This is a genomic window from Streptomyces sp. NRRL WC-3626 (genome assembly GCF_000718785.1).
Taxonomy (GTDB): Bacteria; Actinomycetota; Actinomycetes; order Streptomycetales; family Streptomycetaceae; genus Streptomyces; species Streptomyces edwardsiae.
This window is the reverse complement of record NZ_JOCA01000025.1, coordinates 1-112186: the sequence shown is the minus strand read 5'-3', so window position 1 is coordinate 112186 and position 112186 is coordinate 1. Positions and strand designations below refer to the sequence as shown.

Genomic DNA, 112186 nt, shown 5'->3' with positions numbered 1-112186 from the left:
CGCCAGGGCCAGTGACGTGTGGTCCGCGCCGGAGACGAGGAACCCCTTCGACAAGGGTGGTCTGTCGTAGGGGGCATGGGGTTCCTCGCCGATCAACGTGATGGGGCCCGCGTGTCCCTGGTCTCGCAGGGCGCGCGCCGCGTTCAGCCCCGCGAGTGAGGCACCGACGACGACCATGCGCGTCGGCTGCTCGGTCATCGTGTGCTCTCGATACGGATCGCACGCACCGGACATGCGGCCGCGGCGGCGACGGCCTTCTCGTACTGGGAGACGTCCGGGTCGGGCTCGTACACCAGGACGTCGTCCTCGTCGAAGGCGAACACCTGCGGTGCGGCGAAGACACACTGGCCATGGCTCTCGCACAGGCCCATGTCGACGATCACTTCGAGACCGGTGAAGGGAGACTCGGTCATGTGCTTGTTCCTTTACCTGGTCGGGGGGTTGAAGCGGGAGAACTGGGGAGCGCTCCAGCGCAGCGGGGAGGCGTGGTCGATACGGATCAGGCGCTCGACGGTGAAGTCCACGACGCGCTGCGCTCCCGGCAGGGCGGCCGCGTGGTCCGGGTCCCAGTCCACGGCCGCCATGCCGGTCAGGTGCAGCAGGGTTCCTGTGGTCCAGTCGGGGATCAACAGGCCTGCGCGGGGATTGACTTCGAGGTTTCCGAAGGTGTTGAACATCGAGTTGCCGACGTAGTCGGGCCAGCGCAGACGGTGGGGGCTCAGGGCTTCGAGGAAGCCCGGGTCGCCGCCGCGGTGCGAAGCGTCGGCGTTGCCGTCCGTGTCCGTCGTGGCGATGAAGAAGGTGTCGGTGTTCTCGACGAGCGTGATGTCCTCGCCGGTGAGCGCACCACCTTCACGGGGCTCGCCGGGAGCGGCCGGCTGCCAGTGAGGCTCCCTCTTCTGGATGTACTTCGGGCAGTTGGCGTAGATCTGCTCGAGCCGGATCTCCAGACCGCCGTCGGTGGGGCGTGCCGTGCCGTTCATGCGCATGCGCCGCCGTGTGCCGGGCTGCAGGGCGATCATGCCGAGGCGGGCCGGCTCGGCGAGTGTGCGGTGCAGGGGGTCGCCGGTCGAGGGGGTGGCGGCGACGCTCAGGGAGGAGGGGCCGCTGACGGTGATGAATCCGGGTTCCCCCGTCAGGAGCGAGGACCAGACGTTCCCGCTGCTGTCGGCCGCGCCGATGAAAAGCACCGGCTGCTCGGCCAGGAAGTCCGCGGCCACGGCCGGGATCTCGGTCATGATGGCGGCCGAGACCGCCCTGGCCCGTTCACTCAGACCGGCTCTCTCCTGCACGGCCAGTTCGCCGCGGTGGAACGGCTTCATGTCTGCTCCTCACGGTGTCGGCGTGTCACGCGCTGACGGGGAGGGCGCGTCCCCCGGGTGTCGGGGCCGCGCCCGGACGACAGCTCGTCTCCGTGCGCCGGAAGGCTCGCGCACCCGTCGTCCGGTGCGGGCCGGGACCTCCCTGCGCCGTGGCTGTGCTAGAAGAACCCGCAGGTGGGCTCCTGTCCGGCGGGGGCGGGCGCGCCCTGTGCACCGGTCGGCACGAAGACCTCGAGACGAATGCCGTCGGGGTCACGGAAGAAGATGCCGCCCGACGCGGCGCCCTCGGCGTGCGCCGTGATGCCGTCGTGGACGAAGTCCGTGTCCAGTTCGCGCAGCACCGCCTCGGTCGCGGCGAGCTCGTCGAGGGTGTCCACCTGGAAGGAGAGGTGGTGCAGGCCGGCGGTGCCGGTGGCGAAGCCGTCCTCGCTCTGCTGCCAGAGGGTGACGACGAGGTCGTCGCCGCGGCCGAGGAACGCCCACCGGCGGGTGTCCTCCTTGCCTTCGGCGAGGGTCTCGAAGCCGAAGACGCGGGCGTAGAACGGCAGCGAGCGGTCGAGATCGGTGACGCTGAGGCCGATGTGGCCGGTCTTGAGGGTGGCAGGGGACGGAGGGGTGGTCATGAGAGTTCCTTCCAGGAGGTGGGTACGTCCGGCCAGCGGGGATGAGCAAGGCATCCCCGCCTAACCGGTCAATTTCAAATTAACGGTTGACGCTCCCGGCGTCAACCGATGAAAGTTGCTTAGCCGGTTATGCTTCATGGGTGTGATGGCATGGCCCCCGACACGAAAGGGCACCGCATGAACACCCAGCCAGCCCAGGCCGTCGGCGCGGACCCGCGCCCTCTGCTCGGGGAGCCCTTGCCGCTGGATCTGCTGAACACGCGCTGGACCGACGACAGTGGCGCTCATGACCTGCTGGAACGCCCCGGCGGACTCGCGGTCTGGCTCTCGTCCGCCGGCCTCGCCGACGTCGCGCCCGACACCCAGGAGACCCTCGGCGCGCTGCTGGCCACGCGGACCGCGCTGAACTCGCTCGTGACCAGCGAGGGGCACGGCCTCGAGCGGTCCAGGGAGATGCTCAACGACACGCTGGCCCACGGGCGCGTTCGGCATCTGCTGGGCACGGAGGGCCCGGAGACGGTCGTCGAGACCGACACTCCCGGCTGGCTCGCCGCCTGGCGTACGGCCGAGGTCTATCTGCGGCTGCTGGAGGAGGGGGCCGACCGCATCCGCAAGTGCGCCAACCCCGACTGCCGGTTGCGGTTCTACGACACGTCCAGGAACGGACGCCGCCGGTGGTGCTCCATGGCGGCCTGCGGCAACCGCGCGAAGACCCGCCGGCACTACGAACGCCACCAGGGCGGCCCCGGGCCGGACAGGATCCACTAACCGGCAAAGTACTGTTTCACGGTTGGGCGGGCGCCCTTTCCGGCACCGCCGACTCCCGGGGCTGCCCATCCTGAAGCCGTGAAGGCAGTGGGCGCCCGGGACACCGCTCCTGCCTCGGCGACGCCGCCTGCACGGCCGCCGTCCTGAAGGAACCCACGATCCGGGACGTGGCCCGGGAGGACCTCCACCGCATCGTCGACATGGCGCTGCGCGCCCTGCAGCGCGACGGCGGCCCGCGACGGGACCCGGGGCGGTCCGGACCGTACGCGGCGCTCCGCTCGAAGACGCCGGGTCATAGGATCTTGACTGCCGGTACGGCCGCGCTGTACCCATACGTTCGGGTGCCGGGGACCGTTCGGGCATGATGAGGAGGTGCCGGCGGTACCTTTTCCGGAGGGAGCGGAAATGGCGGAGACTCCTGCACGGGGGCGCGAGGGCGGCGGCCCGGCGGCGCCCCAGCTGCGGCTGGACGAGCTGCTGGAGGGGCTGCAGGCCCATATCGCCCAGGTCCGCGCGACGCGGGACCGGGTGCACACGCTGCTGGACGCCGTCCTCGCCATCGGCTCCGATCTGGATCTCGACGTGGTGCTGCGCCGGATCACCGAGTCGGCCGTGACCCTCGTGGACGCCCGGTACGGGGCGCTGGGAGTGATCGGCGAGGAAGGGAGGATCCGGCAGTTCATCACGGTCGGCATGGACGAGGAGACCGTCCGGAGGATCGGCCACTATCCCGAGGGGCAGGGCATCCTCGGGCTGCTGATCCGTAAGCCGGAACCGCTGCGTCTGGCCGAGCTCGGCCGCCACCCCGACTCGGTGGGCTTTCCCGAGGGACACCCGCCGATGACCACGTTCCTGGGAGCGCCGGTGCGCGTGCGCGACCAGGTCTTCGGCAACCTGTATCTGACCGACAAACGCGACGGCGCGGAGTTCGACGACGACGACGAGGCGGTGCTGCGCACGCTCGCGGCCGCGGCCGGCGTCGCGATCGACAACGCCCGTCTGTACGAGGACACCCGGCGCCGGGAGCAGTGGCTGGCGGCCAGCAGCGATCTGGCCCGCAGCCTGCTGTCGGGCGCGGACCCGGAGCAGGTGCTGCACCAGGTCGCCGCCACCGTCAGGACGCTGTCCGGCGCCGCCCTGGTGACGCTCGCGGTACCGCTGGAGGGCGGCGACGAGCTGGTGATCGAGGCCGCGGACGGTGCGGGGGCCGAGCAGGTCGAGGGGCTGGTCCTGCCGGCCGCCACGCTGGCCGCGAAGGTCTACCGGTCCAACCAGCGGGTCACCAGCGGTGCGCTGTCCGACGAACCGCAGTCCGGGGGCGGCTCAGCGGCGCAGATCGACCTGGGGCCGGGTTTCCTGCTCCCGCTGGGCGGTGGCGAGCATGTGCGCGGGGTTCTGCAGGTCGCGAACCTGCCCGGCGGCACCGAGTTCACCGACGCCACCATGGCCATGATCAACGGCTTCTCCGACCAGGCCGCCCTCGCCCTGGAGATCGCCGAGCACCGCCGCGAGGCCGACCATCTCATGGTGCTGACGGACCGCGACCGTATCGCCCGTGATCTGCACGACCTGGCGATCCAGCGGTTGTTCGCCTCCGGGCTGACGCTGAATTCCGTCCTCGGCCGTGTCTCCGACCGGCCTGAGGTGGCCGAGCGTGTCCAGCGGGTCGTCGAGGACCTGGACGACACCATCAAGACCATTCGCGGCACGATCTACGCCCTGCGCGAGCGGGACCGGGCCGACGGGCGCGGCGGGCTGCGCGCGAAACTGCTCACCGAGACCGACCGCGCCGCGGCCGTGCTCGGCTTCACCCCCGCTCTGCGCATGACCGGGCTGCTGGACACCGTCGTACCGGCCGGGCATGCCGAGCATCTCCTCGCGGTGGTGCGCGAGGCCCTCTCGAACGCCGCCCGGCACGCGCACGCGACGGCGGTCGAGGTCACCGTCGAGACGGACAGCAGCCGGGTCCGGCTCCGTGTCGCCGACAACGGGACCGGTATCGACCCGGCCGTCACCCGCCGCAGCGGCCTGGACAACCTGAGCCGGCGCGCCGCCGACCTGGGTGGCGCTTTCGCCCTCACGCCGAACGAGCCCACCGGCACCGTCGTGGAGTGGACCGTTCCGCTCTCCGCGCCCACCGGGGCCTGAACGGCCGTTCACCCCACGCGTTCCCAGCCGCGGCGCGGCGGCCGGGTGCCGAGGCGGCTGTCACGGCTGCGGTAGACGATGTACGGGCGGGTGAGGTAACCCAGCGGCGCGGTGAGCATATGGACGAGCCGGGTGAACGGCCAGGCCGCGAAGAGCAGCAGGGCGCTGATCGCGTGCAGCTGGAACAGCACCGGGGCGCCGGTCATCAGGTCCGGGTCGGGCTGGAAGTAGAAGATCGAGCGGAACCACGGGGAGATCGTCTCGCGGTAGTCGTATCCTCCGCCGACGAGGTTCGCGGCCACCGTGGCGGACAGGCCGAGCCCGATGGTCACCGTGAGGGAGACGTACATGGCCTTGTCGTTGCGGGTCGTGGCGGAGAAGACGGGGCCGACGGTGCGGCGCCGGTAGATCAGGATGGCAAGTCCGCCCAGGGTGGCGACGCCCGCGATGGTGCCGAGGACGACCGCGCCAATGTGATACATGTGCTCGCTGATCCCGGCCGCCTCGGTCCAGCTCTTGGGGATGACGAGGCCGCCGATGTGGCCGAGGAGCACGACGAGGATGCCGAAGTGGAACAGGGGGCTGCCGATGCGCAGCAGGCGCCGTTCGTACAGCTGGGAGGAGCGGGTGGTCCAGCCGAACTTGTCGTAGCGGTAGCGCCAGATGTGGCCGAGCACGAACACGGCGAGGGCCACATAGGGCAGGACGACCCAGAGCAGGATGCCGCCGGTGCCGGTCCCGACCGCCAGGGTGAGGGGCTGCGCGGGCGCGGTCATCGGGGGCCTCCTACGACGGGGTCGGGCAGGAACACGGGCGACGCGTAGGGGTCGAGGCCGACCTGTTCCTCGGGCGGGCCCTGAGCGGCGAGGCGCAGGACGGCTTCGCGGTCGTCGCCGGCGAGGGCGGGCAGGGTGGCCGAGACGGAGTCCAGGACGTGCGCCCAGGGTGCGGCGTCGTCGGTCAGGGCCAGGCGCAGCAGTTCCAGGCCGGCACGGTGCTCGGTGAGGAGGCGGTGTCCGGCCCCGGGGTCCGTGGCGGCGAACTCCAGGACGACGGCGAGGTGGTCGGGCAGTTCGTCGTCGGTCAGGCGCCGGCCGGCCGCGGCGTACGTCTGTTTCAGCCGCAGCAGGGCGAGGCCGCGCTTCCTGGTGTCACCGTGGGCGTAGTACGTCAGATAGGGGCAGCAGCGTTTGCGGTGGTCGAAGGTGGCGACGTAGGCGGTGGCCAGATCGGCGCCGGCCGTCCGTCCGGCGTGGGCGGTGAAGCGGAGCAAGGGGTGGGCGACGGGTTCCGGGAGGGTGGCGGCGACCCGGGCCGCCAGGGCCAGGCGCTGCTCGAACTGCTCGTCCGGGTAGGCGAGCAGCAGGGACTGGACCTGCCAGGCGTGGGGGTGCCAGGGCTGGGTGCGGGTGGTCTTCCTTCTCATGGCTTCGGCTCACCCTTCCCGTCGTCGGCCGGCCGGTCCGGGAAGAGTCCGGGCGGGGAACCCTTGCCGTCCCAGTTGAGGAGGTTGACGCGGGTGTCCTTGTCGGTGGGGGCGGCGGCGGTGTCGGAGGTCTGCCGGTGGCGCAGGGCGTGGAAGTTCTCCACCGCGATCGGTGCCGCGCCGCCGGAGGACTCACCGAAGGGGCCGGAGCCGCCCATGCCGGGGCCGCCCTCGTAGTCCAGGCTGCACTCGGTGGCCAACTCCTCGAGCTGGTGGGCCTGCTCGGCGTGGGCGGGCGGGATGACGTACCGCTCGTCGTACTTCGCCAGGGCCAGCAGCCGGTACATGTCGTACAGCTGTTCCTCGCCCATGCCGACGGTCTCGGGGATGGAGGCGTCGGGTTCGCGGCCGAGGTTGATGTCCCGCATGTAGGCGCGCATGGCGGCCAGCCGGCGCAGGACCGCGTCCACGGGTGCCGGGTCGCCCGCGGTGAAGAGCTGGGCGAGGTAGTCGACCGGGATGCGCAGGGCGTCGACGGCGGCGAAGAGGTTGCGGTGGTCCTCGGCGTCCCGGCCGGTGTCCCGTACGGCGTCGACGACCGGGGAGAGCGGCGGGATGTACCAGACCATGGGCAGGGTGCGGTACTCCGGGTGCAGCGGCAGGGCCACCTTGTAGGTGTTGATGAGGGCGTGGACCGGGGACCGCTGGGCGGCCTCGATCCAGTCCCGGGGGATGTCCGCCTTCTCCGCCGCCGCGATGACCTGTGGGTCGTACGGGTCGAGGAAGACCTGCCGCTGGGCCTCGTACAGGCCGGTGTCGTCGGGGGTGGAGGCGGCTTCCAGGACGCGGTCGGCGTCGTAGAGGACGAGCCCGATGTAGCGCAGCCGGCCGACGCAGGTCTCGGAGCAGACGGTGGGCAGGCCGACCTCGACGCGGGGGAAGCAGAAGGTGCACTTCTCGGCCTTGCCGGTGCGGTGGTTGAAGTACACCTTCTTGTACGGGCAGCCCGTGACGCACATCCGCCAGCCGCGGCAGCGGTCCTGGTCGACGAGGACGATGCCGTCCTCCTCGCGCTTGTAGATCGCGCCGGAGGGACAGGAGGCCGCGCACGAGGGGTTGAGGCAGTGCTCGCAGATGCGCGGCAGATAGAACATGAAGGTCTGCTCGAACTCGAACTTGATCTTCTCGGAGACCTCGTTGAGGAGGACGTCCTTCTCGCCGTGTTCGGCGGATCCGCCGAGGTCGTCGTCCCAGTTCGCCGACCAGGAGATCTTCATGTCCTTGCCGGTGATCAGGGACTTGGGGCGGGCGACCGGGGTGTGCTCCTGCAGCGGGGCGTTGGTCAGGGTCTCGTAGTCGTACGTCCAGGGCTCGTAGTAGTCGTCGAGGGACGGGAGGACGGGGTTGGAGAAGATCGTGACGAGCTTCTTGAAGCGGCCGCCGGCCTTCAGCGCGAGATTGCCGCGCTTGTTCAGCTCCCAGCCACCGCGCCACTTCTCCTGGTCCTCGTAGCGGCGGGGGTAGCCCTGGCCGGGCCGGGTCTCGACGTTGTTGAACCAGACGTACTCGACTCCGGCGCGGTTGGTCCATGCCTGTTTGCAGGTGACTGAACAGGTGTGGCAGCCGATGCACTTGTCGAGGTTCATCACCATCGCCATCTGTGCCATGACCCGCATCTCAGTACTCCACCTCCTGGTTCGTACGGCGCCGGACGACGGTGACCTCGTCGCGCTGGTTGCCGGTCGGGCCGAGGTAGTTGAAGGCGTACGACAACTGCGCGTAGCCGCCGATGAGATGGCTCGGTTTGATCAGCAGCCGGGTGAGGGAGTTGTGGATGCCGCCCCGGCGGCCCGTGGTCTCGGTGCGGGGCACGTCGATCAGCCGGTCCTGGGCGTGGTGCATGTAGACCGTGCCCTCCGGCATCCGGTGCGAGACGATCGCGCGGGCGGCGACCACGCCGTTGCGGTTGACCGCCTCGACCCAGTCGTTGTCCTTCACCCCGGCCTTGGCCGCGTCCTGGGTGCTCATCCAGATCGTCGGTCCGCCCCGGGACAGCGACAGCATGAACAGGTTGTCCTGGTACTCGGAGTGGATCGACCACTTGTTGTGCGGGGTGAGGTAGCGCACGGTGACGCCGAGTTCGCCGGTATCGCCGATGCAGGGCTCGCCGAAGAGCGCGTTCATGTTCAACGGGGGCCGGTAGACGGGGAGTTGCTCACCGAGTGCGCTCATCCAGTCGTGGTCGAGGTAGAAGTGCTGGCGGCCGGTGAGGGTGTGCCAGGGTTTGAGCCGCTCGACGTTGACGGTGAACGGCGAGTAGCGGCGTCCGCCGGTCTCCGAACCCGACCATTCCGGGGAGGTGATGACCGGCACGGGGGCGGCCTGGGTGTCGGCGAAGGTGATCTGTTTGCCCTCGTGCTCGGCGGCCAGATCCGCCAGCCGGGTCCCGGTGCGTGCCTCGACGGTGTGGAAGCCCTGCGTGGCCAGATGCCCGTTCGTGGTGCCCGACATCGCGAGGATCGCCTCGCAGGCGTGCACATCGCGGGCGATCGACGGACGGCCGTCGGCCGCCCCGCCGCGTACCGTGCCGTTCTTGTGCCGCAGGTAATCGAGTTCGCGTTCCAGTCTGAAGGTGACGCCCTTGGTGGTGGCGCCCAGGGTGTCCAGCAGCGGGCCGAGCGCGCCCATCCTGTCGGCGACGGCGCCGTAGTCGCGCTCCACGGTGATCAGCTTGGGCATGGTGCGGCCGGGAACCGGCTCGCACTCCCCCGCCTTCCAGTCACGCACCCTGCCGTGCGGGTTCGCCAGTTCGTCCGGGGTGTCGTGCAGCAGCGGCGCGGCCACCACGTCCTTGCGTACGCCAAGATGCTCCGCGGCCTGCCGGCTGAACTCGCGGGCGATGGTGTGGAAGGCGTCCCAGTCCGTGCGGGTCTGCCAGGGCGGGGAGATCGCCGGATTGAAGGCGTGCACGAAGGGGTGCATGTCGGTGCTGGACAGATCGTGCTTCTCGTACCAGGTGGCGGCGGGCAGCACCACGTCGGAGAAGACGGTGGTGCTCGTCATGCGGAAGTCGAGGGTGAGCAGCAGATCGAGTTTGCCCTCGGGGGCCTCCTCCCGCCAGACCACGTCCCGCGGCCGCGCCCCGGGGGGCGCCTCCGTGGCGCGTACGGAGGAGTCGGTGCCGAGCAGGTGCTTGAGGAAGTACTCGTTTCCCTTGGCCGAGGAGCCCAGGAGATTGGCCCGCCACACGGTCAGCACGCGCGGGAAGTTGCGCGGCGCGTCGGGGTCCTCGCCCGCGAACCCGAGCCGTCCCGCCTTCAGTTCCTCCACCACGTGTTCGCCCACGGTGCGGCCCGCCGTCTCGGCCTCGTCGGCGAGGTCGAGGGGGTTGCGGTCGAAGGTCGGATACGACGGCATCCAGCCCATCCGTGCCGACTGCGCGATCACGTCCGCCGTGGTCTTCCCGGCGAACGGGCCTCCCGCACCGGCCGCGGCGAGCGTGTCGGCGGAGAACGGGTCGTAGCGGAACTGGTCGCCGTGCAGATACCAGTAGGCCGTCTGGATCATCAGCCGGGCCGGGCGGTTCCAGTCGGCGGCGGTCGCGATCGTGGAGTAACCGGTGAGGGGGCGCACCTTCTCCTGGCCGACGTAGTGCGCCCAGCCGCCACCGTTGACGCCCTGGCAGCCGGTGAGGGTCGTCAGGGTAAGGAAGGCCCGGTAGATGGTGTCGGAGTGGAACCAGTGGTTCGTCCCCGCCCCCATGACGATCATCGAACGGCCGCCGGACTCCTCCGCGTTGGCCGCGAACTCCCGGGCGATCCTGGCCGCCTTCCCCGCGTCCACCCCGGTGAGGGCGGCCTGCCAGGCGGGGGTGTACGGCTCGCTCGCGTCGTCGTAGGAGGCGGGCCACCGGCCGGGCAGGCCGTCGCGGACGACGCCGTACTGGGCCAGCAGCAGGTCGTAGACCGTGGTGACCAGCCGCCCGGCGACCCGGCGTACGGGCACGCCGCGCCGCAGCCGGTCCGCGCCGCCGTCGAGGGCGTCGAAGCGGGGCAGTTCGACCGCGACCGGTGTCTCCTCACCGCCCTCGGCGGACAGCAGGGGCCGGGTCTCGCCGAGGTCGAGGTTCCACTTGCCGGCGCCCGAGTCGCCGTAGCGGTCGCCGAGCGTGCCGTTCGGGACGACGGGCCGGCCGGTGGCCTCGTCCAGCAGCACGGTACGGAACTCCGCGTGCTCGGCCTCCGCGTGCTCGCCGCCGAGGTCGGCGGCGGTCAGGAACTTGCCGGGCCGGTAGGTGCCCGGTTCACCCTCCGCCTCCTCGAGGGCGACCAGGAAGGGCAGATCCGTGAACTTCCTGACGTAGTCGGTGAAGTACGGAGTGGCCCGGTCGACGAAGAACTCCTTGAGGATCACATGCCCCATGGCCATCGCCAGCGCGCCGTCGGTGCCGGGCTGGGCGGCGAGCCACTCGTCGGCGAACTTCACGTTGTCCGCGTAGTCCGGCGACACGACGACGACCTTCTGGCCGCGATAACGGGCCTCGACCATCCAGTGGGCGTCCGGAGTGCGGGTCACCGGCAGGTTCGAACCCCACATGATCAGATAGCCGGCGTCCCACCAGTCCCCCGACTCCGGTACGTCCGTCTGGTCGCCGAACATCTGCGGCGAGGCGACCGGCAGGTCGGCGTACCAGTCGTAGAACGACAGCATCGCCCCGCCGAGCAGCGAGTAGAAGCGGGCCCCGGCCGCGTGCGAGACCATCGACATCGCCGGGATCGGTGAGAACCCGGCCAGCCGGTCGGGACCGTACTCCTTGATCGTGTGGACGTGCGCGGCGGCGATCATCTCCACCGCCTCGTCCCAGCTAGCCCGCACCAGGCCGCCCTTGCCGCGCGCCCGTTTGTAGCGGCGCGCCTTCTCGGGGTCGGACACGATGTCGGCCCAGGCCGCGACCGGGTCGCCGAGCCGCTCCCTGGCCTCGCGGTACATCCGCAGCAGGACGCCGCGGACGTACGGGTAGCGCACCCTGGTGGGCGAGTAGGTGTACCAGGAGAAGGCCGCCCCCCGGGGGCAGCCGCGCGGCTCGTACTCGGGGCGGTCCGGGCCGACGGACGGGTAGTCGGTCTGCTGCGCCTCCCAGGTGATGATGCCGTCCTTGACGTACACCTTCCAGGAGCAGGAACCCGTGCAGTTCACACCGTGGGTGGAGCGGACCACCTTGTCGTGGGACCAGCGGTCCCGGTAGAACTCGTCCGCCTGTCTGCCGCCCTTGCGGTGCAGGGTGCGCAGGTCGTCGGAGACCTCCGCCCGGGTGAAGAAGCGGCGGCTGCGGACGAGCGCCTCCGCCAGCTCGCCGTCCATGCCTGCCGGTGTCCGACCGGTCTCCGTGCCCACCGTGCCACCCCGTCCCGGGCACGCGGGCCCGTCCGAGTCGTGATCAAGTCTGGCCGCAACGACTCTACGACTCCTGTCCCCGGGAAGGTCAACAGCCGCACCAGGATCACGCGAAACGGGCCCTTCGATCGAGAGGGACGGCGCACCGTCGGTGGGATCAGGAGGCCGGCCGGGGCAGGGCGGTGCCTGCCTCCGCGCGGACCTTGTCGACCGCTTCCCACTCCTCGGTGCCGAGGGTGGCGAGCGCCGCGGGGAAGACGCCGTCCTGTTCCTTGAGGATGTGGTCGCGCAGCATGGCCATGGACTCCAGCAGACGGTCGGGCCAGGCCGGGTCCGCCGGGGTGACGCCGTCGGCGGCCTCGGCGAGCACCGACTCGACCTGCCGGTGCTCGGCCTCCAGGGCGGCGATCTGGTCGGGGAAGTCGGCGGCCATCGCGGGGAACAGACCGTGCTCCTCGACCCGGGTGTGGGGGACGAGCACGGTGGTGATGCGGCGGGCCAGCTCGGCCATCCGGGCGATGTCCCCGCTCCGGTGGGCGGGGCGCAGGTGGCTGATCAGGCGGACGACCTCGTCGTGCTCGCGGGTCAGTTCGTCGATGGACGCCAGGGACTGGCAGCCGCAGTACTCGCACATCGTCGGTTCTCCTTCACCTTGTCCGGCAGGTCCGTGGTGTCCGTCCGCCCGCCGGTGTCAGCCGGCGGTCTGTGCGGTGCGCTGCCGGCGTCCGCGGCCGGTGCGCGGTGCCCGGTCGCCGCCCCGGACGCCGGTGAGGGTGTAGGCCAGTGCGGCGGCGGCCACGACCGCGAGGAGGGCGAGGCCCGCCGCGTAGGTGCCGTACTCTCCGTACAGGGAGCCCATCACCAGCGGGGGCAGGAAGCCGCCCAGTCCGCCGGCGGCACCGACCACGCCGGTGACGGAGCCGACCTTGTCGGCCGGGGTCCGCTGGGCGACCAGGGCGAAGGTCGCCCCGCTGCCGGCGCCGAGCGCGGCGGCCATGGCGAGGAAGGCGATGGTGCCCACCGGGGCCAGCGCCGGGGTGAAGGACTGCGCCACCGCGCCGGCCACGACGACGCCCAGCGAGCCGGCCAGTACCCGGACCGGACCCAGCCGGTCCGACAGCCAGCCGCCGATCGGGCGCATCGCCACCGCCAGCAGCACGAATCCGGCCATCCGGTTCGCGGCGTCGGCCTGGGTGAGGCCGTAGCCGGTCTTGAGGTAGGTGGGCAGGTAGACGGAGAAGGCGACGTAGCCGCCGAACGCGACCGCGTACAGGGCGGACGCCTGCCAGGTGATGCCGAGGCGCAGGGTCGAGGCGAGACGGCGGGCCAGCGGCTCGGCCGGCACGGTACGGCCGGGTGCGTCACGCAGCAGCAGCGCGGCGGCCACCGCGTACACGGCCAGCGCCCCCGCGGTGATCAGGAACGGCGTCGCCATGCTGTTCGCGTCGACCAGCTTCACCGTGGTCAGGGCGCTGATCGCGGTGCCTCCCATGCCCGCGCCGAAGACGCCGATGGCCAGACCGCGCCGCTCGGGCGGGAACCAGGAGTTGACGAGGGGCACGCCGACGGCGAAGGCGGTGCCGCCGATGCCGAGGAAGAACCCGCCGGCCAGCAGGGCGGCGAGGGAGGAGTGCCCGGCCAGGCCGAGATAGAGCACCGGCACGATGGTGACGGCGGACACGATCGGGAACATCACCCGTCCGCCGAACCGGTCGGTGAGCGCGCCCACCGGGACACGCCCGAGGGAGCCGACGACGACGGGGACCGCCACCAGCAGCGACTGTTCGAACGACGACAGGTCGAGGCCGGTCTTGAAGCGCGGGCCCAGCGGGCTCAGCAGCGCCCACGCCCAGAAGTTGACGGCGAAACCGATCGTCGCCAGGGCCAGCATCAGCCACGCCCGGCCGGGCACGGGAGCACCCGGCGATGTGTTTTCACTCTTCGGCTTCAACGACTGGACCATGTTGTCCGTTCCCTCTCCTCGAGCAGGGGTGGTGAGCGGGCACCACCGGGACCGCACATCCGCGGCAGGCCCCTCGCCCGCCCGACTGCGTCCCATGACCACTGTCCGCAATCCGGGCACGCCGGCGGCATGGGCCATGAGTCCCTGTGGGCGGACGGACAGGCCCCTCCCGCGGCCCCGGACGTCCCTGTCCCCGGCCGGGTGCCCGGGCCGGTCGTCGCGAGCGGAGGCCCGGGGTAGGGCCGGTCGGCCCTACCCCGGGCGGGGTCCGCGGGGGACCATGGGCTGATGTTCCAGTCAGACGGCTTTCGCGCACTCGGCCGACAGGAGTGCCTGCGCCTGCTCGCCGTGGTGCCGGTCGGCCGCATCGTGTACACCCGGCAGGCACTGCCCGCGGTCCTGCCCATCAACTTCTCCCTGGACGAGGACGGCTCGGTTCTGGTGCGCACGTCGCCGGCCGCGGACCTCGTGCGCGCCGTCGACGGTGTCGTCGTCGCCTTCGAGGCTGACGAGTTCGACGCGGCGACCAGGTCCGGCTGGAGTGTGGTGGTCACCGGGCGCGCCTCCGTCGTGACCGACCCGGCCGAGCACGAGCGGCTTTCCCGGACCGGCCCCAGCTCCTGGATGCCGCTCACGGAGGAAGTGTTCGTCCGGATCGATTCCGAGATGGTCACCGGGCGTGAACTCAACGGGGCACTCAGCATGCGGTGAGGCGCACGCGTGCCCCGGCTCCGGTTCCCTCAGGTGGCGTCCGTCTCCCGGCCCGTGAGGGGCTCGAGGACGGATTCCGCGGACGCGCGGGGCGTCCGGGCGCCTTCGGGGCCGTATCCGAAGCGGATCAGTACCTGGGGGTGGCAGCGCCGCCTCGATCCGGCCATGGCCTCCCGCAGGTCCGGCCACTCCATGGCCTGGTGCAGTATCGAGGTCCGCACTCCGTGCGCGGTCGTCGTGAGCAGGACCCGCTCCAGGGCCTGCCCGGCGCGCAGCCAGTCGTGGCGCCGGTCGTCGGTCGTCCACAGCAGGGCCACCTGGGCATGGCGTTCGAAGCGCAGGGCGGGCAGGTGCGGGGCGGGCAGCGCGCCGATGAAGTCCCGCACCGGAATCCGCCCGGACGCGTCCTGCGGGCCCAGGGACGTCAGGGGAATGCCGTAGGCGGCGTCCGTTCCCGGGGCGGTGATCCAGGTACGTGCCTCGGCCGCGCGGGCGGAGTGGACGGTGTTGCGGGACTCGGCCGCCGCCGTCAGCCGCAGCAGGCGCCGGGTCGCCATGATGTCGGGGACGTCCAGACGCGCGCCCTCGGCGCGGGCCGCGCCGGTCATCTCGCTCACGATCGAATCCGGCACGGGCCGGCCGGTGAACGGCATCCGGCTGGTGTGACGTCGCTCGATGGCGGCGTGCAGAGCGCGCAGGGACGGCTGTCCGGGTACGGCGGTCCCGGTCAGCCGTACCGTGGCCAGTACGTCGGGATCCTCCCCGGCGGGACGGAGCCGGACCACGGGATGCCAGCCCAGGTGCTCGGCCGCCACCCGGAGGTTGAAGACGGCCGCGCCGACCGACAGGTACTGGGCGCGCAGCTGGGGATCGGTGGCCGGAAGCCGTCGTCTCCGGTCGACACGGACCAGGATCGACCTGCTGTCCGGGTCCAGCCCGAACCGCCAGGGCTGTGTGTTGTGGATCGACGGTGCGGCCACCGCGGCGGCCAGCAGGGCCTGAACGGCTGTGGCGTCGACTTCCCGGGTCTGCATCTCGGCTCCTTCACCACGTTGCCCTCCGTTGCGTCAACTCTGCGCCGCCGGGAGCTTGCTGAGGAGGGTTGACCGGCCCTTGCCGGGGGCCATGCGGCCTTGATTCGGGGGCAGGTCGTCCAGGCCGGGTGGTCCGGTCGGGCGGGGTGCGTGCGTCGGGTCAGGTGGCGGGCAGGGCGGTGGCGAGCAGGACGACACCGAGGGACCCGACGAGGGAGAGGACCGCGAGGGCCCGGGCCAGGTCGGTGCGATGCCCGGCGTGGGCGATTCCGTGTCCCGCCGCGGCGAGCATCACCACGGCGAACAGGGCGAGTTTGGCCGCGAGGGTGCGGCCGTAGCCGGGTTCGGCGAGCGAGGCCCAGGTGACTCCCCGGTGCCAGGCCATGGCCCAGCCGGTGGCCAGCTGCACGGGCAGGAACACCGCTCCGGTCAGCATCCCGAACCGGCGGCCGGCGGCGGCCGTGAAGGAGTCCTTGGCCTCGGGGGCGAGCAGATGGCGGGCCAGCGGCAGGACGACCAGGGAGAGGGCGAGCTGGCCGCCGACCCACAGGGCGGCGCCGGCCACATGCGCGAACCGCACCAGGGACCACCAGCCGACGGTGTCCATCAGTCGCTCACCTCCACCATGCCGTGCGCCCCGGCTTCGGCGTGGCGCATGTCGTGGTCGACGAAGGGGTAGTGACCGGCCTCGGGGAACGTCGTCTCGACGAACCCGCCCTGGGCCGGGGCCAGATCGAGGACCTGCGAGCCGCCCTCATCCTGCGGTTCGAGCAGGTGGGCGCCTTCCTTGTACACGGTGTCGAAGACGGTGCCGACGACATGGAAGGCGATGCCGTCGGACGGACCGGCGGCGACCACCCAGAAGCGGGCCCGCTCACCGGCCTTCGCTTTCAGGGGCCGCTCGGTGTACTGGTTCGCGACACCGTTGAACGCCCAGGCGTCCGGGGTGTGTTCACGCATCCTGGTCACCTGCGCGGTGCTGCCGGGTGTGCCGAGGTAGAGCTCGGAGGAGACCAGCAGGTATTCGTGGTCGACCTCGGGGAGTCCGGGCGGGTCGATGACGACGGCGCCGTACATGCCGTTGCCGATGTGCTGGAGCATGGGCGCGGTGCCGCAGTGGTACAGCCATGCCCCGGCCCTCTCGGCGCGGAAGCGGTAGACCAGGCGTTCGCCGGGCTCGATGGTGCGCATCGGCCCGTCGGGGGCGAGGGAGCCGGCGTGGAAGTCGATTCCATGGCCCATGCGTTGATCGTCGTTGACGAGGGTGATCTCGAAGACGTCGCCGACCCTGCCCCGCAGGGTGGGGCCCGGTGCGGTGCCGCCGAAGGTCCATCTCTCCTGCTCCACGCCCGGGGCCACTTCGACCGTGGTGTGCGCGGCGCGCAGTTCGGTCCTGTGGACCGTTCCGCCGGGCGCGGGTGCCAGGTCGGCGTCGCGTGGCTGCCAGCCGGGGGAGAAGCCCGCGGAGAGGTCCGGGCCGGCGGCCGTGGAGTGGCCCTCGTGGCCCGTGTCGCCCGTGCCGTCCGTGACGACGATGGCCATCGTCATCCCCGCCGCGCGGTGGCCCGGCAGGGTGCACCACGCCTCACGGTCGCCGGTGACCGGGCCGAGGTCGAGCGTGCGGGTCTCGCCGCGGTCGAGCAGGGGGGTGGCGGGGCCGTTCCCGACCTTGAGGTCGTGGCGCCGGGCGTCGGAGTTGGTGACCTCGAGCCGCAGTACGGTGCCTGCGGCGACCTCGATCCGTGCGGGGCGTACGCGCATGCCGGCCAAGGTCACGGCGACGGTACGCGTGGTGCGGGCGCCCGGCGCCGCCGTGCCGGCGACCGTGTCCTTGCCGCTGTTGGCGGCGAGCACGGCCAGGACGGTGAGCACGGCGCCCGCGACGGTGCCCCACAGGGCGGGCCGCCGTGAAGTCACCGGCCGGTCAGTGTTCTTGCCGTCCACGGCTCTCCTCGCCGCCCAGCAACGCCGCCAGTTCCCGCCGGCGGGGGAAGGAGCCCGGCTGGTAGTCGCACCAGGGCTCCTCGGCGTACGGGTCGCCGGTGACGCCGTACGCGCGTGACCGCGAGCCGCCGCAGACCCGGCGGAACTCGCACGCGCCGCACCGGCCGCCGAGCCGGTCGGCGTCCCGCAGGCCGGTGAACAGTTCGGAGGTGCGGTAGATCTCCGTCAGCGGTGTCTCGCGCACGCTTCCGGCGCCCAGCGGCAGGAAGCCGCTCGGGTGGACCGTGCCGGTGTGCGAGATGAAGACGAAGCCGCGGCCCGCGTTGACGTCCAGCGGCGGGCGCCGCACCCGGCGTGCCCCGGTGTCCAGGCCCAGCTCCGTCGCCCGCCCGCTCAACTCCTCGTACAGCGGCCCGAGTCCGAGCACCGCCGCGTGGTCGTCGCCGGCGTCCTCCAGCACCTTGCGCTGCAGGGCGACGCGGCGGAAGTGGTGGGCCTCGGTGGTCTTGGCCGGCACGGTGAGGCCGACGTCGTACACGAAGTTGAGGACGTCCTCGGTCTCGGCGGCGGTGAGGACGCCGAGTTGCCGGCCGCGTCCGGTGGGCACCAGGAAGAAGGCGCTCCACAGCATCGCCCCGCGCTCGGCCACCAGGTGGACGATGTCGGGGAGGTCGTGCAGGTTGTGCCGGGTGACCGTGGTGTTGATCTGCACCTTCATGCCGAGGGCGCGCGCCGCGTCCCAGGCGTCCAGGGTCGAGCGGAACACGCCGGGAACACCGCGGAAGGTGTCGTGGACGCCTGCGGTGGAGCCGTCCAGGCTCAGTGAGAGTCCGACCGCGCCCGCCTCGCGCAGTTCCCGCAGCCGCTCCGCCGTCACCGTCGGCGTGCCGGACGGGGACACCGCGACGCGGACGCCGATCTCCCGGCCGTACGCGATGAGTTCGGTCAGGTCGGGGCGCTGGAAGGGGTCGCCGCCGGTGATCACGAAGAGTGGGGCGGGCCGCCCGAAGCCGGCGACCTGGTGGAGCAGGTCCTTCGCGGCGGCGGTGTCCAGCTCGCGCGGGTCGCGGTCGGGCACGGCCTCGGCGCGACAGTGCAGACAGGCCAGCGGGCAGGCCCGGGTGGACTCCCAGATCACGATGAAGGGGCGCTCCCCCGCGTCGTGCCGCTGACGTCGTACCGCGTGGGCGGCTGTGTTCATCGCGCGGCCCTCCCCCAGGTGCCGAGGCTGTGTCCGGCCGCCCTGGAGTCGGGGCAGACGAGGCGGGCGGCCGGACGGTGGCCGGGTCGGACCCGGCGCGGCTCCCACCGCGAGCGGCAGCGGTGGCAGCGGCCTGGACGGCGGTCGGCATGGTCGTGCACGGGACACCTCCGGATCGGTCGCCGCCAGCATCCACCGGCGGCGGGGCCCGGCGCGTCGGCCGTTGGTCATCTCCGTGAGGGCCGAAGGTCCCTGTCCACGGGCGGGCGAACCGCCGTGCGTTCAGGGGCGGTCGGGGGTGTGGGACGGCAGGGCGCCGTGCGTTCAGGGACGGTCGGGGGTGTGGGACGGCAGGGCGACCGCGGTGGCCAGCAGGGCTGCGCCGACGCCGGTCAGGGCGGCGCCCAGGCCGGTGACCAGGGTGGTGAGGTGCCATGCCTGGTAGGCGGACATCAGCGAGGCGCGCAGGGACTGGCCCATGAACGCGGTCTGGCGCAGTGCGGAGAGCTCCTCGTCGTCACCGCCCGCGGCGTGCAGCTCGTTGGTGATCTCGGCGTAGGTACGGCCGCCGGTGGTACGGGCGAGGTTGCCCTTGATGAAGTCGGCGTAGGCGTGCGCGTCGGGGCCCGTCTCCACGCGGCACCCGGCACGAGCGGCGAGTTCGACGGGCAGCCCGCGTTCGGGGAAGGTGATCTTCTGGGCGGCGAGCTCGCTGCGGATCTCGTTCCTGCCGCCGCGGCCGCGCAGCACCATGACCGGGCCCGCGACGCCCAGGGCCAGGCCGACCGCGGTGAGCAGGGTACCGGCGCGACGTTGTGATGCGTCCATGATGTGTTGCCCTTCTTCGCTCATGGGTTCTCGGGCGGTCTGCGCGAGCGGCGCCCCGCAGGGCGCCCGGGGCGCGGAAGACGGTGACGGGGAGGAGAACGACGCGTCCGGCCGCGGTGGGATGCGGCCGGACGCGGGACCGGACCGGGCGGCCGGGCGCGCCATACGCGCCGCACCCTCCGGCGGCCTGATACGGGGGATGTCGGCCGCCGGGGCAGGCACGGGACGCGGTGGTACGGCAGGGCGTCCGCGGTTCGGTCGGTGCCCAGCATGCACCGCCGGCCGCTCCCCGTTCTCCGGCCGACCGGTCCCCGCGACAGGGACCATTGGTCCCCGTCGCGGCCGGCCGCAAAGGGCCGGTAGGCCGTCCGCCGGGGACCGCCGGCCCCGGGTCACGGGCGTCCGCCCCGCCTAGCGTTCCTGACCATGGAGAACGATCAGAACGCACGGCGGCCAGAGCAGCGCGCCGGTGAAGGCTGGCCGCTGGCGGCCCGCCGGCTGCTCACCCGCAGCGAGGTGTCGGCCGACGGACGGGCTGTGTTCGGTACGGGCGACCCGGCGTGGGAGGGCTTCTACCGGGACCGCTGGTCCCACGACAAAGTCGTGCGCTCCACGCACGGCGTGAACTGCACGGGGTCCTGCTCATGGATGGTGTATGTCAAGGACGGCATCATCACCTGGGAGCACCAGGCCACCGACTACCCCTCGATCGGCACGGACTGCCCCGAGTACGAGCCGCGCGGCTGCCCGCGCGGGGCGTCGTTCTCCTGGTACACCTACTCCCCCAGCCGGGTCCGCTACCCGTATGTGCGTGGCGTGCTGCTGAAGCTGTGGCGGGAGGCCCGCAAGCGGCTCGGAGACCCGGTGGCGGCATGGGCCGAGATCACCGGTGACCCCGCGAAGGCGCGCGCCTACAAGCGGGCGCGCGGCAAGGGCGGGCTGGTGCGGGCCGACTGGGACGAGGTGGCCGAGCTGGTCGCCGCCGCCCATGTGCACACCGTCAAGGAGTACGGTCCGGACCGGGTCACGGGTTTCTCCCCGATCCCGGCGATGTCGATGGCGTCCTTCGCGGCCGGTTCACGGTTCATGTCGCTGATCGGCGGCACCCTGCTGTCGTTCTACGACTGGTACGCCGACCTGCCCGTGGCCTCGCCGCAGGTGTTCGGCGACCAGACGGACGTGCCGGAGGCGGCGGACTGGTGGAACGCCGGTTATCTGATCATGTGGGGTTCCAACATCCCGGTCACGCGCACGCCCGACGCGCACTTCCTGACCGAGTCCCGCTACAACGGCACCAAGGTCGTCGCGGTCAGCCCCGACTACGCCGACAACGTCAAGCACGCCGACGAGTGGATGTCCCCGCATCCGGGCACCGACGGGGCGCTGGCGATGGCCATGGGCCACGTCATCCTGAAGGAGTTCCTCGTCGACCGTACGGTGCCCTACTTCCAGGACTATCTGCGCACGTTCACCGACGCGCCGTTCCTGATCACCCTGCGCGAGCACGCGGACGGAGGTCTGGTCCCGGACGGGTTCCTGACCGCGGCCGACCTGGGCCACGAGGAGGAGAACGCCGGCGCCAAGACCGTCCTGCTCGACGCGGCCACGGGCGAGCCGGTGGTGCCGAACGGCTCGCTCGGCTTCCGCTGGGCCAAGGGCGAGCAGGGCCGCTGGAACCTCGACCTCGGCGAGGTGACCCCCGAACTGTCCCTGCTGGAGCGGGCCGTGGAGACGGTCGAGGTCATGCTGCCCCGCTTCGACGAGGGCGGCACCGAGGGCGGTACGACCATGGTCCGCGGGGTGCCGGTGCGTACCGTCGGCGGACGCCGGGTCACCACCGTCTTCGACCTGATGCTGGCCCAGTACGGGGTCGAGCGCCCCGGTCTGCCGGGCAGCTGGCCGTCCTCGTACGACGACGCCGCGGAGCCGTACACCCCGGCCTGGCAGGAGACGATCACGTCCGTGCCGGCGAAGCAGGCGGCCCGGATCGCACGGGAGTTCGCGCGCAACGCCGAGCGCACCAACGGCCGTTCCATGATTGCGATGGGGGCCGGCACCAACCACTGGTTCCACTCCGACACCATCTACCGGGCGTTCCTGGCGCTGACCACCATGACCGGCTGCCAGGGTGTCAACGGCGGTGGCTGGGCGCACTACGTCGGTCAGGAGAAGGTGCGCCCGCTCACCGGCTTCCAGCATCTGGCGTTCGCCTTCGACTGGCAGCGGCCCACCCGGCACATGACCGGCACCTCCTACTGGTACCTCAACTCCGACCAGTGGCGGTACGAGGCCTTTGGGGCGGACGAGTTGTCCTCCCCGGTGGGGCAGGGGAAACTCACCGGCCGGACGTTCGCCGACTGTCTGGCGCAGGCCGTGCGGCTCGGCTGGACGCCCGGTCACCCCGGCTTCAACCGCAACCCCCTCGACCTGGCGGACGAGGCGGCGGCGCGGGGGCGTCCGGTCGCCGAGCACATCGTGGACGAACTCAAGTCGGGGCGGCTGCGGTTCGCCGCCGAGGACCCCGACGACCCGGCCAACTTCCCGCGTGTGCTGACCGTGTGGCGGGCGAATCTGCTGGGCTCCTCCGGCAAGGGCAACGAGTACTTCCTGCGGCATCTGCTGGGTACGGACGCGGACGTCCGCTCCGAGGAGACCCCGCGGGAAGGACGCCCGCAGGAGGTGGTCTGGCGGGACGAGGCGCCCGAGGGCAAGCTCGACCTGCTGGTCACCATGGACTTCCGGATGACCTCGACCGGTCTGCTCTCCGACGTCGTCCTGCCGGCCGCGACCTGGTACGAGAAGGACGACCTGTCCAGCACGGACATGCACCCCTTCGTGCACGCCTTCACCCCGGCCATCGCCCCGCCGTGGCAGGCCCGCACCGACTACGACACCTTCCTCACCATCGCCGACCGGTTCAGCGATCTGGCGGCCGACCACCTGGGGACGCGCACCGACGTCCTGGCGGTGCCGCTGACGCATGACACCCCCGACGAACTCGCCCAGCCCGGCGGGGTGGTCCGGGACTGGAAGACCGGCGAGTGCGAGCCGGTGCCCGGGCGCACCATGCCCAAGCTGGTGGTCGTCGAGCGGGACTACGCGTCCACCGCGCAGAAGATGCGGGCCGTCGGTCCGCTGCTCGACACCCTGGGCACCACCACCAAGGGCGTCACCGTGCACCCCGACCGGGAGATCGAGGAGCTGCGCCACCGCTGCGGCACCGTCCGCGACGGCGTGGGCGCCGGCCGGCCCTCGCTGGCCACCGCCTCCGACATGTGCGAGGCGATCCTGGCGCTGTCCGGCACCACCAACGGCCGGCTGGCCACCGAGGGCTTCCGCGAACTGGAGCGGCAGACCGGCAGCGAGGGCCTGGTGGACCTCGCCGCCGAACGCGAGGCCGAGCGCATCACGTTCGCCGACACCCGCACCCAGCCCCGCTCGGTGATGACGTCGTACGAGTGGTCGGGATCGGAGACCGGCGGGCGCCGCTACTCCCCGTTCGTCATCAACACCGAGCACAAGAAGCCCTGGCACACCCTCACCGGCCGCCAGCACTTCTTCGTCCAGCACGACTGGATGACCGAACTCGGTGAGCAACTACCCGTGTTCCGGCCGCCGTTGAATGCCCGGCGGGCGTACGGCGACGAGCAACTGCACGAGGACGGGCGGGCCGAGGTCACGGTGCGCTATCTGACCCCGCACTCGAAGTGGTCCATCCACTCGAACTACCAGGACAACAAGTACATGCTCGACCTCTCCCGCGGCGGACCGGTCGTCTGGATGTCGCTGGAGGACGCCGAGAAGATCGGTGTCAAGGACAACGAGTGGATCGAGGCGTACAACCGCAACGGTGTCGTCGCCTGCCGGGCCGTGGTCACCCACCGGATGCCCGAGGGAACCGTGTACATGTACCACGCCCAGGACCGCACCATCAATGTGCCGAAGACGGAGATCACCGGCAAGCGCGGCGGCATGCACAACTCACTGACCCGCCTGCTGCTCAAGCCCACCCATCTCGCGGGCGGCTACGCACAGTTCACCTACGCCTTCAACTACTACGGCCCGACCGGCAACCAGCGCGACGAGGTCACCGTCATCCGTCGCCGCAGCCAGCGAGTGGAGTACTGACAATGCGCGTGATGGCCCAGATCGCGATGGTGATGAACCTCGACAAGTGCATCGGGTGCCACACCTGCTCGGTCACCTGCAAGCAGACGTGGACCAACCGCACCGGTGTCGAGTACGCCTGGTTCAACAACGTCGAGACCAAGCCCGGTGTCGGCTACCCCCGTCGCTACGAGGACCAGGAGCAGTGGAAGGGCGGCTGGATGCTCGACAAGCGCGGGCGCCTGGTCCTGCGCTCCGGCGGCCGGGTCAAGCGGCTGCTGTCGCTGTTCTCCAACCCCGATCTGCCGTCCCTCGAGGACTACTACGAGCCGGTCACCTACGACTACGACAACCTGATCAGCGCCCCCGCCAGTCCCGACATGCCGGTCGCCCGGCCCCGTTCGGTCCTCACCGGCAGGCCCACCGCGATCACCTGGGGCGCCAACTGGGAGGACGGCCTCGGCGGTGCGCCCGAGAACGCCGGCGCCGACCCCAACCTGTCGGGCGAGTGGGCACAGAAGGTCAAGTTCGAGTTCGAGCAGACCTTCCTCTTCCACCTGCCGCGGCTGTGCGAGCACTGCCTCAACCCGGCCTGTGTGTCCGCCTGTCCGTCCGGTGCCATGTACAAGCGGGTCGAGGACGGCATCGTCCTCGTCGACCAGGACAAGTGCCGCGGCTGGCGGATGTGCGTGACGGCGTGCCCGTACAAGAAGGTGTACGTCAACCACGCCACCGGCAAGGCGGAGAAGTGCACGTTCTGCTTCCCGCGCATCGAGGCCGGCCAGCCCACCGTCTGCTCCGAGACGTGCGTCGGCCGGCTGCGCTACCTCGGCCTGCTCCTCTACGACGCCGACCGTGTCGGCGAGGCCGCGGCCACCCCGGACGAGAAGGATCTGCTGGACGCCCAGCGTGGCGTCTTCCTCGACCCGCACGACCCCGAGGTCGTCGCCGCCGCACGCGAGTCCGGCATCCCCGAGGACTGGCTGACGGCCGCCCGCCGCTCACCCGTGTACGACCTGGTCATGCGCTACAAGGTGGCGCTGCCGCTGCACCCGGAGTACCGGACGCTGCCGATGGTCTGGTACGTGCCGCCGCTGTCGCCGGTGCTGGACGCCGTGGACGCGGCGGGCGGCGACCAGGACGACCCCGACCACGTCTTCGCCGCGGTCACCCGGCTGCGCATCCCGCTCGAGTATCTGGCGGAGCTGTTCACCGCCGGGGACACCGACGTGGTCGGCGGGGTCCTGATGAAGCTCACCGCGCTCCGCTCGTACATGCGCGAACGCACCCTCGGTGAGCCGGGCGACGACACCGCGCTCAAGGCCGTGGGCCTCACCCGGGGCGAGGCGGAGGACCTGCACCGGCTGCTCGCCGTCGCCAAGTACGAGGACCGGTACGTGGTCCCCGCCGCCCACAAGGAGGACGCGGCGGCGCTGAGCGCGATGGAGGACCGCTGCCCGGTCGAGACGTCCGGCGACCCCGAGCCCCGCAAGATCATGCTGGGCATCCCCACCCTGCGCCGCGACACCACCGCCGGAGGCCGTCCATGAGTCCGCTGCCCGCTTCGATCCCCGGCATCGTCCGCACCCGTGTCCGCGCGGCCGTACGCCGCCCGGCACGGCTCACCCCCGAGGAGACGGCCGGCCGCGCCCTGGTCCTGCGGCTCGTATCGCTGCTCCTGCAGTATCCCGACCCCGAACTGACGGCCGCGCGCACGGAGTTGACCACCGTGGTGCGGGCCCTGCCGGACACGCCGGCGGCCCGGCGGCTGTCCGGCTTCACCGGCTGGTTCGCCGGGCAGGATCCGGAAGCGCTGGAGCGGCACTACGTCGAGATGTTCGACCTGCGCCGCAGAAGCGGCCTTTACCTCACCTACTACCTGCACGGTGACACCCGCCGCCGGGGCATGGCCCTGCTCGCCCTCAACCAGCGCTACCGCGCGGCAGGCTGGAACACCGACAGCGGCGAACTGCCCGACCACCTCCCGGTCGTCCTGGAGTTCGCCGCCCTGGCCGGCCCGGGTGCCGGCGAGGCGCCGCTGCGCCAGCACCGGCGCGGTCTGGAGCTGATCCACCGCGCGCTGACCGACGCCGGCTCCCCCTACCGGCATGTGCTGGCCGCGCTGCTCACGCTTCTGCCGCCCGCCACCGAGGCCGACCGCGCGGCAGTGGACCGGCTCGTCACCGAGGGCCCGCCGAACGAGGAGGTCGGTCTCGACCCCTACGGCGCCTACGGGGACGGCGAGTTCGCGCCTCCGGGCGCCTTCGTCCCACCGGTGCCCGCCCCGCCGACCCGTGTGCCGGCCGCCCCGACCCCCCGTACGGAAGGCCCCCGATGACCGCCGCCCCCCTCTCCCCGGCCGCCGCCCCGGCGAGCGGAACCGATCTGCTTCTGTGGGTCGCCGTCCCCTACATCTGCCTCGCGGTGTTTGCCGTCGGGCACGTCTGGCGCTACCGGCAGGACCAGTTCGGCTGGACCTCCCGCACCACCCAGCTCCTGGAACACCGCTGGCTGCGCTGGGGCAGCCCGCTGTTCCACCTCGGCGCCTTCATGGTGATCGGCGGACATGTCGTAGGGCTGGCGGTTCCCGGCTCCTGGACCGAGGCCGTCGGCATCACCGAGCACATGTACCACACCACGGCCGTCTGGGCGGGGTCGGTGGCGGGCATCGCCATGGTCACCGGGCTCGGCATGCTCTGCGCACGCAGGCTGCTGACCCGGCAGATCCGGCTGCGCACCGACCGCAGCGACAAGGTCCTCTTCCCGCTGCTCTCCGCCGCCGTCCTCCTGGGCATCACGGCCACCTTCGCCCACAACGTCTTCGGCGCGGGCTACGACTACCGCTCCACCGTCTCGGTCTGGTTCCGCGGCCTGTTCGTCCTCCAACCCCACCCGGAGGCGATCGCCGGCGCCCCTCTGCTGTTCCGGCTGCACGCCCTGACCGCGTTCCTGCTGTTCGCCGCCTGGCCGTTCACCCGGCTCGTCCATGTGTGGAGCGCCCCGATCGGCTACCTCGCCCGGCCATACCTGGTCTACCGGCGGCGGGCGACCACACCGGCCACCGCGGCCGCCGACTCCCGTCGAGCGGCATGAGTCACGATGTGACCGCGCTCGCGCGCCGGCAGGCAGTGGGCGCGAGCCGCCGGACGGGATGGGTGATGGTCCTCACCGGGATCGCCGGCTGGCTCGCCTCGTTCCGGCTCACCGTGGACGACTGGCGGCTGCTGCGGGATCCCACGTATCAGCCGCCCTGCAACATCAGCCCGGTCGTGAGCTGCGGCAGTGTCATGTCCAGCCCGCAGGGAAGCCTGTTCGGTTTTCCCAACATGCTGCTCGGGCTGGGCGCCTTCGCCGCGGTCGCCGCGCTCGGAGCGGCCGTGCTCGCCGGGTCGCGACTGCACCGCCGGCTGTGGCTGGCGCTGGACGCCGGCGCGTTCGCGGGTGTGGTCTTCGCGCACTGGCTGATCGGTCAGTCGCTGTACGAACTCAACAAGCTGTGCCCCTACTGCGTCGGTGTCTGGGTCGTCACCATCGGCCTGTTCTGGTACGTCACCCTGCACTGTCTGGAGCGGGGGATCATCCCGGCTCCCCGGGGTGTCCTGCACCTCGTCCGGGACACGCACTGGCTGCTGCTCGGCGCCTGGTACGGGGTGATCGCCCTGCTGGTCCTCACCCGCTTCCGGACGTACTGGAGCAGCCTGCTGTAGCCGGGGGACGTGCGGTCCCCCGGCTGATCACCGACTGCTTCAGCGGCCTTCGCGCTTGAGCCTGTCCTGGGCCTGGGTGGCGATGACGGCGGCCTGGATGCGCCGCTCCACACCGAGCTTGGCCAGCAGGCGTGAGATGTGGTTCTTCACCGTCTTCTCGGCGAGGTAGAGCCGCTGGCCGATCTGGCGGTTGGTGAGGCCCTCGCCGATGAGGGCCAGGATCTCCCGCTCCCGCTCGGTCAGGCCCGGCAGTGCGTCGGGCTCGGGCTCCGGCTCCTGGCCCTGGCGCAGCCGGGCCATCAGCTTGGCGGTGGCGCTGGGGTCGAGCAGGGACTGGCCGGCGGCGACCGTACGCACGGCCGACACCAGGTCGGAGCCCTGGATCTGCTTCAGTACGTAGCCGGAGGCGCCCGCCATGATCGAGTCGAGGAGGGCCTCCTCGTCGTCGAACGAGGTCAGCATCAGACAGGCCAGATCCGGCAGCTGTGAGCGCAGCTCGCGGCACACGGTCACACCGTCGCCGTCGGGCAGGCGGACGTCGAGCACGGCGACCTGCGGGCGCAGTGCGGGCACCCTCACCAGGGCCTGCTCGACGTTGGCGGCCTCGCCGACGACGGTGATGTCCGGCTCGTCGTCCAGCAGGTCGTGCACCCCGCGCCGTACTACCTCGTGGTCGTCCAGGAGAAAGACCCGGATCGGGTTGTCGGGGCCGGGCTGCTCGCCGTCCGCCATCGGATACTCCTTGTTCTGCGCGCTGTCTGGATCCCGTACCGATTGTGCCCGCTCGGCATGACCGGTCCCTGTCTACCGCAGATCCTGCGTGATTCCGGGCCGAACGGCCAGGGCCGGTCGGCCCTGTCGCACCGTCTTCCGCTCGCTCCGGCGGTGCACGCCCCGCGGCCGGGCCGGCTCCGGGCAGAACAAGAGAGCGGGGCACCTGCGCCGAGTGGCGCAGGCGCCCCGGTCCGACGGGCGTGCGGTCCTCGGCGCAGCCAGGGGTCACGGCTGACGAAGGGCACGCGCGCCCACGCCTTGCCGGGCCCCCAGGTGGCTCCGGCGCCGAGGAACCCCTTGGCGGGGGAGCCGCCGTCGGTCCAGTCGCTGCCTGACCGGGTGGCGTGGCCGAGGCCGAAGGTCTTGTCGAGGAAGACCCGGAGGAAGACGGACCGGGACGACGGTCCGAACCTCTGCTGGTGCGGGGCCTGTTCGGGGCGGCGTCCATCGCCCAAAGGCCTGCTGCCGTCGTCCGGGCAGGGCCGGACGACGGTCGTCCCGGTGCCGTACGGCCCTGGTGCGGCGCCGGCGGCGGGACCGATGTGCCCGAATCCATGGGCCGTTCGGCCCCTCTTCGTCCCCTGCTGCGCATCGGCGCCGAAACATGGCCGGGTGCCTGTTAGACAGATGAGGCCGCCCGCTTGCGACGCGGCGTCCTTCCCACCCAGTCCCCTGCCCGGGAGGCTTCATGCTGTCCGCTGGATCCGCCGCTGTGGTCCGTGCCACCCTGCCCGCCGTGGGCGCCGCGCTCGACGAGATCACGACCCGGTTCTACGGCGCGATGTTCCGCGACCGGCCGGAACTGCTCGACGGGATGTTCAACCGCGGCAACCAGGCCAGCGGGGTCCAGCGGCGCGCGCTGGCCGGCTCGATCGCCGGTTTCGCCACGGCGCTGCTCGACGATCCGGACACACGTCCCGACTCACTGCTGGAGCGGATCGCGCACAAGCACGCCGCGATCGGGATCACCGACGATCAGTACACGATCGTCCACAAGTATCTGTTCGGCGCGATAGCCGAGGTGTTGGGCGACGCGGTCACTCCGGAGGTGGCGGCCGCCTGGGACGAGGTGTACTGGCTGATGGCGGGTGCCCTGATCGGCCGTGAGGCCCGCCTGTACCGGGACGCGGGCGTGGAACCCGGCGACGTGTGGCGGCGGTGGACGGTCGTCGGGCGGCGCACCGAGACGCCGGACGTGGTGTCCTTCCTGCTCCGCCCGGCCGATGGTCTGCCGGCTCCGCGGGCGCGGGCGGGCCAGTACGTGAGCGTGCGGGTGCGGATGGCCGACGGGGTGCGCCAGCTGCGCCAGTACAGCCTCTCCTCCGACCCCGGCGGGGAGCTGCGGCGGATCACCGTGAAGCGGGTCGCCGGGGCGGCCGGCGCGCCGGACGGTGAGGTCTCCAGTCTCCTGCACGACCAGGTCCGCGAGGGCGACGAGCTGGCACTCTCCGCGCCCTTCGGCGATGTCTTCCTCGACGACCCGGCCGACGCCACCACGCCGGTGGTCCTCGTGTCCGCGGGTATCGGCGGCACTCCCATGACCGGCATCCTGGCCCATCTCGCCGCCCTCGGCTCGACCCGTCCGGTGCTGGTCCTGCACGCCGACCGCTCCCCCGCCGAGCACGCCCTGCGCACGGAGACGGGCGAACTGGTCCGGCGACTGCCGGGCGCCCGCGCCGTCTTCTGGTACGAGCGCCCCGGCCCGGAGGAACCCGACGCCGCCGAGGGCCTGATGAACCTGGACGGCGTCGAACTGCCCGAGAACGCGGCGGTGTTCCTGTGCGGGCCGCTGCCGTTCATGCGGGACATCCGCACCCGGCTGCTCGGCGCCGGGGTACCGGCCCAGCGCATCCGCTACGAGGTCTTCGGCCCCGACCTGTGGCTCCCCGGCTCCACCGCGTGAGGCCGTGCACCACAGGCCGGCTGTACGGCGCGACGGGCTCGCGGCCGGCAGGCATCAGTCCTCCGTGACGCGGATGATCGTCCTGCCCGGGGTGTGTTCGGCGAAGGCGGCGGGTGCCTCGGCCAGGGGCCGGACGTCGGAGACGAGCGGCTCGAGCCGTCCGTCCCTCACCCGGGCGGCGAGATCGGCGAGGCGGGCCCGGTCGGGTTCGACGACGAAGAAGACCACCCTGCCGTCCTCGGGGTGGACCGTGGGCGGCTCGGCAATCGTGACCAGTGTGCCGCCGGGGCGGACCAGGGCGGCGGAGCGGTCGAGGATCTCTCCGCCGATCACGTCGAACACGACGTCGGCCCGGCCGGCGTCCTCCAGCTTCTCGGTCCGCAGATCGACGAAGGTGCCGACGCCGAGCGCGAGTGCCCTGTCCCGGCCGGAGGCACGGCCGGTGCCGATGACCCGGGCGCCGGCCTCACGGGCGAGTTGTACGGCGACCGAGCCGACGGCGCCCGCGGCTCCGTGGATCAGGACGGTCCGGCCCGTGGTGAGACGGCCGTGGTCGAACAGCCCCTGCCATGCGGTCAGCCCTGAGACCGGCAGCGCCGCGGCCACCGTGTGGTCGACGTCCGCCGGCAGCGGGGCCAGGTTGCGGGCCTCCACGGCGGTGTACTCGGCCAGGGTGCCGTTGCGGGCCCAGTCGGCCAGGCCGAACACCCGTTGGCCGACGCTCAGACCCGTGGTGCCGTACCCCAGCTCGACGACGACTCCGGACAGTTCGTGTCCGGGGATGCTCGGTGTGCGGTCGTGGCCCGCGCGGTCGGCCCAGGTGCCGGGCCAGTCCAGCTCGCCTCGGGTGAAACCGGCCGCGTGGACGCGCACGATCACGTCGTTCTCGGCCGCGTGAGGGTGGGGCATGTCCCTCAGGGTCATCCCGGCGACGCCGGCGTGACGGTCCTGCACTGTGATGGCTTGCATCGGAATCCCTGACTGTCCGAAGGGGGCGACCTGAGCACCTCACTCGCTCGCGGGCGGGGCGCACAGCGACTGCGGGGGATGTATACCGTTCGACGTGATCGATTGCACCTGCTCCGGCGTGCCCTCCCGTCACCCGGTTCCGCGTTCTCCTCAGGGAGACGAGACAGCCCTTTCGGGGGGGGGACGGCTCGGACGCGCTCCGGTTTGCCGGGATTCATGCACCGCCGGTACGCGGCGATGCGGCGGCCGTCCGTGATCCGCACCGTGTCCACGGAGCAGACCCCGCCTTTCCGGTGGAACACGAGGGCGGGCTCGCCGCCGACCCCGGCGAAGTCGATGCGACCCGGTCGCGCTGATGGTTGCGTCCTCACAGAGCGCAAGAGCTGTCACTTCTCCTGCCGGCAGTTCCACCGCCCTGCCCGAGGTTCGGAGCCTCCGGACGGGTCGACTCGGACAGTGAAACGGATGACTCATCCGTTTAGTGCTAGAGTACGACAACCGGATGAATCATCCGTTTCACTGTGCGGTTTTGGAGGGAACATGCAGATCCTCATCACCGGGGGCACCGGCTACTTGGGCTCGGTGCTCGTCGAACACTTCCTCGCAGCAGGCCACGAAGTAGTGGCACTGACCCGGTCCCCGGAATCAGCAGCGAAAGCGACCCAGGCGGGTGCGCGTCCTCTGCTCGGCAGCCTGACCGACACCGCGCTCCTGGAAAGGGCCGCAACACAAGCCGATGCCGTGGTGCACACCGCAGTCGACCATTCCGACAGCGATGATGCGGTCAGGGCAGAAGCCGCTGCCGTGGAGGCGCTGACCCGCGGGGCGGGAAAGGCGGGCACGGGCAAACCGTTCATCTACACCAGTACGAACCTGGTCTACGGGCTCGACCCCGCCCATTCCCGCAACGAAAACGCCGAACTGCCGGAGCCTGGTCTGCTGCCGTCCAAGCTCGTCGGCGAGCGCTTGGTACGCGAGGCGGCGGGCCTGAACGGCGTCATCATCCGCGCGAGTCTGGTCTACGGTCGAGGCGGCACCCTGCTGTTGACCAGTCTGATCGACGCCGCGACCCGCTCGGGCGCTGTCACCTACATCGGCTCCGGCGACAACGAGTGGACCCCGGTGCACGCGGACGATCTCGCACGCCTGTACTTGAGGGCCCTGGAGCATCCGGTGGCGGGGATCTACAACGCGTCCGGACCGCAGCAGTTCACCTTCCGCGAACTTGCCGAGGCGATCGCGGATCTGACCGGAACCACCGCGACCTCGATCACCGCCGAACAGGCCGCGAGCACCATGGGGCCGATCGCCGCGCTGCTTCAATCCTCGGCGCGCACACCGTCCCGGAAGGCATACGAGACGTTCGGGTGGAGCACGAGCGGTCCCGCCCTGCTGGACGACGTGCGCTCCGGCTCCTATCAGGTGGCGAACCCGTGAGCCCAGCCTCGTCAGCCACGCCGTTGCCGGTCAGAGAAGAGGTGGACCGGGCCGCCGCTCCCGCCGCAGCCCCGGCGGCCATACACCGTCGCACCCAATCGTCCGGTAGTTCCGCCGTCCTCGGCGAAATCCGTCAGGACACTTCCACCTCGTAGAAGCACAGGTGTCCCTTGATCTCGGCCACCTCCGGCTTCGGGTCGGGGTACGCCCAGACGAGATCCGGCACGTCCGGCAGCGACCAGTACGACGCCTCACCCTTGAACGGACAATGCGTGTGTGTACCGGACTCGGTCAGCAGATCCAACCGCACGTCCCGGACGGGGATGTAGTACGCATCGGGACAGCCTGTCTCGCGCAGAACCAACGCCTCGTCGCTCTCCGCCAGCACCAACTCGCCGCGCACCGCCCGCACATGCCGATCACTCGGTTCAACGGTGATGCGATGTCCCATGCGCCTGGGCAGTCCCTGGGTCACTGTCGTCCTCCCTGGTAGTCGATCTTCCCCCCAGACAGCACCACCGGAAGGCGAGTTCTTCCCGCGGATGCACACACATGCAGTCGTTCCGCAAACCTCCACGTTCCCCCCTCACCGTCGACACAACAGCACGCTGTCCACCGACCGAGAAATCCGCAGGAGGCCCCGAGACCGCAGATGGCATGGCGTCGGCACCCTGCCACCCGCCTCGGTGAGAACCGGCCGGCCGCCCGGGAGACATCACGGCCACCCGCCGGGAGCCCACGCGCCGCAACGACGTGCGGGCATGGGGCGGCCGCTCCACGGCGGGCGTGGCGTCTGCGGCGCCGGAACGGCAGCCGAGTGCCGCAATACGGGCGCCCGCCCGCTTCCGCGAGGTCCCGCGGCGCCACATGGACCATGTCCATGACTGCGCCGAACCGGCCACACCGAGCGCTCCGCCTACGGCAGGGAGCACGAGCGTGTGCCCGGCGCGGTCTGCCAAATGACCACCCACGCACCCGACGTCAAACGGCCGGGGTCCAGCGCTGCGCGGCCGCACCGACGTCAGGGTGTCCGTCTGACCGTTGGCCTCCAGAGCGGACTGTACGAGCGGGCCGCCGCTCCCGCCGGCTTCGCCGACACTGCACAGTCTCCCGCTCGCCACCGCCGGTTCCCGGGTGCGATGGCCTTCCGAAGCATGACCTGGAACGGCCCCGCCGCAGGGCGCGTCATGGACGTGGAGGTGCCGTACGAAGCCCTTCGAGGGTGATGGTGAGGTAGCGGCGGGCGGCGACTGAGCGGTCTTCCGCGCTGGTGGCCGCATGGACCGTCGCCGCGTGGACCACTCCGCACATGAGCGGCAGCAGGTCGGTCTCTGTCACGTTGGGGTCGGCCGATCCTGCGGCGTGCGCGTGGTGGAGGAGCTGCGCGAAAACCTCGTTCAGCCGCTGCTTGAGCACGGTGATGTGAGGCAGCGCGTCGACAGGCGCGGCGAACACCGGTGAGAGTGATGCGTCGGCCACGACGGCGGCAGTGCCGGCGTGCAGGTAATCGGACAGCGCTGTCCACGGGTCGTCGCCACGCAGAGCGCGCTCGGCGTGCGCGATCAGCGCCTCGACGCCGGGAGTGGCCACGGTTTCGAGCAGCGCCTCCGGAGTGGGGAAGTGCCGGTAGACCGTGGCCACTCCCACCGAGGCGGCCCTCGCCACGTCATTGAGCTGGATCGGCGTTCCCGCGTCCACCAGCCGACGCGCCACATCAATGATCTTCTGCCGGTTACGGGCGGCGTCTTTGCGCAAAGGAGCAGCGGGCACGTAACAAACCTACCGGATACTTCATCCGTCCGTGTTACCGTGAAACGGATGAAGCATCCGTTTACTTCGGCGCGATGCCTCCTCGCCGTCAGCGAGTCCGAACACCCCTCATCGCGGCGGTCGTTCCGCACGCTGCCGGACGGCCTCACCGATGCCGAGGTGACCGAGCCGCCGTTGAACCTGGGTTCCCCGAGGAGCGCCGAAGGCGCACCCCTGTCGCCCAGGGCCCTTCTCTTCGACAAAAGGAACAGACGATGACCCCAGAGAGCATCGAAGTGAGCGGCAGGCCGCGCACCTACACCGTGGTCGGGGACGCGGACGGCAAACCCTCACGCGCCCTCGTCATGATCTTTCACGGATCCTCCCAGACCGGGCAGACGCACCGGAAGTTCACCGGCGGCGCTTACGACAGCCTGGCGAGCACAGGCGAAGCCGTTGTCGTCTACCTCGACGGTCACGGGGGAAACTGGAACGACGCACGCCGCAACAGTTCTTTCGCCGCACGCACGGACAACGTGGACGACATCGGCTTCACCCGGGCGGTGGTCGGGAAACTGGCGGCAAGTCACCGGATCGACAAAGACCGCGTCTTCGTGGTCGGCTATTCCAACGGCGGGCAGATGGCGATGCGCCTGATGCACGAGGCACATGATCTGATCGCCGGAGCCGCGGTGATCGCGGCGACACTGCCGACGCCGGAGAATTTCCTGGCAGCGGATGCGTCTCCCGCGCCCGTGCCGGTGGCTCTGATCCATGGGACCAAGGACCGCATCGTCCCCTACGCGGGTGGCGAGATGCGCTGGTGGATGCGGAAGCTGTTCAAGGTCGGCGGGCGGAGCCTCTCGGCGCCGCAGACCGCAGCCTACTTCGCAGAACACAACGGCATCACCGACGAACCGGTCAGCAGCCGACTGCCGCAGCGGCCCGGCTCCACCGACGGAACATCCGTAGAGCGCACCACCTACCAGCAGCAAGAACGGCCTACGGTGGTGCTGTACACGGTGCATGGGGGCGGTCACACCATCCCCGGCCCCGCCAAGGGACCCGCCCTACTCGGCAGGACCAACCAGGACATCGACACCGTCGAAGTGCTCGACGAGTTCTTCGGCATACGGAGGTAGCGATCCTCCCGGTACCCCGGTCGACCATGTCGTGAATGCCCAGCGGCAGCGGCCCTGGGCCGACAGGAGCGTCCGTACTGCCGGGCGGCACGACGCCTGCCGCTGCACGCCGGCCGCCCAGCCGCTTGCCCCGTCCAGGGCATGACCCCGAAGGCCTGAGCCCCCCATTTCTCGGCCACTCGGGCGGTGGCCACGCTCAGTCAAGACAGAACTCGTTGCCCTCGATGTCCTGCATCGGGATGCAGGCGTCCTTGCCGTCATAGAGCGTCCGGACGTGTACCGCGCCGAGCGGGACCAGCCGTGCGCATTCGGCCTCGAGCGCGGCGAGGCGCTCCTCACCCACGAGTCCGGTGGCGACCCGCACATCAAGATGCAGCCGGTTCTTGGCAGCCTTCCCCTCGGGGACGCGCTGGAAGTACAGTCGCGGGCCCACACCCACGGGGTCGATGCAGGCGAACCATGCATCCCGCTGCTCAGGGGGTTGCGACTGCTTGAACTCGTCCCAGGTGGCACATCCCTGCGGTGGCGCCGGTACGACGTACCCCAACACCTCGCACCAGAAGCGGGCGAGGCGCTCGGGTTCGGCGCAGTCAAAGGTGACTTGGAACTTCTTGATCGCTGGCATCGGGGCACCGTACCAAGAAGGATTCCGCTGCTCCTCGGGCTCACTCCCGCCCCGTCATGGCGGTGCCGGCCCCCGCCTCTTCACCTGCCCTCGCGCTCGACATTCGACGGCCATGGTGCGGACGGAGCCTGCTGCTCGTCCCGTCCTTCCCCGCGACCAGTCCCTTCGTGGGATACGGCCCGGACGCGCCCACGGGCCCTCCGCGTCCCCTCGGCCTGGCCCCGCCCCGACGGACGATCTGGAGGTGCTCTCCCGGCTGACCGGGGGTTTCGTGACAGATCGGCGTCGGAGCCTCAGGGGCTGGGCTCCAGAATCTCCAGGGCGCCGGTCTCGGTGTCGTAGCTGCGCAAGGTGGTCAGCCGGACCGACAGCGGCGGCGCCGGCAGCAGTTCGGGGATGCGCCGACCGGCGAAAGCACCTGACCGCCGGGTCCGGCCGAGGGTGATGTGCGGGCTCCAACGCCCAGGCCGGTGAAAAGGGCTGAGGGACTCGGGCCGGCTGTCCGAGGCCACCGCCTCCCACACCCGCTGGTGCAGACCGGCCAGCGCGGAGTCGAGATCCAGCGACCAGGCCAGCACCGAGGTGGGCCGCTCGAAGCGGACCACGCCGGTGAACCGCACCGGAAGCGGCAGGTCGGCGGCCACCTGGGCGAGTTCCCAGCGAATCGGGGCGGTCAGCTCCGGGCAGGCGGCCAAGGTGAGGTGCGGGCTGTTGGTCGGTGAGCGATGGCGCGCCTGGCTGGGCAGCCCCGCGTCCGCGAGCCGCCGCCAGGCCTCCCGGACCACCAGGTCTGCCGCCTCATCCAACAGAAGCTCGACGGTGCGCACCGCAGCACCCTACCCAGCGGTCGGACGATCTCGTCGCACGTCCCTGCCGCCGGGCTTCCCGGTCCGGTCGGTCTCGTCCTGGACGAGCAGCGAGAGCAACGCGGCCACCGACAGGCCCGCTTCAGCAGGGTGGCGCAGCACGTTGTCCGGCTCGATGCGATAGGTGTTGGTACGGCCATCGCGGGTGTGGGACAGGTATCCGCCCTGCTCGAGGTCGGAGATGATCCGCTGGACGGCACGTTCGGTGAGCCGGCAGTGGGCGGCGATGTCACGGATCCGGACGTTCGGATTGTCGGCGATGGCTGCCAGCACGCGCGCGTGGTTGGTGACGAACGTCCATCCGGAGTGAGATCCAGGCACTTCAACCATGCACGGCATTCTACGACCGTCTTTACTGGACACCAGATACATGACACACTTTTCATGCAATGGACGGCATGATCTAGCCCGGACGGAAGCAGAGAGGGTTCAAGGTGTCTTTGGACGCAGCGGTCACTGGGCGCTCGATCGCTGCCGGCGAGAGCCGGCTGCAGGTCTTGAACCAGACCAGGATGGTGCAGCACGAGCACTGCGGCACGTGGGTGATCCGCGCACAGGGTTCCTACGACATCGAGTCGGTCACGCCCTTGGCGCACGCGCTGGAAAGCGCGGCCAAGGTGCATCCGAAGGTGGTCCTGGACGCCTCCGGCATCACCTTCGCCGACTCGTCACTGCTGAACCTCCTGATACGCACTCACAGGGTGACCGATCTGCGCGTGGCGGCCCCGACGCAGCAGCTGCTGCGACTCCTGCAACTGACGGGAGTCGATACGGTGGTGAAGGCACGGGAGACAGTGGAGGAAGCCGTCGCCTGCTAGGCCGCTCCGAATCCGTCGCGGCACGGACTCCTGCCCACCCGGCTGCAAGGAGCGCGTAGATCTTCCGGCCCGGGGCATACGAAGGTCTGCCTGACGGCGCCCGGTGGTCATCGGGTGCGTCGGATGCCATCGAGACAGTCACGCCCGGCAGCGGTCCATCCCGCTGCCGGGCTTGCGAGGGGAGAGGTTTCACCATGATCCGACCGGCGGAGAAGGAGCTGCGCGCGGTGCTCGCCCGGTTCGCTCAGGCACGCATCGAACACGACGTGCTCCCCACCGGCCACACCAGCAGGGTGCTCGAGGACACGACGTACACGCTGTGCGTGATGACGGGAGCCCGCACCCCCGAGCAGGCCCTGCGCACGGCGGACAGCCTGCTCGCCCAGTACGCGGAGCGTACGAGCGCCTCCCGCGAGGACGAGACACTGGCCGCATAGGGGCCGGCGTCGCGCACGGTGGTGACCGATGCCGTCCGGCGCCGAAGCCCCGCGTGGGTGTCCCGCCGGACCACGTCTGCCGGTTCCGCGGCTCACCGGCCAAGTCCCGGAGCCCGCGCGGTCACACGCCCGTCGTGGACTGCCGGGCGACCACCGAGGTGGGCAGCACGGCGGAGGGAGCGGGCGGCTCCCCGCCCTGGAGAAGTGCGAGGAGCATCCGTGCCGCGGTCTCTCCCATCTCCCTCATCGGCTGGCGGACCGTGGTGAGGGAGGGGTGGGTGAGGCGGGCCGCGGGAATGTCGTCGAAGCCGATGACGGCCACGTCGCCGGGTACGCGCAGGCCGGCGGTGCGCAGGGCCGCCAGTGCGCCGATGGCGGCGAGGTCGTTGTGGGCGAACACGGCGTCGAAGACGCGTCCCTCGCCGAGCAGCCGGGTGACGGTTTCCCGCGCGTCGGCCTCGGTGAAGTCGCTCTCGACGACGAGTGCGGGATCCAGCGGGTGGCCGCCGTCGGCGCAGGCGGTCGCGAAGCCGTCGAGGCGGTCGCGTACACAGCCGAAGCGCAGGGGTCCGGTGAGGACGAGGGGCGTGCGCCGGCCCGCGGCCAGCAGATGGTGCGCGGCCGCGGCGCCTCCCTCGTGGTTCGCGGCGGTGACGTGGGGGAACTCCGGATGCCGGCCGCGGTCGTCGATCAGTACGACCGGGAGTCCCTTGCGGTGCAGTGCCGCCAGCATCGGCAGGGTGTCCTCCGGCTCCACGGCGAGCAGTCCGTCGAAGGCCCCCGCGGAGACCTGGCGGGTGAACCGCCCGACGGATTCGGCCCCCCGGTTGCAGGTGAACAGCAGCAGCCCGAACCCGGCTTCCTCGACGGTGTCGACGACCCCCTGGAGGACCTCGCCCATCCACGGCCAGGTCACGGAGGGCACCAGCATGCCGACGGTACGGCTGCTCCCCCGGGCCAGACCCACCGCACCCGAACTGGGCACGTAGCCCAGCCGGTCGATGACCTCCCGGACATGGGCCCTGGTCGAACGGTCCACCTCGCCACGCGTGTTGAGCACGCGTGAGACGGTCGTCTTGCTCACGCCCGCGATCCGGGCCACGTCCGCGATGGTGACCCGCAACTGGGCGCCCCTTTCCCCGTGTGCCGCCGCCGGACAGGGCCGCCGCTCGCGGTCTCGTGTCCGTCGCGGCGCCGAGTGAAGCAGCGGGCTCGCCCGGCCGTCAACACCGTGACCTCGCGAGGCGTCACGTGTTGAAGGCATCCGGGCATCGGGATGTACCGATCTCTACGAGCAGTATTGACGGCGACATGACAGTGCCGTTTCACTCTCGCCAGGCCCCGGAACCGGTTCCGGGACCGGTTCCGGCAGCCCCCACCACTTCCTTAGGAGGAGTGCTGTGCTGAGAACGTCCGCACACCCGCCCGCGGAGAGCCCCCGCCGGCGTCGCGCCTGGCCGACCGCCCTGGCGGCCCTGGGCCTGCTGCTCGCCACCCTGTACGGCGGTGCGGCCGCACCGGGCGGCGCCACGAAGCCCACCGAGCTCGATGCCGCTCCCCAGGCCGCCCAGGTGGTCCGGGTCGCGGAATTCCTCGCCGAGTGTCCCTACAGCCACCGGCTCCCCGACGACCCGATCGTCTTGCCGGGCCTGCCCGGGGCCTCTCACATGCACAGCTTCTTCGGCAGCCGGGTCACCGACGCGCACACCGATGTCACCGACCTGCTGGGCTCGTCCTCCACCTGCAGTCCGGCCGTGGACACGTCGTCGTACTGGGTGCCCACGATGTACCGCGGTGATCAGCCCGTGGAACCCACCGGCACCACCTTCTACTACCTGGGTGAAGGGGTGCGGGACGACATCATCCAGCGCATCCGTCCGTTCCCGCAGGGACTGCGGATCGTGGCCGGCAACGCCAAGGCGACCGGCGTCGACGATCCCACCTCCGTGGCCCGCTGGTCGTGTCTGCACCACGGCGAGGTCAATCCCTCGAAGGACTTCGTGAACTGCCCCGCGGGATCGATGCTGGAGTCCTACCTGGACTTCCCGCAGTGCTGGAACGGCAGGGATCTGGACTCCCCCGACCACAAGAGCCACATGTCCTACCCGGTCAACGGAGCGTGCCCGGCCGGCCATCCGGTGCCCGTGCCCAAACTCCGCCAGGTCCTGCGCTACCCGGTCTCCGGCAGCACCCAGGGACTGCGCCTGGCGTCCGGCCCCGGCTACACCATGCACGGCGACTTCTTCAACGCATGGCCGCAGAACGAACTCGCCCGCAGGGTGACCGACTGCATCAACGTCATCGTCAAGTGCGGAGCGGACGGCAGGCCGTCCTGATCACCGGTCCGTCCGTCCCGTACCCCGGCACGTCCGCCGAGCCGAAGGAGCAGCGATGCGCGATGTCACGGCTTCACGCCGACCGAGCGCCCTCGGTGCCGTCCTTCTGGTGTGCGCGCTGGCCGTGCCGGGGTGCGCCGGTTCGTCACCTGGTCCGTCCCGGCCCATCCCGGCGTCGGCTGCCGCCTCGCACGGCGGCCTGACCACCACCGACATCGGCTGGACCCAGCTCCTGATCGCCATGGACGACCAGGCCCGGTACGTCCTTCGCCTCGCACCGCGACGGAGCGGCAGCCGGGGCCTCAAGGACTGGGCGTCCGGCACCGCGGACCACCACCGTGCCGAACTGGTCGCTCTGCGCGCCCTGTTGAGCGACGCCGGCCTGCCCGACGACAACCCGCACAAGGGGCACGACATGCCCGGCATGGTCAACGCCGAGGAGCTGCGGGCCCTGGAGGCCGCCCGGGGCCCGCGGTTCGACCGTCTGCTGCGATCCGCGCTCGTCGAACACTTCACCCAGGCCGGGAAGCTCGCGGCGGCCGTCCGCACGGCGGACACCGGCGCCCGGGTGAAGAGGGCCGCCGCGGCCAACGGCTCGTACGCCCGTGACGCGCTGCGACGCCTGCGGTCCGTCTGACGCTATTCGGTGCGCAACGCCGTCGCCACAGGGACCTTCGCCGCCCAGCCGGCCGGGACCAGCGCGCCCAGCACGGCGAGGGCGACGCCGCCCGACCCCAGCAGGAGCAGCTGAACCGGGGCGTACACATCGAGGACGGACGACGGCATGCCCGTACCCACCGCGCGGCCCATGACCGGCATGACGAGGCCGTGCAACGCGTACCCCACCGGCACACCCGTCAGCGCACCGAGCACACCGACCGCCGCCACCGAGGAGAGCACGAGAGCCATGGTCTGCCGTGGCGTCATGCCGATCGCCTTGCAGACGCCCAGGTCGTGGACGCGTTCCCGGGTGTCGAGGACCACGGAGTTGAGAATGCCGAGGCCGGCCACGCACACCAGCATGAGGGTGAGCAGCAGTGTGATCGCGTCCATGACGAGGATGACGCCCTTCCGCTCCGCCGGGGGCGTGGTGGTGGCGTCGCCTCCCAGCGGCCGTACCACCGCCGCGAGTCGGTGGGCGTACGCGTCGGCGGAGACCTGGGGCTTCACCTCGACGAGGAAGGTACTGGGTTCGGCGGAGGGGAAGTTCGCCATGTCCGCGTGGATCTCCTGCGCGTTGGCCGAGGTGTCGAAGGACTCGCCCACGATGCGCAGGTCGGCGCTCTCCCGCTCATGCGTCAGTCGGATCGTGTCACCGACCTCCGTGCTGGTCCGTTCCAGGAAACGCGTGGGCACCACGACCTGCCCCTTTCCGCTGATCCAGTGGCCTGAGAGCATCGCGCGGCCGCCCTCGCGCGCATCGCCTTCGTAGAGGCTCGCCCGGACCGAGCCGGAGAGCCCGGCCACGGCGACCTCGGTCCGCAGCGTGCCGTAGTACGACGCCGTGCCCGCCTGGGAGTCGAGGGCGGACCGCACCTTCGCCGGGTCCGCGGCCGCGGGCTCGGCCGTCTCGCCGTTCGCCGGGGACGGGGTGGGCTGCTCGCCGCCCCCGACCGGAGGGGGCGGTGGAGCGGCGATGGTGTGCGGTACGGCCGTCGTGACCGTGACCGCGGCACGGTTCTCCGGATCCTGCGAGGAGCCGACCGCGCTCAGGGAGGAGGTCAAACCCACCGCGAAGGTCACCGCGGCCGTGCCGAACGCCACCGCGAGCAGCATCGCGAGGGCGCGTACCGGATGGGTGAAGGGGGTGGCGAGGCCCTGGGTCACCGGCCGCGGCAGGGGCAGCCGTGCCAGCGTCCGGTGCGCCCACCGTCCGCGCCCCGTGCGTGGCGCCCGGCCGACCGCGAGAACCTCGACCGTGTGCAGCCTTCCGGCCCGCAGGGCGGGGATCAGTGCCGCGAGCCCTACGACGAGCAGGGCGGCGGCCGGCACCGCGATGTCCACCCACCAGGCCACCGAGAGGGAGACGGTGCCGTACAACGACTCCGTGTCCGCCAGCAGCGGCATCGCGAGCAGGTTGCCCAGCGGCACTCCCGCGCCGATGCCGACGGACGCCGGAATCAGCGCCTGCGCCATATGGGCGCGGACGATCTCGCCCGGAGTGAAGCCGATGGCCTTGAGGATGCCGATCCTGCGCAGGCCGGTGCCGACGGCGCCGCTGATCACACTGCTGACGATGATCACCGACATGACGATGCCGAGCACACCGAACGCCGTCACGAACGGGACGGTCGCCGCCGCTCCCTGGTCCGCGGCGCGCTTGGTGTCCAGCCAGGACTGTGTACCCAGCAGCGCCCCCGGCTCCACGGAGCCGGCGATCTTCTCCCGGTGGGCGAGGATCTGCCTCTCGGTGCCCGACGAGTCGAAGCGGTAGAGCATCTGGCTCGTGACCGGACCGCCCTGTGCCGCCAGCGCGTCGACCTGGGCCGGTGTGGTCCAGGCGTCGGCGCTCCTGCCGCTCGACACGGCGAAGCCGACGACCGTGAGCGCCGGGCCGTTCGCGGTACCGGACGCCCTGAGGGCGGACCCGATCTCGACGCCGGGCCCCTCGAACGACGGACTCAGCACGATCTCGCCCGGTTCCCCCGCCCACCGGCCGGACGCCAGTTCCACGCGGTCGACGTCACCGTCCGGGGCGAGCCGCCCGACCAGGGTCAGCGTCGGCAGCCGGAATCCGGTCCGGTCCACCGGGCGGAACGCCGTGGACGGATACGGGCCCGCGCTCGCGGTGACGCCGTCCAGCCGCCCGGTCTCCGCCAGCCGCGCGGCACTCGTCCTGGCCGGGTCGAACTGTGCCGTGAGATGGGCGCCCCGCTGCTCGGCGAAGGCGTGGTCGAACGGCGCGGCCGCGGCGACCATCAGTGCCCCGGCGACCACGGCCGAGGCGACGGCCATCATCGTGGCCACGGCGATCACCACGGTCTGCACGCGACGGCGGCCGACCCCGGAGCGTACGACCCGTCCCAGCGCGCCGTTGCCGAACGGGCTCATCGGGCGGCCCCCGCACATGTGTCGAGGGCCAGGCGGCCGTCGACCAGGTGGATGGTGCGGGTCGCGCACGCCGCCGCCAGTGCCGGGTCATGGGTCACCAGCACGATGGTCTGGCCGGCCCGGTGCAGATCCGTCAGCAGATCGCGGACGTCGTGGCCCGAGGCGGTGTCCAGCGCACCGGTGGGCTCGTCGGCGAGCAGCAGTTCGGGCCGATTGACCAACGCCCGTGCGACGGCGACCCGTTGACGTTCGCCTCCGGACAGCCGGCCCGGGTGGGCGCGGGCGTGCTTCTGGATGCCCAGCATCTCCATGAGCTCATCCGCGCGGGCCTCGGCTGCCCGCCGGCCGGTGCCGGTCAGCCGGGCCGGGAGCTGGATGTTGTCCGTGACGGTGAGGTCGTCGAGGAGGTTGAAGAACTGGAAGGCCATACCGATGTGCGCGCGGCGGAACGTGGCGAGGGCGCGCTCTCCCCACCGGTCGATCCGCCGCCCCGCCACGGTCACGGAACCCTCCGTCGGCCTGTCCAGCCCGGCGACGAGGTTCAGCAGTGTGGACTTGCCGCTGCCGGAGGGCCCCGTCACGGCAAGGGCCTCCCCCTTGGCGACGCTGAGCGTGAGCGGTCCCAGCACCGGCGCGCCGCCGCTGTCGTAGCGCTTCGCCACGCCCTCCAGTTCGATCACGTGATGCATGCGGGCTGTCCGTCCTTGCGCTCTTCGGGAAACGACATGCCGTTGAACCTAGGAGCGCCGCCGGTGGGGCGCGTCGGCCGCGGAAACGGCATCGGCTCCTTCCCGCGGACGAACCGGTCGCGGACTCCTGCCCGAGGAGGACGACCTGAGGAGGATGCCCCGGTCGGACAGGTGGACGCGGGCCGGGTGCGGGGCCCAGCAGAATGGGCGGATGGAGACGGAACACCGGCGCATGCAGCTTCTCGACGCGCTGCGCCCCGAGGGCAGGGGTGCGCCGCCGACGGGGCGAGCGGTACGCGCCGATGTGGTGCTGGCGGTCGTCCTGACCGTCGTCGCTCTGTACGTGGCACGGAACCACCCCGGTGAGGGGCCGGTGGGCGTCCACCCGCCGGTGGTCGACGTCGGGAACGGCTTCCCGGCGCCACCACCGCCCGGCCCCGATCAGGCGCCCGTGGAGAACGGACTTCCGTCCGTGCCCTGGTCGCTGATCATGTTGTCGACGCTGCCGCTGGCACTGCGGCGCCGGTATCCGCTGGCCGTCTTCACGACGACGCTGGGCGCGAGCCTGGTCATCGGCGACGCCGCCTCCTGGATCACGGTTTCGGCCTGTGTCGTCGCCGCCTACACCGCCGTCGTGCACAGCCGTTACCGGATCATGGCGATCGGGGTCCTGGTACTCGCCGCCGTACTGTCCGGTTTCGCCTTCCGGAACGCGGATCCCATGGTCCCGGGATGGTCCAGTCCGGGCTTCGTCCTGCTGGTGGCGGGAATGCTGGCGAGTCTCGTCCGTCTGCTGCGGCTGCGGCTGGTGTCCAGCCGGGTACGGGTCGCCGAACTGCAGGCGGCCCAGGCCGAGTCCATGCGCCGGGCCGTCGAGGAGGAGCGTGCCCGTATCGCCGCCGAGCTGCACGATGTCGTGACCCACAATGTGAGCGTGATGGTGATCCAGGCGGGCGCGGCCCGCAAGGTGATGGACTCGGTGCCCGGGCAGGCGAAGGAGGCCTTGCTGGCCGTCGAGGCGGGCGGCAGGGCCGCCATGGCCGAACTGCGCCATGTGATGGGCCTGTTGGCGGGACCGGACCAGGACAGGCCCGACGGCCTGGAACCCCAGCCCGGACTCGCGCAGCTCGACGCCCTGGTCGCCCGCGTGCGCGCGGCGGGGACGCCCGTGAGCGTCGAGCGGTCGCTGCCGCCGGAGCCGTTGCCGCCGGGGGTGGGCCTTGCGGCCTACCGCGTCGTGCAGGAGGCGCTGACCAACACGATCAAGCACGCACACGGCGCGCAGGCGTTCGTCTCCATCGGCTGCACCGACGGCACTCTGCGGATCGAGGTGACGGACACCGGTGGCGGGCGGGCCGGGCCCGCGGTGTCGGGCAGCGGCCGCGGGCACCTGGGGCTGCGTGAGCGACTGGCCGTCTACGGGGGCGAGTTGACGGCCGGGCCGACCGGCACCGGCGGTTACCGGGTGACGGCCCGGATCCCGAGGAGCGCGGAATGACGGCGGCCGGGCCGGCGCTGCGGGCCGTCATCGCGGACGACCAGGCTCTGGTGCGTACCGGATTCAGGATGATCCTGGCCGCGGACGGCATCGACGTGACGGCCGAGGCCGCCGACGGGGCGGAGGCCGTCTCGGCGGTCCGCCGCACGCGGCCCGACATCGTCCTGATGGACATCCGGATGCCGGGCATGGACGGTATCGAGGCCACCAGACGCATCCTCGCCGGTGAGAGCACCCGGGAGACCCGCGTCGTCATCCTCACCACCTACGACCTCGACCACTACGTCTACGCCGCGCTCACGGCGGGCGCGAGCGGCTTCCTCCTCAAGGACGTCACCCCCGAACGCCTGGTCGCCTCGCTGCGGCTGGTGCAGTCCGGGGACGCCCTGCTCTCCCCCACGATCACCCGCAGGCTGATCGAGCGCTTCGCGCCGAGCGAAGAGCCACGGACCATCGCCCCGCACCGGGATCTGTCCGCCCTGACCCCGCGTGAACTCGAGGTGCTGCGGCTGCTGGCGACGGGGCTCAGCAACGCCGAACTCGCCTCCCGGCTCTTTCTGAGCCCCACCACGGTCAAGAGCCACATCGGCCGCATCCTGTCGAAACTGGATCTGCGCGACCGTGTCCAGGCCGTCGTCCACGCCTACGAGACGGGGCTGATCACTCCGGGCGGGAGGCCTCCCGAATGAGCACGGGCCCTCCCGCCGGCTCGGCCCGGCCGCGTATGCCGGCCGGGGGTGCGAGGGCCTGCGCCCAGTAGGCCGATTCTCAGCACGCGTGTCCTCTCCGTGTCCGTATCGACCGTTCAAGCCGGCGTCAGAAGGTGGCCACCCCGGCTCACCCGCACGGGTCGAGTACCGATCGACCGCCCTCGGCGCCGGTGGAGAAGGCACTGCGGACGGTCCGCCGTGCCGGTCACGCAGGTTCGACGGGCAGCCAGAGCTCGCAGGAGGCGGTGCTGAAGTCGTCCGCGCGCTCGAGGACCGCGACGATCGAGGGGCCGGGCCGCAGGCGCCACGGGTTCGAGGGGAACCACTCGGTGGCGGTCGCGGCCCAGGTCGTCTGCAGGGCCTGCGGATGCGGTCCGGCGGTACGGAAGACCGCCCACTTGCCGGCCGGTACCTCGATGGCGTCGAGGTCCTCGGGGGCCGGAGTGTTCCGGGATACGGCGACCCCGTGCAGGTAGGTCAGCTCGGTGCCCTCCCTGCCGTCGGGGTCGACGTCGTCGCTCACCTGCAGCAGGCCGCCCGGTTCGGTGTCGCCGAGGGCCTTCAGCCGGGGGTGTTCCTCCGGCGGCAGTGCGGTGATGTGCTCCTGGATGTGCGGGTTGACACCATGGTGGATGAGCGGGACGCGGGCCGCGTGTCCGATCAGCCGGAACGCGGGGCGGTCGATGAGGCGGGTGTCCATGGGGACGCTCCCTTCGACGGTCAGGTGGAACCTGAGCTGTGGTTGTGTGCGCAGGGGGCCTCCCTCGCGGCGTACCTCACCGGGGCCGGCGCCGTGGACCGCGCGGAACGCCCGGCCGAACGCCTCGGTCGAGCCGTATCCGTGCCGGACGGCGATGGTGAGCAGATCGTCATCACCCCGGACCACGTCGGCGGCGGCGAGGGTCATACGACGCCGGCGGACGTACTCCGACAGCGGCATGCCGGCCAGCGACGAGAACATCCGGCGCAGGTGGTAACCGGTCGTGCCCACCTCCGCGGCCACTCCGCGGACGTCGAACTCCTCCGCGATGTGCTCCTCGACGAGATCCACGAGTCGGTTGAGTGCCGAGATCACGAGGCCTCCTTTCGCTGTCCACCCTGCCTGCCGGGACCCCGGCCGGACCCGACCACCGCGATCCGGTCCGATCAGGGGGACCGGGTCGCGACCGCGCTGCCGCCGTCCGTCACACGACGTTCACCGGGTGCCGCACCACCGCGTCGAACAGATACCCCTGGGCGTTGGGCACGGCGAGGTCCGGCTGGGTGCGGCCGGCCGTGTCGGTGGGACGGACGGTGTCAACAGTGCGTCCGCGTCACCGCGACCGTCTTGCCTCCGACGGCGGAGACGGTCCTCGCGGCTAGGCTGACCGGGCCAGTCGACAGTGCCCGAGATCCCGGAGGGATGGAGATCGTGAGCCGACCGCTGCTGTTCCTCGACGTGGACGGGCCGCTCAACCCTTATGCGGCCAAGCCGGAGCGGCGTCCCGACGGTTACACGACGCTGAGGGTGCCCGTGGAGCGTGAGGACGGTGACCTCTCGTCCCGGCGGCGTCCGCTGCGGGTCTGGCTCGATCCGGAGCACGGGCGCATCCTGCTCCGGCTCGGCTTCGACCTGTGCTGGGCCACCACGTGGATGGGCGACGCCAACCGGTGGATCGCACCGGTGCTCGGGCTTCCGGCGCTCCCCTTCGTCGACTTCGGTGACGTCCTGCTCCGGGAGCGTCCTGACGGTGTCCACTGGAAGACCGGTCCGGTGGTGGAGTACGCCGGCGGCCGGCCCTTCGCCTGGGTGGACGACGAGCTGAGTGAGCTGGACCGGGCGTACGTGAGCGCCCACCATCGGGCGCCGGGGCTGCTGCACCACGTCGATCCGCGGGTCGGTCTGCGTGTGGACGACTTCCGCGCGCTCGCCGGCTTCGGCCGTTCTCCGGGTGCTCCACCAGCCACCGGCCTCAGAGCATAGCGAGCCGGTCCACCAGCAGTTCCGTTCTGCGCTCGGCGTCTCCCGGCGGGAGCCTTCCCGCCCGGGTCAGGGTCGCCAGCCCGTGCAGGGCTGCCCAGAACACCTCGGTGAACAGCCCCGGATGGACGCCATCCCCGGCGGCGTCGCTGAGGTTGTCCAGCAGGGCGGCGAAGCCTTCCTTCAGGGGTTCGGGGGTGTCCTCCTCGGCGAACGCCAGGCCGCCGTCGAGCTGGAACATGGCGTCGTAGACCGCCGGGTTGCGTGCGGCGAAGTCGAGGTAGGCGCGAGCGAGGGCGCTGACCCTGGCGCGCGGGTGGTCCGCCGCCGAGGCCGCGGCCCGCAGCGCCACCGCCATCTCGGTGGCCCCCTGGAGGGCGACCGCGCCGATGATCTCCCGCTTGCCGCGGAAGTGGCTGTAGAGGACGGGCTGGCTGTATTCGATGCGCTCGGCGAGCCGGCGGGTGGTGACCGCGTCCCACCCCTGCTGCTCGGCCAGCTCGCGGGCCGTCGCCACGATGAGGCGTTCGCGGTCCGCCCGCTCGCGCTCCTTGCGTTCCTGTACCGACATGCCTCGAATCCTAGCACCGCTAGACAAGCGAGCGGCAGTAGAGCTAGCGTTGCCTCATCAGCTAGCAGCGCTAGATCCAGGGAGTCATCATGCTCAACGCGCTTCAGGTCGTCACCATCGTGGTCGTGGGCGTGATGGTGGGGGTGGAGTTCTCCGTCGCCTTCGTCATGAACCGGATCTTCAACGCCCTCCCGGAGGACAGCGGCCAGCTCGCCCGCGCCCATGGGGGCCGGATGCTGGGCGCCGTGATGCCGGTCTGGTACATCGGCTCGGTCGTCCTCGCCGCACTCTGGGCCGTCGCCGACCGGCACGGCCACGGCACCGGCCTGGTCGTCACCGGCGCCGCGCTCCTGATCGTCAGTGTGATCATGTCGGTCCTGCTGCTCGTCCCGATCAACAACCGGGGCAAGACATGGACCCCGGAGAACCGGCCCGCCGACTGGAAGCGGCAGATGGAGCGCTGGGACCGCTTCCACTACCTCCGCGTCGCCGTCATCGTCGCCGCGTTCGCCTGCCTGGCGGCCGCCCTCGTCTGAGCCGGCGGTCGTCCTTCACCGCAGCGCGCTCTTCTTCTTCCAGTCGCTCCACGGCACGTTCCACGCGCCGAAGCCGTTCCCCTCGTCGACCACGCCCTTGGTCTCCTTGCCCGTGATCTCGAACGGGTCACCCGGCCGCACCTGCCGGTAGAACCAGGCCGCGTCCGCGTCGCTCATGCCGATACAGCCCGAACTGCGGTTGGCGTTGCCGAAGTGGCGGGCGTTCCACGGGGCGGCGTGCGCGTACATGCCCGACCAGGTCAGCCGCATCGAGTAGTCGACCATCTTGTCGTAGGCGTCGCCGAGGCCGACCGTCTCGGAGTTCATGTTGATCGTGCCCTCCTTGGCCATCAGCACGGCCGTGCCGCGCCAGGAGCGCTTGTCGCCGCCGGGTGTGCCGCCGGAGACCGGGATGGTCCGTACGGTTTCGCCGTCGCGGACCAGTGCGAGCCGGTGGCGGTCGAGGTCGACCTCGACGATCTGCCGGGCGCCGACGGTGAAGGCCGTCGTGTAGTCGCGGACGAACCAGCCGCCGTCGGGGCCCGAGTCCGTGCCGTTCAGCGCGGCGTTCAAGGTCACCCTCGTGCCGGGCTTCCAGTACGACTTCGGACGCCAGTCGACCCTGTCCCTGCCCGACCAGTCGCGTATCCAGCCCCAGGAGCCCTCGGTGCCGTCCGAGGTGGTCACCTCGAGCTGTTTCTCCACCTCGGCCCGGTTCCTGACCGGGTTGTCGAAGACCAGGGAGATCGGCTGGGCCACGCCGACGGTGGTGCCGGTGCCCGGACGCCAGTCGACCTTGTTGACCTTGTCCGCCCCGACCGTGGTGAAGGAGGCCTTCGTGCTGCCGGCGGCGCCGCCCTCGCCACGGGTCACGGCGGTGACCGTGTACGCCGTGCCGGGCGCGGTCCTCCGTTCCGAGGTCCACTTGTCGCCGCCGGGCGTGACCTTGCCGGGCAGGCGGTGGCCTTCGGCGTCGGTGACGGTCACCGAGGTGAGGCGTCCGTGCGAGGCGGTGACCGTGACCGGCCGTCCCGGCGCGGCCTCCCGACCCTCGGGGGTGACGGTGACCGTGACGGGGCGGCCGGCGGGCCGCCCGGTCGAGGTCGCGTCCGGCGCGGACGGCGACGGACCGGACGAGCAGGCGGCGAGCGGCGCCAGCAGGGCCGCGGCGACGGCGGCCCGTATCGGGGCAGGGGCGAACACACGTGTGCGATGCACAGGGACCTCCGGGACGAGAGACGACTCCGCGACGACTGGCGGACTTTCGTGACCTTAGAGCCGGAAAAGGCCAGGTCGGCCGCCGCGGAGCCATGTGACCCCGGTTGGGGAGGAACGGTCATGGTCCCGTCACATTCGCCGCGCGGAGCGGTCATGCCCCGTTGTGAGCATCACCGTCGTCCCCGTTGACCAGCCGGGGAGAAGGTGAGGCTCGGACCGTGTCAGCACTCCTCGTACCGCCCGGCCGTGTGCCCCCGACCGGGAAGGGCCCCATGTACCTCGGACCCGTCAAGCCGGAGGCCTACCGTGACTTCCTGGCGTCGCCCGCCGGCCGGGCCCTCGGCCCCGGTTTCCTGCAGTGCCCCTCCTGGGCCGACGTCAAGGAGGGCTGGCGGGCCCGGCTGCTCGGCTGGGGAACGGATCCGGATCCGGGGTCGGGGACGCTGAGCGGCGCGGCACTGGTGCTGCTGCGTCAGCTCCCGGGCACCCGCAGGTACTTCGCCTACCTGCCCGAAGGGCCCGTGGCCGACTGGTCGGACCCCGACATCGACGTCTGGCTCACCCCGCTGCTCGACCGGCTGCGCGACGTGGGCGTCTTCGCCGTACGCATCGGCCCCTCCCCCGCGTTCCGGCGCTGGGACGCCGCCGCGCTCAAGCCGCACGCCGGACCGGGCCGGCGGCTGCGGGACGTGCTCGCCAGTGAGGTCGACCCGCTCGGTACCGCCGTCGCCGAGCGGCTGCGCGCCCGGGGATGGCGCCGCTGCGGCGGTGACGGGACCGCCGAGGACGGGGACGCGCAGCCCCGCCATGTCTTCCGGGTTCCGCTGGCCGGACGCACCGCCGAGCAGCTGTGGTCCGGGCTCAACCAGGAGTGGCGGCGCAATGTGCGTCGTGCCCGGAAGGAGGGCGTGGAGGTGGTCGTGGGCAGCGCCGCCGAACTCCCCGAGTTCTACCGGTTGCTGGGCCTCACCGAACGGCGCGACGGCTTCCGGCTCGGCCGCTCCCTGGCCTACTACGAGCGTCAGTACGCGGCGCTCAACCGCGAGGAGCCGGGCCGGATGAAGCTGTATCTCGCCCGTCACCGCGGTGAGATCCTCGCCGCCCACACGATGATCACGGTGGGCCGCAAGGTCTGGTACCAGACCGGGGCGTCGGCCGACCACCGCCGCGAGGTGAGGCCCTCCAACGCCCTGCAGTGGCGGATGCTGCAGGACGCCCACGCCCTCGGCGCCGACGTCTACGACATGCGCGGGGTACCCTCCACTCTCGACCCGGCCGAACGTGCGTACGGACTGCTGCGGTGGAAGCTCGGCACCGGCGGGCAGGTCGTCGAGACGTTGGGGGAATGGGAGAGACCGTTGGGCGGCACCGCCAACCAGACGCTGTACCGCGCCTTCCAGGCGTATCTGAGCCGCCGGTGAGCGCCATGGCTCCGACCGGTGCGGACAGTTCCGCCGCCCGGCCGGACGACACACGGTCCGATCCCGGTACGAAGGCGGCCTCCACGGCACGCAGCAGTGCCGTCATGGCCGCGGGTTCGGTCGTCTCCCGGGGTACCGGCTTCGCCCGCTCCGCCGTGGTCGCTGCGGCGCTGGGCACCATCGGGCCCACGGCGGACGGATACGCGGTCGGCAACTCGCTGCCCACGATCGTCTACATGCTCCTCCTCGGCGGCGCGCTCAACGCCGTCTTCGTCCCCGAACTGGTCAAGGCGGCCAAGGAACACGCGGACGGCGGCGTCGCGTACACCGACCGGCTCGTCACCGTCTGTGTGGCCGGCCTGCTGGCGATCACCGCGGCCGCGGTGTGGGCGGCTCCCGCGATCGTCGGCGCGTACACCGACTACGGGGGCCGGCAGGCCGCCATGACGACCGCGTTCGCCCGCTGCTGTCTGCCGCAGATCCTCTTCCTCGGACTCTTCACCCTGCTCGGGCAAGTCCTCAACGCACGCGGCCGGTTCGGCGCGATGATGTGGGCGCCGGTCCTCAACAACCTGGTCGTCATCGCCGTGTTCGGCCTGTACCTGGCCGTCGCGACGGGCGGCGGGGACGGCCTCACCGGGGCCGAGACGGCTCTGCTCGGCTGGGGCACCACGGCCGGTATCGCCGTCCAGACCCTCGCCCTGCTCCCGGCGCTGCGCGCGGCGGGGTTCCGCTGGCGGCCCCGCTTCGACTGGCGCGGCAGCGGACTGACCCGCCCGCTGCGGGCGGCCTTCTGGCTGGTGCTGCTGGTGCTGGCCAACCAGGCCGCCTACTGGGTCACCACCCGGCTGGCCACGACCGCGGGCCTGGACGGCGGCCCCGGATTCAGCGCGTACAACAACGCCTACGTCCTGTGGGTCGTACCGCACGGCATCATCACGGTCTCCCTGGTGACGGCGCTGATGCCCCGAATGAGCGCGGCCGCCGCCGACGGGGACACCGCCGCCCTGCGCCGCGACGTCTCCCGGGCGTTGCGCACCTCCGTGTCCGCCGTCGTCCCCGCCGCGTGCCTGCTGCTCGCCCTGGCCCAGCCGGTGATGGCGCTCGTCTTCGGGTACGGCCGTACCAGCGCCGACGACACCGCTGCCATGGCCGCGATCCTGATGGCGTTCGCGCCCGGACTCGTCGCCATGTCGGGCCAGTACGTGCTGTCGCGCACCTTCTACGCCCTCTCCGACACCCGTACGCCGTTCCTGCTCAACCTGGTGATCGTCGCCCTCAACGCGGGCCTGTCCACGGCGGCCACCCAATTGCTCCCCGCCCGCTGGGCGGTGACCGGCATGGCGGCGGCGTACTCGGTGGCGCTGTGCGCGGGCTGGGCGGTGACCGCCCTGGTGCTGAGCCGCCGGCTCGCCGTCGCCCGTCCGCTGCGGTCGACCGCCGCGGGGGCGCACGCCCGGCTCGTCGTCGCCGCGGTGCCCGCCGCCGCACTGGGCCATCTGGCGGCGCTGTACGCCGGGCGGGCCGGAGCGCTCGCGGCCGCAACCGCCGGGGCCGCTGTCGTCGTGCTCATCTTCGCCCTGCTCGCGCGGCCGCTGCGGCTCACCGAACTCGGCGCCCTGCTCTCCGGCATCCGCCGGCGAGCAGCCCGGTCCTGACCATCACCGAGGGAGAACTGATCATGCCCCGCGTGCTCCTCATCGAGGACGACCCTTCCGTGCGTGAAGGGGTCGAGCTCGGTCTGCGCCGCCGTGGACACGAGGTACGCGCGGCGGCGACCGGTGAGGCCGGTCTCGCCGCGCTGACCGAGTTCCGGCCCGATCTGATGCTGCTGGACCTGATGCTCCCCGGCATGAACGGGGTGCAGGTCTGCCGGCGGGTCCGGGAGCGCAGCCAGCTGCCGATCATCATGCTCACCGCGCGGGGCGACGACTTCGACGTGGTGATCGGCCTGGAGGCCGGTGCCGACGACTACATCGTCAAGCCCGCCCGTACCGAGGTGATCGAGGCCCGGATCAGTGCCGTACTGCGCCGCATCACCCCCTCCGGCCAGGGCAGGACGGCCATCGAGGTGCACGGCGACCTGGCCGTCGACCGGGCGGGGCTGAGCGTGTCCAAGTCGGGCCGGAACGTGGCGCTGGCCCCCTCCGAGCTCAAGCTGCTGCTCCATCTGTCCGCCGCTCCCGAGCAGGTGTTCAGCAGACAGCAGCTGCTGGAACACGTGTGGGAGCACAGCTTCCACGGCGACGCCCGGCTGGTCGACGCGTGTGTCGCACGCTTGCGCGGGAAGATCGAGGACGAGGCGGGCAGCCCCCGCTACATCCAGACGCTGCGGGGCTTCGGCTACCGCTTCGGACCGCTGTGACCTCCGGTCCCGGTCGGCCGCGGCGGCTTCGGCTTCGGCTTCCGCGGGGCTCCTCCCGCGCCGACGGACGGCCCCGTTCGAGGGCGTTCGGGCTGCGCACCCGGCTGGTGTTCGCCTTCCTGCTGGTGGCCGCCGTCAGCGCGGGCGCCACGTCGGCGCTGACCTACCGCGACGCCCGCAACGCCCTGCTGAAGACCGCCCAGGACACCGCGGTCTCCTCGTTCCGCGACCAGGTGCAGCAGACCGGCTGGGGTCTGCCCATACAGAGGGAGGGAATGGAGGAGGTCCTGCGCGACATCGCCCGCAAGGGCAAACCGCGTCCCTGGGTGGTCTTCGCGGAGTACGGCTCGGTCCGCGCCTCCTCCGGTGAGAACCCGGTGTCGACCGTCATCACCCCGGAACTGCGCCGGGCCGCGCACGCCCACCCCAACGGCAGCTTCGAGCGGGTCGTGCGGGACGGTGTGCCGTATCTGACCATCGCCATGCCCACCCTCTTCAGGACCGGCCCCGAGGGCAGGCTCCCGAGCGGTCTGGTGCTCTACGCCGTCATGCGGATGACCGACGAACAGCTCAACGTGGACGCGCTGCTGCTGGCCGCCCGGGACGGCGCCCTGCCCGGTCTCGCCGTCGCGCTGATCCCCGGTCTGCTGGCCGCGCGCAGCGTGCTGCGACCGGTGCGGGAACTGCGCAAGGCCGCCCAGAGCATGGGCAGCGGCAGGCTCGACACCCGGATCGCGGTGCGCGGCAGCGACGAACTGGCCGACCTGGCACGTACGTTCAACGAGACTGCCGGAAAACTCGAGGGTTCCGTGCGCGAGTTGCGCGAGGCGGAGGCACGCGCCCGCCGCTTCGCCTCCGATGTCTCGCACGAACTGCGCACGCCGCTGGCCGGGATGCTCGCCGTCACCGAGGTTCTGGACGAGGACGCCGGCCGGCTGGACTCCGACACCGCCCGCGCGGTCCGGCTGGTCAGCACCGAGACCGGGAAGCTCGCCGTGCTGGTCGAGGACCTGATGGAGATCTCCCGCTTCGACGCCCGCGCCGCCGAGCTCAACAGCGACGAGGTCGACCTCGCGGAGACCATCGGCAAGACGCTGCAGCACCGGCACTGGACCGACGGCCGCGTCCGCACCGAGCTGCCCTCCGGCATCCGCGCCCGGCTCGACCCGCGCCGCTTCGACATCGTGATCGCCAATCTCGTCGGCAACGCGCTGCGGCACGGTGACGCGCCCGTCACCGTGAGCCTGCGCAGTGAAACGCGCTCGTCCGGCCCGCCCGTACTGATCGTCCAGGTCACGGACAGCGGACCCGGCATCCGGCCGGAGGTGCTGCCGCACATCTTCGACCGGTTCTACAAGGCGGACGCGGCGCGCACCCGGTCGGCGGGCAGCGGACTGGGGCTGGCGATCACCCAGGAGAACGTACGGCTGCACGGCGGGACCGTCCGCGCCGGGAACCTTCCCGCGGGCGGCGCCGTCTTCACCGTGGAGATACCGCTTCATGTGGAAGAGGCCGACGGATGAGGCGTGCGCGGTCGGCCCGGCGTACCGGCGTGGTCGCCGTCGTGTCGGCGGTGGTGCTGCTCGGCGGCTGTGGCATCCGGGAGACCGATGTGATCGAGGCGGGCGGTCCCGCCACCGTCCAGACGTTCGTCGACCACGACTACGACATGCTGCTGTTCTTCCACTCCTCCGACGGCGGCATCACGCCGGTGATCCGGTCCGTGAACGGGGGCGTCGAGTACGGTCCCGAGGGAGGGCCGATCGCCGGCTTCGACCCCGTCACCGTGGACACCGTGCCGGTGCCGACGGAGAAGGTGATCCTCGCGCTGCTGCACGGTCCCGACGAACAGGACCGTGCGGCGGGGCTCGGTACGTCCCTGCCGCCCGCCCCCTCGGGCCGGACGGTCCGGGTGGAGGCGGCCGCCGCGGGCGACGGCGTCGAGGCCGACGTGCCCGTCGCGGTGGAGGGGCTGGACCGGACCGCGCTGCGCCAGCTGATCTGCACGATCGCCTACAGCCACGACGCCGACGGCCGGGCCACCGTAGGGCTCACGGGAGCGGACGGCGCTTCGGCCTCGGGGACCTGCGGTCTCGATCCGACCGTACGGCGGTGAGGCCGCCGGGCCTCGGTCCTGCCGGCCGGTCCGGCACCCGGCGATCAGTCGGAGTGGCGTACGAAGACGTCCGACATGCCGTTGGTGTCGTCGGGCGCGATGTCGTCGGCCGTGGACTGGAGGACCACGTCGCGTCCGCCGGCTGGTCCGAGACGGTCTCGTCGGTGCCCGTCCGCGGGTCGCGCAGGACGAGTGACGGTCCGCCCGTGCCGCGCGGGGCGTACAGCAGGCAGCGGCCGGTCGGCCGCGACGCCGATCCTCTCGGCTCCACAGGCTTTTCGGTCAGTCGGCGGGCCCGCCGAACCAGCGGGAGAGGTGGTCGTCCAGGTCCCGCTGATCGTCGCCGATCCAGGCGACATGGCCGTCGGGGCGCAGCAGGAGGCAGGGAACGTCCAGTGCCGCCGTGGGGTCGGCGAGGTGGTCGACCCGGTCCGACCAGCCGCCCGTGGTCAGGCGTCCGGTCCGGTCGAGGAGCAGTCCGCGGCCGTGGCGCAGCAGGTCGTAGAGGCGGCCCCGCGCGACGTCGAGGTCGGGCAGGCGGCGGCCGAGCAGGTCGGGGCCTTCGCCGACGTCGTAGCGGATGCCGATCGCGGTGATCTTCTCGATGAGGCGGCGGTTGACCTCGTCGAAGTCCATCAGTTCGGTGAGCAGCCGGCGCACGGCCCGCGGGCCCGGTTCGGTGGAGTGCAGTTCCATCTGGGCACGGGTGTTGTCGAGCACGTCGGCGGCGACCGGATGCCGTTCGGTCTGGTAGGTGTCCAGCAGGAACTCCGGTGCCCAGCCACGGACTTGGGCGGCCAGTTTCCAGCCGAGGTTGAACGCGTCCTGGACTCCGAGGTTGAGGCCCTGTCCTCCGGTGGGCGGGTGGATGTGTGCCGCGTCGCCGGCCAGCAGTACGCGCCCGACCCGGTAGCGTTCGGCCAGCCGGGTGGCGTCGCCGAAGCGGGACAGCCAGCGCGGCGAGTGCACGCCGAAGTCGGTTCCGGCGACGGTGCGCAGCTCTTGCCTGAAGTCGTCGAGGGTGGGCGGTTTTGCGCGGTCGCCGACCGCTGCGGCGGGGACCACGACGCTGTACGTCCGTGGGCCGACGGGCGTGAGCCGGAACCGCCTCTCGGTCCGGCCGATTTCGGTCGCCTTGGCGGCGATCTCGTCCCGCGGTACGCCCACTTCCATCTCACCCATCAGCGTGTCGGCCCGTGAGGGCTCGCCGGGGAAGCCGACGCCGAGGAGTGTGCGCACCGTGCTGCGCGCGCCGTCACATCCGACGAGATACCGCGTACGCAATTGCTCACCGTCCGCCAGTGCGACGGTCACACCGTCGCCGTGCTGCTCGAAACCGGCCACCGCGGCACCGTGCCGGACCTCGGCGCCCAGTCGGGTCGCGTGTTCCTCGAGCAGGCGGACGACGACCGGCTGCGGGATGCCCAGCAGATAGGCGTGCGCGGAATCGAGGTCCTTGGGCGCGGGTTTGCCGATGCCGGCGAAGAATCCGCCGGCCGGCCGCTGCCGCCCGTGTTCGCGCAGTCGGTCGAGGAGTCCGCGCATCGCCATCAGCTCGAGACTGCGGATGTGCAGACCGACGATGCGGACGTACGACGTGGGCTCGGTCTCCTTCTCCAGTACGAGTACCCGCACCTCGTGCAGCCGCAGTTCGGCGGCCAGTACCGCGCCGGTCGGTCCGCATCCGGCAATGATCACGTCGTAGGTGAACTTCGAGGAGTCCATGGGTGTTGCCTTTCGGGAGTGCCTTGGTGGAGAGGCGCTCCCGGCGACACCCGTGTCAGTCGCCGGCCATGACGGGAAGGGGGAGCACCCATGTCGATACAGCGTTCATGGGTCTCACCTCCTCGGGCGGTGTCACGGTCGACTGCACGCTACAAGTCCGGTCAGGACCCCGTCCAACGGTTTAGCCGTCGCCCGGAACACCAGGAACCGCCTGGTCACCGTCAAGACCGAACGTTCTACCGTTTGGTAGGGTCGGACGGTATGAGTCGCAGTACAGGGGGCGCCGTCACCTCCGAGGCGCGGGCACGCCTCCTCAGCACGGCGACCCGGATCTTCTACGCGGAGGGGATCCATTCCGTCGGCATCGACCGGATCATCGCCGAGGCGCAGGTGACCCGGGCCACGCTGTACCGTCACTTCGCCGGCAAGGAAGAGCTCGTCCTCGCCTACCTCGGCCAGGCCGACCGGGCGATCCGCGCGCAGGTCGCCGCAGCGGTGGCGGGCAGTCCGTCGGCGCCCGGCCGGATCCGGGCCGTCGCCGAAACCATCACCGACGGCATCCGGTCCCCCGGCTTCCGCGGCTGTGCCTTCCTCAACGCCGCCGCCGAATACTTCGACCCCGCCCACCCGGTCCACCAGGCGGTTCTCGCGCACCGGCAGTGGTTCCTGACCACCGTCACGGATCTGCTGGCGCAGACGGACGAAGAGACCGCCGACGCCGCGGGCCGGCACTTCGTCATGCTCCGTGACGGCGCGATGGCGGCCGGCTGCCTCTTCGACCCGGAACTGATCTCGGAGACCTTCCTCGACGGCGTCGAAGGCATCCTGGAGGCCTGCGCCGCGCACACATCCCACAAGGGGCTCGCCTCGGACGTGCCCTACGACGAGTAGAGAGCCGTCAGGCGGGGCAGTCGGCGCGCCATTTCGCCGCGATCGTCGAAATCGAAGTTCCAGGCGGGGTCCGGCTCGGGGTACCGGATGGTGAAAGCATCGTCAGGGATGTGCGCGCCGGTGGCGATGTCGTGTGCGTCCCAGGCGACGGTCAGCATCTCCCCGCACTCGAGAGGGCGTTCCGCGGCCGCCGCCGTGCGCACGGCGGACAGTTCCGCCAAGGCATCGGGATCCGCGGTCGCGCGTTCGAAGGCCTCGCGTCCCTGGGCGATCAGCCAGCCGCGGAAGTAGTCGAAGCCGTCATCGGAGCACCCGCCGTTGATCACGTAGGCGGCGGCCCACAGCGCGTCGGTGCAGGAGTCCGCCATCAGGTCCCAGAGCACCTGCTGGGTGGCGACGATCTCCTCGGCAGGGTGCGTGGCCAGTCGCGAGGTGGCCCGGCGGACGACGTCCGCGCCGTCGTCCGGGTCGGGCGCCTGTTGGCGGGCTGCCTCGATGAGCTGCCAGAACCCATACGTGTTCATGCCGGCAGAGCATGCCACCCGGCTCCGACACCGGGCCGGGTGGCCCGCGCCGCGACGACGGTACGTGGCGGACGCGGAGTCGCGCATCACTGTCTCCGTTCCATCCGAACGCCGGGTTCCGTGTGGGTGCCGAGGGCCGACCTGTGGTCCTCGTCGCGCACCGTGCGCCGCAGGAGCGGGAGAAGCAGGACACCGAGGACCGCTCCCGCGACCAGCACCGCGTTCCCGCCCGCCTCGCTTCCCCGGCCCTCGGCGAAGCCGTACAGGTACGGGCCGGCGAACCCGCCCAGCAGCCCTACCGTGTTGATGAAGGCGAGCCCCGCTGCGGCCATCAGACCGGACATCCGCGCCATCGCGACCGACCAGTACAGCGGGAGAACCCCGATGAGCAGCATCATCGCGACGTCGATCAACAGGATGCGGGCGACGGCGCCGTCCGCGAGGGTGTAGCTGCCCGCCACGACCGCCGTGGCGACGGTGACGCCCGTGAGGACGTGGAGTTCGCCGGCCGCCCTGCGATGGAGCCATGGGATGACGAGCACTCCGACGAACGCGCCGATACCGACGCTGCCGCTCACCAGGCCGATGGTGAAGGACCCTTCGACACCGAGGCTTTCGACGATCGACGGGAAGTTGTACTGGATCGACACGCTGTTGATCTGGTTGGCGAAGTAGATCACCGAGAGCGCGAGGATGAACGGCCGGCCGAACGCCACCTTGGCGTTGCCCTTCAGCGTGGCGTGTGCGGGAGCCGTGCGCACGACGGCCCGCTCGTCCAGTACCGCGGCCTCACGTGCCGTGAGCCACGGCGCGTCCGAGGGCCGGTCGGGCATCCAGCGCCATACGGCGCCGCCCACCAGGATCGTGATCACGCCCTCGATCAGGAACATCCACTGCCAGCCGAACAGGCCCGCCGCGCCGTGCAGTTCCATGAGGCCGCCGCCGAGCGGGCCTCCGAGGGCCAGGCCGGCGCACACGGCCAGATAGATGGTCCCGACCATCGTCACCCGCTGCCGCTGCGAGAACCAGATGGTGACGATGTACATGAGCGCCGGGTACAGGCCGGCCTCGGCGGCTCCGAGGAGGAAGCGGACGACGTAGAAGGACAACTCGCCCTGCACGAACATCATGCAGGCGCAGAGCGCCCCCCAGGTCACGGCGATACGGGTGATCCACCGCCGCGGTCCGACGCGGTGCATGACCAGGTTGCTCGGCACTTCGAGGGCCGCGTAGCTGAGGAAGAAGATGCCCGCGCCGGTGCCGTAGGCCGCGGCACTGATACCGACGTCGGCGTCGAGCGAGGTCTTCGCCAGGCCGACGTTGGTGCGGTCCACGAACGCCATGAAGTAGACCAGGCACAGGATCGGCATGAGGCGGAAGACGGCCTTGCGGCTGGCGGCCGCGTGCACGCGGTCGGTCTCCTCCCGCACGGGGTGTCCTTGATTCACGACGGGCCTCCGCGGGTCCGGCCCCGGACACCCTGGTCCGTCTCCGCACGGATCCCTGATACGACGCTCACGAACTCTCCCTCAGTCAGGCGCGTCTCCGCACTGCCCGGTGTGGTCGCCGTCACTGTAGGGAGCGGCGGGGTGCGTCATGAGGTCAGAACCTTCCATAGTTGCCGACGCCGGGGTGGGAAGAAGAACCACCATGGACGGGGTGGTGCGGCTCGTGTCAGAGGCGTACGGCGTGCCTGAGCCTCTCCAGGCGGATCGCCAGTCGCAGAGGGAGGTCGTCGGCGGCCCGCCAGTCGTGGCCGAGGACACTCGTGACCCGGTCGAGTCGCTTGAGCAGGGTGTTCAGATGGACCCGCAGGACGTCGGCGGTGCGGCGCAGATTGCCGTCGTTGCTGAAGTAGGCGTCCAGCGTGCCTATGAGGTCGGTCGACCGCCTGGCGTCGTAGTCGAGGAGGGGGCCGATCACATCGGCCAGGAACCGGTCGAGTTCGTGTGCGCGGTCGACGTCGAAGGCGAGTGCGTAGAGGGCGAACCGGTCCGTCGTCGCCGCGAGATCCGTCGCTCCGATGTGCCGGACCATCTGCGCGCACCCCGTGGCGCGCGCGAAGGCCCGCCCCCAGTCATGACCGGTGACCCGTTCGGACAGGACCAGGACGGGCCGGCCGAGTTCGGCGCGGAGCCGCTGGTGGACGGAGCGGGTGAACTGTTCCGCGTCCGCCGCGAAGCCGATCAGCGTCGCGCGGCCGAGGTGCTCACCGGCAAGTCCCGCCTCCTGCCGGGCGAGCGCGTGCAGGTGGCGGACGAGATCGCCGGCGGGGACGCCTTCGGCCTCGACGGTGATCACCACGTTCAGGGTGTCCAGGTCGATGCCGCGTGAGCGGGCCCGCCTCCGTTGTGTCACGCCGGCGCCGGGGCCGGCGACGATCAGCTCGGTGAGGAGTTCGCCGCTGAGCCGCTCGGCCGCGTCGGCGGCGGCGTCGTCCTTGAGGATCAGCAGTCCGACGACATGCGTCGCGAGTTCGAGGCTGCGCACATCGATGGCGGACGGCTCCTGGCGCTGGCTCCACACCACGGTGCCCAGGAGGCTGTCCCCGGCCCGGATGGTCGCCGCACTGTGCCACAGGCCGTCCGCGCCGGTCGTCGTGATGGCGCGCCCCGTGTTGCGCGCGAGCCCGATCACGTCGGTGAGCGCGGCGCCGCCGGACTCCTCGTCGCACGGTCCACCGGCACCGCCGCGGGCCAGGAGATCGCCGCCGCGGTCGAGGACGACGATCGAGCCTCCCATCTGCTCGGCGAGTTCGCGGGCCACCACCTGGGGCTCGCCACCGGCGAGCACGAGCCCGGTCAGCGCCTCGTGCACGCCCTGGGCCCGCTCCATCACCCTCACCTGTTCCTCGATGGTCCGGTAGGCCGTGCGCAGTTCGGCGAGCGCGCTGCGGCTCGCCTCGTACAGCCGGGCGTTGTCGAGGGCGACCGCCGCGTGGTCGGCGAACGCGCTGAGGAGGGCGATCTCGTCGGTACGGAAGGCGCGTGCGCTGCGGTGGGCGGCGAAGAGGGCGCCGATCACGCGGTTCCTCACGAGGAGAGGAACGCCGAGCAGCGCGACCAGTCCCTCGTTGCCGACGAGCGCGTCGAAGCCGGGATCGTGCCGCAGGCCGCCCGCGGCCAGGTAGTCGTCGACCCAGTGTGCGGCGCGCGACTGGATCACCTTGCCGCCGAGTCCGGTGTCGGGCGGGATGTGCGCCGAGCGGAACGCGGCGGAGATGGTGCCCTCGCTGGCCGTGATTCTCAGTACGCCGTCGTCGCCGAGCAGGGACAGATAGGTGAAGTCGGTACCGATCAGGTCGTGTGCGTGCCGGACGATGGAGTTCAGCACGTCGTCGACGTCGCCCAGGGCGGTCAGGGAGCGCGCCGTGGCGTACAGCGACGCCAGTTCGCGCTCGCGGGTCGGGCGGGTGTTCGCGTCTGCGCGCTCGTTCATGTGCCTGCGTCGTCCCTCGGGCGGGGCCGCCGGACCGAGGCCGGGGCCGGTCGTCATCGTGCGGAGCAGTAGATCATTCGTCCACCGTGAGGGGTGGAGTTGTGGTCGGTGCATACCTCCCCGGGCGGGTTTCCCGGCTTCTACGGTGATGCCGACCACGTGGGAGCGAGGGCCCGCACGACACGCCGCCCACGCACCCGGACGGGAGGAGAACCGCTCATGGACGGGCTCATGCAGCCGCGCCCCCTGACGATCGCCCACCTCTTCGAGCGCGCGGAGACGTTGTTCGCGCACAAGCGTGTCATCGACGCGGAGGGCACCGAGACCGTCTACGGCTCATGGGCGGACCGGGTGCGCCGCCTGGTCTCCGCCCTCGCCGTGCTGGACGTTCCGCCTGGCGCCCGGGTGGCGACGCTGGCGGCGAACCATCGGCGGCATCTGGAGGTCTACGCCGCGGCGCCCATCAGCAAGCGGGTCCTCCATACGCTCAACATCCGGCTCTCGGCGGAGCATCTCGTCCACATCGTCGAGCACGCCGGTGACGACGTCGTTTTCCTGGACCGGCGGCACCTGCCGCTGATCCTCGAGTGCCTCGACCGGCTGCCCGGCGTACGGCATTGGGCGGTCTTCCCCGACGGGACCGACTTCGCGCTGCCACCGGACCCCCGATTCGTCGGCTACGACGAGCTGGTGGACAGTGCCGAGCCGTACGAGGGCTCGTTCGAGGCGACGTTCGGTGCCGCGGACGAGAATCTGGCGGCGGGCCTGTGCTACACGTCCGGGACGGCCGGCCGTCCCAAGGGCGTCCTGTACAGCCACCGGTCGACCGTGCTGCACTGTCTCGGGATCATGGCGGCCGGTCTGATCGGCGTCAGCGAACGGGATGTGGTCCTGCCGATCGTCCCGATGTTCCACGCCAGCGCCTGGGGGCTGCCGTACGGCGCGCTGATGGCCGGAGCGGACCTGGTCCTGCCCGGTCCGTCAACCGACCGTGAGCATCTGGCGGACCTGATGGAGCGTCACCGGGTCACACTGGCGGCGGCCGTACCGACCGTCTGGACCGATCTCCTCCCCGGGCTCGCGGACCGGGACCTCGGCTCGCTCCGGCTCCTCCTCGGCGGCGGGTCGAGGGTGACCCCGGCTCTGTCCAGGGCTTACGAGGACACGGTCGGGGTTCCGCTCACCCACTCCTGGGGGATGACGGAGGTCAGCCCCGTCGGTGCCGTCGGAGGCCTGCACAGCCGGCACGACGGGCTGGACGCCGAGGCGCGCGACGCCGTCCGGGCCGCACAGGGACGGCCGATCCCCCTGGTGAATCTGCGCCTCGTCGACGTGGAGTCCGGTCGGCCGGTCCCCCACGACGGAGCGTCCGCGGGCGAGCTCCAGGTCACCGGCCCCTGGGTGGCCCGCGGCTACTTCGGGGGCGAGGGAGCCGACCACTTCACCGAGGACGACTGGCTGCGCACCGGTGATCTGGCCACCATCGACGAGGGAGGCCATCTGCGGCTCGTCGACCGGATCAAGGACCTGATCAAGTCCGGCGGCGAGTGGATCTCCTCGGCCGAACTGGAGGCGGCCATCGCCACCCACCCGGACGTGGAACAGGTCGCCGTCGTCGCACGCGAGGACCCACGCTGGGCCGAACGCCCGGTCGCCTTCGTCGTCCTGCGAGCCGGGTCGGATCCGACCATGGACAAGCTCCGTGAACACGTCTCGCACCGGGTCGCCTCGTGGTGGCTGCCGGACGAGTTCGTCGTCCTCGACTCCCTCCCGCTCACGGGAACGGGCAAACCGTTCAAGGAAGCCCTGCGGCGGTCGCTGGAGTCGCCCTCAGACACTTCGTCCTGACCATCGACCGGGCCCGGGGCATCATGCGCCGCTTCATCCTGACGGGGAGGCCCGACGGGCGAGGCGGGTGGTCCGCGTGATGAGCATCGCCCCGGGCCGGCGGGCCGGGCCACCAGGCCGGTGGGTGTGGACACCCGCACGGCTGCCTCCGGGCTCGACGCCGTCGCGGGGGCCGGCGACGGCGTCGTAGGCGTCCGTGTTCGCCTCAGTCGCTCTTCGCCGTGCGGCTCAGGCGCAGGGCGGAGACGAGGAAGAAGACGGCGCCCGGGACGGCGTAGCCGATCGCGTTGCTCAGCGAGGGGTCGTCCGCGCCGGCCGAGGCGATGAACGAGCCGCCGGCCAGCACCGATATGCCGCCGCTGAGGATCATCGCCCACTGGCCGCCCATCCTGCGGCGGGGAACGGCCACGATCAGCTGGACCAGGCCGGCCACGACCGCCCAGGCGCCCCATACGCGCAGCACCGCCGGGATGCCCGACGCGCAGGCCGCGGCCAGGCCGACGGCGGTGACGGAACTGACCGCGACGTTCACATACAGCAGGAGGGGCGACCCCGTGGCACGGGAGACCTTCGCGTCGTAGACCGCCGCGCCCACGTCGAACAGCGGGTACAGCACCAGCAGCACCGCTCCGGCCGGAGTGATCTCCGAGGCCATCGTGAACATGACGAGGGCCCAGACGATCGCGAACGCGAACCGGACGAAGTACAGCCGCCGCAGGGCGGCGGCGGTCCCGGCGATGCCGGACGGAGCGGTGACGGTGCTCACGGTGTTCCTTTCGGTGAATACGCCGGAGGCGGGGAAGCCCAGGCGTACCTGCGGTCGACGTCAGGGAGACTGAACGTTCTGTCCCGTAGCCTGGCAACCCCTCGGACCTTCTGTCAAGACCGAACGTTCTACCTACTACGATGGGCGCATGGTGACCAGCGAATCCGGCAGCCGGCCGTCCGAAGCGCGGTCGAGGCTGCTCAGGACGGCGAGTCAGGTCTTCTACACGGAGGGGATCCACTCGGTCGGCGTCGACCGCATCGTCAAGGAAGCGCAGGTGACTCGGGCGACGTTCTACCGCCACTTCCCCAGCAAGGAGAGTCTCGTCGTCGCGTACCTGAGCGAGGCCGACCGCGCCATACGGGGCCGGGCCGACGCCGCCGTCGCCACGGGGCTTCTGGCCGCCGACACCGTCCGGGCCCTGGGCGCGGCCATCGCCGAGGACATCCGGTCCCCGGGGTTTCGCGGCTGTGCCTTCCTCAACGCCGTCGCCGAGTTCCCCGACCCCGGGCACCCGGTGCACCAGGCCGTGCTCGCGCACCGCCAGTGGCTGCTCGACACCGTCACCGGGCTTCTGGCCGAGATCCGGGAGCAGCCCGCCGAACGCGCCGCCCGCCACTTCGTGATGATGCGCGACGGTGCGATGGCCGCCGGCTGTCTCTTCGACCCGGCCCTGGTGTGCGAGACCTTCCTCCACGGAGTCGAAGGACTCCTCAAGGCCCACGCCGCGCACCCGTAGGCCGCACCCGTGTGCGCCACGTCTCACCCGCGGTCTGTTGTCCCGCACGTCCGGCCGGTGTCTCCATGCCGAGTTCACTACGCAAGGGAGACATGATGAACGGGAACGTGCGCGTGGTCGTGGTCGGTGGCGGCTACGGCGGTGTGACGGCGGCCAACCGGCTGGCCCGGCGCGACGGCGTGTCGGTGACCCTGGTCAATCCCCGCCCCGACTTCGTCGAACGGATCCGCCTGCACCAGTTGGTGACCGGCTCCGACGACGCGGTCGAGGACTTCGGGAAGGTCATGGGCGGCAACGTCCGGCTGGTGGTCGACACGGCGACCCTGATCGACGCCGCCGGACGCCAGGTGTCACTGGCGGGCGGCGACACGCTCTCGTACGACTATCTCGTCTACGCGGTGGGCAGCGGCGCCTCCGCTCCGGGCGTGCCCGGAGCGGACGGGTTCGCGCACCGGGTGTCGGACCTCGAGGGGGCGTCCGAGCTGCGTGCGGCTCTCGCTGCGACACCCCTGCCGGTTCCGGTGACCGTGGTCGGGGCCGGTCCGACCGGTCTGGAGACCGCCGCCGAGCTGGCGGAGGCGGGCCGCAGGGTGACCCTCGTCTGCGGCGATGTGCTCGGCCCCTCCCTGCACGCCCGGGTTCGCCGCCCGGTCGCCCGCCGGCTCGCCAAGCTGGGGGTGACCGTCCTCGAGGGCCCCGGCTCGCGGGTGACGGAGGTGACGCGGGACGCCGTACGGCTCGACGACGGCCGCGAACTGCCCAGCGCGGTGACGATCTGGACCGCGGGGTTCCGGGTTCCTGATCTGGCCGCCCGCAGCGGGCTGCGTACCGACTCCGACGGCCGTCTGATCACCGACACGACGCTGACCAGCGTCGACGACGAACGCATCGTCGCCGCCGGGGACGCGGGGGTGATGCCGGACCACCCGTTCCGGATGAGCTGCCAGGCCGCCGTACAGCTGGGTCCGGCGGCCGCGGACACGATCCTGCGCCGGATGGCGGGGAAGAAGGGCGCCTCCGTCCGGATGTTCTTCGCCGGGCAGTGCCTCAGCCTGGGCCGGAACGAGGGCGTCACCCAGTTCTCCTACCCCGACGACACGGTGAACGCGCTGCGCGTCAGCGGGCGGCCCGGCGCCGGCGTGAAGGAGATCGCCTGCCGGTTCACCCACGGCAAGCTGGTGTCCGGGGCGCGCAAGGCCGGTTCCCGAGCACCTCGGGCGCGGAACACCAGCCCCGCCCGTACGTCGTAGCCGGACGGTGCGGAGCAGGGACACCGATCCGCGTACGAGGCATGATCATCGCGGGCCTCACCTCATCGGGCGGGTACGCGGTACCCGACCCCGTGTGTGAGGCCCGCCCCGAGAAAGCGAAACGCACGACATGAACGACAGCGTGAACGACCCCGCGACCGAGGCGTTCGTCGCCCATCGCGATCTGCTGTTCACCGTCGCCTACGAGATGCTCGGTTCGGCGGCGGACGCCGAGGACGTCCTCCAGGAGACCTGGCTGCGGTGGGTGAAGGCCGACATCGCGGAGGTGCGGGACCCGCGCGCCTATCTGGTCCGCATCGCGACCCGGCAGTCACTCAACCGGCTGCGCACCCTCAAACGGCGCAAGGAGGACTACGTCGGCCCCTGGCTGCCCGAGCCCCTGCTCACGGCCCCGGACGTGTCCGAGGACGCCGAACTGTCGGAGAACCTGTCACTGGCGCTCATGTACGTCCTCGAAACCCTCTCGCCGACCGAACGCGCCGTCTTCGTGCTGCGTGAGGTCTTCGACTTCGGCTACGACGACATCGCCGCCGCGATCGGCAGGACCACCGCCGCCACCAGCCAGATCGCCTACCGTGCCCGTCGGCACGTCGACGCCCGCCGGCCCGGGACGCCGGCTTCCCCGCAGCAGGCCCGGGCCGCCCTGGAGTCGTTCCGCTCCGCGCTGGAGACCGGGGACCTTCAGGGCCTGCTGGACGTGCTCGCCCCGGACGTCGTCTTCGTCAGCGACGGCGGCGGTCTCAGGCTGGCGGCGCTGCGGCCGGTCGTCGGGACCGACAAGGTCCTGCGCTACATGGCCGCCAGTGTCGTCAAGGCCGGCGGCACGTTCACCAGTGAGCCCACGACGGTCAACGGCAACCCGGGACTCCTGCTGCGCGTGGACGGCGTACTGGACGGAGTGCTCGCCCTCCGCGTGGAGAACACCCGGGTCACCGGCCTCTACTACGTCCGCAATCCCGAGAAGCTCACCCGCGTGGAGTCCGAGACCCCTCTCACCTCCCGCTGAGCCCGCGTCATCTCCTCAGGTGATTCGCCGGCCGTCGGGTGTGCGCGGGCCCCGGCCGGGGAACCTGTTCGCCGGGCCGGGCCCTGCGGAGAGGACCACTTGTGACAGCGTCGGTGTCGGGGGCGGACGACCACAGCCCTGGTGACCGGGAGGACGAGTACCGGCCGGATCCGCACCGGTGGCGGGCCCTGTGGGTCACCCTGGTGGCCGGCTTCATGAGCCTGCTGGACGTCACGATCGTGGCGGTGGCACTGCCCACCGTCCAGAACGACCTGCACGCCTCTCCCGCACAGGTCCAGTGGGTGGTGTCGGGCTACGCCCTCACCTTCGCCCTCGCCCTGGTCACCGCCGGCCGGCTCGGTGACGCCATGAACCGGCGTCGTATCTTCCTCGTCGCACTCTGCGGTTTCGTGATCTTCAGTGCCGCCTGCGCGGCCGCCCCGGACATCGACCTGCTGATCGTGGCCCGGCTCGCGCAGGGGCTGGCGGCGGGCTTCATGGCACCGCAGAACTCCGCGTTCATCCAGCAGCTGTTCCGCGGCGCCGAACGCGGCCGCGCCTTCGGTTACTTCGGCGCGACCGTCGGGATCTCCTCCGCCTCCGGTCCCCTCATCGGCGGCACGATCCTCGCGCTGGCCGACCATCCGGGCGGCTGGCGCTGGATCTTCTACGTCAACGTCCCCATCGGTGTCCTCGCCGTCCTGCTGGGACACCGTCTGCTGCCGCGGAGCCGGCCGTCCGGCCGGGGGCATGTGGACGTGCCGGGCGTCCTGCTTCTCGGGCTCGGCGTCTTCGCGCTCATGTATCCGCTGGTCCAGGCGGAGTCCGGCGGACTGTCCAGGCTGTGGTGGCTGTTCCCCGCCGGGGGCGCGCTTCTCGCCGTCTTCGTCCGCCGGCAGTACCGTCTCGTCGCCCGGGGCGCCGGTCCGCTGCTCGACCCTCGTCTGTTCACCACGGTGCGCGGCTACGCCGTCGGCGCCGGTGTCGGCACCCTCTACTTCGTCGGTTTCAGCGGCGTCTGGCTCGTGTTCGCCCTCTTCTACCAGCACGGCCTCGGCTTCTCGCCGCTGCGGTCCGGTCTCGCCGTCACCCCGTTCGCGCTCGGTTCGGCGGGCGCGGCCGTCGTGTCGGGACGGCTGGTGGACCGGTTCGGCCGGCTGCTCACCGTGTGCGGGCTCGCGGGGGTGCTCGCCGGGCTGGGCGGCACCGCGCTGCTGCTGCGCTTCGCGCCGCTGGACATCGCTCCCTGGCTGGCCGCCCCCGCGCTGTTCGTGGGCGGTGTCGGCGGGGGCTTCGTGGTCTCCCCCAACATCACCATGACGCTGCGGGACGTACCCGTGCGGATGGCGGGCGCGGCCGGCGGGGCGCTGCAGACCGGGCAGCGGCTCGGCGCGGCGGTGGGCACCGCGGCACTGCCCGGCCTCTTCTATCTGGTACTGGGCGAGGGCGACGACTACCCGCGGGCGGTGGTCGTCGCGCTGGGTGCCGCCCTCACCATGATGCTGACGTCGCTCGCCCTGGCGGCGTACGACTGGCGGCGCGACCGGCGCAGGCGCGAGCCGCACCGGAAGTGCCCGGACGAGGTCGCGAACAGTCCCGTGCACGCGCGGCAGAGCTGACCCCTCGCGTCCTACGCCCGCGTGAACCCGTGGCTCCGCTCCACTTTCGCCACGTGCAGTGTGTACGTCTCGTACCACTCGGCTCGTCCGCGCTTCTGTGCCGCGCGGTGCTCGGCGTTGCCGCGCCATTCCGTGAGGGCGTCGGCGTCCCGGAAGTATCCGACGGTGATGCCCAGCCCTCCGGGAGTCTGCGCGTGGTCCATTCCCAGATATCCGGGAATGTCCTTCACCAGGTCCTCCATACGGGCGTTGGTCTCGCGGTACCCGCTCTGCTCCTGGGTGCGCACGGTGGTGAACACGGCTACGTAGTAGGGGGGTTCGAATGCCTCGAAGGGCAAGACAGGCACGTACGGATGATCGCTCATGTCCCAACTCTAAGGCCGCACGGGCCTGTTCATACGCTGCGGCCGGTCTCTCCACCCGCGGTCGCGCCCGCTCCCCCGCGTCCGTCGTCCCGTCCCGTCCGGCGAGGCCGGGTGGGAGGGACGGACATTCCCTCCTACGCGTGGGGCTGTCGGCGGGAGTTGGGGCGTCGTGCCGAGGGTGAGCGCCTGTGCGCCCCGTAGGCCCTCTGGCGGGCTCTCCCGGTCCGGAGCACGGTCGAGCGTGTGGAGGAGGAGCAGCGGGAGCTGGAGTGTGCGGGCCGTGGCGACGGCAGTGGCTGTCCGCACGGGGACGTGCTGATCGGTGTCGCGGTTGCGGTGTACCGGTGCGACGACTGCTTGCACTACTGGGAGCTGGACGAGACGGAACCGCACCGACGGGCGGACCCGGGTGAGGCGCCGTCCCTGCCGTGGAGGGATCCGGACGAGGCCGGGCACGGGACGGCGGCGTAGACCGGGCGGGGAAGCTCCGCGGTTTCAGGCGGCGAAGCCGATGTTGGTGACGTATTCGTACTGGCCCCACTGGGAGCCGAGGTCGACGATCTGTTCCACCCAGGCGTCGTCCATCGCCTGCTCGTCGCCCGCCGCCCACGCGTCGACGATCGCCTCCCAGTGGCGGATGTTGAGGGTGCGGTACTCGACGGCGCGCTGTCGTGGCCGTTCGACGCCGGACTGGTTGACCGGGTGGATCTCCACGCGGGTGCCGCGCCCGGCGCGGTGGAGGCGGGCCGACAGATGGCGGGCGACGTTGTGCCGGCGCACGGTGCGGTAGGCGTCCTCGACGCGGGCCAGGTTGGCGTTGCTGGGGCGGCGTGCGCCGTCGAGCCAGGCCTTGAGGGTCCGGTCGGTGACGGTCAGACCGGCGGCGCGGGCGGCGGCCAGCGCGTGCGGGGTGCGGGTGAGGTAGCGCAGGCGTGCGGCCAGGCCCCGACGGGTGGTCGGAGGACTGGTGATGTAGTCGACCAGGGCGTCCAGTTGCCGGGCGACGGCCTGGTGGCCCTTGATGCCGCGGGCCCCGTACAGGCCGAATTCGAGGGTGCGCTCAGGCATGGGGGTCGCCCTTCTCGTCCGCCGGGCCGTCGGCGTCGACGGTGTAGACGTCCTTGACCTTCACCTCGGTGACGCCGCGGCCCTCGTCGAACACCGCACGCCAGTCGCCGACGACGTGGAGTTCGTCGGTGCCCATGACGCGGACGACCATCAGGCCCTCGTCGTACGCGCGATGGGCCTTCCACCACAGGTTGGCGAAGGCCTGGGAGCGGATGATGTGCATCCAGTCGGTGCGGTAGAGCTCACGGTTGTAGTTCGACTCGCCCATCGTGGAAACGAACTTGGAGTACATGGCCTTCACATACTCCAGTGTCACCTCGTCGCCCTCGGTGATCGCCCGCTCCCGGGCGTCCTTGAGTGTGGTCCGGAACTTCTCCAGCAGGCTCTCGGTGGCACCGGAGGTCCAGGACTCGTGGATCTCGGGCGGGTCGCACAGGGCGTACTTGGGGCCGGACAGGCGCAGGAGCAGGCGCAGGGTGGGTTCGGTGACCCAGAGGGGTCCCGGTTCGTCGCGGGTGCCGATCGGGTTGGGCAGGACCGCTTCGTGGTCCCAGCCGGGCGGGGTGATCAGGTGCAGGCCGGCGCGACGGCGGTCGTGGACGCCTGTGGTGTCGTGTTCCAACTGGCCCAGCGGCAGGTGGGTCTTGAGGGCGGACAGATAGGCGCCGTTGATGTCGAGGGCGGTCACCCCGTGGGTACCGGGCGGGAGTTCGGGCCGGGCCCATTTGGGTCGGGCCTCCCAGATCCGGTCGGCTCCGCGGGAGGTCTGCTTGCGCAGGATGTCGGGCAGCCACGGATGCGCGATGACGTCGTACCGGCCGCCCTTGCGCGTGGCGTCCAGCAACGCCATCGCGTCCGGGATGGCCCGCTTGGCCAGCGCCGCGGCCGCCGCGTCGACGTCCCCGGAGTGCTCCGCGAGGGCGGCTGCGACGGCGGAGCCGATCGCGTCCGGAGTGTCCGCACGCCGCATGCGGCGGCCCACGGGCACGACCTTCACTCCGCGCGCCGCCGCAGGCCGGGGGGTGGGGCCGGAGCGCGCCGGTTCGGCCTGTTCGCAGTCGGCGGGATCGAGGTGCTGAGGAAAGCCCGCGACCTGGTGGTGGGCGGGCTGTCCGCACAGGACGCACGGCCGGGCGACAGGAAGCGTCTCGACGTCCTCCTGCTCGGTGTCGTGGGCGGGCTCCGGCTCGATGTCCTCGGCGGACTCCGGCTCGTCGTCACCGGCCGGCGCTTCCTCGGTCTCGGTACGCTCCGCCTGGTCGTGACCGTCCGGTGCCTCCTCGGCCTCGGCGGCGAGTTTCGTACGTGCCCCCTCGAGGAAGTACGCGTATTTCTCCCGTACTTCGCCGCCGGGCTCCCGTCCGGATTCCCAGCCGGCGATCGTGGACGGACCGACGTCCAGGGCGCGTGCGAGCTGGGCGCGTGACACGTTCAACCCTTCCCGCAGGGTTCGTCGCTGCTCGGAGGGCGGCAGCGGGACTTCCTTGCGGGCCCCGGCGAGGAGGGCGTCGATCGCCTCGAAGTCGGTCATCGTCCCGGCCCGTCCTGTACGGCTGCGGGGCGTGCGGCGCGCCCGGGAACGCGGCGGCGCTCGGCGGGCAGCGACTCCGCGGCTCGGGTCGGCCCGGCCAGAAGGTCGAGCACGTCGATGCTGAAGTGCACGGCCACCGTCTCACAGTCGGCCAGGCTCCACGCGGCGGTTCCGGCCTGCCGGCGGCTCACCTGTGCCTGACTCACTCCCAGGGCGGCGGCAAGCCCGGTCTGGGACTCACCGGTCGCATGCAGCAGCGCGGCGACGGCGGACCGTACGCGCTCCTCCAGATCCATGCTCACAGCGCGTATTCTACTACAGATTGGCCATGCTCCATACGTTTTACGCACAGCAGAGTGAGCGTCGGTTACGCAGGAGCGGTCGCGCGGCGCGGCTTCACTCGTGCGTGCGCTGCCGCGCCTGTTCCTCGACCGCGTCAAGAGCGGGCGCGAGCGCGGCAAGGGCGGAGCGGAGCAGGTCGGGCAGTGAGCCGGACGGCACGACGAGCCCGCCGGCCGGGTGGGGTGCGGCCGAAGGCTGGATCCACTGCTGGAGTGCGGTGCGCACCGCGGCTGCCACGCTCGCCGCGAGCACGCGGGCCGTGAGTGTGCCGGCGTCGCCGAGACGCCGGCCGATCGCCGCCGCGAGGGGATCCTCGATCGCGGCGGCGGTGTCGAGATAGGCGGCACGCAGTGCGGGGCTGCCGGTGATCAGCAACAGTTCACCCGGGTCTCGCGGGGCGGTGTGCTGCTCCAGGACTGCCGCGGTCAGGGCGTCGGCGAGGCGGACGTCGGCGGGCCCGGCCGCGACCGCCGCGGCGACCCGTGACTCCCGTTCGGCGGTGACGGCGGCGACGATCGCCTGTTCACGGCTGGCGAAGTAGTTGTTGTAGGTCCTCGGCGAGACCCCGGCGGCCTCCGCGATGTCCTCGACGCGGACGGCGTCGGGCCCCCGCTCGAGAGCCAGCCGCAGTGCCGCCTGCCGCAATGCCACTCGGGTGGCCTGCTTCTTCTGCTCGCGCAGCCCGGTCCGCCTTGTCGTCACCCTCGCAGTGTTCCAGTTGTTTTGCGTGCGCGCAAACTTGCGTGCACGCAATTTCTGCTTCTACGCTCAGGCCCTCCGACAGAAGGGTCAGACGCATGCGGGCCAAGGGCATCTGTTACGACACCGGCTTCGTCCGCGACGGCCGCAACTCCCGGGAGCGCTTCGATCCCGCCCTGGTCGGAAGAGAGCTGGCCATCATCCGCGACGATCTCCACTGCAACGCCGTCCACATCACCGGCGGCGACCCGGACCGCCTGGAGCTCGCCGGCCGCTGCGCCGCCGAACTCGGGCTGGAGATCTGGTTCTCGCCCTACCCGCTGGAGCTGACGCCCGACGAGATGCTCACGCTGTTCGCCGACTGCGCGGAGCGGGCCGAGCGGATCCGGGCGCGGGGAGCCGAGGTCGTGTTCGTGACCGGCGTGGAGCTGAGTGTCATGAACCGGGGGTTCCTCGAAGGCGGCAGCACCGACGAACGCGTCGGCCGGCTGCTGGGCGACCCTGCCCGCCAGCCCGAGAGGCTCGCCGCGGCCGGCGACCGGATCAACTCCTTCCTCCGCGAAGCCGTGCCGGTGGTCCGCGAGCGCTTCCACGGCAAGGTCACGTACGCCGCCATCCAGTTCGAAGGCGTCGACTGGGACCTGTTCGACTTCACGACCTACGAACTCATCCGGTCCGCGGAGGTGGCCGACCGGTTCCGCGACGGCGTGCGCAGCCTCGTCGCACAGTCCAAGCCGCTCGCCATCACCGGCTTCGGCACCGCCACCTGGCGCGGCGCGGGTGACGTCGCGCCGCGCAGCATGGAGGTGCTGGTGACCGACGAGGCCACCGGCGCGCCGCTCCGGCTGACCGGGGTGTACGAGCGCGACGAGGCCGGCCAGGCGGCATACCTGAGCGAGCTGCTCGAGATCTTCGACAGCGAGGGCGTCGACAGCGCCTTCGTGTTCCTGTTCGCGCTCTACAACCTCCCTCACCGGCCCGACGGTGATCCGCGCGACGACCTCGACCTCGCCAGCCTCGGTGTCGTCAAGGTCCTCGAGGACCGTCACGGCGACGCTTACCCCGATCTGCCCTGGGAGCCCAAGGCCGCCTTCGCCGCGGTCGCCGACCACTACCACGGCGGCTGACCACCTGCCGTCGGCAGGGCCGGTGAACTCCCTGCGCTCCCAGGTCCGGTGGATAGGTTGGCCCTATGACAGACCTCGGCCCCGTCGCCTGGCCACCGCCCCCGATCAGGACCCCGCGCCTCGTGCTCCGTGTACCCGAGGCGCGGGACCGGGCGGCGTTCGTGGAACTGCTGGCCTCACCGGAGGTGCACACCTATCTCGGCGGGCCTCGTCCCCGTGCCGATCTGGAGCGCGAGCTGCCCGAGGTGCCCGAGCGCTGGCCGGGCAGTTTCGTCGTCGATCTCGACGGGGCGATGATCGGCCAGATCCTGCTCAGGCGAGCGACGCAGCACCTGCGCCCGGCCGCCGTGGGGAAGGCCGATATCGGTTATCTGTTCCTGCCGTGGGCGTGGGGACGCGGGTACGCAGCCGAAGCGTGCGAGGCGGCACTCGGCTGGTTCGACGGATCCCTTCCCGGCGAGCCTGTGGTGCTCGCGACGCAGACCGCCAACGCCGCTTCGATGCGCCTCGCGGCGAAGCTGGGCTTCACCGAGGTGGAGCGGTTCCGTGCCTGGGATGCCGAGCAGTGGCTCGGTCTGCGGTCAGGGGCCGGACGTCGCGGGTGAAGGCCGGGCCGATCCGGGTGGCGATCCCGAAGCAGTCCTCCGGTATACGAGGTCCGCTCCCGGGTGACGAAGCCCGGCAGGTTCAGTTCTGCGACGGACCGGTCCATGGCGGATACGGGACACGGCGGTATCCGCCGTTCGGCCGCGCTCGCGAAGCTGCGCTCAGCCGTCCCCGGCCGCTTCCGACCGTGCTTGGCGGACACGCAGCACGCCGGTCAGCATGGGGAGGGTGAACTCGCCGTGGGCGGTCTCCGGTCCGCTCGCGAGGAAGGCGCGGATCCTGTCCAGCGTGGCCCGCCGTTCCGGTTCCGGCATGACCAGCATCCCCGCGCGTGTGGCGAGGGTCGCGACGAGGGAGTCGGCGGTGCGGCGCTGTCCGTGCGGGAACTCGGACCGTTCCGGTGAGCCGAACCGGGCGGCCGCGCCGCTCCCCGGAAGGTGCGCGCCGGCCGTCGCGGCGCGCCATGAGGCGGCCGTGTCACGCGGGCCGACGGCCGCGCTCCCGCTGATCCGTGCGAGCCCGGCGACCCAATCGACCCGGTCGTTCAGGACGTTCCACAGGCCGGCCAGAACGCCGTCCGGTACGAGGACCCTGGCGATCTCGGGTCCCGCGACGGCCATGTCGAACCAGTGCATGGCGTTGCCGGCCAGTACGGCGTCGACGGATCCGTCCGGGAGCGGTATCGCCTCCGCGCTGCCCTTCAGGGCGCGGACGGCCGGCAGTGAGCGGCGCAGTTCGGTCAGCATCGCCGGGTCGGGCTCGACCGCGACGACGTCGGCGCCCAGCGCGATCAGGGCGGCGGTCAGCTTGCCGGTTCCGGCACCGAGGTCCAGTACGCGCGGGCCGGGCGCGGGCTCGAGCGCCCAGCGTACGGCGGCCCGTGCGTAGGGGGGACGGTGCTCGGCGTACGCGGCCGCCGCGGCGCCGAACGACGAGGCGTGGAGGCGGCGTTCGTCCTCGTTCATGCGGTCATCGCAGGTCCAGGTCGGCGTGTACGAGGTCGTGGTCCGAGTACAGGCTGGGTTCCACTCTCTGGCTGAGCGCGGTGACGTCCCTGAGGAAGATGTAGTCGAACTTGCTGCGCCAGTCGGTGGTCGTCTCGCAGTTGCCGGTGGACGAGGGACGGCAGTCGGGGTCCGCGTCGTCGGCCAGGGACCACATCGGGGCGAGTTCGGGGGCGTCCGGTACCGCGTTGAAGTCGCCGAGGACGATCGTACGGTCGTGGCGTGCGACCTCCTCGGCGAGTACGGCGGCCTGGTCCACGCGGATCTCTTCCTGGCGCCGTTCGGCGAAGTGGGTGTTGAAGACCCGTACGGACCGGCCGTCCACCGTGGTGGTGACGGCCATGTACCCCCGGTCCTCGGAACCTCCGTCGGGGTACTCCACGTTGACGGCGTCCGTCATCGGCGCGGCCGAGAGGATCGCCTGGCCGTAGCCTCCCGGATTCCACGGCGCTCCGCCGCAGCGGCCCCAATTCCGCAGCACGGAGCCGTACTTGACGTGGTAGACCAGCCCGTGCAGGTGTTCCAGATGCTGCCGGATGCTCTCGACGTCACGCACGCACGCCTCCTGCATGCCGATGACCTGCGGTGCGTGCTCCGCGATGTCCGCCGCCCGGCCGACGTTGCTCGCGTCGCAGGGGTTGCAGAGGTTCCATGTCGCGACCCGGTTCGGTACGACGTCCTCGGCGGCGTCCACGGGAAGGGACCTCGCGGAGGGGGTGCCGAACGGTGTGCTGGAGCCGAGGAACACCATGCAGGCGACCAGCACGGCACCCGCGAGCAACCGCGTGCTCCCTCCGAGCACCTTCGCCTCCTCACCGCCGGCACACCGGGCGTCCGACGTCTCCATGCAGGAGCATATGTGACGGCGCCGCCCGCAGCCGTCGGTCCGCCCAGCGGCGGGACTCCGGGCAGCGGCGGCGGGGGCTGCCCGGGATGTGAACGGGGCGGACAGGCCGCGGCGTGAGAGGGTGGCGGCGACTGGAGGTGGCGGTGCGGAGTCCTGACATGTCCCGCGGTGCTCGACTGGCGGCGTACGGTGCCGTCTCCACGTCGTTGGCACTGTGCGGTGACCGCAGACTGCGCGACCTGGTGGACGCCGCCGAGCCGCTCGGTTCCGGTATCGGCGGGAGGTCGGTGCTGCTGGAGGTGGAGGGGGCCCCGGTCTTCGTCAAGCAGGTACGGCTCACCGATCTGGAGCGACGGCCGCAGAACATCCGCTCCACGGCGAATCTGTTCGGGCTGCCGGTCTTCTGCCAGTACGGCATCGGCGACATCGGCAGCCCGGGGTTCGGCGCGTGGCGGGAGCTGGCCGCGCACACGATGACGTCGGACTGGGTGGTCGCGGGAGATCACGAGGGCTTTCCCCTGACGTACCACTGGCGGGTGCTGCCCGACGCCGGACGGCCGCTGCCTGAGGAACTGGCCGATGTGGAGCGGGCTGTGGCCTATTGGGGAGACGGAGCGGGGGTACGCCGCCGGGTCGAGGCGCTCCGGGATTCCTCGGCGAGTCTGACGTTGTTCCTGGAGTACCTGCCGCAGAACCTGCATGACTGGCTGAACACTCAGGTCGGGGCGGGCGGCGAGGCGGCAGAGCGGGCCTGCGCCATGGTGGAGAGCGAACTGGACGCGGGTCTGTCGTTCATGAACGCCCGCGGGCTGGTGCACTTCGACGCCCACTTCCAGAACATCCTCACCGACGGACGCCGGCTCTTCCTCACCGATTTCGGCCTCGCGACGTCCTCCCGCTTCGAACTCGCACAGGACGAGCGCGAGTTCCTCGACACGCACCGCGAGTACGACCGGCGTTACGCGTTCTCGCATCTGGTGAACTGGCTGGCTGTCGCCCTGTTCGGGTACGAACCGGAGGAACGCAGGGCCTTCGTGCACGCCTGTGCGCGGGGGGTGGCCCCGCCGCCGGGTGTTCCGGCGGGGGTGGCGGCGGCCTTGCTGCGGCACGCGCCCATCGCCGCGGCGATGGGGGACTTCTCCCGCCGGTTCGTGCGAGAGGGCCGGTCGGCGAGGTGGTGGGCGAGGTGAGCGGGTTCATCATGTCCGTCGTACTGCTGGCGCTGTGTACGTTCGCCGCGGTGCGGCCTCCGATGCCCCGGCATTCGAGCCGGTCGAACCTGTGGTTCTGGCTGGGGTATCTCATCAACGAACAGCCGTTTCCCGGCTTGGTCTTGCTGGCCGCGAGCACGGTTCCCACCCTGTCGACCGGGGTCGGCACGCCGGCGTGGTGGCTCGCGGCCGCGCTCACCGCCGTCCCTGCCTGTGGCATGGTCGCGCTCGCGGTCCGCGCACGCTCGGCACGAGGTGTGCTGGAAGGGGCCCTCGCGGACGGGCCCGGCATCCGGATGGTGCGCGGCCGACTGCCGCTCCTGCGCGTCCTGTTGCTGCCGTTCGTTTCGTGGCGGCCGGGCGTACGCCGGCTCCGCGACCGGCGGTACGGCGACGCGCGGACCCAACGCCTCGACGTCTACATGCCCCGGAGCCGGCCGCGCGGCGCCCCTGTCCTGCTGTATCTGCACGGCGGGGGCTTCGTGACGGGCAGCAAGCTGCTCGGCGCGCGGCCGCTGCTCCACCGCCTGGCCGGGCGGGGCTGGGTCTGCGCGAGCGCCAACTACCGTCTGCGGACGGCGTACGGCGACTCGCTCGAGGACGCCAGGCAGGCGATCGTCTGGCTGCGCCACCACGCCGGCGAGCTCGGCGCCGACCCGTCCCGTGTGGTCGTGGCCGGAGGGTCGGCGGGCGCCCACCTCGCCGCGACGGTCGCGCTGACCGACGACTCGATCTCGGGTGCGATCGGACTGTACGGCTACTACGGTCCGGCGGGCGAGGGCGCGTCGCCGCACGCCCTTCTCCACGCCGAAGCACCGCCCTTCCTCATCGTGCACGGCAGCCTGGACACGCTGGCGCTCTCCGCGGACGCCCGGCGCTTCGCGGACGAACTCGCCGCCGTCTCCGACGCCCCGGTCGCCTTCGCCGAACTTCCCGGCACCCAGCACAACTTCGACTACTTCCACTCGCTGCGGCTGCACGCCGTGAGCGACGCGGTCGAGAGCTTCGCGGGCTGGGTGACCCGCACGGGTCACGGTCGGCCCGCCGGCTGACGATCGGCGAGGCAACCTCGGGATGCCGGCGCCGGGCCCGTCCGGCTCAGCCGGTCCCCGGCCGGTCCCCGAGGTCCTCGGGCAGGGTGAGGGCCGTGTGGGCGGCGCGGCCGGCTCGGGGTGGTGAGGTGGTGAGGGCGCGCAGGGCGTTGTTGCGCCTTTCCAGGGCTTCGGCGGTGGTGGGGAACAGGGCCGTGTCGCCGTTACCGGCCTGGGACTGGTTCAATTCCACGAATCCGCGGGTGTCGCGCTCGTAGGCGGCGAAGGCGTCGGTGTGGTCGCGGTGGGTGGCCAGGGAGTGGGCGAGCATGTAGGCGCCGACGAGGGCGAGGCTGGACCCCTGTCCCGTCAGGAACGACGGGGCGTGGGCGGCGTCGCCGACGAACGCGACCCGGCCGCTCGACCAGCGCGGCAGGTGGATCTGGCTCACGGTGTCGAAGAACCGGTCGTCGGCGTCGCGCATGCCGCGGAGCATGGCCGGGATCTCCCAGCCGTCGTCGGCGAACACGGCGGTGACGAGGTCGCGTTGTGCCTCGGGGTCGCGCAGGAACTCGTTCGGGGGCTGCGGGTGGGTGAAGTCGAGGAAGGCGTGCAGTTCGTCGCCGTCCCCCACCGCGTAGAGCGCGGCGGCCCTTCCGGGAGTGTTCCAGACGAGTACCTCGTGGGAGAGACCGAGGGTGTTGGGCATGGTGAAGATGGCGAAGCAGTGTCCCAGATGGCGGTGGAACCGCTCCTCGGGGCCGAGGACGAGCTCCCGCGTGTGCGAGTGCAGCCCGTCCGCGCCCAGGACCAGGTCGAAGTCGCGCCGTGCGCCGCTGCGGAAGATGACGTCGACACCGTGCTCGTGTTCGGTGAGGGTGTCGATGGAGTCGTCGAAGACGAACTCCACCTCGTCGCGGACCGTCCCGTACAGGATGTCCGCCAGATCGCCGCGCGGCACCTCGACGTCGTGTCCCCCGGTGCCGCCGGCCACCGCCCGCGGGTGCACCACCGCCGCCGTACCGCCGTCCGCGTCGAGGAAGGTCATCCGGCGCAACTCGACGTGTGCCCGCTGGAGTCGCGGCAGGATTCCCATACGGCGGGCCACCTCGACGGCGGTGCCGCGCACGTCGATCGGGTAGCCGCCGCCCCGCAGTCCCGTGGCCTTCTCGACGACCGTCACCGTGAATCCGTACCGGTGCAGCCAGAACGCCACGGCGGGACCCGCGATGCTGGCACCGGACACCAGGACCGTGCCTTTCGAAGCCGTGCTCGCGTTCATACGTCAACTCCTGAGGTCGTTTCCGTCATCGGGCGGTCCTGGCGTGTGCCGCGTACGAGGAGGAGGGCCAGTACCGCGGCGATCGCGAACGCGCCGGAGGCGATCGCTATGCAACTGAACACACCCGTGGCCGAGTTCACCGTCTCGCCGTCGACGGACACGGAGGTCGACTCGAGCACGGCCGCTCCCGCGAAGTTCAGCACCACCGAACCGATCGACACCATGAGCATGACGAGGCTGGACACGATGCCCTGGCGCTCGGGGGACGCGAGGCTTCCCGCCATGTTGAAGCCGGATGTGCCGAGCGCTCCCACCGTGACGCCCAGCAGGAAGCCGCAGCAGAGCGCGGCGGCGAGCTGCGAGGCGCCGAGGAACATGCCGGTGGTTACGACCGTGCCGAGCACGACCGACCCGGCCAGTGTCGTGGCCGGTCCGATGCGTGCGGCGAGCCATCCGGCCGTGGGGCCTCCGAGGGTGACACCGAGTCCCGGCGCCGCGAGGAGCAGTGCCACCGATCCCTGGTCGGCCAGTCCGTAACCGAGGTGTCGGCCGGCCGGGACGTCACCGATGAGGGGGATGAGCTGCAGCATGCTCTGGTACGAGCCGGCGGCGAGGAAGACGACAAGGAGCGTGAGGACCAGGGGACCGCCGAGGTTCCTCACGTCGATGAGGGGGTCGGGCTTCCGGCTCGAGACCAGGAACCACCTCACCAGTGCCGTGATGCCGCAGGCGAGGAGGGCCAGGGGGCCGGTGCCGAACCAGCCGAACTCCGCGCCGAGGCTGACGTGGCCGAGCACCCCGGCGAGACCACCGCCGAGAAGGAGGGCACCGCCGACGTCGATCCTGCCCGGTGTCCTGACCGGGGACTCGGGAAGGACGTGGTGCGCGCAGACCGCCATGGCGGCCGCGACGAGGGCCGATACGAGGAAGAGGACCTGGAAGCCGAACTGCGAGGCGAGTTCCTCGATGAGGAAACGGGACGCGATGTTGAGGACCGCGGAGCCGGAGGTCACGATGCCCACGACGATCATCGCGGTGCGGGGCGCGCACACACCCCGCACGATCGCGACGGAGAGGAAGACGGTCGCCAGAGCCGCCCCTTGTAACATGCGCCCCGGCACGAACACCCAGAGGCTGGGCGCCACGGCGCACACCAGGGCACCCGCGCAGCTGAGGAGCAGCGCCAGCACGAGCACCTTGCGTCTGCCGTGGATGTCGGCGCTTCTGCCGAGCAGGGGTGCCCACATCACTCCCGCCAGCATCGCGGTGGCGTTGAGCCATGCCGCCTGCCCGGTGCCGAAATGGTCGAGCATCTCCGGGAGGACGAGCAACGGCGCGGTGATGGCCGAGTCGACCACGAAGTTCACCAGCGCCAGGACGGCGACCAGGCCGATCAGCCGGCCGTTCCCCCGCGTGTGGGGTCGTACGTCGGTACCGCTCTGCCCCATCGGGGTCTCCATGGTCTAGGCCTTCCTGTCGCGCAGGGCCGCACGGGCGGGGAGGGTGACGGCGACGAGGCCGAGGGTCACCGCGGCCGCGGCGAACGCGGCGTACAGCAGCGGCGGTACGTGGGGGGACTCGCCGGTCAGGCCGCGCATCATCGGGGTGAGCGTGATCATGGCGATGGCGGTGCCCAGGACGACGCCCGCGGCCGAGACCAGCAGGCTCTCCCAGCCGAGCATGCGCAGCACCTGGCGGCGGGTGGAGCCGACGAGGCGCAGGGTGATCAGTTCGCGGCGGCGGTCCAGGACGGTCATCACCAGGGTGTTGGCCGCGGCGACGGCGGCGAAGCCGCCCAGGACACCGGCCATCACGTAGTTGGCCCAGGCGCCGAACTCTCGGTCCACGTTCCGCGCGAGGGCGTAGCCGGAGGCGTCGGTGACCTCGCCGAGCGCGCGGAGCGGCTCGGCGTCGCCGCCGCTGACCAGCAGGGTGCCGGCGAAGGGCGAGGTGACGTGGCCGTCCAGGGACGCGCGGTCCATGGTCACCGCGGGCAGGCCCAGGCCGCGGCCGTAGATCGCGACGACCTCCGGGGACGCCTTCGTGCCGTCGGGAAGGAGGAGGGCCAGTTCGTCGCCGAGTCCGGTTTTCGTGGCGGTGGCGAGGGTCGTGTCGATGGCGATACGGCCGGGTCCCAGGCGGTTCAGGCCGCCGTCGCGTACGTCCAGGTCCTGGACCTTCGCGAGCTGGGCGCCGGAGCCCGAGACGCCCTGGGTCGCCGTGCCCTGCAGCGACGTCTCGCCGCCGCTCCGGACGGGGACCAGCACCTGCGTGTCCAGCAGCGCCACGGCCGCGTCGACGCCGGGGGCGCGGGCGGCACGGGAGGCGGCGTCGGCGGGCAGGCCGGCCGGGCTGGTGACGACGTGGTCCGCGATGATGCCGTCGCGGAGCTGTTCCGAGGCGACGTGGCTCTCGCTGGTGTGCATGAAGACGAGCGTCGAGGCGAAGGCCATCGCCAGCACGATCGGGGTGATCGCCGAGGCCAGCCGGCGGGCGTTGGTGAGGGAGTTGGCGGCGGCCAGCGACGCGGAGGCGCCGCCGCCGCGCAGCAGCAGTCCGAAGAGCGCCGCGCACAGCCGGGCCAGGACCGGCCCGAGCAGGGCGACGGCCAGCATGAACAGCATGACGACGCCGAGGGAGGCGTTCGCGGCGTCGGAACCGGCGGCGGAGGCGGCGACACCGGCGAGCGTCGAGCCGCCGGCGACCGCGGCCAGCCCGAGGACCGTACGGACGACGCCCGGCCGCAGCCGCTCCACCGAGGCCTCGGCGAGTGCCTGCCCCGGCTTGATCCTCGCCGGCCTGCGCCCGGCCGCCCACCCGGCGCCGAGCGCCGTGAGCAGCCCCACGCCGACGGCGGCCAGCAGCGGGAACCCGGAGATGTGCAGGTCGACCGCTTCCGGGACGGCCCCGCGGTCCTGCATCTGCCCGAACCACCAGTGCGCCAGTCCGATGCCCGGCAGGCAGCCGAGCAGCCCGGCGAGCGGGGCGACGAGGAGTGCCTCGGCGGCGACCGCGCGGCGGATCTGGCGAGGAGTGGCGCCGACGGCGCGCAGCAGTGCGAACTCGCGGGTGCGCTGGCCGACGGAGAGGGCGACGGTGCCGGCGGCGGTGAAGACGGCGACCAGGGTGGCGATGCCGCCGAAGGAGCCGCCGACAGCGAAGAGGGTCTCCCTGGCGTAGGCCAGGCCGTGGTCCTCGACCTCGCCGCGGTCGTCTCCGGTGAGCGCCCGTGCTCCGGAGCCGGTGAGGGCTTTGCCGACGGCGGTGGCGAGGGTGTCCGGGTCGACGCCGTCGTCGGCCATGACGGCGATGGCGTCGGCCTTGCCGGGGTGCCCGGCCAGCACGGACGCCTCGGCGTCGGCGAACCAGGCCGTGGCTCCGCCGGTGGTGTCTCCCGGGCCGGCCTCGGCCAGCCCGGACACCCGGAAGCCGGTACGGCCGGCGGCCGTCTCCAGTACGACGGTGTCGCCGACCACCGCCTTCGCGGTACGGGCAGCGGTGGCGCCGAGGACGACCTCGCCCGCGTGCGGCGCGGCGCCGTTGGTCAGCGCGGTCCCGGTGAAGGCGTGCGAGCCCCAGCCGTGGCCGGTGAGCGCACTGGTGGCGCCCTGGCGGACCGGGAAGGTGACGTCGGGTACGGCGGTGGCCGCGCCCGGCACCGCGGCGGCCTTCGCCGCGAGCCCGGTGTCCACGCGGGCGGTGTCCGGGAGGGGGTACGCGGTCTCCTCGGGGCCGTCGACGGTGTCGGCGACGACGCGCGCGGACTGGTCGGCCGCCGCGACGACCGGCGCGTCCGCGTACCGCTCGGCCGGCACGGAGGCGCGCAGGCCGGTCTCCAGGAGGACACCGCAGGCCGCGACGATCAGCGCGGACATCATCAGTGCGACGAACGTGCCCGCGAACGAGGCGGGTTTGAAACGCACGGCCGCGCGGGCGAGGCCGTTGGGCTTGACGCTCATGCCGCCGCCCCCGCCCCGTCCATCGTCCGCGTACGGCCGGTGAGCGCGGTCATCCGCGCGGCGATCCGCTCCGCGGAACCACGCTCGAGCCGGTCGGCGAAGGCGCCGTCGGCGAGGAACAGCACACGGTCGGCCCAGGCGGCCGCGGCCGGGTCGTGGGTGACCATGACGACGGTGGCACCGAGGGTGTCCACCGCGTCGCGCAGCAGGCCGAGGACCTCGGCGGCGGTGCCGGTGTCGAGGGCGCCGGTGGGCTCGTCGGCGAAGATCACATCGGGGCCGGTGACCAGGGCGCGGGCGACGGCCACGCGCTGCTGCTGGCCACCGGACAGTTCGCCGGGCCGGCGCCGCGCCTTGTCGGCGAGCCCGACCTGGGCGAGCACCTCGGCGGCCCGGCCCCGGTCCTGACGCTGTCCGGCCAGACGCATCGGGAGCAGGACGTTCTGCTCCACGGTCAGCGACGGCAGCAGATTGAACGCCTGGAAGACGAAGCCGAGGCGGCTGCGGCGGAGTTCGGTGAGTTCGTTCTCGCTCATGCCGGTGATCTCCGTACCGCCGAGGCGTACGGTTCCCGCGGTGGGCCGGTCGAGTCCGGCCGCGCACTGCAGGAAGGTGGACTTGCCGGACCCGGAGGGGCCCATGACCGCGGTGAACGTGCCGTGCGGGAGGCCGAGTTCGACGCCCGCGAGGGCGTGCACGGCGCTCGCGCCACGGCCGTACCGCCGCCGGACACCGCGCAGTTCGACGGCGAGACCGGGGGTGGCGGCCGGTGCGGCCTCCGTCCGGTCGTCCGCCTTCTGTCGCCTGCCGCTGCGTAGCCTCATGTTCCGTCCTCTCGCACTGTTCTCCTGCTGACGAGGGAGAGAGTGCGGGGGCGGCCGGCCGCCGGGCGTCATACCCGGGAGCCAATGTGGGGGTGATACCCCGGTAGGGGGTGGAGGAGGCCGGGAGTCCTACTCGCCCGGGACCACCAGCCCCGACTCGTAGGCGAAGACGACCGCCTGGGCGCGGTCGCGCAGGTCGAGTTTGCCGAGGACGCGGCTCACATGGGTCTTCACCGTCTGTTCGGCGAGGACCAGCAGCGCCGCGATCTCCGTGTTGGACCGGCCGCGGGCGACCAGGGTGAGGACCTCGGTCTCGCGTTCCGTGAGGGCCTTGAGCCGCAGTGCGGGCTTGCGCCGGGCGGCGGGGCGCTGCTGGGCGAAGTCCGCGATCAGGCGGCGGGTGACGGAGGGGGCGAGCAGCGCGTCGCCCGAGGCCACGACGCGTACCGCCGCGATGAGGTCGGCCGGTGGCGCGTCCTTGAGCAGGAAGCCGCTGGCGCCCGCCCGCAGCGCCTCGTAGACGTAGTCGTCGACGTCGAAGGTGGTGAGCATCAGGACCCTCGGCCGGTGGGTCACGCCCTTCGGAGGGTCGAGGAGGCGGCGCGCGGCCTCGAGTCCGTCCATCTCGGGCATCCGTACGTCCATCAGCACGACGTCGGGACGGGTGCGCCGGCTCAGTTCGACGCCCTGGGCACCGTCGGGGGCCTCGCCCACCACGTCGATGTCGCTCTGGGCGGCCAGGAGGGCGGCGAAGCCGGCCCGCACCATGGCCTGGTCGTCGACGATGATGACGCGCGTCGTCACGTGAGGTCCTTTTCGGTGAGAGGGAGTTGCGCGGCGACCCGGAAGCCGCCGTCGGGCAGCGGGCCCGTGTCGAGGGTGCCGCCGACGAGCCGGACCCGTTCGCGCATGCCGACGAGGCCGTGCCCGGTGCCGCCGGTTTCGAGCGGGGCGGCGGGCGGCTGGGGCGGCGGCCCGTTGACGACGAGGACGGTGAGCCGTGCGCCGCTCTCCGACACGGAGACCCGGGTCGGGGCGCCGGGCGCGTGCCGGACGACGTTGGCGAGGGCCTCCTGGACGATGCGGTAGGCGGAGAGGCCGACCGTCTCGGGTACGTCGGTGTCGCAGGGGGTGAACTCCACGGGTGTGCCGGCCCTCGCCGTCGCCTCCGCCAGCTGGCCGATCCGGGTCAGGCCGGGCTGGGGCACGAGTTCGCCGTGCGTCTCCTCGTTCCGCAGGACGCCGAGGAGGCGTCGCATCTCGCCGAGCGACTCGCGCGCGGTCGCCGCGATGGAGGTGAACTCCTGTCGCACGTCCGGTGGCAGACCGTCGAGGCGGTAGGACGCGGTGTCCGCCTGCACGGTGATGACGGACATGTGGTGTGCCACCACGTCGTGCAGTTCGCGTGCGATGCGGGCGCGTTCCTCCAGCAGGGTCCGCCGGTCGCGTTCGGCCTCGCTGATGGTCTCCTGCTCGGCCAGCCGGCGCTGCACCTCGTACCGCTCGCGGAGCGCGGCGGCGAGCAGGAGGGCGACGCCGCCGAGGATGGTCAGCAGCAGGTTCCTGGCGCTGGTCCCGTGGGGCGCGACGAATCCCAGGCCGATGTTCGCGGCCGCGGTGGCCAGCCACACCCGTACCAGGGTGCGGCGCCGCTCGCGCAGGCCGAGGGCCAGGCAGAGGCCGATGTAGCCGACGATCTGCATGGGCGGGAACGGCCACAGCAGCCGCTCCTCGAAGTCGACGGTGAGCAGGGCGAGCGCCCCGGCCACGTCCGCGGCGAGGACGACGCACCAGGCCTGCAGGGGGCGTACGACGGCGAGGAGCAGCGGCGCGGCCTGGGCGACGGCGAGGGCGCTCGCGACACTGCCGTTCAGGCCGTAGTCGGCGGTGAGGACGACGATGGTGGTGGGCAGCAGGGCGACGCACAGCACGAACGCCGTGCCCCACGGCAGCAGCCGTACCCAGCGGCGCGAAGCCCCCGCGAGCAGGGCGCGCGGACGTTCCTCCTCCACCAGGGCCATGGTCACCACCCTACGTGCGGTGGCTGGACGTCATGACCCGCGTGGGCACCGCCGCTCGCGGACGATCACGACCGGGCAGTCGGCGTGCTGGGCGCGGTGCTGGGCGACGGAGCCCGGCAGCGGTCCGGCGAAGCCGCCGAGGCCCCGGCTGCCGATGACGAGGAGGGTCGCCTCGTGGGCCGCGCGGAGCAGCACGCTGGCGGGAGTGCCGTAGTGCACCTCGGCGCGGACGATCACCGGCGGCCGCGTGCCCACGGTCTGCTGGACGACTTCGTCGACGTCTTCCTGGGCGCGGGCTTTAAGCGCGGTCTCGTCGCTGCTCGACGGGGGGAGCCAGCCGCGCGCGCCGTGGAACTGCGGAAAGTCCCAGGCGGTGAGCGCCCGCACCTCGCCTCCGGTGAGCCGCGCGTGGCGGAGGGCCTCCTTCGACGCGTCGGAGCCGTCCACCCGGCCACGATGAAGTCCGCGGCCTCGCGCCCGATCAGCCATGGTCTCTCCTCGACGCCGCGTGGGGGACGACCGCTGGCCTTCGTGGTCCGCGACCGCCGCACTTCACCCTCCACCCTCGGCCCGACCGCCCCGGACGCGCAGCCCGGCGGCGACCGGGCGGTGGCTACGACGGTTCCGGGAGGGCGGACCGGATCTCCCGCAGGAGGGCGGGGTGGTCCTCGCCGTAGGCGGCGACGGCCGCGAACACCGCGTCGAGGGCGGCCCGCAGCGGGTCGGGTTCGGCGGCGCCGAGGAGGGCGGGGAGGGCCATGTGCGGCTGGGACATCCGCAGGAAGGGGTCGGGCTCGCCCTGCGTGACGAAAACGGCGTACGACGACCCCTCGCCGGACCGCGACACCGATGGACAGGACGCACTGCGCCACTCCCCCGCGCGGGCCGCGGGCCCCACGATCGGTGCGGGTGCCCGAAGGCCGGGCGCGGGGGTCTCGTCACGGGCGTGGGGGTGGGGCGCGGGGTCCGAAGCTCCGGCACGGGCGGCCGGCCCGGACTCGGGGGCCGCGGCCTCGCCTCGGGGGTATGACCTCGGCGCGGGGGCCGGGACTTCCTCGCGGGGGCGGGGGCGGGGGCGGGGTGCCGGGGTGCCGGTGCGGGCGGCCAGGCGGGCGGCCGGGGTCGGGCCGTCGGGGCGGGACGGCGGAAGCAGCGGGGGCAGGCGGGGCGGGACGGCTCGGGCGACGGTCCGAACGGGGACGTCGGGGTCGGATGCCAGGGTCCGCCACATCTCCTCGGTGTCGTCGAAGGGCGGTGGCAGCGGACGTCCCTCGATCAGCGCGGTGAGGCCTTCGGCGATCCAGCCGACCTCCGTGAGACCTGCCGTCTCGCAGGCGAGGCGCGCGGCCAGCAGGGCGGTCGCACGCTGGGCCTCGGGCCCTGCGGCGTCGATGGCGTGGACCAGGCCGGGGGCGAAGGCGACCAGTCCGCGCACATTGCCGCCGACGTCGCGCAGGGCCGGGCTGGGCGACCGGCCGCCCCACTGCCGCTGCTCAAGGGCGATGCGGCGCTCCTCCGCCGCCCGCTCCTCCGCCAGACGGGCCCGCAGCTCGGCCTCGGCGCGCTCGGCAGGGGTCGGAGGGGGCGGCTGCCGGCGGGCGTGATCGTGCCAGTACGCCGCGATCCGGGAGGTCTGTCTGAGGATGCGGTCCGGTGCGGGCGGGGCGGGCCAGAACTGCAGGAGGTACTCGTCCAGCCGGGGTTCCTCGCTCAGCCGCGTGTCCTCACGGTGTCCCGCGTCCATGCCCTTCGCGCAGTAGCGCACCCGGTAGTCGGTCTCCTCCAGCCCCAGCGGCCACGCGGCCTCGCCCGCCCATTGCACGAGAGAGCTGCTCGCCGAGAGGGGGCGGAAGGACGCCTCCACGGCGTCCTCCCACGCGGGGTCCGGCGGAGGGGCCTGATCGTGCACCTCGACGGTGAAGCCGACGTCGCCCGTGTGCAGCCCGGTGGTCAGCCACAGCGCGCCGGGTACCGCCGCCCCGCACAGCCCGGCGCCCTGTCCGGCGAACGCCTCCGCGAGGCCGGGGCCGAAACCGTCCGGGTCGCTCTCGACGTAGATCTGACCGTAGTGCACATGCACCTCGCCCGCGACCGGCCTGCGCACGGTGAACCCCCTCGGCTGTCGGAACCGCACCTGCCTCCGGCAGCGTACGGCGCGGCACTGACAACCCGTCACGGGCGCTTCCAGGCGGACTACTTGCCGTGCGGGTCGGCGCCGTTGAGCGTCGCGACGACCTGGTCGTAGTCCCCGCGTGCCTCGCCGTAGCGCAGGAACTTCACCCGCTCGACCTGGATCTCCTCGGCGTCGGGCCGGGTTTCGAGGAGGCCGACGGCCTCCTCGACGAACTCGTCGAGGGGCATGGCGAGTTCGTTGGTCTCCTGGCCGGGCAGCAGCGCGGTGCGCACGGACGGCGGTACGAGTTCCACGACCTTCACGGAGGTGCCGGCGAGCTGCAGCCGGACGGATTCGCTGAGCATGTGGATCGCCGCCTTCGACGCGTTGTAGCTCGGCGTGGCCTTGAGGGGGGCGAACGCCAGGCCGGAGGAGACGGTCATGAGGGTGGCGTCGGGCCGACCCCGCAGATGTTCGACGAACGCGGCGATGAGGCGGATCGGTCCGAGGACGTTCGTCGTCACCGTGGCCTCGGCGGTGGCGAGGAACGACGCGGGGTCGCGCCAGTCCTCGACGTGCATCACACCGGCCATGGTGACGAGGACGTTGAGGTCGGGGTGGTCGGCGAGGACCTGCTGTGCGGCGGCGGTGATGCTCGCGGCGTCGGTGGTGTCGATGCGTACGGTGTCGATGCCGGGGTGTTCGGCGGCGATCCGTTCCAGCAGTTCGGTGCGCCGGCCGCCGACGACGACGGTGTTGCCCCTGGCCTTCAGTTCCAGGGCGAGGGCGAGGCCGATGCCGCTGGTGGAGCCGGGGATGAAGACGGTGTTTCCGGAGATGTTCATGCACCGATCGTCGCCACTCCCCCGCGGCGGGGGCAGAGACCGGTTGTCGGGGGATCGGCGATCCCTGGCTGCGCCACCCGCGCCGGTCGATAATCGACCGTATGGACCGTACAGCTCTGGCCGACTTCCTGCGCCGCCGCCGCGAGGCGCTGCGGCCGGAGGACCTCGGCCTTCCCACCGGCGCCCGCCGCCGGACCCAGGGTCTGCGGCGTGAGGAGGTCGCCTCGCTCGCCGTGATGTCGACCGACTACTACACGCGGCTGGAGCAGCGGCGCGGGCCGCAGCCCAGTGAGCAGATGCTGGCCTCGCTCGCCCGGGCGCTGCGGCTGACGGGTGACGAGCGCGACTATCTGTACCGGGTGGCCGGGCACAACGCGCCGGCGTCGCTGTCGGCGTCCCCGCATGTCGCACCGGCGCTGCTGCGGGTGCTGGACCGGCTCGACGACACCCCGGCGCTGATCCTGACCGACCTGGGCGAGACGCTGGTGCAGAACCGGATGGCCGCCGCCCTGTTCGGGGACGCGTCGCGGCACACCGGGCCGGCGCGCAGCGCGATCTACCGCTGGTTCACCGATCCGGCGGACCGGCTGATCTATCCGGAGGCCGACCGGGACCGGCAGAGCCGCGCCCAGGTCGCGAACCTGCGTGCCGCCCATGGGCTGCGGGGTCCGCGCTCGCGGGCCGGTGAGCTCGTACGGACACTGCAGAGGGCGAGTGAGGAGTTCGCCGAGCTGTGGGCGCGGCACGAGGTGGCGCAGCGCTTCGAGGACCACAAGACGCTCGTCCATCCGGAACTCGGCCCGATCGAACTGGACTGCCAGGCACTGTTCACGGAGGACCAGTCCCAGACCCTGCTGGTGCTCACGGCTCCGCCGCGCACCGAGGGCCACGAGAAGCTGCAGCTGCTCGCCGTGCTGGGACTGGACCGCTTCACCGGGGCGGAACGCTAGGGGGTGTCGTTCGGACCGGGCCGGCTCCAGGCGGCGGCGCCCGGTCGGCGGCCCCGGCAAGATCCGGACGACAGCCTTCAGGGACGGCTCAGGGAGCGGTCGGCCGTGCACACCAGCAGGAAGGCGGCGGCCACGCCGAGCAGCAGCGCGGCCAGGTCGTGAAGTCCCGTGCTTGTCGCGCCCGTCGGGAAGACGAGGGCGTTGGCCGAGGCCGCGAGCAGCGCGCCCAGGTACATCGAGGTGCGCAGCAATCCGGCCGAGGACCCCATGCGGGCCGGGTCCGCCTGCGCGTACAAGGCGTTCTGGTTGGCCAGTCCGATGAGGCCCTGCGGGATGCCGGCCATTGCGGCGATCAGGACGAGCGGCCACGCCGGACTGTCCGCGTGCAGGAGCAACAGCGTGCCGCAGCAGAGGAGTTGGACTAGCGCGCCGGCGACGAGGTTGATGCGCGGACGCGAGCGGCGGCCGGTGAGCGCGGTGACGGCGACGGCGGTCACCGGTATCGGCAGCATCAGCAGGCCGGCCTCCGGTGCGCTCAGGCCCCGGCCTTCCTGGAGCCACTGGCCGAAGCCGTACAGAAAGGCGTACGACGTCGTGTACGCGAGGAGTTGGCGGCCGTAGGCGGCGAGCGGTGGGGCGTTGCCGCCGAAAACGCGCAGGTCGATGAACGGTTCGCGGGCGTTCAGTTCCCGGCGGGCGAAGAGCGCGCCCGCCGCCAGCCCGAGCACCGGCAGATACCAGTGTCCGGTGGCCGGCCGCATCAGGAAGAGGACGAACGCGGTCAGGGCGGCGGCGCAGAGCAGCATGCCCGCGACGTCGGTGCGCGTCCTCGGGACGCCGGTGAGGGGGGTGCGGGGCAGTCTTCGCGCTCCGAGGACGAGACAGGCGAGGGACAGCGGTACGTTGACGGCGAAGGTCAGCCGCCAGCCGCCGGCGCCGATCAGCAGGCCGCCGAGGGCGGGTCCGGTCACGGAGACGACCTGGTTGCAGATCGACAGCGTGGCGAGCACGCCGGCGGGGCTGTGCCGGCCCGTGCGTTCGGCTTCGGACCGCAGCAACGACATCGACGCCGGGTACGCCGCCGACGTACCGAGGCCGAGGAGGACGCGGGAGGCCACCAGCATCCACAGTCCGGGGGCGAGGGTGCCGAGCAGGCCGGCGGCTCCGGCGAGCGCGGTGCCCAGGAGGTAGAGGCGGCGCGGACGGGCTGTCTAATTGACCCCCAGTCGGCCCGGCAGCCCCGCGGCGAGGTGTTCGATCAGCTCGGTCACCCGGCGCGGGACGTGTCCGTCGTCCTCGTACAGGGCGTACACATCGGCCGCGGGTGTGGGGACACGGGGCAGGACCCGGACCAGCTCGCCGCTCTCGACATGGGGCCGGACATGCCACTCGGAGCGCATGATCACCCCTCTGCCCTGCAGTGCCCAGTCGGTCACGATGCCTCCGTCGTTGCTCGACAGGGAGCCGCGCACCCGCACCTGACGGACGTCACCTCCCTCCCCGAACCGCCAGAGCGCGTAGTCCCCCTCGTTCTCGCGCAGCACGATGCAGTCGTGGTGCGCGAGGTCCTCGACCCGCTCGGGTGTGCCGCGCCGTTCGAGGTACGACGGCGCCGCGCACGGCACGCGGCGGTTCTCCGCCAGCCGGCGCATCCGCAGGGAGGAGTCGGACGGGCTGCCGACGTGCACGGCCACGTCGAACTCCCGCCGGTGCGGCCGCAGGGGCAGCGCAGATGTGTGCAACTGCACCTCGAGGTGCGGGTGCCGCGCCGCGAACTGTGCGACGAGCGGGGCGACATGGTCGCGGCCCAGACCGAGGGTCGCCTGGACGACGAGCGAGCCCCGCAGCTCCCCGGAGCCCTCGGTGACGATGTCCTCGAGCTCCCGCAGCCGGGCGAGGATCGAGTCGAGCCCGCGCGCGTACAGCGTGCCCTCCGAGGTGAGTACCAGCCTGCGGGTGCCCCGCTGGACGAGACGGACGTCGAGGCGCCGCTCGAGCGCGCTGAGCCGCTTGCTGACCACCGGCAGCGAGCTGCCGAGCCGGCGCGCCGCCGCCGTGAGCGTCTCGCTGGCCGCCACGGCCTGGAAGAACCGCAGGTCGTCGATCGACGTGTTCATGCCGTGCCCGCCTCTCGCAGGGCTTTCCGCCAGGGAAAACCCATGTTGCCCGGTGACTCGTTGTGGCGGCTCACCCAGCGGTCGACAGTGGGAGTCCGCACAGGCCACCGGGTGTGCCGGTGTGCTCGGCGAGCAGAGCGAGGAGCAGCAGTCGTGTCACAGCGTTACCGTATCGCCGCCCTGCCCGGAGACGGCATCGGCAAGGAGGTCGTACCCGAAGGACTGCGGTGTCTGCGCGCCGCGGCCGACGCCTACGGCTTCGTCCTCGACGTGGAGGAGTTCGGCTTCGCCAGCGCCGAGTACTGGCTGCGGCACGGCGAGATGATGCCGAAGGACTGGCGTGAGGTGCTGGGCGGCTTCGACGCGATCTTCTTCGGTGCCGTGGGGTGGCCGGAGGCCGTGCCGGACCATGTGTCGCTGTGGGGCAGTCTGCTGCAGCTGCGGCGCGGGTTCGACCAGTACGTCAATCTGCGGCCGGTCCGGCTGCTGCGCGGGGTGCGCGGTCCGCTGCGTGACCACGGGCCCGGGGACATCGACTTCTACGTGGTGCGGGAGAACACCGAGGGCGAGTACTCCAGCATCGGCGGGCGCATCTTCGAGGGCACCGAGCGGGAGACGGTGCTCCAGGAGACCGTGATGACCCGCACGGGCGTCGACCGGGTGCTGCGTTACGCGTTCGAGCTCGCCGGCTCCCGCCCGGAGCGGCATCTGACGTGGGCCACCAAGAGCAACGGTATCTCGATCTCCATGCCCTACTGGGACGAGCGCGCGGCCGAGATGGCACTGCGGTATCCCCATGTGACCGCGGACAAGGACCACATCGACATCCTGGCGGCCAAGTTCGTGCTCCAGCCCGAGCGTTACGACGTCGTGGTGGCCAGCAATCTGTTCGGCGACATCCTCTCCGACCTGGGCCCGGCCTGCACCGGCACCATCGGTGTCGCGCCCAGCGCCAACATCAACCCCGAGCGCGAGCACCCGAGCCTGTTCGAGCCGGTGCACGGGTCGGCGCCGGACATCGCGGGACGCGGCATCGCCAACCCGGTCGGGCAGATCTGGAGCGGGGCGATGATGCTGGAGCACCTCGGCGAGACGGCGGCCGCGGCAGGGGTCCTCGCCGCCGTCGAGTCGGTCCTGGAGCGGCGGCCGGACGTGCTGACGCCCGACCTCGGCGGCACGGCGACGACGGCGGCGCTGGGTGCGGCGATCGCCGAACACATCACGTCCGGGCAGCACCGGAAGGAGGGATGAGCGTGCCGCGGGTCCTGGTCACGACCGACTATCTGCGCCCCGGCGACGAGGCGGACGCCTATCTCGTCGCGGCGGGTCTGACGACCCACCACGCGCCGATGGCCGGGCGGCACGGTCCGGAGGAGCTCGTGGCAGCGCTCGCCGGAGTGGAGGCGGCGCTCATCGGACACGACCCGATGACCGCCGATGTCCTCGGCCGGGCACCGGAGTTGCGCGTCGTGGTGCGCACCGGCGTCGGCTACGACTCCGTCGACGTCGGGGCGGCGGCCCGGCTCGGGATCAGTGTGAGCAACCTGCCCGGCATCAACGCGGGCGCGGTGGCCGAGTACACGATGGGGCTGCTGCTCGCCGCGGCGCGCCGGCTCGTCGAGAGCGCCGTGGGCGTGGCCGCGGGCGGCTGGCCCCGCGGTGACGGTCGGGAGCTGCGGGGAGCGACCCTCGGGCTGGTCGGCTATGGCGCGGCCGCCCGTGCCGTGGTGCCGCTCGCCCGGGCGTTCGGGATGGACGTCGTGTGCACGACGGGTGTCCCCGCGGGCCTGCGCGATGAGGGCCCGGTGCGTTTCGTGCCCTTCACCGAGCTGCTGGCCGTGTCCGACTACGTCTCGGTCCATACGGCGCTCACCGACCGGAGCCGGGGCATGTTCGACGCCTCCGCCTTCGCGCGCATGAAGCCGACGGCCGTGCTGGTCAACACCGCCCGGGGAGCCGTCGTCGACGAGCGGGCGCTCGCGGACGCCGTACGGAACGGCACCATCGCGGGGGCGGCGCTCGATGTGGTGGTGTCGGAACCGCTCCCGGCGGAGAGTCCCCTGCGGGGTGTCGAGGGGATCACCGTCTACTCCCATCTCGCGGGTCAGACCGCGCAGACCCGCCGGGCCGCCGGTCTGGCCGGCGCCGCCGAACTCGTGGCCGCGCTCCAGGGCCGGGCCCGTTTCGCCGTCACCTGACGGGCAGTCCCGCACACCGACGGCCGGGGGGCCGCCGACCGGGTCGGCGGCCCCCCGGCACTTGTCCGGCGCTAGGCACTGTCCGGCGGATCATGGCGATGGCAGAGTGTGTCTGTGAGCTACAGCATCTTCCTGCTCCGGTTCGTAGACGGCGAGGTTGTCGCGTTGGATGCCGAACAGTTTCGGCATGTGACGGAGCCGTACGTGGTGGCGGGTGGCCTGGAGGAGGGCTTCTCCCAGCTCCGCGCAAAGGACGGGGGCGAAGCCGACCTGTACCACGAGTCCCACGGCGAAAGTGGGATGCCGTGCGTGACGGCGACGCACTTTGCCCGTGGCGCGATGCTCGGCGTGCTCGCCGGGCTGGCGGAAGCCCTCGGAGCCTCAATCGTCCCCCAGGACGGTGGGGCACTGATCTTCGACGAGAAGGAGCGTCGTCATCTTCCTGCGGAGCTTCAGGGAAACGCGGTTGTCATAGCTCCCACAGAGGACGCGTTGCAGGCGGCATTCGACGCGCGCTGAGCGTTTCCGCCTCGGATCAGGGCGCCCATCCCGTCCTCCGGATCATGGGCGAAGCCATAGGCGGATGGTTGCTGCGGTGACGGTCCCGTGGAAGACATAGGCCCGCTTGTCGTAACGGGTCGCGACGGCCCGCGCGTTCTTGAGCCGGTTGATTGTCCGCTCGACCTCGTTGCGGCGTTTGTAGATCTCGCTGTCGAAGCCGGTGGGCCGGCCGCCCTTGCTGCCACGCCGTTTGCGGTTGGCCCGCTGGTCCTTTGGTTCGGGAATGGTGTGCTTGATCTGGCGCCTTCGCAGGTAGCGGCGATTGCGGCGTGAGCTGTATGCCTTGTCGCCACCGAGGTGGTCGGGCCGTGTTCGCGGCCGTCCGCCCTGCGGGCGCGGCACCCGGATTCGCTCCAGGACCTCGATCATCTGCGGTGCGTCACCCCACTGGCCCGGCGTGACCAGGAAGGCCAGCGGGCGGCATCCCCCTTCGCCGACAAGGTGGATCTTGCAGGTCAGGCCGCCCCGGGACCGTCCGAGTCCCTCGTCGGGGCGGTGGTGCCGGGGCGTCGTCCTTTTTTCGGGACGCGTGGCTTCTTCTTGCGTGCCCCGGCCGCGTGCTGATGGGCACGGCAGGACGTCGAGTCGACGCTGACCATGCTCCAGTCGATCCGGCCCGCCAGGTCGGCGTCGGCCTGGACGGCACGCAGGATCCGGTCCCACGTGCCGTCCGCCGACCAGCGCCGGTGTCGTTCATAGACGGTCTTCCAGCTGCCGAAACGCTCAGGAAGGTCCCGCCACGGTATGCCCGTTCGGACACGGAACAGGATCCCGTTGATCACCTGGCGGTGATCGTTCCAACGTCCGCCACGCTGTCCCGGCACCGGCAGATGCGGCGCCAGCCGGACCCACTCCGCGTTCGTCAGATCGCCCCGCCCCATGACGGGAACAACGAGCCAAAGGTCCGACAGTCACATGATCCGCCGGACAGGGCCTAGTCGAAGAGGTCGGGGTCGGTGCGCGAGATCTGTTCGAACAGGGCTGGAACTGGAACCAGCCCGCCGGCTCGAACCCCCAGCGCCCCGGCGATGCGGCGGCCCTCCTCGGGGTCGTCGGCCACCCCTGAGTAGTCCTCGTGGACGCCGTGGTCTTCGTAGAAGGCGCACACGTCCTGGGTGAGGGGTTCGAGTCGCTGGGTGGTGGCGGACAGGGCCTTGCCGCACACCGAGTGGCTGTGGGCGGCGCCGATCACGTCGGGGCGTGCCGTGCTTCGCGGAGTCCGTCGTCACGTCCGCGGCAGCTCGAGGGTGGCCAGGGGTACGTGGTGCTGGCCGGCGTGGATGTCGCGGTCGCGGACGCCGGCCTGGGTGACGGGGCGCGGGAAGGAGATCTTCACGACGTTCAGCGAGGGAATGCGGAAGAACTGGACCTGGGCGGCGTCGACTCCGTAGAGGTCGGCGATCACCTGCTCGTTGAGGAAGGTGTCGTCGGCGGCGATGGCGTAACCGGCGCTGTCCTTCATGAACGTCTCCATGGTGACCCAGAAGGGTCCGGCGTTCTTGGACCGCACCTCGATCGCGAGGTCACCGAGGACGGACGGGGCGGGGGTGCGGTCAGACATGGGTGTCCTCGTGGGCGTGGTGGGTGCGGAACATGCCGGTGGGTGAGTCCACGTCGACGGCGTGGTTGAGGACGAACTCGTAGGCGGGCCCGCGCTCGGTCTCCGCCGGGGAGGTGGCGAAGGCGAAGCTCGGCAGATACTGCATCTCGGGCAGCGGCAGGTGCAGCATCAGCGGGTTGGCGACCTTGGCGATGGCCGTGGCGGTGGCCTGGGAGGGGGCGTTGACCAGGAGCATGACGCCGACCTCACGGGGCGGGGTGGTGTCCGGGTCGCCGGCCTCGAGGATCGCGTTGTGGCCGTAGAGGCGGATGTCCAGGGCGTAGTCGTCGTCGCTCAGACCGAGGGTCTGGCGGACCCGGTCGGTGACGAGGGTGCGCAGGAGTGCGGCCCAGCGGTCGATGTGCGCGGTGATGTAGGGGTCGCGGATACCGGTGAAGGAGACGGTCTCGTAGCCGGTGACGCGGGCACCCTCCAGCTTGATGGTGTGCTGGGCGGCGGGCTCGAAGCGTGAGCCCTCCACCCGTACGCGGCGGTGGTCCAGGGCGGTGTAGGTGGCGTCGGAGACGTCGAGGGTGCCGGCCGGTTCGCGCATGCGGAAGGGGTTGGCCGTCTCGTAGAGCATGTGGGCCGCGACGGACGCGGGGGTGCAGACGTTGGCCGGGTCGAGGGGTTCGATGACGAAGCCGCCGGCGTCGATGGTGGCCAGGACACCGCCGGCCCGCGGGTCGGTGGTGCACTGGCCGCCGCACTCGACGACCTTGGCGGCGTGCCAGGCGGGACCGGCCGGCATGCCGCGCATCAGCGGGACGGCGGCGGCGAGGGCGGTGTCGGTGGCCCGTCCGGCCAGGACCACCTGGGCGCCCGCTTCGATGGCGTCGGCGAAGGGTTCGTGGCCCATCATGCCGACGATGTGCGCGCAGCTCTCCAGGGTGTCGGGTTCCAGCGGTCCGTGCGGGGCCAGCGGCCGGATGCGGCCGGCGCCGAGCTCCTCCTTGAGGAAGGCGGGGTCCTGCTCGCTGTAGACGCGGGCGATCCGCAGATCGAGGCCGGCCTCGGCCATGACGCTCTCGGCGATTCCGGCGACCCAGTCGACGCCGGAGTCGGTGCCGCTGGTGCCGCAGGAGCCCACCAGCAGAGGGATGCCGGCGCCGGCGGCGGCCCGCAGCAGGATGTCGAGGTCCCGGCGGACGGCGGCCGCGGTGGTCTTGGCGACGCCGGCGCCGAGGTAGTACGGGCCGGAGTCGGTGGAGCCGCCGTCGATCGCGATGACGTCGGGGTTCAGGGTCAGGCCGTACTCGATGGTCTCCGGGGCGAACCCGGCGCCGAGCATGCCGCTGGGTGACAGGACCCGGACCTGCGGGGCGGGGTCAGTGGACGGAGGCATGCGGGTTCTCCTCGTGCGAAGGGGCGTCCTCGGGGACGTCCATGGGGGTCTCCTGCGGGAAGACACGGATGTCCTCCGGAGGGAGGCTGATGGTGAGTTCGCCGTCGGCGACGGGGCGGGTGGTGGTGACCGTGACCGGGGTGGCGCCGACGCGGACGGTGTAGCGGTAGTGGTCGCCCAGGTAGGCCCGGTTCTCCACCGTGACGGTCAGCGCGTCCGGTGGTGTGCTGCCGGCGGCGCCGGGGCGGTGGATGTCGATGTTCTCGGGCCGGATACAGACGCGTGCGCCGCCCAGGTGCGTGCCGGTGTGCGGGACGCGCAGCGGCCGGCCGAGACCGTCGACGCGGATCAGGGCGTGGCTGCCGTCTGCCTCGGTGATGGTGGCGGTGAGGATGTTGGCGGTGCCGACGAAGTCGGCGACGAACAGGTCGGCGGGACGGTCGTAGATCTCGTCGGGGGTGCCGACCTGGTGCACCCGGCCCCGGTTCATGACGGCGACACGGTCGCTGACCGACAGGGCCTCGTCCTGGTCGTGGGTGACGAAGACGGTGGTGACGCCGACCTGGGACTGGAGGTTCTTCAGCCACTGGCGTGAGCGGTCGCGGAGTTTGGCGTCCAGGTTGGAGAACGGCTCGTCCAGCAGCAGCATGTCGGGCGGGTGGGCCAGCGCGCGGGCCAGGGCGACCCGTTGCTGCTGCCCGCCGGAGAGCTGATGGGGGTACGCCCCGGCGTGGTCCCCCAGTTCCACCAGGTCGAGGACCTCCCGCACCCGCCGCTCGCGCTGCGCCTTCGGTGTCCTGCGGAGCTTGAGGGGGTAGCCGACGTTGGCGGCGACCGACAGGTGCGGCCAGATGGCGTACGACTGGAACACCACACCGCAGTTGCGGTGCTCCGGCTCGGTGTCGATGCGGCCGTGGTCGAAGACGACGCGGTCACCGAAGGCGATGCTGCCCGAGTCCGGCCGGTGCAGCCCGGCGACGGACCACAGCGTGGTCGACTTCCCGCAGCCGCTGGGGCCCAGCAGGGTGAAGATCTCACCGTCGTGGACGGTCAGCGACAGTTCGTGCAGCGCGGTGTGCCGGCCGAACTTCTTGGTGAGGCCGTTCAGGTGGAGGTCAGGCACGCGGACGCACCCCCAGCAGGGCGCGGCCCGCGCCCAGTACGACCAGCGTGATGACCATCTGGATCACTCCCAACGCGGCGACACTCCCGCCGATGCTTGTCGCTGCCAGTTGCAGCATGGTGAGCCCGAGTACGGGCGTCTCGTCGGTGACGAGGAAGACGGCCGGTTCGGCGTCGCCCAGCATGGCGACGAACAGCAGCACGAAGGAGGCGCCCATCGCGGGTGCGACGAGGCGGAGTACGACCGTGCGCATGGCCGTCCACCAGGAGGCACCTGAGGTGCGGGCGGCATGGTCCAGGTCGGCGCCGATGCCGGCGAGTGCCGGGTAGAAGGCGCTGTAGCCGAGGGCGAGGCTGCGCACGGCGAAGGCGATGCCGATCCCCCACAGACTCGCCCGGATCGCCCCGGACCTGTCCAGCAGGGCGAAGCTCCAGAAGAACGCCATGCCGGTGACCAGGGCGGGCATCATGCGCGGCCACAGCATGCCCTGCTGCAGCGAGCCGCGGAACCGGAACCGCGAGCGGTGCGCGACGACCGAGAGCACGGCGATGACCAGGGTGGTCAGGGCGCCGCCGACGCCGGCGATGAGCAGGCTGTTGACGATGGAGTCGGTGTAGAGCGGGTTGTCGAAGACGGCGGAGAAGTTGTCCAGCGTCAGCACGCTCCAGGGCGAGATGAAGGGCGAGAGGATGGAGGTGAACGCGGCGAGCACCACTCCGGCCAGCGGTACGACGACGAACACGGCCAGGAACAGGGCCAGTACGCCGCTCATCAGCCAGCGCACCGGCCCGAGCCGCAGTACGCGGACGCCGGCGGGTTTACCGGTGGTGGTGGTGAACCGGGCGGTGTCGCCCACCAGTCGGTTGCGCAGGACCAGCAGCGCGGAGACGGCCACGAGAAGGAACACGGCACCGGCCGAGACCAGGCCCTGCTGGGAGTCGTTGGTCCAGTGGTCGTAGAGGTAGGTGGAGATCAGGCTGATCTCGCTGGAGAAGCCGAGGACGAGGGGAAGGCCGAGGACCTCCATCGACAGGGCGAAGACCAGCAGGGCCGCGTTGGTGATCGCGGGCCGCATCAGCGGGAGGCTGACGGAGAGCAGACTGCGCAGCGGACCCGCGCCCAGGGTGCGGGCGGCGTCCTCCAGGGCGGGGTCGATCGAGAGCAGGGTGCCGCGGCACAGCAGGAACACCGTGGGTGAGGCCACCGTCATGCCGACCATGGCCATGCCGGGGATGCTGTAGAGGTCGACCGGCATGCTCAGGAAGGTGTGGGTCTCCAGCCACGAGGACGCGAACCCGGCCGGCGTCCACATGGCTGCCCAGCCGATGATCAGCACCAGTCCGGGCAGCGCGATCGGCACCAGCAGCAGCGTGGTCAGGGTGCGCCGCCCCGGCAGGTCCGTGCGGGTGAGCAGGACCGCGCAGGCGACCCCCACGACGATGGATCCGGCGGTGTTCAGCGCGGCGAACAGGACCGAGTTGCCGACCGCCGTCCACCAACCGCCGTCGGTGAACAGCGCGTCGAAGTTGTCCCGGGTGAAGTGGCCGCCCGACTCGTACAGCGGTGTGGACCACAGGGAGGCGGCGACGACGGGCACGATGGGGCCGACGATGACCAGCAGGGCGAGCGCCCACAGGACGTAGTGGCTCGCGTTGGTGGACAGCGGCCGCCGGCGGGGTTTCACGGGTGGTGGGGGGCTGTACGGCCGCAGTGGGGTGGCGGTCACCGGCCGAACGCCTTCTTCCAGCGGGCGACGATCGCGTCCTTGTTCTCGACGATGTCCTTCGGGTAGCCGCCGAGCATCAGGTTGTCGGCGCCGACGACCGCTTCGACGGCGGGAAGTCCGTAGGCGCACTCCACTCCGTCGCGGTACGGGGTGAATCCGCCCTCGCAGGCGGCCTCCTGTCCCTCGACCGACAGCAGGAAGTTCACGAACAGCTTGCCGGCGTCGGGTGAGCTGGCCTTCCTGGTCACCGCGACGGCGCGGGGCAGCAGCGGTGTGCCGTCCGTCAGGTACGTGTAGTTGAGGATCTTCGCCGCGTCGTCGCCCTCGATCAGCGCACGGACCGATCCGGCGACGAAGTAGGCCGCCTGGTACTCGCCCTGGGCGAGCTTCTGCATCAGGTTGCCGTTGCCGGACTCGACCCCGGTGTGGGGGCCGAGGGCCTCGATGTTCTTCCAGCCCGCGTCGCCGTGCTCGGTGACGTAGCTGCTGACGGCGCCGAAGGACTGCGGATTGCCGATGTCCGTGGTGCCGACCTTGCCCTTGATCGACCGGGAGAGCTTCGCGAGGGAGGCGAGGTCTTCCGGCTGCTTGTCCTCGGGGATGAGCGCGGTGTTGTAGACGGCGACCAGCGGATCCTCGGACATGGCGACGACGCCCGGGGCGAGCCGGGCGTACTCGGGAAGGTTCGCGAGGTTGGGGTCGGTGTAGTCGAGCACATGGCCGTCGCCGACGAAGTTCAGCATCCCGACGGCGTCCGTGGCCATGACGACGTCCGCCGTGCGCACACCGGTGGCCGTCTCCGTGGCGTAGCGCTGGAACGTCTGCGGGTCGTTCATGTTCAGCACGCGCAGCTTGATCCCGGCGTACTTCGCCTCGAAGGCCTTGGCGATCGGCGCCATCTGGTCGGCGTCCGCGTTGGTGTACAGGAGCACCGACCCCTGCTTCCCGGCCCGGTCGACCGTCGCCGCGTCGAGGGGCGTGACGGACGACGCCCTGCCCACGTCGACCGACGCCGTAGGGGTCGCCGACGCTCCCCCGCCGGAGGAACCTCCGCAGGCGGTCAGAGCGACCGCGCAGGCAGCGGCCAGAGCGCTTGCCTTCGACAGCGAGATCATCGTCGATCCTCCACTATTTGCTATAGCTCGTCGGACGGAGAGCCGGGCAGCTTTCCGCGCCGCGCGACCGGCGACGCCGGGCACAGGTTCTTGGGATGCACCACCCCCGCGCGGCGATACGCGCAGCACATCAGGTGGGTGAGAGAGGTCCGCAGGGATTCCGGGCGGGTCACGGGCTGCCCGTCCGGCCTCTTGAACGGGGCGTGCGATGCTCGCCACGCCCAAGAGGAATGGTATTTGCTACAGCGTCACTGTCAACCGGTTGCGCCGAGGTAAAGCCCGGTCCGGCCGGGGTGGGTTCAGACGGTCTCCGCGACGTCGGTGACGCTCCGGCCGGTGCGGTCGAGCGGGACGGTGTCCGGCCGGACGCCCGCGGGGAGCCCCGCACCGAGCCGAGCCGTGTCGCCGGCCTGTGCCACCACGTCGAAGAGCCCGCTTGCCTCGATCCCCCGCGACACGGCCGCGCGGACGAGGGCGGGTCCGCCGGCCAGGACGACGGTGGGTCATGACCGGTCCCGCTCGCGTGGCAGCCGGATGGTGACGGTCGTCCCCACTCCCACGTCCGACTCGACGTCCACGTGCCCCTGGTGGGCGTGGACGATGGCTTCGACGATGGCAAGACCCAGGCCGGAACCGCCGTAGGCGCGGCTGCGGCTGGCCTCGGCCCGCCAGAAGCGTTCGAAGACCCGCGGCAGGTCCTGGGCGGCGATGCCGGGGCCGTCGTCGGCCACGTTCAGCCGCACGTCGTCGCGTACGTGGGTGATCTCCACCAGGACGCTCGTCCGCAAGGGGGTGTGCTGGACCGCGTTGCCGACGAGGTTGCGCACCACCTGTTGCAGCCGGTGGGCGTCGCCGACGATGCGGGCGGGCGGCGCGGGTGCGATGGTGATGCGGCGCCGCGGGTAGATGATCTGGGCGTCCTCCACGACGGCGGCGGCCAGGGCGGTGAGGTCGAGGGGATCCTGCTCGACGGGCCGGCCGGCGTCCAGTCGGGCGAGCAGCGCGAGGTCTTCGACGAGCAGGCGCATGCGCCCGACCTCGTTCTCTATGTGCTCGAGCGCGGTCTCCAGGCCCGGTCCGGTGACGCCGCCCTGCCGGTGCAGGTCGAGCCAGCCGGAGATCGTGGCGAGGGGGGTGCGCAGTTCGTGCGAGGTGTCGGCGACCATGGAGCGCACGGTCGCCTCCGCGCGGGCCTGGGCGTCGAAGGCGCGGTTGACGGCCTCGGCGAGCAGATCGGTCTCGCTGCCGCCCTGGCGCGTGGGCAGCCGTTCGCTGAGGTGTCCCTCGGCGATGGCGTCGGCGGTGCGTGCCATGCGTGCCAGCGGCCGCATGCCGAGCCGCAGCACGAGCGTCGCGAGCGCCAGCAGCACCAGTAACGCGGCTCCCACCAGCGCGAGTTGCCGCTCGACGAGCACACGGGTGGTGCTGTCGTCGATCGAGGTGTCGATGGCCAGGATGAGAGCGGCCGGTTTTCTCTCCCCGGTGCCGGGCGTCCGGTCGACGATGGTGAGTCCGGGGCTCGGGACCCGGACGGCCGCGAGGCCGTGCCGGTCGTCGTGCCCGTCGTAGGTGACGATGCGGCCCGGCGGCACGCCGGTGCTGAGTTCGGCGAGTTCACCGGCTGCCGAGGTCGCGGCCCCCGTGCTCTCCAGGACCTCGTTGTCCTCGTCGACGGCGACGATGCCCAGCGGGGGCCCGAGCAGGGCGGCGAACTGGTCGGCGTCGGCGCTCTGCGGACCGCGGGCGATCACCTCGGTGAGCCGGCCGGCGCTCACTCGGAGGGTGTTCTCGTCACGCTTGTCGAGGAAGTCCTCGAGGAGGAAGGCGCTGATGACGGTGCCGGCCGTGAGACCGGACACGAGGAGGACAGCCAGGCCGGCCAGCAGGCGCAGCCGGACGCTGGAGCGGGACCAGTTGGTACGGCTTTTCGGGCTCACCTCGCGGCCCGTTCCCGGAGGGTGTAGCCGACGCCGCGGACGGTGTGCAGCAACGGTGTGCGGCCGTGGTCGATCTTGCGGCGGAGGTTGGAGACGAACCGCTCGACGACGACGGTGTCGCCGCCGAAGTCGTACTGCCAGACCGCTTCGAGGATCTGGGCGCGGGAGAGGACCTGGCCCTGGTGGGTGAGCAGGTAGTGCAGCAGCCGGTACTCGGTGGGTGAGAGTTCGACCAGGTCGCCCGCTCGGCGGACCTCGTGGCGGGGGTCGTCGATCTCCAGGTCGGCGCAGCTCAGCCTGACGGTCTCCTCCGTGGCGGGGGCGCCGCCACGGGCACGGCGCAGCAGGGCCTGGAGGCGGGCACCGACCTCGACGACGCTGAACGGCTTGGTGACGTAGTCGTCCCCGCCCAGGCGCAGTCCCCGCACCCGGTCCTCGACGGCGTCCCGGGCGGTGAGGAAGAGGACCGGGACGTCGACCGCGCGGGCCCTGAGCAGCTGGAGGATCTCGAAGCCGTCGGCGCCGGGCAGCATGACGTCGAGGACGACGACGTCGGGGGTGCGGCGGTCGACCTGTTCCAGGGCTTCGGTGAGGTCGCCCGCCACGTCGACGTCGAAGCCGGCGAAGCCGAGGGCCGAGATCAGCAGGCGGCGGATGCCGGGATCGTCGTCGACCACGAGGACGTGGTCGGTGGTGCGGGGTGCCTCGACGGCGTTCATACGTGCTCCTCGTGCGGGGGCCGCACATCCTCATCGGGTGGTGGCCGAGGCCCTTTGACGCCGGTGATGCTTCCGGGCGGAGTTGACGGCCCGCCCACGGCGAACCTGACGGTTTTCTGACGGTCCCCGCCGGTCCTCCGGTGCTGGATGCGGTGATTGATTCCGGACGCTGTAGCAAATACCATGCACGTTATGGTCCAGCTTCCTCAACTCTCTTCGCCGGTGACTCTCGGCGATCAGGCGTACGCCGCCATCCGTGAAGCGATCGTCTCCGGCGTGCTGAAGCGCGGGGAGAAGGTCACGGAGCGGGGGCTGGCCGAATCCCTCAGCATCAGCGCGACTCCCGTCCGCGAGGCGCTGCGGCGTCTGGAGCAGGACCGGCTGGTGGAGCGGACGGGTCCGCGGTCCGTGCGGATCGCGCAGTTCGGCAAGGAGGAGCTCCGCGAGTTCACGATGATCGAGGACGTGCTCCGGGCGCTGTCCGCCCGGCTGGCAGCCGAGAAGTCGACGGCGGCCCAGCGGCGCGAGATGGCCGCCTGCCTGGACCGGGCGGACGCACTGCGCGGCGAACTGCGCGACGAGGCCGCCGGAACGGACGAGGAGCGGGATCTGGTGCTGAGGATCCAGCACCTCATGTCGGAGTTCCACGCCCTCGTGGACGAGGCCAGCGGGAACGCGACCCTTGTCCAGATGCTCCGCACGGTGGACGCGTTCGGTTCGGAGGAGCGACGCGACAGCACCCTGTCGCAGGTACGCAGCGGACACGCGAAGATCGTCGAGGAGCGCTACCGTCAGCACCGGGCCATCTTCGAGGCCATCGCCGCCGGCCATGGCGACAAGGCCGAGGAGCTGATGAGGGCCCACAGTCACACCTCGAACACCTCGCGCATCAGGACGCGTTTCCCCGGGGCGTGATCACGGCCGCTTTTCGCCGCATGCCACGGCGGGGTGAGCAACCGCCGTTCCACGCGCCGGTGTTCGTGCTCACCCGGCACGCGCGGGAACCGCAGTCGATGGCGGGCGGCACCACGTTCCGCTTCGTCACCGGCGGCACAGCGGATGAGGTCGCGGTCAGTGAGTCCGGCAAGGCATGTGACCCGCCGGGTACCGCGCCGAGCACGGCGCGCGGGGAGCCCCGTGCCGTGCTCGTCCCGCACGACCGCCCCGGCCGTCGGCGCGTGCGCGTCACCGACGGCCGGGGCTACCTCAGTTGACATAGACCTCGGCCCGGTCGACGCTCACGAAGGACGCTCCGGACTGGGAGTTGTGCTCCCCCGTCACCCGGACCCGGAGGGTGTGGCCGCCGTACGCGAGACGTGGGCTGGTGTACTGCACCGCCTCGCCGATCCGGATCGAATTGTGGAAGTCCACCCGCTGTTCGGGCCCGCCGTCGACGCTGACGGCCGCGTAGCCGTTGCCGGTGTCCTTGACGGACAGCAGGACGATACGGGTGCCGGTGAAGGAGAAGGTCGCCGTGGCGCCGGCCCGGTCGCTCCAGTGGTCGTCGCCCCAGAAGCACTGGGTGGCGCAGCCGGTACCCGAGTTCCAGGTGCCGCCGTAGGTGACACCGCCGGGGCCGCTGGAGCGGCCGTCGTCGTTGATCCAGTAGTTGCCGGATCCAGGGTCGCCGGACGGCAGGTCCTGGGTGGCCCCCATGGCCGACGGGCGGCCGAAGTCGGGGCTGCCGTCGGCCCGCCAGGTGAACTTCTGCGCGCGGGTGGTGCGGTTGCTGTAGGTGTTCTGGGACGTGGTCTTGGCGTGGTAGACGATCCAGTCCTCGGTGCCGTCGGGAGAGCGGAAGAAGGCGTGGTGGCCCGGCCCGAACACGCCCCGGTCGTCGGCCCGGGAGAACACGGCGCCCTGGTGCTGCCGCCAGTTGCCGGGCACCAGCGGGTCGGCGGTCAGCGGCATCGACATCATCCAGACCTGGTAGTCCGGCTTGCCGGTGTCGCACGCGGAGTAGGTCATCCACACCCTGCCGCCCCGGTACAGGAACTCCGGTCCTTCCCGCACCTCGGGGCAGCCCCCCGCGGCGTCGAGGGCGACGGCGTTGCCCGAGACGGTGTACGGGTTGGACATCGGCGCGATGTTGAGCCCGTTGTGCTGGTACTGGTTGATGCCGCTGTACGCGAGGTAGAGCCGGCCGTTCAGCTCGAGGATCCCCGCGTCGATGGCGAAGTCGTTCGCGTGGTTGGGCGGGGCGAGCTTCGCCTTGAAGTGGTACGGGCCGGCCGGATCGTCGCGCTCCGACTCCAGGACGTACAGGCGGTGGTGGTCGTCGACGCCGTCGTCGGCCGTGTAGTACAGGTACCAGCGGTCACCGAAGCGGTAGAACTCCGGGGCCCAGATGTTGCGGTTGCGGGAGGGGTCGGAGTCCGTCCACACCGTGACCGGGTCGGCCGTCGCCAGGGTGCCCAGGGACGGGGAGCGCCACATCCTGATGCTGTTGCCCTGGGTCGTGGTCAGGTAGTAGTTCCCGTTCCAGTGGGTCATGAACGGGTCGGGTCCGGTGTTGAGCGGATTGCGGAACGTGCCGGCCGCGGCGGCGGCGACCGCCTGTCCGGGAGCCTTGGACGAGGCCGCGGTGGCCGGTGCGGCGGCCTGGGGCAGGAGACCCAGGACGAGTCCGAGGAGGGCGGCGAAGAGCAGGCCGAAGCGTACGCCGGGACGCGGGAGGAGCCTGGAAGGCATGGGGGGTCCTTTCCGGGAGCGGATCTCGGCCGGAAGGCCATGGGGGCAGGGAGCCGGGTTTTACATCGATGTAATGACGGGGCGCCATGCTAGGGACGGCATCCCTCCCCGTCAATGGCCGGCGCTCCGTGCCGAGTTGACGCCGGCCCCGTCCCGCGCGCCGTGCTCGCATGGCGTGACGTGCCGCAGGGTGGGACCCTGGAAATGGTGCTGTGTGCCGCTCCACGCTCCCGCGAGGAGGGATGGTCATGGCCAAGCGTCTCGTCGTCTGCTGCGACGGCACATGGAATTTCGCGGACCAGCCGAGCAAGACCAACGTCGCCAAGGTCGCCCTGTCCGTGCTCCCCGGGTCCGCCGCCGGGAAGGAACAGCGTGTCTACTACCACAGCGGTGTCGGCACCCTCCGGCGGGAGCGGCTGCGCGGCGGCGCCTTCGGTGCGGGCCTGTCCCGGAACGTCGTGGACGCCTACCGGTTCCTCGTCGACACGTACGAGGCCGACGACGAACTGTTCCTCTTCGGCTTCAGCCGTGGCGCGTTCACCGCGCGCAGCCTGGTGGGGCTGGTGCGCAACAGCGGCATCCTGCGCAGGGACCACACCGACCGGATCCCGGAGGCCTGGGCCCTGTACCGGGACCGGATGGAGCAGCCGAACGGCGCCGCCGCCACGCTGTTCCGTCGCTCCTACGCCCGCGAGACGGAGATCCGGTTCGTCGGGGTGTGGGACACCGTCGGCGCCCTGGGCATCCCGGTGCCCGACGCGAAGTGGCTGCGGCCGGCGGCGAACCGCTTCAACCGCCGCTGGGCGTTCCACGACACCGAGCTGAGCGACTGGGTCGGGGCGGCCTTCCACGCCCTGGCCGTCGACGAGCAGCGATCGGCGTTCCGGCCGGCCCTGTGGCATCGGCGGCCCGGTTCCGCCGCTCGGGGCCAGGAGCTGAAGCAGGTGTGGTTCGCCGGGGCGCACAGCGATGTCGGCGGCGGCTACGAGGAGACGGGGCTGTCCGACATCGCCCTGCTGTGGATGGTCGATCAGGCCCGCCGGCACGGGCTGGAGTTCGACGCCGACGCGCTCGGCAGGGACGGGCCCCGGGTGATGGCACCGCAAGGCAGCGTCGACTTCCGCGTACGGCCGGACGGTTCGGGCGTCCTGCACGTCTCACGGACGGGCGCGTACCGACTCGCCAGGCCACTGCACCGGCCGCTCGGCGGGGCGGTGGACGACAACGGTGATCCCGACGGCGACGAGTTCCTGGCGGTGCCCGCCAAGGAGCGCTACGACCGCGACACGGACTACCGGCCGGCGGAGCTGGAGGGCTACCTGGGCAGGCAGGACCGGGTCCGGCTGGAACCTGTCCTGCTGCCGGGCCTCGCCGCGGGCCTGCCGCCCATGCCCCACGCGGCCGGCGACCGGGACCGGCTCCACCGCACCCCGTGACGCCGGCGGCGGCCATATCCCTTTGCGCGGCCGTGTCCGGCCTGGTTGGCTCGCGCCCATGAACTGGCTCCCGCACGACTTCGTCCACCCCCTGCACGTCGGCATCCCCGACGGCGGAGGCCACCGGCTGCGCCCGATCAGCGGTGCCGACGCGCCGCTCGACTATCCGACGGTGATGGGGTCGCGCGAGAGGCTGTGGTCGGTCTTCGGTCCCGCGTGGGGCTGGCCGTCGGAGACGATGTCGTACGAGGCGAATCTCGCCGATCTCGAGCGGCACGCCCGGGAGATCGAGGCGCACGAGTCGTTCAACTACACGATCGAGACACCGGACCGCACCGCCCTGCGCGGCTGCGTGTACATCGACCCGCCGGAGAAGGAGGGGGCGGACGCGGAGATCTCCTGGTGGGTGGTGGACGACGAGGTGGGCGGTGCGCTGGAGCGGGCGCTGGACGCGTTCGTGCCGCGCTGGATCGCCGAGGACTGGCCCTTCGAGCGGCCCCGCTTCATCGGCCGGGACGTGACCTGGGAGGAGTGGCTGCGGCTGCCGGACCGTCCCTGAGGGCCGCCCGTCCCCCGGATTCACCCGTGCGAGTGTGCGCCTCGCCGGCGCGCGTGGGCAGTCATGTCCCGTACCGGCGAAAGAGCAAGGGGGCACGGGTGGCGCGGAGCATCACTGACGCGGTGGAGTCGATGGAGCAGCTCGCCACGGTGTGGCGTGCCATGGTGCTCGACCGGAGTCCGGACGCGGACGTACGGGACCTGCCGGGTCTCGCCGTGCGCTGGGCGGAGAGCCGGTTCGGTTTCTGGAACTGCGTCACGCTCACCGAGACCGGGGCGGACGCGGCCCTCATGGAGAAGCGGCTCGGTCAGGCGGCGGACGTCATGCGGTCGAAGGAGCACACCGGTTTCCTGTGGGTCTTCGAGGACCTGCTCCACGACGGGGCTCGCGCGAGCCTGATGGAGGCGGCCGGGCGGGCCGGCCTGGAGCACGCCTTCTCGGGCACGGGTATGGCGGGTGACCTGCTGCCGGTCCCCGAACCGGCGCACCCGGAGCTGACGTTCGTGCGGGTCGGCACGGACGAGCAGTTGCGGGCGTACGCCGATCTCAACTCGCGCGCCTACGACATGCCCCTGGAGGCCGGCCGCGACGGTCTCCTCGGCTCCCGGCTGTGGAAGACGGAGGTGCACGCCTATCTGGGTCTGCGGGACGGCGTTCCCGTGACCTGTGCCGGGACCGTGGAGGCGGAAGGCCGCCTCTTCGTCGTCCTGGTGGCCACGGACCCGCGGTGGCAGCGCAGGGGATACGGGGAGGCGGTGACCCGCAAGGCCCTGTACGAGGGTGCCCGGGCCGGCGGACCGGCCCGGGCCACGCTGCACGCGACCGCCGCGGGAGCACCCGTGTATCCACGGATCGGCTTCGAGCCGAACTCTCCGCTGCACTTCTTCACCCTGGGCGGCTGACACCCGGCAGGCAGCGTGCCTGCGTCGTCCCTCCGTCAGGGCAGGGTCCACTTCTGGTTGGCTCCGGTGTGGCAGGTCCACAGATGCACGGGGGTTCCGTCCTCCCAGGTCCCGCCCGAGGCGTCCAGGCACTTCGCC

Annotated in this window: 105 protein-coding genes and 2 pseudogenes (1 of these 107 cut by a window edge); 44 read left to right on the top strand and 63 right to left on the bottom strand. The window is 71.6% G+C overall.

The annotated features are described in order from the left end of the window. From IF28_RS0130450 to IF28_RS0130435, 4 genes are all read right to left on the bottom strand, one after another. A protein-coding gene (locus IF28_RS0130450) for an NAD(P)/FAD-dependent oxidoreductase (RefSeq protein WP_030226977.1) crosses the window boundary here: on the bottom strand, positions 1-198 show its 5' end (the start). 1017 nt of this gene lie to the left of the window's left edge; the window shows 198 of its 1215 coding nt (coding positions 1-198); it begins with the start codon at positions 196-198; the stop codon falls past the left edge of the window. Continuing rightward, positions 195-413: a ferredoxin gene (locus IF28_RS0130445; RefSeq protein ID WP_030226974.1), complete on the bottom strand. Its 219-nt coding sequence runs from the start codon at positions 411-413 to the stop codon at positions 195-197. The genes IF28_RS0130450 and IF28_RS0130445 overlap by 4 nt, the downstream gene beginning before the upstream one ends. 12 nt (positions 414-425) lie before the next feature. Then, positions 426-1322 (bottom strand): pyridoxamine 5'-phosphate oxidase family protein, encoded by an 897-nt coding sequence (locus tag IF28_RS0130440; RefSeq protein WP_030226971.1) that lies wholly within the window; start codon positions 1320-1322, stop codon positions 426-428. A 158-nt stretch (positions 1323-1480) separates the two neighbouring features. Then, positions 1481-1945 (bottom strand): VOC family protein, encoded by a 465-nt coding sequence (locus IF28_RS0130435; RefSeq protein ID WP_030226969.1) that lies wholly within the window; start codon positions 1943-1945, stop codon positions 1481-1483. Positions 1946-2122: 177 nt separating this feature from the next. On the opposite strand from IF28_RS0130435, the gene IF28_RS0130430 reads away from it, so the two are divergent. After that, the gene (locus IF28_RS0130430; RefSeq protein WP_030226966.1) at positions 2123-2713 is read left to right on the top strand and encodes a CGNR zinc finger domain-containing protein; all 591 of its coding nucleotides are present in this window, start codon (positions 2123-2125) and stop codon (positions 2711-2713) included. Positions 2714-3118: 405 nt separating this feature from the next. Further along, positions 3119-4861, top strand: coding sequence for a GAF domain-containing protein (locus tag IF28_RS0130420; RefSeq protein WP_030226961.1), 1743 nt, complete (start codon positions 3119-3121; stop codon positions 4859-4861). Between the two features lie 8 nt (positions 4862-4869). On the opposite strand, the gene narI (IF28_RS0130415) is transcribed toward IF28_RS0130420, so the two are convergent. From narI (IF28_RS0130415) to IF28_RS0130390, 6 genes are all read right to left on the bottom strand, one after another. Next, on the bottom strand, positions 4870-5637 hold the full coding sequence (gene narI, locus IF28_RS0130415; protein WP_051713938.1) for a respiratory nitrate reductase subunit gamma: 768 nt from the start codon (positions 5635-5637) through the stop codon (positions 4870-4872). Next, the gene (gene narJ / locus IF28_RS0130410; RefSeq protein WP_030226956.1) at positions 5634-6287 is read right to left on the bottom strand and encodes a nitrate reductase molybdenum cofactor assembly chaperone; all 654 of its coding nucleotides are present in this window, start codon (positions 6285-6287) and stop codon (positions 5634-5636) included. The genes narI (IF28_RS0130415) and narJ (IF28_RS0130410) overlap by 4 nt, the downstream gene beginning before the upstream one ends. Beyond that, positions 6284-7963, bottom strand: coding sequence for a nitrate reductase subunit beta (gene narH / locus IF28_RS0130405; RefSeq protein ID WP_030226953.1), 1680 nt, complete (start codon positions 7961-7963; stop codon positions 6284-6286). The genes narJ (IF28_RS0130410) and narH (IF28_RS0130405) overlap by 4 nt, the downstream gene beginning before the upstream one ends. A 1-nt stretch (position 7964) precedes the next feature. Next, positions 7965-11648, bottom strand: coding sequence for a nitrate reductase subunit alpha (locus IF28_RS0130400; RefSeq protein ID WP_051713937.1), 3684 nt, complete (start codon positions 11646-11648; stop codon positions 7965-7967). A 190-nt stretch (positions 11649-11838) separates the two neighbouring features. After that, positions 11839-12315, bottom strand: coding sequence for a hemerythrin domain-containing protein (locus tag IF28_RS0130395; protein ID WP_030226949.1), 477 nt, complete (start codon positions 12313-12315; stop codon positions 11839-11841). Between the two features lie 57 nt (positions 12316-12372). Continuing rightward, positions 12373-13644, bottom strand: a complete 1272-nt coding sequence (locus tag IF28_RS0130390) for an MFS transporter (RefSeq protein WP_051713936.1) — start codon at positions 13642-13644, stop codon at positions 12373-12375. Between the two features lie 288 nt (positions 13645-13932). Between IF28_RS0130390 and IF28_RS0130385 the strand changes: the two genes are divergently transcribed. Next, the gene (locus IF28_RS0130385) at positions 13933-14355 is read left to right on the top strand and encodes a pyridoxamine 5'-phosphate oxidase family protein (protein WP_030226945.1); all 423 of its coding nucleotides are present in this window, start codon (positions 13933-13935) and stop codon (positions 14353-14355) included. 29 nt (positions 14356-14384) lie between these two features. Here the strand turns inward: IF28_RS0130385 and IF28_RS0130380 are convergent, their stop codons facing one another. From IF28_RS0130380 to IF28_RS0130360, 5 genes are all read right to left on the bottom strand, one after another. Next, positions 14385-15389: an Acg family FMN-binding oxidoreductase gene (locus tag IF28_RS0130380; RefSeq protein ID WP_051713935.1), complete on the bottom strand. Its 1005-nt coding sequence runs from the start codon at positions 15387-15389 to the stop codon at positions 14385-14387. 160 nt (positions 15390-15549) lie between these two features. Next, complete coding sequence (locus IF28_RS0130375) at positions 15550-15996, bottom strand: hypothetical protein (protein WP_030226940.1); 447 nt, start codon at positions 15994-15996, stop codon at positions 15550-15552. Beyond that, a complete protein-coding gene (locus IF28_RS0130370) occupies positions 15996-17333 on the bottom strand; it encodes a multicopper oxidase domain-containing protein (protein WP_030226937.1) in 1338 nt (445 codons plus the stop codon). Before IF28_RS0130370 ends, IF28_RS0130375 begins: the two co-directional genes overlap by 1 nt. Beyond that, positions 17314-18534: a TIGR04053 family radical SAM/SPASM domain-containing protein gene (locus IF28_RS0130365; RefSeq protein WP_030226934.1), complete on the bottom strand. Its 1221-nt coding sequence runs from the start codon at positions 18532-18534 to the stop codon at positions 17314-17316. Before IF28_RS0130365 ends, IF28_RS0130370 begins: the two co-directional genes overlap by 20 nt. Positions 18535-18858: 324 nt before the next feature. After that, entirely contained in the window at positions 18859-19362 is a 504-nt protein-coding gene (locus IF28_RS0130360) for a hypothetical protein (protein ID WP_030226932.1), read from the bottom strand. Positions 19363-19788: 426 nt separating this feature from the next. Here IF28_RS0130360 and IF28_RS0130355 point away from each other — a divergent pair, with 426 nt between their 5' ends. From IF28_RS0130355 to IF28_RS0130335, 5 genes are read left to right on the top strand one after another with little or no spacing between them, the layout of a single operon-like run. Further along, positions 19789-23490: a nitrate reductase subunit alpha gene (locus tag IF28_RS0130355; protein WP_030226929.1), complete on the top strand. Its 3702-nt coding sequence runs from the start codon at positions 19789-19791 to the stop codon at positions 23488-23490. 2 nt (positions 23491-23492) lie between these two features. Then, the gene (gene narH, locus IF28_RS0130350; protein ID WP_030226926.1) at positions 23493-25019 is read left to right on the top strand and encodes a nitrate reductase subunit beta; all 1527 of its coding nucleotides are present in this window, start codon (positions 23493-23495) and stop codon (positions 25017-25019) included. Next, on the top strand, positions 25016-25807 hold the full coding sequence (narJ, locus tag IF28_RS0130345; protein ID WP_030226923.1) for a nitrate reductase molybdenum cofactor assembly chaperone: 792 nt from the start codon (positions 25016-25018) through the stop codon (positions 25805-25807). The genes narH (IF28_RS0130350) and narJ (IF28_RS0130345) overlap by 4 nt, the downstream gene beginning before the upstream one ends. After that, complete coding sequence (narI, locus tag IF28_RS0130340) at positions 25804-26562, top strand: respiratory nitrate reductase subunit gamma (protein WP_030226921.1); 759 nt, start codon at positions 25804-25806, stop codon at positions 26560-26562. The genes narJ (IF28_RS0130345) and narI (IF28_RS0130340) overlap by 4 nt, the downstream gene beginning before the upstream one ends. Continuing rightward, positions 26559-27176: a vitamin K epoxide reductase family protein gene (locus IF28_RS0130335; RefSeq protein WP_063829358.1), complete on the top strand. Its 618-nt coding sequence runs from the start codon at positions 26559-26561 to the stop codon at positions 27174-27176. Before narI (IF28_RS0130340) ends, IF28_RS0130335 begins: the two co-directional genes overlap by 4 nt. 39 nt (positions 27177-27215) lie before the next feature. Here the strand turns inward: IF28_RS0130335 and IF28_RS0130330 are convergent, their stop codons facing one another. Continuing rightward, positions 27216-27908, bottom strand: coding sequence for a response regulator (locus IF28_RS0130330; protein WP_030226917.1), 693 nt, complete (start codon positions 27906-27908; stop codon positions 27216-27218). A 730-nt stretch (positions 27909-28638) separates the two neighbouring features. Between IF28_RS0130330 and IF28_RS0130325 the strand changes: the two genes are divergently transcribed. Continuing rightward, entirely contained in the window at positions 28639-29853 is a 1215-nt protein-coding gene (locus IF28_RS0130325; RefSeq protein WP_030226916.1) for a globin domain-containing protein, read from the top strand. Positions 29854-29907: 54 nt separating this feature from the next. Here IF28_RS0130325 and IF28_RS0130320 read toward each other — a convergent pair whose 3' ends face one another. Beyond that, positions 29908-30822 carry an NADP-dependent oxidoreductase gene (locus IF28_RS0130320; RefSeq protein WP_030226915.1) on the bottom strand — a complete coding sequence of 305 codons (915 nt, stop codon included), beginning with the start codon at positions 30820-30822 and terminating at the stop codon, positions 29908-29910. 540 nt (positions 30823-31362) lie between these two features. On the opposite strand from IF28_RS0130320, the gene IF28_RS38245 reads away from it, so the two are divergent. Beyond that, on the top strand, positions 31363-32259 hold the full coding sequence (locus IF28_RS38245; protein WP_158713728.1) for an NAD-dependent epimerase/dehydratase family protein: 897 nt from the start codon (positions 31363-31365) through the stop codon (positions 32257-32259). Positions 32260-32392: 133 nt separating this feature from the next. Here the strand turns inward: IF28_RS38245 and IF28_RS0130310 are convergent, their stop codons facing one another. After that, positions 32393-32710 carry a DUF427 domain-containing protein gene (locus IF28_RS0130310; RefSeq protein WP_106982172.1) on the bottom strand — a complete coding sequence of 106 codons (318 nt, stop codon included), beginning with the start codon at positions 32708-32710 and terminating at the stop codon, positions 32393-32395. Between the two features lie 734 nt (positions 32711-33444). After that, on the bottom strand, positions 33445-34029 hold the full coding sequence (locus tag IF28_RS0130305; RefSeq protein ID WP_030226911.1) for a TetR/AcrR family transcriptional regulator: 585 nt from the start codon (positions 34027-34029) through the stop codon (positions 33445-33447). Between the two features lie 254 nt (positions 34030-34283). On the opposite strand from IF28_RS0130305, the gene IF28_RS0130300 reads away from it, so the two are divergent. Then, on the top strand, positions 34284-35150 hold the full coding sequence (locus IF28_RS0130300; RefSeq protein ID WP_030226909.1) for an alpha/beta hydrolase family esterase: 867 nt from the start codon (positions 34284-34286) through the stop codon (positions 35148-35150). A gap of 196 nt (positions 35151-35346) precedes the next feature. Here IF28_RS0130300 and IF28_RS0130295 read toward each other — a convergent pair whose 3' ends face one another. The 3 genes from IF28_RS0130295 to IF28_RS0130285 all read right to left on the bottom strand — a co-directional run bounded on the left by IF28_RS0130295 (position 35347) and on the right by IF28_RS0130285 (position 36971). Continuing rightward, entirely contained in the window at positions 35347-35775 is a 429-nt protein-coding gene (locus IF28_RS0130295) for a VOC family protein (protein ID WP_030226907.1), read from the bottom strand. Positions 35776-36068: 293 nt separating this feature from the next. After that, positions 36069-36602, bottom strand: coding sequence for a 2'-5' RNA ligase family protein (locus tag IF28_RS0130290; RefSeq protein WP_030226905.1), 534 nt, complete (start codon positions 36600-36602; stop codon positions 36069-36071). 9 nt (positions 36603-36611) lie between these two features. Then, entirely contained in the window at positions 36612-36971 is a 360-nt protein-coding gene (locus IF28_RS0130285; RefSeq protein WP_030226903.1) for a helix-turn-helix transcriptional regulator, read from the bottom strand. A 167-nt stretch (positions 36972-37138) separates the two neighbouring features. Here IF28_RS0130285 and IF28_RS0130280 point away from each other — a divergent pair, with 167 nt between their 5' ends. Then, positions 37139-37459, top strand: coding sequence for an STAS domain-containing protein (locus IF28_RS0130280; protein ID WP_234325380.1), 321 nt, complete (start codon positions 37139-37141; stop codon positions 37457-37459). Positions 37460-37653: 194 nt separating this feature from the next. Next, positions 37654-37896 (top strand): DUF5133 domain-containing protein, encoded by a 243-nt coding sequence (locus tag IF28_RS0130275; protein ID WP_030226901.1) that lies wholly within the window; start codon positions 37654-37656, stop codon positions 37894-37896. A gap of 121 nt (positions 37897-38017) precedes the next feature. Here the strand turns inward: IF28_RS0130275 and IF28_RS0130270 are convergent, their stop codons facing one another. Further along, positions 38018-39019, bottom strand: coding sequence for a LacI family DNA-binding transcriptional regulator (locus IF28_RS0130270; RefSeq protein WP_030226898.1), 1002 nt, complete (start codon positions 39017-39019; stop codon positions 38018-38020). A gap of 277 nt (positions 39020-39296) precedes the next feature. On the opposite strand from IF28_RS0130270, the gene IF28_RS0130265 reads away from it, so the two are divergent. Then, the gene (locus IF28_RS0130265) at positions 39297-40232 is read left to right on the top strand and encodes a DUF1996 domain-containing protein (protein ID WP_051713933.1); all 936 of its coding nucleotides are present in this window, start codon (positions 39297-39299) and stop codon (positions 40230-40232) included. A 55-nt stretch (positions 40233-40287) separates the two neighbouring features. Next, positions 40288-40869: a DUF305 domain-containing protein gene (locus IF28_RS0130260; RefSeq protein ID WP_030226894.1), complete on the top strand. Its 582-nt coding sequence runs from the start codon at positions 40288-40290 to the stop codon at positions 40867-40869. Positions 40870-40871: 2 nt separating this feature from the next. Here the strand turns inward: IF28_RS0130260 and IF28_RS0130255 are convergent, their stop codons facing one another. Then, the gene (locus tag IF28_RS0130255) at positions 40872-43283 is read right to left on the bottom strand and encodes an ABC transporter permease (protein ID WP_030226890.1); all 2412 of its coding nucleotides are present in this window, start codon (positions 43281-43283) and stop codon (positions 40872-40874) included. Beyond that, positions 43280-43972: an ABC transporter ATP-binding protein gene (locus tag IF28_RS0130250; RefSeq protein ID WP_030226888.1), complete on the bottom strand. Its 693-nt coding sequence runs from the start codon at positions 43970-43972 to the stop codon at positions 43280-43282. The genes IF28_RS0130255 and IF28_RS0130250 overlap by 4 nt, the downstream gene beginning before the upstream one ends. A gap of 211 nt (positions 43973-44183) precedes the next feature. On the opposite strand from IF28_RS0130250, the gene IF28_RS0130245 reads away from it, so the two are divergent. Next, positions 44184-45470 (top strand): sensor histidine kinase, encoded by a 1287-nt coding sequence (locus tag IF28_RS0130245; RefSeq protein ID WP_030226884.1) that lies wholly within the window; start codon positions 44184-44186, stop codon positions 45468-45470. Beyond that, positions 45467-46159 carry a response regulator gene (locus IF28_RS0130240; RefSeq protein ID WP_030226880.1) on the top strand — a complete coding sequence of 231 codons (693 nt, stop codon included), beginning with the start codon at positions 45467-45469 and terminating at the stop codon, positions 46157-46159. Before IF28_RS0130245 ends, IF28_RS0130240 begins: the two co-directional genes overlap by 4 nt. Before the next feature lie 226 nt (positions 46160-46385). Here IF28_RS0130240 and IF28_RS0130235 read toward each other — a convergent pair whose 3' ends face one another. After that, entirely contained in the window at positions 46386-47255 is an 870-nt protein-coding gene (locus IF28_RS0130235) for an AraC family transcriptional regulator (protein WP_030226878.1), read from the bottom strand. A gap of 336 nt (positions 47256-47591) precedes the next feature. On the opposite strand from IF28_RS0130235, the gene IF28_RS0130230 reads away from it, so the two are divergent. After that, positions 47592-48143: a hypothetical protein gene (locus IF28_RS0130230; RefSeq protein WP_030226873.1), complete on the top strand. Its 552-nt coding sequence runs from the start codon at positions 47592-47594 to the stop codon at positions 48141-48143. On the opposite strand, the gene IF28_RS0130225 is transcribed toward IF28_RS0130230, so the two are convergent. After that, positions 48133-48711, bottom strand: coding sequence for a TetR/AcrR family transcriptional regulator (locus IF28_RS0130225; RefSeq protein WP_030226869.1), 579 nt, complete (start codon positions 48709-48711; stop codon positions 48133-48135). The genes IF28_RS0130230 and IF28_RS0130225 overlap by 11 nt on opposite strands. An 89-nt stretch (positions 48712-48800) precedes the next feature. Between IF28_RS0130225 and IF28_RS0130220 the strand changes: the two genes are divergently transcribed. Next, positions 48801-49247 carry a DUF1772 domain-containing protein gene (locus IF28_RS0130220; protein WP_030226866.1) on the top strand — a complete coding sequence of 149 codons (447 nt, stop codon included), beginning with the start codon at positions 48801-48803 and terminating at the stop codon, positions 49245-49247. A gap of 15 nt (positions 49248-49262) precedes the next feature. On the opposite strand, the gene IF28_RS0130215 is transcribed toward IF28_RS0130220, so the two are convergent. Continuing rightward, the gene (locus IF28_RS0130215; RefSeq protein ID WP_030226863.1) at positions 49263-50465 is read right to left on the bottom strand and encodes a L,D-transpeptidase; all 1203 of its coding nucleotides are present in this window, start codon (positions 50463-50465) and stop codon (positions 49263-49265) included. 218 nt (positions 50466-50683) lie between these two features. On the opposite strand from IF28_RS0130215, the gene IF28_RS0130210 reads away from it, so the two are divergent. The 5 genes from IF28_RS0130210 to IF28_RS0130190 are packed head-to-tail and all read left to right on the top strand — an operon-like array spanning position 50684 to position 56367. Continuing rightward, a complete protein-coding gene (locus IF28_RS0130210; protein WP_030226860.1) occupies positions 50684-51886 on the top strand; it encodes a peptidoglycan bridge formation glycyltransferase FemA/FemB family protein in 1203 nt (400 codons plus the stop codon). A gap of 5 nt (positions 51887-51891) precedes the next feature. Beyond that, positions 51892-53544: a murein biosynthesis integral membrane protein MurJ gene (gene murJ / locus IF28_RS0130205; protein ID WP_051713932.1), complete on the top strand. Its 1653-nt coding sequence runs from the start codon at positions 51892-51894 to the stop codon at positions 53542-53544. Between the two features lie 23 nt (positions 53545-53567). Next, positions 53568-54251 carry a response regulator transcription factor gene (locus IF28_RS0130200; RefSeq protein WP_030226857.1) on the top strand — a complete coding sequence of 228 codons (684 nt, stop codon included), beginning with the start codon at positions 53568-53570 and terminating at the stop codon, positions 54249-54251. After that, entirely contained in the window at positions 54248-55774 is a 1527-nt protein-coding gene (locus tag IF28_RS0130195) for an ATP-binding protein (protein ID WP_078621535.1), read from the top strand. The genes IF28_RS0130200 and IF28_RS0130195 overlap by 4 nt, the downstream gene beginning before the upstream one ends. Then, the gene (locus IF28_RS0130190; protein ID WP_030226850.1) at positions 55771-56367 is read left to right on the top strand and encodes a hypothetical protein; all 597 of its coding nucleotides are present in this window, start codon (positions 55771-55773) and stop codon (positions 56365-56367) included. The genes IF28_RS0130195 and IF28_RS0130190 overlap by 4 nt, the downstream gene beginning before the upstream one ends. A gap of 282 nt (positions 56368-56649) precedes the next feature. On the opposite strand, the gene rox is transcribed toward IF28_RS0130190, so the two are convergent. Beyond that, entirely contained in the window at positions 56650-58092 is a 1443-nt protein-coding gene (rox, locus tag IF28_RS0130180; RefSeq protein WP_030226847.1) for a rifampin monooxygenase, read from the bottom strand. Positions 58093-58353: 261 nt separating this feature from the next. Here rox and IF28_RS0130175 point away from each other — a divergent pair, with 261 nt between their 5' ends. Next, positions 58354-58983: a TetR/AcrR family transcriptional regulator gene (locus tag IF28_RS0130175; RefSeq protein WP_051713931.1), complete on the top strand. Its 630-nt coding sequence runs from the start codon at positions 58354-58356 to the stop codon at positions 58981-58983. Here the strand turns inward: IF28_RS0130175 and IF28_RS0130170 are convergent. From IF28_RS0130170 to IF28_RS0130160, 3 genes are all read right to left on the bottom strand, one after another. After that, the gene (locus IF28_RS0130170; RefSeq protein ID WP_030226841.1) at positions 58971-59507 is read right to left on the bottom strand and encodes a DUF4240 domain-containing protein; all 537 of its coding nucleotides are present in this window, start codon (positions 59505-59507) and stop codon (positions 58971-58973) included. The two genes, IF28_RS0130175 and IF28_RS0130170, sit on opposite strands and share 13 nt — an antisense overlap. 86 nt (positions 59508-59593) lie before the next feature. Then, positions 59594-60937, bottom strand: a complete 1344-nt coding sequence (locus IF28_RS0130165) for an MFS transporter (RefSeq protein WP_037894305.1) — start codon at positions 60935-60937, stop codon at positions 59594-59596. 244 nt (positions 60938-61181) lie between these two features. Further along, on the bottom strand, positions 61182-62945 hold the full coding sequence (locus IF28_RS0130160) for a helix-turn-helix domain-containing protein (protein ID WP_030226835.1): 1764 nt from the start codon (positions 62943-62945) through the stop codon (positions 61182-61184). A 219-nt stretch (positions 62946-63164) separates the two neighbouring features. Here IF28_RS0130160 and IF28_RS0130155 point away from each other — a divergent pair, with 219 nt between their 5' ends. Beyond that, positions 63165-64793 (top strand): long-chain-fatty-acid--CoA ligase, encoded by a 1629-nt coding sequence (locus IF28_RS0130155; RefSeq protein ID WP_030226831.1) that lies wholly within the window; start codon positions 63165-63167, stop codon positions 64791-64793. Positions 64794-64998: 205 nt separating this feature from the next. Here IF28_RS0130155 and IF28_RS0130150 read toward each other — a convergent pair whose 3' ends face one another. After that, a complete protein-coding gene (locus IF28_RS0130150; RefSeq protein WP_030226829.1) occupies positions 64999-65559 on the bottom strand; it encodes a hypothetical protein in 561 nt (186 codons plus the stop codon). 148 nt (positions 65560-65707) lie between these two features. Between IF28_RS0130150 and IF28_RS0130145 the strand changes: the two genes are divergently transcribed. The 4 genes from IF28_RS0130145 (at position 65708) to IF28_RS0130130 (ending at position 70194) form a co-directional block, all read left to right on the top strand. After that, positions 65708-66298: a TetR/AcrR family transcriptional regulator gene (locus IF28_RS0130145; protein WP_030226825.1), complete on the top strand. Its 591-nt coding sequence runs from the start codon at positions 65708-65710 to the stop codon at positions 66296-66298. Positions 66299-66393: 95 nt separating this feature from the next. Then, positions 66394-67548 carry an NAD(P)/FAD-dependent oxidoreductase gene (locus IF28_RS0130140; protein WP_037894302.1) on the top strand — a complete coding sequence of 385 codons (1155 nt, stop codon included), beginning with the start codon at positions 66394-66396 and terminating at the stop codon, positions 67546-67548. 130 nt (positions 67549-67678) lie between these two features. Beyond that, positions 67679-68575, top strand: coding sequence for an RNA polymerase sigma-70 factor (locus IF28_RS0130135; protein ID WP_030226820.1), 897 nt, complete (start codon positions 67679-67681; stop codon positions 68573-68575). A gap of 101 nt (positions 68576-68676) precedes the next feature. Further along, positions 68677-70194 (top strand): MFS transporter, encoded by a 1518-nt coding sequence (locus IF28_RS0130130; protein ID WP_030226814.1) that lies wholly within the window; start codon positions 68677-68679, stop codon positions 70192-70194. An 11-nt stretch (positions 70195-70205) separates the two neighbouring features. Here IF28_RS0130130 and IF28_RS0130125 read toward each other — a convergent pair whose 3' ends face one another. Continuing rightward, positions 70206-70559, bottom strand: coding sequence for an antibiotic biosynthesis monooxygenase family protein (locus tag IF28_RS0130125; protein WP_030226810.1), 354 nt, complete (start codon positions 70557-70559; stop codon positions 70206-70208). A gap of 243 nt (positions 70560-70802) precedes the next feature. On the opposite strand from IF28_RS0130125, the gene IF28_RS0130120 reads away from it, so the two are divergent. After that, the gene (locus IF28_RS0130120; RefSeq protein ID WP_234325379.1) at positions 70803-71030 is read left to right on the top strand and encodes a hypothetical protein; all 228 of its coding nucleotides are present in this window, start codon (positions 70803-70805) and stop codon (positions 71028-71030) included. 24 nt (positions 71031-71054) lie between these two features. Here the strand turns inward: IF28_RS0130120 and IF28_RS0130115 are convergent, their stop codons facing one another. The 4 genes from IF28_RS0130115 to IF28_RS0130100 form a co-directional block, all read right to left on the bottom strand. Continuing rightward, positions 71055-71627 carry a hypothetical protein gene (locus tag IF28_RS0130115; protein ID WP_030226803.1) on the bottom strand — a complete coding sequence of 191 codons (573 nt, stop codon included), beginning with the start codon at positions 71625-71627 and terminating at the stop codon, positions 71055-71057. Next, positions 71620-73158 carry a helix-turn-helix domain-containing protein gene (locus IF28_RS0130110; RefSeq protein WP_030226800.1) on the bottom strand — a complete coding sequence of 513 codons (1539 nt, stop codon included), beginning with the start codon at positions 73156-73158 and terminating at the stop codon, positions 71620-71622. Before IF28_RS0130110 ends, IF28_RS0130115 begins: the two co-directional genes overlap by 8 nt. Next, positions 73155-73454 carry a helix-turn-helix domain-containing protein gene (locus tag IF28_RS0130105; RefSeq protein WP_030226798.1) on the bottom strand — a complete coding sequence of 100 codons (300 nt, stop codon included), beginning with the start codon at positions 73452-73454 and terminating at the stop codon, positions 73155-73157. Before IF28_RS0130105 ends, IF28_RS0130110 begins: the two co-directional genes overlap by 4 nt. A 100-nt stretch (positions 73455-73554) precedes the next feature. Continuing rightward, a complete protein-coding gene (locus IF28_RS0130100; RefSeq protein WP_030226794.1) occupies positions 73555-74202 on the bottom strand; it encodes a TetR/AcrR family transcriptional regulator in 648 nt (215 codons plus the stop codon). 95 nt (positions 74203-74297) lie between these two features. On the opposite strand from IF28_RS0130100, the gene IF28_RS0130095 reads away from it, so the two are divergent. Together IF28_RS0130095 and IF28_RS0130090 are read left to right on the top strand one after the other, a co-directional pair. Further along, positions 74298-75326: a hypothetical protein gene (locus IF28_RS0130095; protein WP_030226791.1), complete on the top strand. Its 1029-nt coding sequence runs from the start codon at positions 74298-74300 to the stop codon at positions 75324-75326. A gap of 65 nt (positions 75327-75391) precedes the next feature. Continuing rightward, a complete protein-coding gene (locus tag IF28_RS0130090) occupies positions 75392-75931 on the top strand; it encodes a GNAT family N-acetyltransferase (protein WP_030226788.1) in 540 nt (179 codons plus the stop codon). Between the two features lie 162 nt (positions 75932-76093). On the opposite strand, the gene IF28_RS0130085 is transcribed toward IF28_RS0130090, so the two are convergent. Then, entirely contained in the window at positions 76094-76897 is an 804-nt protein-coding gene (locus tag IF28_RS0130085; RefSeq protein WP_030226784.1) for a class I SAM-dependent methyltransferase, read from the bottom strand. A 4-nt stretch (positions 76898-76901) separates the two neighbouring features. Further along, positions 76902-77783 (bottom strand): endonuclease/exonuclease/phosphatase family protein, encoded by an 882-nt coding sequence (locus IF28_RS0130080; protein WP_030226782.1) that lies wholly within the window; start codon positions 77781-77783, stop codon positions 76902-76904. Positions 77784-77941: 158 nt separating this feature from the next. Here IF28_RS0130080 and IF28_RS0130075 point away from each other — a divergent pair, with 158 nt between their 5' ends. Together IF28_RS0130075 and IF28_RS0130070 are read left to right on the top strand one after the other, a co-directional pair. Then, a complete protein-coding gene (locus IF28_RS0130075; RefSeq protein ID WP_051713930.1) occupies positions 77942-78973 on the top strand; it encodes a hypothetical protein in 1032 nt (343 codons plus the stop codon). Further along, the gene (locus IF28_RS0130070; protein ID WP_158713727.1) at positions 78970-80046 is read left to right on the top strand and encodes an alpha/beta hydrolase; all 1077 of its coding nucleotides are present in this window, start codon (positions 78970-78972) and stop codon (positions 80044-80046) included. The genes IF28_RS0130075 and IF28_RS0130070 overlap by 4 nt, the downstream gene beginning before the upstream one ends. A 46-nt stretch (positions 80047-80092) precedes the next feature. Here the strand turns inward: IF28_RS0130070 and IF28_RS0130065 are convergent, their stop codons facing one another. The 9 genes from IF28_RS0130065 to IF28_RS0130025 all read right to left on the bottom strand — a co-directional run bounded on the left by IF28_RS0130065 (position 80093) and on the right by IF28_RS0130025 (position 91069). Further along, positions 80093-81307, bottom strand: coding sequence for an FAD-dependent monooxygenase (locus IF28_RS0130065; protein WP_030226777.1), 1215 nt, complete (start codon positions 81305-81307; stop codon positions 80093-80095). Continuing rightward, positions 81304-82755 carry an MFS transporter gene (locus IF28_RS0130060; RefSeq protein WP_106982173.1) on the bottom strand — a complete coding sequence of 484 codons (1452 nt, stop codon included), beginning with the start codon at positions 82753-82755 and terminating at the stop codon, positions 81304-81306. Before IF28_RS0130060 ends, IF28_RS0130065 begins: the two co-directional genes overlap by 4 nt. A 15-nt stretch (positions 82756-82770) precedes the next feature. After that, the gene (locus IF28_RS0130055; protein WP_030226770.1) at positions 82771-85266 is read right to left on the bottom strand and encodes an ABC transporter permease; all 2496 of its coding nucleotides are present in this window, start codon (positions 85264-85266) and stop codon (positions 82771-82773) included. Continuing rightward, positions 85263-86090: an ABC transporter ATP-binding protein gene (locus tag IF28_RS0130050; RefSeq protein WP_030226767.1), complete on the bottom strand. Its 828-nt coding sequence runs from the start codon at positions 86088-86090 to the stop codon at positions 85263-85265. Before IF28_RS0130050 ends, IF28_RS0130055 begins: the two co-directional genes overlap by 4 nt. Positions 86091-86219: 129 nt before the next feature. Then, positions 86220-86894 carry a response regulator gene (locus IF28_RS0130045; protein WP_030226764.1) on the bottom strand — a complete coding sequence of 225 codons (675 nt, stop codon included), beginning with the start codon at positions 86892-86894 and terminating at the stop codon, positions 86220-86222. Beyond that, positions 86891-88111, bottom strand: coding sequence for a sensor histidine kinase (locus IF28_RS0130040; RefSeq protein ID WP_030226761.1), 1221 nt, complete (start codon positions 88109-88111; stop codon positions 86891-86893). The genes IF28_RS0130045 and IF28_RS0130040 overlap by 4 nt, the downstream gene beginning before the upstream one ends. Before the next feature lie 30 nt (positions 88112-88141). Beyond that, a complete protein-coding gene (locus tag IF28_RS0130035) occupies positions 88142-88600 on the bottom strand; it encodes a universal stress protein (protein WP_030226758.1) in 459 nt (152 codons plus the stop codon). A gap of 124 nt (positions 88601-88724) precedes the next feature. Then, the gene (locus IF28_RS0130030; RefSeq protein WP_030226755.1) at positions 88725-90215 is read right to left on the bottom strand and encodes a hypothetical protein; all 1491 of its coding nucleotides are present in this window, start codon (positions 90213-90215) and stop codon (positions 88725-88727) included. An 89-nt stretch (positions 90216-90304) separates the two neighbouring features. Further along, complete coding sequence (locus IF28_RS0130025) at positions 90305-91069, bottom strand: SDR family oxidoreductase (protein WP_030226752.1); 765 nt, start codon at positions 91067-91069, stop codon at positions 90305-90307. 101 nt (positions 91070-91170) lie between these two features. Here IF28_RS0130025 and IF28_RS0130020 point away from each other — a divergent pair, with 101 nt between their 5' ends. Continuing rightward, positions 91171-92019, top strand: coding sequence for a helix-turn-helix transcriptional regulator (locus tag IF28_RS0130020; protein ID WP_030226750.1), 849 nt, complete (start codon positions 91171-91173; stop codon positions 92017-92019). 77 nt (positions 92020-92096) lie between these two features. Here the strand turns inward: IF28_RS0130020 and IF28_RS0130015 are convergent. Both IF28_RS0130015 and IF28_RS40035 read right to left on the bottom strand, forming a co-directional pair. Further along, positions 92097-93209 (bottom strand): annotated as a pseudogene (locus IF28_RS0130015) (MFS transporter); the annotation flags it as partial. A gap of 21 nt (positions 93210-93230) precedes the next feature. Next, on the bottom strand, positions 93231-94136 hold the full coding sequence (locus IF28_RS40035; RefSeq protein ID WP_030226745.1) for a LysR family transcriptional regulator: 906 nt from the start codon (positions 94134-94136) through the stop codon (positions 93231-93233). Between the two features lie 153 nt (positions 94137-94289). Here IF28_RS40035 and IF28_RS0130005 point away from each other — a divergent pair, with 153 nt between their 5' ends. The 3 genes from IF28_RS0130005 (at position 94290) to IF28_RS0129995 (ending at position 96853) form a co-directional block, all read left to right on the top strand. Further along, positions 94290-95387 carry a tartrate dehydrogenase gene (locus tag IF28_RS0130005; RefSeq protein WP_030226741.1) on the top strand — a complete coding sequence of 366 codons (1098 nt, stop codon included), beginning with the start codon at positions 94290-94292 and terminating at the stop codon, positions 95385-95387. After that, the gene (locus IF28_RS0130000; protein ID WP_234325378.1) at positions 95384-96334 is read left to right on the top strand and encodes an NAD(P)-dependent oxidoreductase; all 951 of its coding nucleotides are present in this window, start codon (positions 95384-95386) and stop codon (positions 96332-96334) included. Before IF28_RS0130005 ends, IF28_RS0130000 begins: the two co-directional genes overlap by 4 nt. A 114-nt stretch (positions 96335-96448) precedes the next feature. Continuing rightward, on the top strand, positions 96449-96853 hold the full coding sequence (locus IF28_RS0129995; RefSeq protein ID WP_030226734.1) for a hypothetical protein: 405 nt from the start codon (positions 96449-96451) through the stop codon (positions 96851-96853). Positions 96854-96895: 42 nt separating this feature from the next. Here IF28_RS0129995 and IF28_RS38230 read toward each other — a convergent pair. The 10 genes from IF28_RS38230 to IF28_RS0129940 form a co-directional block, all read right to left on the bottom strand. Next, positions 96896-97776 (bottom strand): IS5 family transposase gene (locus IF28_RS38230; protein ID WP_106982169.1). Its coding sequence is split into 2 segments (ribosomal slippage): positions 96896-97416 and positions 97416-97776, totalling 882 coding nucleotides; the frame shifts between segments, so codons are not numbered across the junction. A gap of 53 nt (positions 97777-97829) precedes the next feature. Next, on the bottom strand, positions 97830-98087 hold the full coding sequence (locus IF28_RS0129980; RefSeq protein ID WP_030226731.1) for a class II aldolase/adducin family protein: 258 nt from the start codon (positions 98085-98087) through the stop codon (positions 97830-97832). A 33-nt stretch (positions 98088-98120) separates the two neighbouring features. Next, positions 98121-98456 (bottom strand): DUF4387 domain-containing protein, encoded by a 336-nt coding sequence (locus IF28_RS0129975; protein ID WP_030226728.1) that lies wholly within the window; start codon positions 98454-98456, stop codon positions 98121-98123. After that, on the bottom strand, positions 98449-99840 hold the full coding sequence (locus tag IF28_RS0129970; protein WP_030226725.1) for an acyclic terpene utilization AtuA family protein: 1392 nt from the start codon (positions 99838-99840) through the stop codon (positions 98449-98451). Before IF28_RS0129970 ends, IF28_RS0129975 begins: the two co-directional genes overlap by 8 nt. Further along, positions 99824-100963: an ABC transporter ATP-binding protein gene (locus IF28_RS0129965; RefSeq protein WP_037894296.1), complete on the bottom strand. Its 1140-nt coding sequence runs from the start codon at positions 100961-100963 to the stop codon at positions 99824-99826. The genes IF28_RS0129970 and IF28_RS0129965 overlap by 17 nt, the downstream gene beginning before the upstream one ends. Continuing rightward, positions 100956-102689 carry an ABC transporter permease gene (locus tag IF28_RS0129960; protein ID WP_030226718.1) on the bottom strand — a complete coding sequence of 578 codons (1734 nt, stop codon included), beginning with the start codon at positions 102687-102689 and terminating at the stop codon, positions 100956-100958. Before IF28_RS0129960 ends, IF28_RS0129965 begins: the two co-directional genes overlap by 8 nt. Then, on the bottom strand, positions 102686-103804 hold the full coding sequence (locus tag IF28_RS0129955) for an ABC transporter substrate-binding protein (protein ID WP_030226710.1): 1119 nt from the start codon (positions 103802-103804) through the stop codon (positions 102686-102688). Before IF28_RS0129955 ends, IF28_RS0129960 begins: the two co-directional genes overlap by 4 nt. A gap of 299 nt (positions 103805-104103) precedes the next feature. After that, complete coding sequence (locus IF28_RS39300) at positions 104104-104262, bottom strand: hypothetical protein (RefSeq protein ID WP_158713726.1); 159 nt, start codon at positions 104260-104262, stop codon at positions 104104-104106. A 45-nt stretch (positions 104263-104307) separates the two neighbouring features. Next, on the bottom strand, positions 104308-105741 hold the full coding sequence (locus IF28_RS0129945) for a sensor histidine kinase (RefSeq protein WP_051713927.1): 1434 nt from the start codon (positions 105739-105741) through the stop codon (positions 104308-104310). Beyond that, entirely contained in the window at positions 105738-106460 is a 723-nt protein-coding gene (locus IF28_RS0129940; protein ID WP_030226703.1) for a response regulator transcription factor, read from the bottom strand. Before IF28_RS0129940 ends, IF28_RS0129945 begins: the two co-directional genes overlap by 4 nt. A 192-nt stretch (positions 106461-106652) precedes the next feature. On the opposite strand from IF28_RS0129940, the gene IF28_RS0129935 reads away from it, so the two are divergent. Together IF28_RS0129935 and IF28_RS38225 are read left to right on the top strand one after the other, a co-directional pair. Then, positions 106653-107375, top strand: coding sequence for a GntR family transcriptional regulator (locus IF28_RS0129935; protein WP_030226701.1), 723 nt, complete (start codon positions 106653-106655; stop codon positions 107373-107375). Positions 107376-107407: 32 nt separating this feature from the next. Continuing rightward, positions 107408-107512, top strand: a pseudogene (locus IF28_RS38225) (riboflavin biosynthesis protein RibD); the annotation flags it as partial. Between the two features lie 154 nt (positions 107513-107666). On the opposite strand, the gene IF28_RS0129925 reads toward IF28_RS38225, so the two are convergent. Continuing rightward, the gene (locus IF28_RS0129925) at positions 107667-109151 is read right to left on the bottom strand and encodes a family 43 glycosylhydrolase (RefSeq protein ID WP_030226695.1); all 1485 of its coding nucleotides are present in this window, start codon (positions 109149-109151) and stop codon (positions 107667-107669) included. 248 nt (positions 109152-109399) lie between these two features. Here IF28_RS0129925 and IF28_RS0129920 point away from each other — a divergent pair, with 248 nt between their 5' ends. The 3 genes from IF28_RS0129920 (at position 109400) to IF28_RS0129910 (ending at position 112048) form a co-directional block, all read left to right on the top strand. Then, positions 109400-110587: a DUF2235 domain-containing protein gene (locus IF28_RS0129920; protein ID WP_051713941.1), complete on the top strand. Its 1188-nt coding sequence runs from the start codon at positions 109400-109402 to the stop codon at positions 110585-110587. A gap of 58 nt (positions 110588-110645) precedes the next feature. Next, on the top strand, positions 110646-111146 hold the full coding sequence (locus tag IF28_RS0129915; RefSeq protein WP_030226692.1) for a hypothetical protein: 501 nt from the start codon (positions 110646-110648) through the stop codon (positions 111144-111146). 131 nt (positions 111147-111277) lie between these two features. Next, a complete protein-coding gene (locus IF28_RS0129910) occupies positions 111278-112048 on the top strand; it encodes a GNAT family N-acetyltransferase (RefSeq protein ID WP_030226691.1) in 771 nt (256 codons plus the stop codon). Between the two features lie 35 nt (positions 112049-112083). Here the strand turns inward: IF28_RS0129910 and IF28_RS38895 are convergent. Then, a partial coding sequence (locus IF28_RS38895) for an RICIN domain-containing protein (RefSeq protein WP_158713725.1) occupies positions 112084-112186 on the bottom strand: 103 nt, incomplete at its 5' end.

Coding starts and splice junctions, on each gene's coding strand:
- IF28_RS0130060 (WP_106982173.1), bottom strand. CDS start 82,755: ATGGGGCAGAGCGGTACCGACGTACGACCCCACACGCGGGGGAACGGC.
- IF28_RS0130125 (WP_030226810.1), bottom strand. CDS start 70,559: ATGAGCGATCATCCGTACGTGCCTGTCTTGCCCTTCGAGGCATTCGAA.
- IF28_RS0130170 (WP_030226841.1), bottom strand. CDS start 59,507: ATGAACACGTATGGGTTCTGGCAGCTCATCGAGGCAGCCCGCCAACAG.
- IF28_RS0130310 (WP_106982172.1), bottom strand. CDS start 32,710: ATGGGACATCGCATCACCGTTGAACCGAGTGATCGGCATGTGCGGGCG.
- IF28_RS0130325 (WP_030226916.1), top strand. CDS start 28,639: ATGCTGTCCGCTGGATCCGCCGCTGTGGTCCGTGCCACCCTGCCCGCC.
- IF28_RS0130285 (WP_030226903.1), bottom strand. CDS start 36,971: ATGGTTGAAGTGCCTGGATCTCACTCCGGATGGACGTTCGTCACCAAC.
- murJ (WP_051713932.1), top strand. CDS start 51,892: ATGGCTCCGACCGGTGCGGACAGTTCCGCCGCCCGGCCGGACGACACA.
- IF28_RS0130250 (WP_030226888.1), bottom strand. CDS start 43,972: ATGCATCACGTGATCGAACTGGAGGGCGTGGCGAAGCGCTACGACAGC.
- IF28_RS0130000 (WP_234325378.1), top strand. CDS start 95,384: ATGAGCGTGCCGCGGGTCCTGGTCACGACCGACTATCTGCGCCCCGGC.
- IF28_RS0130355 (WP_030226929.1), top strand. CDS start 19,789: ATGGAGAACGATCAGAACGCACGGCGGCCAGAGCAGCGCGCCGGTGAA.
- IF28_RS0130395 (WP_030226949.1), bottom strand. CDS start 12,315: ATGTGCGAGTACTGCGGCTGCCAGTCCCTGGCGTCCATCGACGAACTG.
- IF28_RS0130050 (WP_030226767.1), bottom strand. CDS start 86,090: ATGAGGCTACGCAGCGGCAGGCGACAGAAGGCGGACGACCGGACGGAG.
- IF28_RS0130020 (WP_030226750.1), top strand. CDS start 91,171: ATGGACCGTACAGCTCTGGCCGACTTCCTGCGCCGCCGCCGCGAGGCG.
- IF28_RS0130025 (WP_030226752.1), bottom strand. CDS start 91,069: ATGAACATCTCCGGAAACACCGTCTTCATCCCCGGCTCCACCAGCGGC.
- rox (WP_030226847.1), bottom strand. CDS start 58,092: ATGGACTCCTCGAAGTTCACCTACGACGTGATCATTGCCGGATGCGGA.
- narI (WP_051713938.1), bottom strand. CDS start 5,637: ATGACCGCGCCCGCGCAGCCCCTCACCCTGGCGGTCGGGACCGGCACC.
- IF28_RS0130140 (WP_037894302.1), top strand. CDS start 66,394: ATGAACGGGAACGTGCGCGTGGTCGTGGTCGGTGGCGGCTACGGCGGT.
- IF28_RS0130435 (WP_030226969.1), bottom strand. CDS start 1,945: ATGACCACCCCTCCGTCCCCTGCCACCCTCAAGACCGGCCACATCGGC.
- IF28_RS0130360 (WP_030226932.1), bottom strand. CDS start 19,362: ATGGACGCATCACAACGTCGCGCCGGTACCCTGCTCACCGCGGTCGGC.
- narH (WP_030226926.1), top strand. CDS start 23,493: ATGCGCGTGATGGCCCAGATCGCGATGGTGATGAACCTCGACAAGTGC.
- IF28_RS0129940 (WP_030226703.1), bottom strand. CDS start 106,460: ATGAACGCCGTCGAGGCACCCCGCACCACCGACCACGTCCTCGTGGTC.
- IF28_RS0130115 (WP_030226803.1), bottom strand. CDS start 71,627: ATGCCTGAGCGCACCCTCGAATTCGGCCTGTACGGGGCCCGCGGCATC.
- IF28_RS0130275 (WP_030226901.1), top strand. CDS start 37,654: ATGATCCGACCGGCGGAGAAGGAGCTGCGCGCGGTGCTCGCCCGGTTC.
- IF28_RS0130040 (WP_030226761.1), bottom strand. CDS start 88,111: ATGGCCCTGGTGGAGGAGGAACGTCCGCGCGCCCTGCTCGCGGGGGCT.
- IF28_RS0130175 (WP_051713931.1), top strand. CDS start 58,354: ATGAGTCGCAGTACAGGGGGCGCCGTCACCTCCGAGGCGCGGGCACGC.
- IF28_RS0130300 (WP_030226909.1), top strand. CDS start 34,284: ATGACCCCAGAGAGCATCGAAGTGAGCGGCAGGCCGCGCACCTACACC.
- IF28_RS0130055 (WP_030226770.1), bottom strand. CDS start 85,266: ATGAGCGTCAAGCCCAACGGCCTCGCCCGCGCGGCCGTGCGTTTCAAA.
- IF28_RS0130375 (WP_030226940.1), bottom strand. CDS start 15,996: ATGGACACCGTCGGCTGGTGGTCCCTGGTGCGGTTCGCGCATGTGGCC.
- IF28_RS40035 (WP_030226745.1), bottom strand. CDS start 94,136: ATGAACACGTCGATCGACGACCTGCGGTTCTTCCAGGCCGTGGCGGCC.
- IF28_RS0129935 (WP_030226701.1), top strand. CDS start 106,653: ATGGTCCAGCTTCCTCAACTCTCTTCGCCGGTGACTCTCGGCGATCAG.
- IF28_RS0129915 (WP_030226692.1), top strand. CDS start 110,646: ATGAACTGGCTCCCGCACGACTTCGTCCACCCCCTGCACGTCGGCATC.
- IF28_RS0129955 (WP_030226710.1), bottom strand. CDS start 103,804: ATGATCTCGCTGTCGAAGGCAAGCGCTCTGGCCGCTGCCTGCGCGGTC.
- IF28_RS0130420 (WP_030226961.1), top strand. CDS start 3,119: ATGGCGGAGACTCCTGCACGGGGGCGCGAGGGCGGCGGCCCGGCGGCG.
- IF28_RS0129925 (WP_030226695.1), bottom strand. CDS start 109,151: ATGCCTTCCAGGCTCCTCCCGCGTCCCGGCGTACGCTTCGGCCTGCTC.
- IF28_RS0130440 (WP_030226971.1), bottom strand. CDS start 1,322: ATGAAGCCGTTCCACCGCGGCGAACTGGCCGTGCAGGAGAGAGCCGGT.
- narI (WP_030226921.1), top strand. CDS start 25,804: ATGACCGCCGCCCCCCTCTCCCCGGCCGCCGCCCCGGCGAGCGGAACC.
- IF28_RS38245 (WP_158713728.1), top strand. CDS start 31,363: ATGCAGATCCTCATCACCGGGGGCACCGGCTACTTGGGCTCGGTGCTC.
- narJ (WP_030226956.1), bottom strand. CDS start 6,287: ATGAGAAGGAAGACCACCCGCACCCAGCCCTGGCACCCCCACGCCTGG.
- IF28_RS0130320 (WP_030226915.1), bottom strand. CDS start 30,822: ATGCAAGCCATCACAGTGCAGGACCGTCACGCCGGCGTCGCCGGGATG.
- IF28_RS0130075 (WP_051713930.1), top strand. CDS start 77,942: ATGTCCCGCGGTGCTCGACTGGCGGCGTACGGTGCCGTCTCCACGTCG.
- IF28_RS0130135 (WP_030226820.1), top strand. CDS start 67,679: ATGAACGACAGCGTGAACGACCCCGCGACCGAGGCGTTCGTCGCCCAT.
- IF28_RS0129910 (WP_030226691.1), top strand. CDS start 111,278: ATGGAGCAGCTCGCCACGGTGTGGCGTGCCATGGTGCTCGACCGGAGT.
- IF28_RS0130085 (WP_030226784.1), bottom strand. CDS start 76,897: ATGAACGAGGACGAACGCCGCCTCCACGCCTCGTCGTTCGGCGCCGCG.
- IF28_RS0130065 (WP_030226777.1), bottom strand. CDS start 81,307: ATGAACGCGAGCACGGCTTCGAAAGGCACGGTCCTGGTGTCCGGTGCC.
- IF28_RS0129975 (WP_030226728.1), bottom strand. CDS start 98,456: ATGTCTGACCGCACCCCCGCCCCGTCCGTCCTCGGTGACCTCGCGATC.
- IF28_RS0130365 (WP_030226934.1), bottom strand. CDS start 18,534: ATGAACACAGCCGCCCACGCGGTACGACGTCAGCGGCACGACGCGGGG.
- IF28_RS0130385 (WP_030226945.1), top strand. CDS start 13,933: ATGTTCCAGTCAGACGGCTTTCGCGCACTCGGCCGACAGGAGTGCCTG.
- IF28_RS0130095 (WP_030226791.1), top strand. CDS start 74,298: ATGCGGGCCAAGGGCATCTGTTACGACACCGGCTTCGTCCGCGACGGC.
- IF28_RS0130200 (WP_030226857.1), top strand. CDS start 53,568: ATGCCCCGCGTGCTCCTCATCGAGGACGACCCTTCCGTGCGTGAAGGG.
- IF28_RS0130330 (WP_030226917.1), bottom strand. CDS start 27,908: ATGGCGGACGGCGAGCAGCCCGGCCCCGACAACCCGATCCGGGTCTTT.
- IF28_RS0130380 (WP_051713935.1), bottom strand. CDS start 15,389: ATGCAGACCCGGGAAGTCGACGCCACAGCCGTTCAGGCCCTGCTGGCC.
- IF28_RS0130295 (WP_030226907.1), bottom strand. CDS start 35,775: ATGCCAGCGATCAAGAAGTTCCAAGTCACCTTTGACTGCGCCGAACCC.
- IF28_RS0130390 (WP_051713936.1), bottom strand. CDS start 13,644: ATGGTCCAGTCGTTGAAGCCGAAGAGTGAAAACACATCGCCGGGTGCT.
- IF28_RS0130190 (WP_030226850.1), top strand. CDS start 55,771: ATGAGGCGTGCGCGGTCGGCCCGGCGTACCGGCGTGGTCGCCGTCGTG.
- IF28_RS0130090 (WP_030226788.1), top strand. CDS start 75,392: ATGACAGACCTCGGCCCCGTCGCCTGGCCACCGCCCCCGATCAGGACC.
- IF28_RS0130105 (WP_030226798.1), bottom strand. CDS start 73,454: ATGGATCTGGAGGAGCGCGTACGGTCCGCCGTCGCCGCGCTGCTGCAT.
- IF28_RS0130400 (WP_051713937.1), bottom strand. CDS start 11,648: ATGGACGGCGAGCTGGCGGAGGCGCTCGTCCGCAGCCGCCGCTTCTTC.
- narH (WP_030226953.1), bottom strand. CDS start 7,963: ATGCGGGTCATGGCACAGATGGCGATGGTGATGAACCTCGACAAGTGC.
- IF28_RS0130430 (WP_030226966.1), top strand. CDS start 2,123: ATGAACACCCAGCCAGCCCAGGCCGTCGGCGCGGACCCGCGCCCTCTG.
- IF28_RS0129970 (WP_030226725.1), bottom strand. CDS start 99,840: ATGCCTCCGTCCACTGACCCCGCCCCGCAGGTCCGGGTCCTGTCACCC.
- IF28_RS0130160 (WP_030226835.1), bottom strand. CDS start 62,945: ATGAACGAGCGCGCAGACGCGAACACCCGCCCGACCCGCGAGCGCGAA.
- IF28_RS0130145 (WP_030226825.1), top strand. CDS start 65,708: ATGGTGACCAGCGAATCCGGCAGCCGGCCGTCCGAAGCGCGGTCGAGG.
- IF28_RS0130225 (WP_030226869.1), bottom strand. CDS start 48,711: ATGTCGGTACAGGAACGCAAGGAGCGCGAGCGGGCGGACCGCGAACGC.
- IF28_RS0129920 (WP_051713941.1), top strand. CDS start 109,400: ATGGCCAAGCGTCTCGTCGTCTGCTGCGACGGCACATGGAATTTCGCG.
- IF28_RS0130080 (WP_030226782.1), bottom strand. CDS start 77,783: ATGGAGACGTCGGACGCCCGGTGTGCCGGCGGTGAGGAGGCGAAGGTG.
- IF28_RS0130255 (WP_030226890.1), bottom strand. CDS start 43,283: ATGAGCCCGTTCGGCAACGGCGCGCTGGGACGGGTCGTACGCTCCGGG.
- IF28_RS0130335 (WP_063829358.1), top strand. CDS start 26,559: ATGAGTCACGATGTGACCGCGCTCGCGCGCCGGCAGGCAGTGGGCGCG.
- IF28_RS0130445 (WP_030226974.1), bottom strand. CDS start 413: ATGACCGAGTCTCCCTTCACCGGTCTCGAAGTGATCGTCGACATGGGC.
- narJ (WP_030226923.1), top strand. CDS start 25,016: ATGAGTCCGCTGCCCGCTTCGATCCCCGGCATCGTCCGCACCCGTGTC.
- IF28_RS0130240 (WP_030226880.1), top strand. CDS start 45,467: ATGACGGCGGCCGGGCCGGCGCTGCGGGCCGTCATCGCGGACGACCAG.
- IF28_RS0130245 (WP_030226884.1), top strand. CDS start 44,184: ATGGAGACGGAACACCGGCGCATGCAGCTTCTCGACGCGCTGCGCCCC.
- IF28_RS0130220 (WP_030226866.1), top strand. CDS start 48,801: ATGCTCAACGCGCTTCAGGTCGTCACCATCGTGGTCGTGGGCGTGATG.
- IF28_RS0130110 (WP_030226800.1), bottom strand. CDS start 73,158: ATGACCGACTTCGAGGCGATCGACGCCCTCCTCGCCGGGGCCCGCAAG.
- IF28_RS0130035 (WP_030226758.1), bottom strand. CDS start 88,600: ATGGCTGATCGGGCGCGAGGCCGCGGACTTCATCGTGGCCGGGTGGAC.
- IF28_RS0130155 (WP_030226831.1), top strand. CDS start 63,165: ATGGACGGGCTCATGCAGCCGCGCCCCCTGACGATCGCCCACCTCTTC.
- IF28_RS0130260 (WP_030226894.1), top strand. CDS start 40,288: ATGCGCGATGTCACGGCTTCACGCCGACCGAGCGCCCTCGGTGCCGTC.